At 38.7% G+C, this 115,343-nt stretch carries 108 protein-coding genes and 1 tRNA gene (2 of these 109 running past the window's edge); 74 read left to right on the top strand and 35 right to left on the bottom strand.

Annotated elements, in window-relative coordinates; genetic code table 11:
* From truB to JXQ92_RS07135, 29 genes are all read left to right on the top strand, one after another.
* On the top strand, positions 1-182 hold the final stretch of the coding sequence (gene truB, locus JXQ92_RS06995; protein WP_421985886.1) for a tRNA pseudouridine(55) synthase TruB. It extends 520 nt beyond the left edge of the window; 182 of the gene's 702 nt are visible here — the last part of the coding sequence; its start codon lies beyond the left edge, outside the window; its stop codon occupies positions 180-182.
* A gap of 4 nt (positions 183-186) precedes the next feature.
* Positions 187-1,122 carry a bifunctional riboflavin kinase/FAD synthetase gene (locus JXQ92_RS07000; protein ID WP_421985887.1) on the top strand — a complete coding sequence of 312 codons (936 nt, stop codon included), beginning with the start codon at positions 187-189 and terminating at the stop codon, positions 1,120-1,122.
* 6 nt (positions 1,123-1,128) lie between these two features.
* Positions 1,129-1,827, top strand: coding sequence for a CoA transferase subunit A (locus JXQ92_RS07005; protein WP_421985888.1), 699 nt, complete (start codon positions 1,129-1,131; stop codon positions 1,825-1,827).
* A gap of 10 nt (positions 1,828-1,837) precedes the next feature.
* Positions 1,838-2,497 (top strand): 3-oxoacid CoA-transferase subunit B, encoded by a 660-nt coding sequence (locus JXQ92_RS07010; RefSeq protein WP_421985889.1) that lies wholly within the window; start codon positions 1,838-1,840, stop codon positions 2,495-2,497.
* A 140-nt stretch (positions 2,498-2,637) separates the two neighbouring features.
* Positions 2,638-2,985 carry a gliding motility protein GldC gene (gldC, locus tag JXQ92_RS07015; protein WP_421985890.1) on the top strand — a complete coding sequence of 116 codons (348 nt, stop codon included), beginning with the start codon at positions 2,638-2,640 and terminating at the stop codon, positions 2,983-2,985.
* 230 nt (positions 2,986-3,215) lie between these two features.
* Positions 3,216-6,008 carry a TonB-dependent receptor gene (locus tag JXQ92_RS07020; protein WP_421985891.1) on the top strand — a complete coding sequence of 931 codons (2,793 nt, stop codon included), beginning with the start codon at positions 3,216-3,218 and terminating at the stop codon, positions 6,006-6,008.
* 14 nt (positions 6,009-6,022) lie between these two features.
* Positions 6,023-7,597 (top strand): hypothetical protein, encoded by a 1,575-nt coding sequence (locus tag JXQ92_RS07025; RefSeq protein WP_421985892.1) that lies wholly within the window; start codon positions 6,023-6,025, stop codon positions 7,595-7,597.
* A 384-nt stretch (positions 7,598-7,981) separates the two neighbouring features.
* Entirely contained in the window at positions 7,982-9,178 is a 1,197-nt protein-coding gene (locus tag JXQ92_RS07030) for a DegT/DnrJ/EryC1/StrS family aminotransferase (RefSeq protein WP_421985893.1), read from the top strand.
* The gene (gene kdsB / locus JXQ92_RS07035; protein WP_421985894.1) at positions 9,175-9,909 is read left to right on the top strand and encodes a 3-deoxy-manno-octulosonate cytidylyltransferase; all 735 of its coding nucleotides are present in this window, start codon (positions 9,175-9,177) and stop codon (positions 9,907-9,909) included. The genes JXQ92_RS07030 and kdsB overlap by 4 nt, the downstream gene beginning before the upstream one ends.
* The gene (locus tag JXQ92_RS07040; RefSeq protein WP_421985895.1) at positions 9,909-10,988 is read left to right on the top strand and encodes an iron-containing alcohol dehydrogenase family protein; all 1,080 of its coding nucleotides are present in this window, start codon (positions 9,909-9,911) and stop codon (positions 10,986-10,988) included. Before kdsB ends, JXQ92_RS07040 begins: the two co-directional genes overlap by 1 nt.
* 143 nt (positions 10,989-11,131) lie before the next feature.
* Positions 11,132-12,019 (top strand): sugar phosphate isomerase/epimerase family protein, encoded by an 888-nt coding sequence (locus tag JXQ92_RS07045; RefSeq protein ID WP_421985896.1) that lies wholly within the window; start codon positions 11,132-11,134, stop codon positions 12,017-12,019.
* Positions 12,020-12,487 carry a GNAT family N-acetyltransferase gene (locus JXQ92_RS07050; protein WP_421985897.1) on the top strand — a complete coding sequence of 156 codons (468 nt, stop codon included), beginning with the start codon at positions 12,020-12,022 and terminating at the stop codon, positions 12,485-12,487.
* Positions 12,488-12,528: 41 nt separating this feature from the next.
* Positions 12,529-13,863, top strand: coding sequence for a sugar porter family MFS transporter (locus JXQ92_RS07055; RefSeq protein ID WP_421985898.1), 1,335 nt, complete (start codon positions 12,529-12,531; stop codon positions 13,861-13,863).
* A 110-nt stretch (positions 13,864-13,973) separates the two neighbouring features.
* Positions 13,974-15,935: an Ig-like domain-containing protein gene (locus JXQ92_RS07060; RefSeq protein ID WP_421985899.1), complete on the top strand. Its 1,962-nt coding sequence runs from the start codon at positions 13,974-13,976 to the stop codon at positions 15,933-15,935.
* 27 nt (positions 15,936-15,962) lie between these two features.
* Positions 15,963-17,948: an LVIVD repeat-containing protein gene (locus JXQ92_RS07065; RefSeq protein WP_421985900.1), complete on the top strand. Its 1,986-nt coding sequence runs from the start codon at positions 15,963-15,965 to the stop codon at positions 17,946-17,948.
* A gap of 76 nt (positions 17,949-18,024) precedes the next feature.
* On the top strand, positions 18,025-19,212 hold the full coding sequence (locus JXQ92_RS07070) for a YncE family protein (RefSeq protein ID WP_421985901.1): 1,188 nt from the start codon (positions 18,025-18,027) through the stop codon (positions 19,210-19,212).
* A 78-nt stretch (positions 19,213-19,290) separates the two neighbouring features.
* A tRNA-Gln gene (locus tag JXQ92_RS07075) sits at positions 19,291-19,363 on the top strand.
* Between the two features lie 180 nt (positions 19,364-19,543).
* Complete coding sequence (locus JXQ92_RS07080; RefSeq protein ID WP_421985902.1) at positions 19,544-21,166, top strand: M1 family metallopeptidase; 1,623 nt, start codon at positions 19,544-19,546, stop codon at positions 21,164-21,166.
* A 7-nt stretch (positions 21,167-21,173) separates the two neighbouring features.
* The gene (locus tag JXQ92_RS07085; protein WP_421985903.1) at positions 21,174-22,184 is read left to right on the top strand and encodes a glycosyltransferase family 2 protein; all 1,011 of its coding nucleotides are present in this window, start codon (positions 21,174-21,176) and stop codon (positions 22,182-22,184) included.
* Between the two features lie 116 nt (positions 22,185-22,300).
* Positions 22,301-22,960: a hypothetical protein gene (locus tag JXQ92_RS07090; RefSeq protein ID WP_421985904.1), complete on the top strand. Its 660-nt coding sequence runs from the start codon at positions 22,301-22,303 to the stop codon at positions 22,958-22,960.
* Between the two features lie 105 nt (positions 22,961-23,065).
* On the top strand, positions 23,066-24,004 hold the full coding sequence (locus tag JXQ92_RS07095) for a ribose-phosphate pyrophosphokinase (protein WP_421985905.1): 939 nt from the start codon (positions 23,066-23,068) through the stop codon (positions 24,002-24,004).
* Between the two features lie 10 nt (positions 24,005-24,014).
* A complete protein-coding gene (locus JXQ92_RS07100; RefSeq protein ID WP_421985906.1) occupies positions 24,015-24,641 on the top strand; it encodes a 50S ribosomal protein L25 in 627 nt (208 codons plus the stop codon).
* A 65-nt stretch (positions 24,642-24,706) separates the two neighbouring features.
* On the top strand, positions 24,707-25,267 hold the full coding sequence (gene pth / locus JXQ92_RS07105) for an aminoacyl-tRNA hydrolase (protein ID WP_421985907.1): 561 nt from the start codon (positions 24,707-24,709) through the stop codon (positions 25,265-25,267).
* 2 nt (positions 25,268-25,269) lie between these two features.
* The gene (locus JXQ92_RS07110; RefSeq protein WP_421985908.1) at positions 25,270-25,554 is read left to right on the top strand and encodes a thiamine-binding protein; all 285 of its coding nucleotides are present in this window, start codon (positions 25,270-25,272) and stop codon (positions 25,552-25,554) included.
* 65 nt (positions 25,555-25,619) lie between these two features.
* Positions 25,620-25,958, top strand: a complete 339-nt coding sequence (locus JXQ92_RS07115) for a PadR family transcriptional regulator (protein ID WP_421985909.1) — start codon at positions 25,620-25,622, stop codon at positions 25,956-25,958.
* Positions 25,955-26,650: a hypothetical protein gene (locus JXQ92_RS07120; protein WP_421985910.1), complete on the top strand. Its 696-nt coding sequence runs from the start codon at positions 25,955-25,957 to the stop codon at positions 26,648-26,650. The genes JXQ92_RS07115 and JXQ92_RS07120 overlap by 4 nt, the downstream gene beginning before the upstream one ends.
* Positions 26,647-27,339 (top strand): hypothetical protein, encoded by a 693-nt coding sequence (locus JXQ92_RS07125; RefSeq protein WP_421985911.1) that lies wholly within the window; start codon positions 26,647-26,649, stop codon positions 27,337-27,339. Before JXQ92_RS07120 ends, JXQ92_RS07125 begins: the two co-directional genes overlap by 4 nt.
* Positions 27,336-27,980, top strand: coding sequence for a hypothetical protein (locus tag JXQ92_RS07130; RefSeq protein ID WP_421985912.1), 645 nt, complete (start codon positions 27,336-27,338; stop codon positions 27,978-27,980). Before JXQ92_RS07125 ends, JXQ92_RS07130 begins: the two co-directional genes overlap by 4 nt.
* A complete protein-coding gene (locus JXQ92_RS07135) occupies positions 27,964-28,641 on the top strand; it encodes a hypothetical protein (RefSeq protein WP_421985913.1) in 678 nt (225 codons plus the stop codon). The genes JXQ92_RS07130 and JXQ92_RS07135 overlap by 17 nt, the downstream gene beginning before the upstream one ends.
* On the opposite strand, the gene JXQ92_RS07140 is transcribed toward JXQ92_RS07135, so the two are convergent.
* Positions 28,638-29,189, bottom strand: a complete 552-nt coding sequence (locus JXQ92_RS07140; protein ID WP_421985914.1) for a hypothetical protein — start codon at positions 29,187-29,189, stop codon at positions 28,638-28,640. The two genes, JXQ92_RS07135 and JXQ92_RS07140, sit on opposite strands and share 4 nt — an antisense overlap.
* Positions 29,190-29,296: 107 nt before the next feature.
* Complete coding sequence (metG, locus tag JXQ92_RS07145) at positions 29,297-31,357, bottom strand: methionine--tRNA ligase (RefSeq protein WP_421986415.1); 2,061 nt, start codon at positions 31,355-31,357, stop codon at positions 29,297-29,299.
* 159 nt (positions 31,358-31,516) lie between these two features.
* Here metG and JXQ92_RS07150 point away from each other — a divergent pair, with 159 nt between their 5' ends.
* Positions 31,517-32,089 carry a carbonic anhydrase gene (locus JXQ92_RS07150; protein WP_421985915.1) on the top strand — a complete coding sequence of 191 codons (573 nt, stop codon included), beginning with the start codon at positions 31,517-31,519 and terminating at the stop codon, positions 32,087-32,089.
* Between the two features lie 61 nt (positions 32,090-32,150).
* Here JXQ92_RS07150 and JXQ92_RS07155 read toward each other — a convergent pair whose 3' ends face one another.
* Both JXQ92_RS07155 and JXQ92_RS07160 read right to left on the bottom strand, forming a co-directional pair.
* On the bottom strand, positions 32,151-33,098 hold the full coding sequence (locus tag JXQ92_RS07155; RefSeq protein ID WP_421985916.1) for a universal stress protein: 948 nt from the start codon (positions 33,096-33,098) through the stop codon (positions 32,151-32,153).
* A gap of 16 nt (positions 33,099-33,114) precedes the next feature.
* A complete protein-coding gene (locus JXQ92_RS07160; RefSeq protein ID WP_421985917.1) occupies positions 33,115-34,077 on the bottom strand; it encodes a sodium-dependent bicarbonate transport family permease in 963 nt (320 codons plus the stop codon).
* Between the two features lie 91 nt (positions 34,078-34,168).
* On the opposite strand from JXQ92_RS07160, the gene JXQ92_RS07165 reads away from it, so the two are divergent.
* The 3 genes from JXQ92_RS07165 (at position 34,169) to JXQ92_RS07175 (ending at position 37,513) form a co-directional block, all read left to right on the top strand.
* Positions 34,169-35,104: a LysR family transcriptional regulator gene (locus JXQ92_RS07165; RefSeq protein ID WP_421985918.1), complete on the top strand. Its 936-nt coding sequence runs from the start codon at positions 34,169-34,171 to the stop codon at positions 35,102-35,104.
* Between the two features lie 86 nt (positions 35,105-35,190).
* Positions 35,191-36,993 carry a translational GTPase TypA gene (gene typA / locus JXQ92_RS07170; protein WP_421985919.1) on the top strand — a complete coding sequence of 601 codons (1,803 nt, stop codon included), beginning with the start codon at positions 35,191-35,193 and terminating at the stop codon, positions 36,991-36,993.
* Positions 36,994-37,033: 40 nt separating this feature from the next.
* Complete coding sequence (locus JXQ92_RS07175) at positions 37,034-37,513, top strand: hypothetical protein (protein WP_421985920.1); 480 nt, start codon at positions 37,034-37,036, stop codon at positions 37,511-37,513.
* On the opposite strand, the gene JXQ92_RS07180 is transcribed toward JXQ92_RS07175, so the two are convergent.
* The 3 genes from JXQ92_RS07180 to JXQ92_RS07190 form a co-directional block, all read right to left on the bottom strand.
* On the bottom strand, positions 37,514-38,569 hold the full coding sequence (locus JXQ92_RS07180; RefSeq protein WP_421985921.1) for a phytase: 1,056 nt from the start codon (positions 38,567-38,569) through the stop codon (positions 37,514-37,516).
* Between the two features lie 51 nt (positions 38,570-38,620).
* Positions 38,621-41,386 (bottom strand): TonB-dependent receptor, encoded by a 2,766-nt coding sequence (locus JXQ92_RS07185; RefSeq protein WP_421985922.1) that lies wholly within the window; start codon positions 41,384-41,386, stop codon positions 38,621-38,623.
* 248 nt (positions 41,387-41,634) lie between these two features.
* The gene (locus JXQ92_RS07190) at positions 41,635-42,501 is read right to left on the bottom strand and encodes an SDR family oxidoreductase (protein ID WP_421985923.1); all 867 of its coding nucleotides are present in this window, start codon (positions 42,499-42,501) and stop codon (positions 41,635-41,637) included.
* Positions 42,502-42,636: 135 nt separating this feature from the next.
* Between JXQ92_RS07190 and JXQ92_RS07195 the strand changes: the two genes are divergently transcribed.
* A complete protein-coding gene (locus JXQ92_RS07195; RefSeq protein WP_421985924.1) occupies positions 42,637-43,590 on the top strand; it encodes an OmpA family protein in 954 nt (317 codons plus the stop codon).
* A gap of 31 nt (positions 43,591-43,621) precedes the next feature.
* The gene (locus tag JXQ92_RS07200; RefSeq protein ID WP_421985925.1) at positions 43,622-43,882 is read left to right on the top strand and encodes a hypothetical protein; all 261 of its coding nucleotides are present in this window, start codon (positions 43,622-43,624) and stop codon (positions 43,880-43,882) included.
* A gap of 28 nt (positions 43,883-43,910) precedes the next feature.
* Here the strand turns inward: JXQ92_RS07200 and JXQ92_RS07205 are convergent, their stop codons facing one another.
* Positions 43,911-45,164: a DUF819 domain-containing protein gene (locus JXQ92_RS07205; protein ID WP_421985926.1), complete on the bottom strand. Its 1,254-nt coding sequence runs from the start codon at positions 45,162-45,164 to the stop codon at positions 43,911-43,913.
* Between the two features lie 309 nt (positions 45,165-45,473).
* Here JXQ92_RS07205 and JXQ92_RS07210 point away from each other — a divergent pair, with 309 nt between their 5' ends.
* The 3 genes from JXQ92_RS07210 to JXQ92_RS07220 all read left to right on the top strand — a co-directional run bounded on the left by JXQ92_RS07210 (position 45,474) and on the right by JXQ92_RS07220 (position 49,142).
* The gene (locus JXQ92_RS07210) at positions 45,474-46,859 is read left to right on the top strand and encodes a sodium-dependent transporter (protein WP_421985927.1); all 1,386 of its coding nucleotides are present in this window, start codon (positions 45,474-45,476) and stop codon (positions 46,857-46,859) included.
* Between the two features lie 95 nt (positions 46,860-46,954).
* The gene (locus JXQ92_RS07215; protein ID WP_421985928.1) at positions 46,955-48,043 is read left to right on the top strand and encodes a carbohydrate-binding family 9-like protein; all 1,089 of its coding nucleotides are present in this window, start codon (positions 46,955-46,957) and stop codon (positions 48,041-48,043) included.
* 16 nt (positions 48,044-48,059) lie between these two features.
* Complete coding sequence (locus tag JXQ92_RS07220; protein WP_421985929.1) at positions 48,060-49,142, top strand: family 10 glycosylhydrolase; 1,083 nt, start codon at positions 48,060-48,062, stop codon at positions 49,140-49,142.
* 61 nt (positions 49,143-49,203) lie between these two features.
* Here JXQ92_RS07220 and JXQ92_RS07225 read toward each other — a convergent pair whose 3' ends face one another.
* The 5 genes from JXQ92_RS07225 to JXQ92_RS07245 all read right to left on the bottom strand — a co-directional run bounded on the left by JXQ92_RS07225 (position 49,204) and on the right by JXQ92_RS07245 (position 58,582).
* Positions 49,204-52,422, bottom strand: coding sequence for a WD40/YVTN/BNR-like repeat-containing protein (locus tag JXQ92_RS07225; protein WP_421985930.1), 3,219 nt, complete (start codon positions 52,420-52,422; stop codon positions 49,204-49,206).
* 170 nt (positions 52,423-52,592) lie between these two features.
* Positions 52,593-52,964: a hypothetical protein gene (locus JXQ92_RS07230; protein ID WP_421985931.1), complete on the bottom strand. Its 372-nt coding sequence runs from the start codon at positions 52,962-52,964 to the stop codon at positions 52,593-52,595.
* 250 nt (positions 52,965-53,214) lie between these two features.
* Positions 53,215-54,354, bottom strand: coding sequence for a cystathionine gamma-synthase (locus tag JXQ92_RS07235; RefSeq protein WP_421985932.1), 1,140 nt, complete (start codon positions 54,352-54,354; stop codon positions 53,215-53,217).
* Positions 54,355-54,360: 6 nt separating this feature from the next.
* Positions 54,361-55,998, bottom strand: a complete 1,638-nt coding sequence (locus JXQ92_RS07240) for a mechanosensitive ion channel family protein (protein ID WP_421985933.1) — start codon at positions 55,996-55,998, stop codon at positions 54,361-54,363.
* The gene (locus tag JXQ92_RS07245; protein ID WP_421985934.1) at positions 55,979-58,582 is read right to left on the bottom strand and encodes a hypothetical protein; all 2,604 of its coding nucleotides are present in this window, start codon (positions 58,580-58,582) and stop codon (positions 55,979-55,981) included. The genes JXQ92_RS07240 and JXQ92_RS07245 overlap by 20 nt, the downstream gene beginning before the upstream one ends.
* Before the next feature lie 306 nt (positions 58,583-58,888).
* On the opposite strand from JXQ92_RS07245, the gene JXQ92_RS07250 reads away from it, so the two are divergent.
* Entirely contained in the window at positions 58,889-59,437 is a 549-nt protein-coding gene (locus JXQ92_RS07250; RefSeq protein WP_421985935.1) for a toxin-antitoxin system YwqK family antitoxin, read from the top strand.
* Positions 59,438-59,510: 73 nt separating this feature from the next.
* Here the strand turns inward: JXQ92_RS07250 and JXQ92_RS07255 are convergent, their stop codons facing one another.
* A complete protein-coding gene (locus tag JXQ92_RS07255; protein ID WP_421985936.1) occupies positions 59,511-60,431 on the bottom strand; it encodes a malate dehydrogenase in 921 nt (306 codons plus the stop codon).
* Between the two features lie 104 nt (positions 60,432-60,535).
* On the bottom strand, positions 60,536-61,873 hold the full coding sequence (tilS, locus tag JXQ92_RS07260; RefSeq protein WP_421985937.1) for a tRNA lysidine(34) synthetase TilS: 1,338 nt from the start codon (positions 61,871-61,873) through the stop codon (positions 60,536-60,538).
* A 28-nt stretch (positions 61,874-61,901) separates the two neighbouring features.
* Between tilS and JXQ92_RS07265 the strand changes: the two genes are divergently transcribed.
* The 10 genes from JXQ92_RS07265 (at position 61,902) to JXQ92_RS07310 (ending at position 72,191) form a co-directional block, all read left to right on the top strand.
* Positions 61,902-63,425 carry an OstA-like protein gene (locus JXQ92_RS07265; protein ID WP_421985938.1) on the top strand — a complete coding sequence of 508 codons (1,524 nt, stop codon included), beginning with the start codon at positions 61,902-61,904 and terminating at the stop codon, positions 63,423-63,425.
* A 108-nt stretch (positions 63,426-63,533) separates the two neighbouring features.
* Complete coding sequence (locus JXQ92_RS07270) at positions 63,534-64,364, top strand: outer membrane protein assembly factor BamD (protein WP_421985939.1); 831 nt, start codon at positions 63,534-63,536, stop codon at positions 64,362-64,364.
* 2 nt (positions 64,365-64,366) lie between these two features.
* Positions 64,367-64,696 carry a DNA-directed RNA polymerase subunit omega gene (locus JXQ92_RS07275; RefSeq protein WP_421985940.1) on the top strand — a complete coding sequence of 110 codons (330 nt, stop codon included), beginning with the start codon at positions 64,367-64,369 and terminating at the stop codon, positions 64,694-64,696.
* A 6-nt stretch (positions 64,697-64,702) separates the two neighbouring features.
* Positions 64,703-65,902, top strand: coding sequence for a bifunctional phosphopantothenoylcysteine decarboxylase/phosphopantothenate--cysteine ligase CoaBC (gene coaBC / locus JXQ92_RS07280; RefSeq protein WP_421985941.1), 1,200 nt, complete (start codon positions 64,703-64,705; stop codon positions 65,900-65,902).
* A complete protein-coding gene (locus JXQ92_RS07285) occupies positions 65,880-66,794 on the top strand; it encodes a DUF4835 family protein (RefSeq protein ID WP_421985942.1) in 915 nt (304 codons plus the stop codon). Before coaBC ends, JXQ92_RS07285 begins: the two co-directional genes overlap by 23 nt.
* A 37-nt stretch (positions 66,795-66,831) precedes the next feature.
* Complete coding sequence (recN, locus tag JXQ92_RS07290; RefSeq protein ID WP_421985943.1) at positions 66,832-68,484, top strand: DNA repair protein RecN; 1,653 nt, start codon at positions 66,832-66,834, stop codon at positions 68,482-68,484.
* 353 nt (positions 68,485-68,837) lie between these two features.
* Positions 68,838-69,653: an enoyl-ACP reductase FabI gene (locus JXQ92_RS07295; RefSeq protein WP_421985944.1), complete on the top strand. Its 816-nt coding sequence runs from the start codon at positions 68,838-68,840 to the stop codon at positions 69,651-69,653.
* A 43-nt stretch (positions 69,654-69,696) separates the two neighbouring features.
* Positions 69,697-70,506 carry a 4-(cytidine 5'-diphospho)-2-C-methyl-D-erythritol kinase gene (gene ispE, locus JXQ92_RS07300; protein ID WP_421985945.1) on the top strand — a complete coding sequence of 270 codons (810 nt, stop codon included), beginning with the start codon at positions 69,697-69,699 and terminating at the stop codon, positions 70,504-70,506.
* Positions 70,507-70,548: 42 nt separating this feature from the next.
* Positions 70,549-71,343, top strand: a complete 795-nt coding sequence (locus JXQ92_RS07305) for a M23 family metallopeptidase (protein WP_421985946.1) — start codon at positions 70,549-70,551, stop codon at positions 71,341-71,343.
* 44 nt (positions 71,344-71,387) lie between these two features.
* Positions 71,388-72,191, top strand: coding sequence for a M23 family metallopeptidase (locus JXQ92_RS07310; RefSeq protein WP_421985947.1), 804 nt, complete (start codon positions 71,388-71,390; stop codon positions 72,189-72,191).
* 7 nt (positions 72,192-72,198) lie between these two features.
* Here the strand turns inward: JXQ92_RS07310 and JXQ92_RS07315 are convergent, their stop codons facing one another.
* From JXQ92_RS07315 to tgt, 3 genes are read right to left on the bottom strand one after another with little or no spacing between them, the layout of a single operon-like run.
* The gene (locus tag JXQ92_RS07315) at positions 72,199-73,104 is read right to left on the bottom strand and encodes a DMT family transporter (protein WP_421985948.1); all 906 of its coding nucleotides are present in this window, start codon (positions 73,102-73,104) and stop codon (positions 72,199-72,201) included.
* The gene (locus JXQ92_RS07320) at positions 73,104-74,183 is read right to left on the bottom strand and encodes an LptF/LptG family permease (protein WP_421985949.1); all 1,080 of its coding nucleotides are present in this window, start codon (positions 74,181-74,183) and stop codon (positions 73,104-73,106) included. The genes JXQ92_RS07315 and JXQ92_RS07320 overlap by 1 nt, the downstream gene beginning before the upstream one ends.
* Complete coding sequence (gene tgt, locus JXQ92_RS07325; RefSeq protein WP_421985950.1) at positions 74,183-75,313, bottom strand: tRNA guanosine(34) transglycosylase Tgt; 1,131 nt, start codon at positions 75,311-75,313, stop codon at positions 74,183-74,185. The genes JXQ92_RS07320 and tgt overlap by 1 nt, the downstream gene beginning before the upstream one ends.
* Positions 75,314-75,481: 168 nt before the next feature.
* On the opposite strand from tgt, the gene JXQ92_RS07330 reads away from it, so the two are divergent.
* The 3 genes from JXQ92_RS07330 to rsmG are packed head-to-tail and all read left to right on the top strand — an operon-like array spanning position 75,482 to position 77,762.
* Positions 75,482-76,483 (top strand): glycosyltransferase, encoded by a 1,002-nt coding sequence (locus JXQ92_RS07330; protein WP_421985951.1) that lies wholly within the window; start codon positions 75,482-75,484, stop codon positions 76,481-76,483.
* Complete coding sequence (locus JXQ92_RS07335; RefSeq protein ID WP_421985952.1) at positions 76,474-77,082, top strand: RNA polymerase sigma factor; 609 nt, start codon at positions 76,474-76,476, stop codon at positions 77,080-77,082. The genes JXQ92_RS07330 and JXQ92_RS07335 overlap by 10 nt, the downstream gene beginning before the upstream one ends.
* A gap of 53 nt (positions 77,083-77,135) precedes the next feature.
* Positions 77,136-77,762, top strand: a complete 627-nt coding sequence (gene rsmG / locus JXQ92_RS07340) for a 16S rRNA (guanine(527)-N(7))-methyltransferase RsmG (protein ID WP_421985953.1) — start codon at positions 77,136-77,138, stop codon at positions 77,760-77,762.
* Here the strand turns inward: rsmG and JXQ92_RS07345 are convergent.
* Positions 77,756-78,136, bottom strand: a complete 381-nt coding sequence (locus JXQ92_RS07345) for a hypothetical protein (protein ID WP_421985954.1) — start codon at positions 78,134-78,136, stop codon at positions 77,756-77,758. The two genes, rsmG and JXQ92_RS07345, sit on opposite strands and share 7 nt — an antisense overlap.
* A 79-nt stretch (positions 78,137-78,215) precedes the next feature.
* Positions 78,216-79,448 carry an ABC transporter permease gene (locus JXQ92_RS07350; protein ID WP_421985955.1) on the bottom strand — a complete coding sequence of 411 codons (1,233 nt, stop codon included), beginning with the start codon at positions 79,446-79,448 and terminating at the stop codon, positions 78,216-78,218.
* A gap of 114 nt (positions 79,449-79,562) precedes the next feature.
* Between JXQ92_RS07350 and JXQ92_RS07355 the strand changes: the two genes are divergently transcribed.
* Together JXQ92_RS07355 and JXQ92_RS07360 are read left to right on the top strand one after the other, a co-directional pair.
* A complete protein-coding gene (locus tag JXQ92_RS07355; protein ID WP_421985956.1) occupies positions 79,563-80,831 on the top strand; it encodes an asparagine synthetase B in 1,269 nt (422 codons plus the stop codon).
* Between the two features lie 78 nt (positions 80,832-80,909).
* A complete protein-coding gene (locus JXQ92_RS07360) occupies positions 80,910-81,506 on the top strand; it encodes a hypothetical protein (RefSeq protein WP_421985957.1) in 597 nt (198 codons plus the stop codon).
* A 13-nt stretch (positions 81,507-81,519) separates the two neighbouring features.
* On the opposite strand, the gene JXQ92_RS07365 is transcribed toward JXQ92_RS07360, so the two are convergent.
* Positions 81,520-82,125 (bottom strand): tRNA-(ms[2]io[6]A)-hydroxylase, encoded by a 606-nt coding sequence (locus tag JXQ92_RS07365; RefSeq protein WP_421985958.1) that lies wholly within the window; start codon positions 82,123-82,125, stop codon positions 81,520-81,522.
* Positions 82,126-82,249: 124 nt separating this feature from the next.
* Here JXQ92_RS07365 and JXQ92_RS07370 point away from each other — a divergent pair, with 124 nt between their 5' ends.
* Entirely contained in the window at positions 82,250-83,149 is a 900-nt protein-coding gene (locus JXQ92_RS07370) for a DUF3078 domain-containing protein (RefSeq protein ID WP_421985959.1), read from the top strand.
* Here the strand turns inward: JXQ92_RS07370 and JXQ92_RS07375 are convergent.
* Complete coding sequence (locus tag JXQ92_RS07375) at positions 83,146-85,062, bottom strand: putative porin (RefSeq protein WP_421985960.1); 1,917 nt, start codon at positions 85,060-85,062, stop codon at positions 83,146-83,148. The genes JXQ92_RS07370 and JXQ92_RS07375 overlap by 4 nt on opposite strands.
* 16 nt (positions 85,063-85,078) lie before the next feature.
* Positions 85,079-86,113: a tetraacyldisaccharide 4'-kinase gene (gene lpxK / locus JXQ92_RS07380; protein WP_421985961.1), complete on the bottom strand. Its 1,035-nt coding sequence runs from the start codon at positions 86,111-86,113 to the stop codon at positions 85,079-85,081.
* Between the two features lie 52 nt (positions 86,114-86,165).
* Here lpxK and JXQ92_RS07385 point away from each other — a divergent pair, with 52 nt between their 5' ends.
* From JXQ92_RS07385 to JXQ92_RS07395, 3 genes are read left to right on the top strand one after another with little or no spacing between them, the layout of a single operon-like run.
* A complete protein-coding gene (locus JXQ92_RS07385) occupies positions 86,166-87,263 on the top strand; it encodes a Nif3-like dinuclear metal center hexameric protein (RefSeq protein ID WP_421985962.1) in 1,098 nt (365 codons plus the stop codon).
* A 12-nt stretch (positions 87,264-87,275) separates the two neighbouring features.
* Positions 87,276-88,052 carry a zinc ribbon domain-containing protein gene (locus tag JXQ92_RS07390; RefSeq protein ID WP_421985963.1) on the top strand — a complete coding sequence of 259 codons (777 nt, stop codon included), beginning with the start codon at positions 87,276-87,278 and terminating at the stop codon, positions 88,050-88,052.
* The gene (locus JXQ92_RS07395) at positions 88,003-89,502 is read left to right on the top strand and encodes a tetratricopeptide repeat protein (protein ID WP_421985964.1); all 1,500 of its coding nucleotides are present in this window, start codon (positions 88,003-88,005) and stop codon (positions 89,500-89,502) included. Before JXQ92_RS07390 ends, JXQ92_RS07395 begins: the two co-directional genes overlap by 50 nt.
* Here JXQ92_RS07395 and JXQ92_RS07400 read toward each other — a convergent pair.
* A complete protein-coding gene (locus JXQ92_RS07400) occupies positions 89,480-90,106 on the bottom strand; it encodes a histidine phosphatase family protein (protein WP_421985965.1) in 627 nt (208 codons plus the stop codon). The genes JXQ92_RS07395 and JXQ92_RS07400 overlap by 23 nt on opposite strands.
* Before the next feature lie 96 nt (positions 90,107-90,202).
* Between JXQ92_RS07400 and JXQ92_RS07405 the strand changes: the two genes are divergently transcribed.
* Genes JXQ92_RS07405 through menD form a run of 3 tightly spaced genes read left to right on the top strand, consistent with a single transcriptional unit; the run spans position 90,203 to position 93,500 of the window.
* Positions 90,203-90,583 (top strand): hotdog fold thioesterase, encoded by a 381-nt coding sequence (locus tag JXQ92_RS07405; RefSeq protein ID WP_421985966.1) that lies wholly within the window; start codon positions 90,203-90,205, stop codon positions 90,581-90,583.
* On the top strand, positions 90,580-91,812 hold the full coding sequence (locus JXQ92_RS07410; RefSeq protein ID WP_421985967.1) for a chorismate-binding protein: 1,233 nt from the start codon (positions 90,580-90,582) through the stop codon (positions 91,810-91,812). The genes JXQ92_RS07405 and JXQ92_RS07410 overlap by 4 nt, the downstream gene beginning before the upstream one ends.
* Positions 91,809-93,500, top strand: coding sequence for a 2-succinyl-5-enolpyruvyl-6-hydroxy-3-cyclohexene-1-carboxylic-acid synthase (gene menD / locus JXQ92_RS07415; RefSeq protein WP_421985968.1), 1,692 nt, complete (start codon positions 91,809-91,811; stop codon positions 93,498-93,500). The genes JXQ92_RS07410 and menD overlap by 4 nt, the downstream gene beginning before the upstream one ends.
* Here menD and JXQ92_RS07420 read toward each other — a convergent pair.
* The gene (locus JXQ92_RS07420) at positions 93,497-94,630 is read right to left on the bottom strand and encodes a carboxypeptidase-like regulatory domain-containing protein (protein WP_421985969.1); all 1,134 of its coding nucleotides are present in this window, start codon (positions 94,628-94,630) and stop codon (positions 93,497-93,499) included. The genes menD and JXQ92_RS07420 overlap by 4 nt on opposite strands.
* A 115-nt stretch (positions 94,631-94,745) precedes the next feature.
* On the bottom strand, positions 94,746-95,870 hold the full coding sequence (locus tag JXQ92_RS07425) for a carboxypeptidase-like regulatory domain-containing protein (protein ID WP_421985970.1): 1,125 nt from the start codon (positions 95,868-95,870) through the stop codon (positions 94,746-94,748).
* Between the two features lie 22 nt (positions 95,871-95,892).
* On the opposite strand from JXQ92_RS07425, the gene JXQ92_RS07430 reads away from it, so the two are divergent.
* Positions 95,893-96,966, top strand: coding sequence for an AMP-binding protein (locus JXQ92_RS07430; RefSeq protein ID WP_421985971.1), 1,074 nt, complete (start codon positions 95,893-95,895; stop codon positions 96,964-96,966).
* Positions 96,967-97,067: 101 nt separating this feature from the next.
* On the top strand, positions 97,068-98,321 hold the full coding sequence (locus JXQ92_RS07435) for a hypothetical protein (protein ID WP_421985972.1): 1,254 nt from the start codon (positions 97,068-97,070) through the stop codon (positions 98,319-98,321).
* 1 nt (position 98,322) lies between these two features.
* Here the strand turns inward: JXQ92_RS07435 and JXQ92_RS07440 are convergent, their stop codons facing one another.
* Positions 98,323-99,111 carry an XRE family transcriptional regulator gene (locus JXQ92_RS07440; RefSeq protein WP_421985973.1) on the bottom strand — a complete coding sequence of 263 codons (789 nt, stop codon included), beginning with the start codon at positions 99,109-99,111 and terminating at the stop codon, positions 98,323-98,325.
* Positions 99,112-99,238: 127 nt separating this feature from the next.
* On the opposite strand from JXQ92_RS07440, the gene JXQ92_RS07445 reads away from it, so the two are divergent.
* The 4 genes from JXQ92_RS07445 to JXQ92_RS07460 all read left to right on the top strand — a co-directional run bounded on the left by JXQ92_RS07445 (position 99,239) and on the right by JXQ92_RS07460 (position 104,745).
* Positions 99,239-99,916, top strand: coding sequence for a hypothetical protein (locus JXQ92_RS07445; RefSeq protein ID WP_421985974.1), 678 nt, complete (start codon positions 99,239-99,241; stop codon positions 99,914-99,916).
* A 110-nt stretch (positions 99,917-100,026) separates the two neighbouring features.
* On the top strand, positions 100,027-103,335 hold the full coding sequence (locus JXQ92_RS07450; protein ID WP_421985975.1) for a WD40/YVTN/BNR-like repeat-containing protein: 3,309 nt from the start codon (positions 100,027-100,029) through the stop codon (positions 103,333-103,335).
* 110 nt (positions 103,336-103,445) lie between these two features.
* Positions 103,446-104,291, top strand: coding sequence for a 1,4-dihydroxy-2-naphthoyl-CoA synthase (locus JXQ92_RS07455; protein WP_421985976.1), 846 nt, complete (start codon positions 103,446-103,448; stop codon positions 104,289-104,291).
* A 16-nt stretch (positions 104,292-104,307) separates the two neighbouring features.
* Positions 104,308-104,745, top strand: a complete 438-nt coding sequence (locus JXQ92_RS07460; RefSeq protein WP_421985977.1) for a GNAT family N-acetyltransferase — start codon at positions 104,308-104,310, stop codon at positions 104,743-104,745.
* A gap of 6 nt (positions 104,746-104,751) precedes the next feature.
* Here JXQ92_RS07460 and JXQ92_RS07465 read toward each other — a convergent pair whose 3' ends face one another.
* Positions 104,752-105,321 carry a DinB family protein gene (locus JXQ92_RS07465; protein WP_421985978.1) on the bottom strand — a complete coding sequence of 190 codons (570 nt, stop codon included), beginning with the start codon at positions 105,319-105,321 and terminating at the stop codon, positions 104,752-104,754.
* Between the two features lie 170 nt (positions 105,322-105,491).
* Here JXQ92_RS07465 and JXQ92_RS07470 point away from each other — a divergent pair, with 170 nt between their 5' ends.
* From JXQ92_RS07470 to JXQ92_RS07480, 3 genes are read left to right on the top strand one after another with little or no spacing between them, the layout of a single operon-like run.
* A complete protein-coding gene (locus JXQ92_RS07470) occupies positions 105,492-105,908 on the top strand; it encodes a DoxX family protein (protein WP_421985979.1) in 417 nt (138 codons plus the stop codon).
* 27 nt (positions 105,909-105,935) lie between these two features.
* A complete protein-coding gene (locus tag JXQ92_RS07475; protein ID WP_421985980.1) occupies positions 105,936-106,766 on the top strand; it encodes a DUF6597 domain-containing transcriptional factor in 831 nt (276 codons plus the stop codon).
* Between the two features lie 57 nt (positions 106,767-106,823).
* On the top strand, positions 106,824-107,399 hold the full coding sequence (locus JXQ92_RS07480; RefSeq protein WP_421985981.1) for an SRPBCC family protein: 576 nt from the start codon (positions 106,824-106,826) through the stop codon (positions 107,397-107,399).
* Between the two features lie 73 nt (positions 107,400-107,472).
* On the opposite strand, the gene JXQ92_RS07485 is transcribed toward JXQ92_RS07480, so the two are convergent.
* The 7 genes from JXQ92_RS07485 to JXQ92_RS07515 all read right to left on the bottom strand — a co-directional run bounded on the left by JXQ92_RS07485 (position 107,473) and on the right by JXQ92_RS07515 (position 112,660).
* Positions 107,473-108,285: an ABC transporter permease gene (locus JXQ92_RS07485; RefSeq protein WP_421985982.1), complete on the bottom strand. Its 813-nt coding sequence runs from the start codon at positions 108,283-108,285 to the stop codon at positions 107,473-107,475.
* On the bottom strand, positions 108,278-109,186 hold the full coding sequence (locus tag JXQ92_RS07490) for an ABC transporter ATP-binding protein (RefSeq protein ID WP_421985983.1): 909 nt from the start codon (positions 109,184-109,186) through the stop codon (positions 108,278-108,280). The genes JXQ92_RS07485 and JXQ92_RS07490 overlap by 8 nt, the downstream gene beginning before the upstream one ends.
* Positions 109,187-109,231: 45 nt before the next feature.
* A complete protein-coding gene (locus JXQ92_RS07495) occupies positions 109,232-109,780 on the bottom strand; it encodes a DUF4252 domain-containing protein (RefSeq protein ID WP_421985984.1) in 549 nt (182 codons plus the stop codon).
* Between the two features lie 76 nt (positions 109,781-109,856).
* Complete coding sequence (locus JXQ92_RS07500) at positions 109,857-110,387, bottom strand: DUF4252 domain-containing protein (protein WP_421985985.1); 531 nt, start codon at positions 110,385-110,387, stop codon at positions 109,857-109,859.
* Positions 110,388-110,400: 13 nt separating this feature from the next.
* Positions 110,401-110,946, bottom strand: a complete 546-nt coding sequence (locus JXQ92_RS07505; protein ID WP_421985986.1) for a hypothetical protein — start codon at positions 110,944-110,946, stop codon at positions 110,401-110,403.
* Complete coding sequence (locus JXQ92_RS07510) at positions 110,936-111,412, bottom strand: RNA polymerase sigma factor (protein ID WP_421985987.1); 477 nt, start codon at positions 111,410-111,412, stop codon at positions 110,936-110,938. The genes JXQ92_RS07505 and JXQ92_RS07510 overlap by 11 nt, the downstream gene beginning before the upstream one ends.
* Positions 111,413-111,640: 228 nt before the next feature.
* Positions 111,641-112,660 carry a tetratricopeptide repeat protein gene (locus JXQ92_RS07515; protein ID WP_421985988.1) on the bottom strand — a complete coding sequence of 340 codons (1,020 nt, stop codon included), beginning with the start codon at positions 112,658-112,660 and terminating at the stop codon, positions 111,641-111,643.
* A gap of 75 nt (positions 112,661-112,735) precedes the next feature.
* On the opposite strand from JXQ92_RS07515, the gene JXQ92_RS07520 reads away from it, so the two are divergent.
* The 4 genes from JXQ92_RS07520 to JXQ92_RS07535 form a co-directional block, all read left to right on the top strand.
* Entirely contained in the window at positions 112,736-113,098 is a 363-nt protein-coding gene (locus tag JXQ92_RS07520) for a diacylglycerol kinase family protein (protein WP_421985989.1), read from the top strand.
* 93 nt (positions 113,099-113,191) lie between these two features.
* Positions 113,192-114,733 (top strand): arylsulfatase, encoded by a 1,542-nt coding sequence (locus tag JXQ92_RS07525; RefSeq protein WP_421985990.1) that lies wholly within the window; start codon positions 113,192-113,194, stop codon positions 114,731-114,733.
* Positions 114,734-114,775: 42 nt separating this feature from the next.
* Positions 114,776-115,015 (top strand): hypothetical protein, encoded by a 240-nt coding sequence (locus tag JXQ92_RS07530; RefSeq protein ID WP_421985991.1) that lies wholly within the window; start codon positions 114,776-114,778, stop codon positions 115,013-115,015.
* Positions 114,996-115,343, top strand: partial view of a VOC family protein gene (locus JXQ92_RS07535; RefSeq protein WP_421985992.1) — the 5' portion only. 90 nt of this gene lie beyond the right edge of the window; only the first 348 of its 438 coding nucleotides appear in the window; it begins with the start codon at positions 114,996-114,998; its stop codon lies off the right edge, out of view. The genes JXQ92_RS07530 and JXQ92_RS07535 overlap by 20 nt, the downstream gene beginning before the upstream one ends.

The following is a 115,343-nucleotide window of genomic DNA, read 5'->3' on the forward strand; positions in this document are numbered from 1 at the left end:
TAAATTTTCGAGTAGTTTGTTCCAAAGGAACGTATATTCGAAGCTTAGCACACGATTTTGGACAAGCTCTCGGTGTGGGTGCACATTTGAGTAGTCTTCGTAGAACAAAAATTGGTGACTTCGACGTTGAAAATGCCTACAGTTTAGATGACTTGGTTAATCTTTTAAAAGACCTTTCATAGCCCGATGAAAATCCACCTGGGAACAGAAACGATACATGAAATAAAGAACGCCGTGGTTACCGCAGGTACATTCGACGGTGTACACAAAGGGCATCAGCAAATATTATCGAGACTTAGGGAAGTAGCCAATGCTAAAAATGGCCAAACGGTATTGATTACATACTGGCCACATCCGAGACTTGTATTAAATCCTCACGAAAACTCTTTGCTTCTACTTTCCACATTCCCTGAAAAAGCCAATCTTTTAGAGCAGTATGGGATAGATCATTTAGTGAAAATTCCATTTACGGCCAAATTCTCTCAGATTAGCCCTGAAGAATATGTAAAGGTTATTTTAAGTGAAAGAGTAAAAACAAGCCAATTGATCATTGGTTATGACCATCGTTTCGGAAAAAATCGATCAGGAGGTTTAGAAGAGTTAAAAGCATTTGCGCCAAAATATAAATTTGAGGTAGAGGAAATTCCACGACACGATATTGACGAAATAGGCATTAGTTCAACGAAAATCCGTAAAGCTCTGGAAACTGGCGACGTTGCAACAGCCAATAAGTACCTAGGCCGAAGTTACAGTATCGCGGGAAAAGTGGTTCACGGCCAAAAGAAAGGCCGATCTATTGGTTTCCCGACAGCCAATATAGTAGTAAAGGAGAATTACAAACTCATACCAGCCGATGGCATTTATGCCGTAAAGGTTTGTAACAAGTACAAGAAGTTCGATGGTATGCTCAACATTGGCCATCGACCTACCGTGGGAGGAGAAAACAAGACTATTGAAGTCAATATTTTCGACTTTAATGAAGATATTTATGATACTGAAATTAGTATCGAATTCGTAGATCACATCAGGAACGAAGTAAAATTCGAGTCCTTGGAAGCCTTAAAGCATCAATTGGAGGAAGATGAAAAGGCAGTAAGAAGTCGATTGAGTAAACTTAAATAAGTAAACATGATCAATAAAGAAGTAAGCAATGCCGATGAAGCCATTCGCGATATTGCTAACAATTCTACCTTAATGCTTGGTGGATTTGGTCTTTGTGGCATCCCTGAAAATTGTATCTCAGCACTTGTCAAAAAAGGAACCACAGGATTGACCTGTATTTCTAACAATGCTGGCGTAGATGACTTTGGCATTGGAATGATGTTAAAAACAAGGCAAGTCAAAAAAATGATTTCCTCCTATGTAGGAGAAAATGCAGAATTCGAAAGGCAGTTACTAAGTGGCGAACTCGAAGTTGATTTAATACCACAAGGAACACTAGCCGAACGCGTTCGAGCAGGCGGTGCTGGAATACCCGCATTCTTCACTCCTGCAGGATTCGGTACGGAAGTAGCCGAAGGTAAAGAAGTAAGGGAATTCGATGGGAAAATGCACCTTTTAGAAAGTTGGCTCAAAGCTGACTTTGCACTAGTAAAAGCATGGAAAGGAGATAAATCCGGTAACCTTGTCTTTAAAGGCACCGCAAGAAACTTTAACCCTATGATGGCTATGGCAGGAAAAATCACAATTGCCGAAGTAGAGGAACTTGTAGAAGTAGGAGAACTAGATCCTAACCAAATCCATACCCCTGGAATATACGTGCAGCGCATCTTCCAAGGCAAGGATTACGAAAAGAGAATAGAACAACGTACGACAAGGATTAAGTGATTTCATTGATATGTTAGATAAAATAGGCATTGCCAAACGTATTGCACAAGAAGTTCAAGATGGCACTTACATAAATTTAGGCATCGGTATACCGACGCTAGTGGCCAACTTTATACCAGATCAAATCAATGTTGTACTCCAATCTGAAAACGGATTACTAGGAATTGGCCCTTTCCCGGAAGAAGAGGCCATAGATGCTGACCTTATTAATGCGGGGAAACAAACCGTTACCACTATTAAAGGCTCTTCCCTTTTCAGTTCAGCAGAAAGCTTCGAAATGATAAGAGGTGGCCACGTTGACCTAACCATACTCGGTGCTATGGAGGTTTCCGAAAATGGCGATATCGCGAATTGGAAAATCCCCGGTAAAATGGTTAAAGGCATGGGTGGCGCTATGGACTTAGTAGCGTCTGCCGATAATATTATAGTAGCGATGCAACATTGCAGCCGATCTGGGGCTTCAAAATTGTTACCTGCTTGTTCTTTACCGATAACAGGAATTAATTGTGTAAAGAAAATAGTCACTGATATGGCCGTGCTGGATGTGCTTCCTGAAGGTGGTTTTCAATTGCTCGAACGAGCACCTGGTGTATCAGTAGAAGAAATTAAAGCTGCAACAGCCGGAAAACTGATTATAGAGGGAGATATTCCCGAAATGAAGTTCGAATAAATCGATTGCGTAAAAGCACTATTCCAGCATTTCTCAATTTTGTCACCATTTTGTCCCCAAGAAAAGAATCTTGGGAATGGTCCTGTTTATCTACACTAATCAGAGACAATTGAATTATATTTGGGTCTGAAAAAACATAAATGAAAGAATCAGAGATTAACCTCAGAGTAGAACTCGACAACGAAAATATCCCAGAAAAAATATTCTGGAATGCCACTGATAAAGACGTAGACGGAGAACAAGAAACAAAGTCTTTCAGCCTTTCCATTTGGGATCATAACAACCAAAACACTTTAAGAATCGACCTCTGGAACAAGGAAATGCCGATTGACGAAATGAAAAGGTTCTACGTTGATTGCCTTGGAGGGCTTGCTCAAAGCGTTCTAAATTCAACTGGAGATGAGTTTATGTCTCAAGCCATGAACAGGCTTTGCGATAAAATGGTAAAGCACCTAGAAGAAGAACTTAAGCAAAATCCTGAAGGCTAGAACCTTACCTTGCTTGCATTTTACTATGAATACGCAATACTATAATTACAAGAAATAAAGTGCTCTGCATGCATAACATTTTTCAAAAATCACTTTAATACTTCCAAAATCATATTAATTTTGGATATCGACGAAGGTTTTGCAATCTTATACCTTAGTCAAGCCAAACTTTATTTGTTTCAAAACTCTAAATGATGATGAATTTGAAGAGAATCTTTACATGTTTAACGATGGTCTTACTGACAATGCAAACGATTACATTGTCGGCTCAGACCCAAGTCTCGGTCTCTGGATCGGTCGTAGACGACGCCACTGGCGAAAGTCTACCGGGGGTAAATATCCGAGTCAAGGATAAGGTAATAGGTACAATCACATTACCTGACGGTAAGTTCTCGCTTACAGTCAAAGATGCCCCTCCTATCACCTTAATTTTTTCATATGTGGGTTATAAGCCACAGGAATTAGAGATCAACCAAAACAACGTTTCCAATCTAGAAATTAGAATGGAAGAGTCAGTTCTCTTCGGAGAAGAGGTTGTTGTATCGGCATCTAGAGTCGAGGAAAGCATCCTTACTTCTCCTGTTTCAATTGAAAAATTAGATATTCTAGACATTCAAAATACAACTGGGGCTACCTTCTACGAAGGTTTAGCTTCGTTAAAGGGTGTCGATTTCAGTACACAAAGTTTAACCTTTAAGTCAATCAACACTCGTGGATTTGGCGCAAATGGTAATACAAGGTTTGTACAGTTAATTGATGGTATCGATAACCAAGCACCAGGCCTAAACTTTGCAGTGGGTAACATTGTAGGTATTAATGACCTTGACTTGGAATCTGCCGAAATGATCCCGGGAGCAGCTTCTGCTTTATACGGGCCAAATGCAATCAACGGTATCCTTCTCTTAAACTCTAAAAATCCATTCGATTACCAAGGATTCAGTGCTTATGCGAAAACGGGTGTAAATAGTGTTGAAACAAATGCCACAGGTCAAATGGAACAAAATGCTGAACTCTATCAGGATTATGGATTCAGATGGGCTAAGTCATTCAACAACAAACTAGCCTTTAAAATCACTGGTTCTTACTTAAGAGCAAATGACTTTGTAGGTACAGATACTAGAGATCAGGGTTTTGCAACCTTTGGCGTAGTAGAACGTGGTGCAGATTCTAGAGGAAACAATAGATTTTATAATGGTGTAAACACTTATGGTGACTTCGATATTACTGTAGGACAAATTGCAGACATTGCTATTGCGGGCGGAAACACTACACTTCCAGCAATTAGAACTTTAATTCCTGACGGAGTCGATGGTTTATTTACGCCAACAGGTTTCGACGAAGCTACTTTTGTAGACAATACTACTGAGAGCATTAAAATTGGTGGTGCACTTCACTATAGATTGAATGATAACTTAGAATTATTAGGTCAGTTCAATTACGGATCAGGTAGTACGGTATACACTGCCAATGATAGATTTGTATTAGATAACTTCTCTATCTCTACCGCTAAACTTGAACTTAAAGGATCTGACTTCTACGTAAGAGCGTATACTACGCAAGAGAACTCAGGTGATAGTTATGCTGCTAATACATTAGCAACAAGAATTAACCAAGCTACTTACCTAGAGCCTTACTTACTAACATTTGCAGGTGCTAGACTTGCAGGACAGTCGATAGAAGCTTCTCATGCAGCAGCAAGATTATCTGCTGACGCAGGACAACCACAACCGGGTTCCGCTACATTTGACGCTCTTGCCGATCAAATTAGAGGTACTTCTATTGCACAAGGTGGTGCAAAATTCTTAGACAACTCTAACCTTTATCATGTTGAAGGTAGCTGGGATCTTACAGATAAAATCGATTGGGCTGAAGTTGTAGTGGGCGCTAACTGGAGACGTTACGGACTTGTTTCTGAAGGTACTCTTTTTGCATTAGACAATAACAATGAAGAAATTTCCTTCACTGAATGGGGTGCATATACGCAAATCACTAAGCGTTTTCTTGACGATAACTTGAAAATTCAAGGATCGATGAGATACGATAAAAATGAAAACTTCGAAGGTCAGCTTTCTCCAAGAATCTCAGCAGTGGGTACACTTGCAGGTAACCATAACATTAGAGGTTCATTCCAAAGAGGTTTCCGAATTCCTACTACACAAGATCAGTTCATCGACCTAGATGTAGTTACAAGAAGACTAATCGGTAGCAATAGCCTATTAGTAGACAGATACAACTTCCAATCGAATCAAATCTATACTACTAACAGTGTAAATGCAGCCAGAGCAGCAGGCGATGCTTCCCTCCTAGTAAACGAGGTTAGAGTTAATCAAGATTTCGATACTGAGAAAGTAAATACATTTGAAGTAGGTTATAAAGGACTTTTCCTTGACGGCAGACTTTTGGTAGATGCTTACTACTATCACAGTGTTTATAATGATTTCATTGCAGAGATTGACTTCACGCAAGCAGTACCGAACGGTTTAACTGGTGCAAATCCAGATTCAGGAACTCCAGCACAAAGAGATGCGATTGTTAATGGAACTGTAGCTACACAGCGTTATGGATTCGATATCAATGCTGACGGACAAGTTAAATCTCAAGGATGGGCTGTTCAACTCGACTATACATTAGACGGTGGATATTTCATTGGTGGTAACGTTGCCTTTAATGAATTGATCTCTCAACAAGACTTATTAGATCAAGGCTTTAGAGCTAGCTACAACACGCCTAAGTACCGATACAACATTAAGTTTGGTAACAGAAAAGTAACTGACAACTTAGGTTTCAATATTACTTACAGATGGCAGCAGGCTTATTTATGGGAATCTTCTTTCGGAGTAGGTGTAATTCCTGAATACGGTTCTTTAAATGCTCAAGTGAGCTACAAAGTTCCGGAGTGGAAATCGACGATTAAATTAGGTGCAAGTAACTTGTTAAATGAGCGCTATACTACTTCATTCGGTAACCCGAACATTGGTGGTATTTACTATGTACAAATCACATTTGACGAATTCTTTAAGTAAAATCCAGTACAGAAATGAAAAATCTTAAGATATATTTATTCGCACTTTTAACTTTCGTTTTCGCCATCCAATCATGTGACGAGGACGTGGATTTAATTGCGCAGCAGTTAGCCGATAACCCGCTTCCAGGTGAAGTGACTGGTACGCCAGGTTCATTAGACTTGAGCAATTATGTTTCTATTGGTAACTCAATAGCGGCAGGATTTCAAGATGGTGCTTTATATACAGATGCACAAAATCAGAGTTTTGCAACCTTTTTAGGAAGACAGTTCCAAGTAACCGGAGTTGGTGGTGGAAGTTTCAACGTGCCGTCTATTAACTCGGCCAATGGCTTCTCAGGAACAAATCCTGCCGGTGGTTTCTTTGGTAGATTTGAGCTTAGCTTAAGTCTTTTAAGACCCTTACCTACTGCTGGAGAGTTACCCGAAGCTTTTGATGGAGATAAATCTTCATTGAATAATTTTGCCGTACCTGGCATGAAAATGACAGATATTTCAAATGTCGGTCTAGCAAACAACGGACTATATGCTCGTTTTGCAACTTCTCCCGGTACATCAACTGTATTAGGAGATGCTTTAGCAGTAGACCCAACTTTCTTCACATTTGAATTAGGTGCTAACGACGTTTTAGGCTACGCTACATCAGGAGGAGCAGATGAAGGAGATATTACTGATGCTGCAACTTTTCAGGCTAATCTACAAACATCTTTAGGTGCTTTAGTAGGAAGTGGCGCACAAGGTGTGGTTATGAATGTTCCTTTGATCCTTACTGCTCCATTTTTTAGAGCGGTTCCATACAATGCAGTTCCTTTAGATGCTGCTACAGCTAACGCACTTAATGGCGGGTTTGCCGGATTTAATCAAGCATTAGCAGGAATGGTACAAGCAACACTGATCACGCAAGCCGATATGGATCAGAGAATGGTTCAGTATGCCGCTGGTCCTAACCCCATTCTAATTGTTGATGATGCACTTGAAGACTTGGGACCTAAATTCGATCTACTTGGACTTCCTGCTACTCTAAGAGCAGGTTTGGAGCCATTTAGACAATCTAGACCAGCAGTAGCGACAGACTTAGCATTATTAACTGCTGCAGGTGAGATTGGCCGCGATTTGACTGGCAGTGGAACAGTTTTATCAGGAATCTCCGTTCCTATTGCCGATAACTTCATACTTACGCAAGCAGAACAAGTAAATGTAATTACAGCAAGAGCTACATATAATGCCATTATTTCTGGTGTAATAGCAGCCATTAATGCTGGGCAAGGAAGTACTGTTCTTGCAGAATATGATATTAATGTTCAAATGGCAGATATCGCTGGATTGACTCCAGCCTTAGCAACACAATTAGCACTGTCAGACGCAGCCATTGCAGCAGCAGATGGCGTTTTAGGTATAGTGGTAGAAGGTGTAAACCTTGCACCAGACTTCAGCCCGAACGGTGTATTCTCTACAGATGGTATTCACCCTAACCCTAGAGGACATGGTATAGTTGCTAATGCTATCATTCAGGTAATGAATGATACGTTCGGATCGACTATTCCATTAATGAGCGTATTACCACTTAGAAGCGTGCTTACAACAGACTAATACTTAACAAGACAAAATGAAAAGGGCTCCGAAAATTCGGAGCCCTTTTTTTATGGGTTATATAATGTTATTTAAAAAAAAGAAACCCGAGAACGTCCTTCTCGGGTTTCACCTCAACCAATAGATTAATAACCATCAACTTCACTATCCAACTTCACTTTGTTTTTTGCTTAACCTGACTAATAGTTTACAAGACTCTTGCCAATTCACTGTATAATTTTAATTAATTGATTATCAGATGCTTACAAAATTTAACATTGTGCCAAAAACCATTTTCCTTACCATATATAGAATTCTCATCCCAAATTGGGATTCTTTAAGCCCATTCTGCTTATGAGACATCAGGTTTTCTAGCTATTTTTGCCTGCTAAACACTCCCTCCTTATGCCTGGATTTGAAATATTTGGAACAGAAGAAAGAAAAGAAGTCAACGACGTGCTTGAATCTGGTATTCTAATGCGTTATGGCTTCGACCATATGCGAAATGGTCACTGGAAAGCCAAAGAACTCGAAGAAGCTATCACTAAGACTTTCGATGTCAATCATGCGCAACTCACTTCAAGTGGAACAACGGCATTGAGTACAGCAATGGCTGTTATGGGTGTAGGCGCTGGTGACGAGGTAATCATGCCAACTTTTACATTTGTAGCAAGTTTTGAAGCCATAATTGCTGCTGGTGCTACGCCCGTTCTAGTTGATATTGACGAAACACTCTGCCTAGACCCAAAAGCAGTTGAAGCGGCAGTTACTCCAAATACCAAAATGGTAATGCCTGTCCATATGTGCGGATCCATGGCTCAGATGGATGAATTACAAGCCATTTGTACAAAGCACAACTTACTCTTGCTAGAAGACGCATGCCAAGCCATCGGTGGAACTTTTAATGGCCAAAAACTAGGCACTATCGGAGACGGTGGAACTTTCTCTTTCGATTTTGTAAAAACAATCACCTGTGGAGAAGGTGGTGTGTTTTTAACTAACAACGAAACCTATTTCAAAAATGCGGACCACTATACTGACCACGGGCACGACCATGTGGGCAGCGATCGAGGAGCAGAAACACACCCCTTTCTAGGTTATAACTATAGAATTTCTGAGCTCCATGCGGCAGTAGGTCTCGGGCAAATACGCAAACTAGATCAAATCCTAGCTACCCAAAGAAAGAATAACGCTGTTATTAAAGCAGCGCTCAGCGAAATAGAAGGTGTTACTTTTAGAAGAATTGCTGATCCCAAAGGAGACAATGCTTCATTCTTATCCTTTTTCTTACCAACTGAAGAATTGACTAGAAAAGCCCATAAAGCATTGCTTGAAAACGGACTTGGAGGCAATTTCTATTGGTTTGATAATAATTGGCACTACATCAAGAAATGGGAGCACTTAAAGAATGCCACTTCCCTATTTCCATTAAACCCAGGATTAGTAGAAGCCATCGGCAAAATGGACTTTGATAACTTCAAACAATCTGATGCGATTATGGGCAGAACCATATCTTCTTTAATTAACCTAACATGGACTGACGAACAGGCGAATGAAAGGGCTGAGAAAATGGCTGCTACGATTAAATCTGTGCTTTCATGAAAGTAGTTGCCCTTATTCCTGCAAGGTATGATGCTACAAGATTTCCAGGTAAGCTTATGGCTAAACTTGGCAGCAAATCCGTAATCCTACGCACTTATGAATCTGTCATTAAAACAGGGCTATTTACTGAGACTTATGTAGTTACGGACTCAGATGTCATTTTCGACGAAATTTCTTCGAATGGTGGGAAGGTAATTAAGAGTCAGAAAGAACATGAATGCGGAAGCGATCGGATTGCTGAAGCGGCAGAACAGATTGATGCAGATATTATAGTGAATGTTCAAGGCGATGAACCATTCACCAAAAAGGCTCCTTTAGAACAACTTCTCGCTGTATTTGAAGGAGAAGATGCAGAAAACATTGATCTAGCATCGCTCATGCAGGTTTTAAATAAGGTAAATCTGATTGAAGACCCAAACTATGTCAAAGTTGTCGTCGACAATAACGATTATGCGCTCTTCTTTTCAAGATCTCCGATCCCCTACCCTAGAAATAAAGAAGCCGATACAAAATACTTTGAACACATCGGTGTATATGCCTTCAGAAAACAAGCATTGCTCGATTTCTATCATACACCAATGACGGTCTTAGAAGACACTGAAAAAATTGAATGTTTGCGATATCTTGAAATTGGCAAAAAGATCAAGATGGTAGAAACAGAATACATGGGTATTGAAATCGATACACCTCAAGACTTAGAAAACGCGAAAGCATTTATTGAAGAAGACTAATGACAGCATTTAAGAACTTCCCAATGGTTAAAATGGTCGTTTACGGCCGTGGTTCATTCGACCAAACCTCAACTATTTTAGCCCCTCAACGAAAAGGTGATTTTCCTTTTATCTTCCTTGTAGATGATATCTTCAAAGAAAGAGAAAGCCTTACTTCAAGAATCCCCTTAGAGAAGAATGATAAAATCATTTTCGCTAGTGCCGATGATGAACCCAAAACCAAGCAGGTAGATCGTATTGCGAAAGAACTTATTGATGAATTTGGTCAAGTATCAGGCATCATAGGCCTTGGCGGTGGCAGCATGTTAGATTTAGCTAAAGCTGTTGCCTTAATGATGACCAACCCCGGATCATCTGCCGATTATCAAGGTTGGGATTTGGTAAAAGTACCAGGCGCCTATCACGTGGGCATCCCTACCCTTTCAGGTACTGGTGCAGAAGTTTCAAGAACCACCGTGTTAACCGGGCCTGAAAGAAAACTGGGAATGAATTCTGATTATACACCCTTTGATCAGATCGTACTAGACCCGGCATTGATCAAAAATGCTCCTAAAAATCAAAGATTTTACACCGGAATGGATTGTTACATCCACTGTGTAGAATCATTAACTGGCACTTATCTAAACGCATTTTCAAAATCCTATGGTGATAAAGCTTTAGAGCTTTGCGAAGAAGTATTTCTTGAAAAAGACGTTTGGGACGAAGACTCTGACGACAAACTAATGATGGCATCCTATCATGGTGGTATGTCAATTGCCTATTCTCAAGTTGGCGTAGCGCACGCCGTTTCTTATGGACTCAGCTTTTTATTAGGTACTAAGCACGGCATTGGTAACTGTATAGTATTCGATCAATTAGAAGAATTCTATCCGCAAGGCGTTGAAAAATTCAAAGCCATGGTAGACAAGCATGAGATTGATATTCCAAAAGGGATTTGTGCAGGCCTATCGGACCAACAATTCGAAGAGATGATCGATGTTGCTTTGTTTTTAGAACCACTTTGGGAAAATGCACTGGGAAGTAATTGGCGTGACACCATCACCCGAAAAAAACTTCGCCAAATGTACGAGAAGATGTAATCATCAATTGATACTAATCCCTTAATCGTCCGTTAAAGGTTTGATTTGTTACTGATTGGCATATTTATTGAAAATGATGCCCTTAAATAATCAGTAGTTTGATTGACTGATTTTTAGTAGTTTCCAACTTAAATTTATCTCAAATGAAACGCAGAGACTTTATTGGAAAAACCAGCGTGGCCACCGCAGGCCTTATGACAGCACCTGGTTTAGTTTCCAAAGCATTAGAAGAAGATATAGTGAAATCGTTTGGTTTCCAGGCTTATACGGTAAGAGATGTTATTTATGATGACATGGCCGGCACCTTGAAAACACTCAGAAAAGCTGGGTTTAGCTATATGGAGCTGTTCGACTTCCAAGAAGGAAAAATCTTAGGTAAGCCAATTGCTGAAGCCAAAAAGATTATAGAGAAATCTAAACTGAAAGTAAAAAGTATCCACGTTCCTACTGGGGCCGCAGATGGCCAAAAAGTGTCAGGAACAATGAATATAGACTTTCAAAGGGCTGTGGATGATGCAGCAGAACTCGGGGCGGAATATTTAGTTTGTCCATACCTTACCCAAGGAGAAAGAACTAAAATTGACCAGTACAAAGCACTAGCTGAACTGCTTCAAAAGTGTGGTGAAATGTGTCAAAAGTCAGGTTTAGGCTTTGCATACCACAATCATGAATTTGAATTCGAAAAACTACAAGGTCAAATACCTTATGACATTATTCTAGAAACAGATCCATACTACGTGAAATTAGAATTGGATATGTTCTGGGTACGTTATGCAGGTCTAGATCCAATCAACCTAATCAGGGAAAATGCTGGTAGAATACCGTTATGGCATGTCAAAGACCTATCTCTCGATGATGGTAAAAAAATGACTGAAGTAGGAAATGGCATCATTGACTGGCCACAACTATTCAGATATCAAGTAGAATCAGGAATGCGATACTTCTACGTAGAGCAAGACACAAATTTTGCTAACAACAGTATTGAAAGTTTGAAAACAGGTATTAAACACCTGAAGAAAATGAAATACTAATTGGAAATAAAACGATTAACAAAGGCATCTGAACAAGATGCCTTTTTGCTTTCTAAGATCGCCCAAAAGGCTAAAGCTCATTGGGATTATCCGAAGGAGTGGCTAGCACTTTGGCGCAATGACCTCACGTTTGATCCAGCTTATTTAAACGCACAAAACACCTTTGTTATTTACCACAACGACACAGAAAAGATCGTAGGTTTTTGTGTCATAGAAAAAGAAGAAGAATTTTTCGTTATTGAGCATTGCTGGATTGAACCAAGTCACCATGGTAAGGGACTCGGCAAAACCTTATTAAAATCGGTTCTTTCAAATAGTGAATTTCGAAATCAACCTTTCCAAGTACTCTCAGACCCAAATGCTGTCGGATTTTATGAAAAATTTGGCTTCAAGATTATAGAAATGATCCCTGCCCAGCCAGCAGGCCGTGAATTACCTTTAATGCATATGATTAATAATCGCCATTAGTTTGAAGAGAATTAGTATCTTACTTCTTGTCATTCAACCTTATGCAATCTAATAAACTTCGTTTTTGGGCGATTACAGTCGCTTTAGCCGGTTTTCTTTTCGGTTTCGACACAGTTGTTATTTCTGGAGCCAACCAGCCCATTAAAGCCCTTTGGAATACAACACCATTCTTTCACGGTACTTTCATTATGTCTATGGCCCTTTGGGGCACAGTTTTCGGTGCACTTCTAGGAGGGGTACCATGCGATAAGTTTGGCAGAAAAAAGACACTCTTTTGGATTGGTATCCTCTATTTAGTATCTGCCATAGGTTCGGGATTAGCTACTGATCCTTACACCTTCTCATTTTTTCGATTTATTGGCGGACTAGGAGTCGGAGCATCATCTGTAGCTGCCCCTACATACATTTCAGAAATTTCTGGCCCGCAAAACAGAGGGCGGCTCGTTGCCTTATATCAGTTTATGATTGTGTTCGGAATTTTGATCGCCTTCATTTCAAATTTCCTTTTAGATGGCGTCGGTGGAGAAAATGACTGGCGATATATGTTAGGCATAGAAGCCGTACCAGCCGTTGTTTATTCCATCATGGTATTAGGCGTTTCCGAAAGTCCACGTTGGTTGGTTTTAAAGAAAAAAGCTAACGACGAAGCCTTGAAAGTTTTAAAACTCATTAATCCAGAAAATGCGGTAAAAGAATTAGAACGCATTGCCCTTGATATAGCACCAAAAACAAAACAAGGCGGATTATTCTCCAAGAAATATAGCAGACCTATAGTGCTTGCCTTTCTATTGGCCTTTTTCAACCAACTCTCTGGCATAAATTTCATTCTCTATTACGCACCTGAACTCTTAGATACGGCCGGTATCACAGATGCATTACTTAGCTCTATTTCCATTGGAGGTATCAACCTTATATTTACAATCCTCGGTATGTTTCTGATTGACAGATTGGGACGTAAACAGTTAATGTATATCGGATCTATAGGCTATATCATTGGTTTAACAGGAACGGCGTGGTGCTTTTATGCTTCTGCCAATCCAATTGTCTTGCTTTGTTTTATCCTTTTATTTATTGCCGCGCATGCCATCGGCCAAGGCGCAGTCATCTGGGTATTTATATCCGAAATCTTCCCTAACCAAGTACGTGCTTTTGGTCAAGCATTTGGCTGTGGTGTGCATTGGGTATTTGCCGCATTAATCACCCTGCTTACACCTATATTTATCGATAAAGAAGATGGCATATTTGGAGAAAATCCATGGCCTGTTTTTGCCTTCTTTGCGGTTATGATGTGCCTTCAATTGCTCTTTACATGGAAGGTTATGCCTGAAACAAAAGGCAAATCTCTCGAAGCGCTTGAAAAAGAACTTGTGAAGTAAACCAGAAAACCTATTTAGAAGCCTTTTTGGGCTTACCGCACATGATATTGCTTGTTGTATCAGTATACAAGAATGAGTACATTCCTGAAAAATACCTTAAAACAACTATCATGAAATTTATACGCAGTTATATCCTGGCTTTACTCCTTGTACTGCCAGCTACAATTTTCGCTCAAGAGATTGTAATCGACCCATCTAACATTGTGTTAGAAGTTGGTGCGGAGAAAAAGCTTAATGCCTATGTTATGAAAGACGGCAAAAAGTTGGATACTCCAGTAAGAATGTTTTCTAGAGCTAGAAAAAGTCTTTCTATAAATGCCACCAACACTGTAAAAGCAATTTTACCCGGAACTTTCGATGTTATTGCCATCGCTCCAGGTGCTGAAAGAATGACTTTTAAAGTAACGGTTAACTTCCCTCCGATCGCCGAAATCAATTTAGATGACATTCCAAATAAAATCTACGCAGGAACACCAATCACTTTAAGCTATACAGTAATTGATAAAGCTGGGTTGACGAGAGAAAACCCGGCCGTTACATTTTCCTCTAAGAACGAGTCTATCGCCACGGTAAACTCTTTCGGAATGGTGACAACTTACAAACCAGGTAAAACTTCAATTGAAGTAAAATCTGAAAATGTAGTGAATACCGTTAGAATTAACGTAGTAAAGAACCCAATTACACGAATTGAATTAACAGCAGATGGCGATCAGGCAAGAACTGGTGATGTTTTTCACTTTTCAGCGAAAGCACTAGATGCTAAAGGCAACGAAGTATCAGATGCGCCTTTATATTATTCATTCAACGGTGTTTCTGACAATGTAAGTCAAAATGCATCAGGATTAATCAAACAAGATGGCCGTTTCGTAGCAGATGAAGCCGGTATGTATACCGTAACCGTTTCATGTGGCGTTGCTTCGGCTTCTAAAAGCGTTAAAATCTCTCCAAGAGATGTTGCTAGAAAAATTGAAGTCGTAGGACAAGGCTCTGTGAACAACAAGCATACTTCAGACTTATGGGTATGGGAAGGTGTTGACGGAAGAGATTACGCCGTTACAGGTACCTGGGGTGCTGATGGAACTGCTTACTTCTGGGATGTAACTGACCCTGCAAACATTACTAAAATTGATTCTGTACAAGTAGATGCACGTACAGTAAACGATGTTAAAATCTCTGAAGACGGTACAATCTGTGTCATTAGCCGTGAAGGTGCTTCTGACAGAAAAAATGGTCTCGTAATCATTGACGTGAAGAACCCAAGAGATGTAGAAATCATTTCTAGGTTCGATGAGAACATGACTGGTGGTGTTCACAATGTATTTATTGCCGACAACCACATTTATGCACTAAGTGGTGGACAAAAGTATTACATCATCAATATCGAAGACCCTAGAAACCCATATGCTGTTTCTAAATTCGAATTAGATACACCAGGTCATTCTATTCACGATGTTTGGGTTGAAGATGGTATTGCTTACTCATCTAACTGGTCTGATGGAATTCAATTGGTTGATGTAGGAAACGGAATTGCTGGTGGATCAGTGGAAAAACCAACGCAATTTGCAAGCTATGCTTATCCTAACAACGCAAATCATGCTTCATTCCCTTACCGTAGTAAATCAACTGGTAAATTCTATGTAATTGGTGGAGATGAAATTTTCCCTTACGGATTAAATACGCAACCAGGTGGCGTAAATAGAGCCGCAGGTTACTTACACGTTGTAGATTTTACTGACCTTGATAACCCTGAAGAAATTGCTCGATTCGAAGTTCCAAATGCAGGTTCTCACAACTACTGGATTGAAGACGACATTCTTTATGTAGCGTTCTACAATGAAGGCGTTCGTATTGTCGATCTAAGTGGAGAATTGATGGGCGACCTAAGATCACAAGGAAGAGAGATTGCTTGGATAGTACCAAACGATCCGAATGGTTATTCTGCCAACTCTCCATTTACTTGGGGTGCGCAGCTTTACAAAGGCCATATCTTCTATGCTGATTTTAACAGTGGATTATGGTCAGCTAAGTTGGAGCCAGAAAAGCCAAAAGAAACTAAAATACAAAGCAAATAACCTCTGTAGGGACTTAAAACATGTGAAATGAATAGACTTAAAAGATTTACTGATAATTCCAGAAGTTTCTTAGTTGCCATTATGGTGACCCTGTTTTTGAGTCCCTACATTGCTAAGGCTCAAAAAGAAATAGAGGTAGCAAATACCAATCTAACCCTCGAAGTTGGGGGTGAATTAAAGTTAGACGTCTTTGTAACTGAAGATGGAAAGAAGACTAAGGATAAGGTCCGTATTTTCTCCAGAGATAAGAAAAAACTATTTGTTGATTCTGTAGGAGTAGCCCGAGCCTTCCTGCCTGGCAAGGTAAACCTATTGGCATTTGCAGCTGGGGTCCGCCATTCCTTTGATATTATTATTAACTACCCTGAAATCACTGAAATAAAAATCAATGATGTACCAGAGAAAGTGTACAGAGGAACACCGGTCCAATTCCATTATCAAGTGCTAGACAATGCTGGCCTTACAAGAACCGATGTTCAAGTTGAATTGAGCTCCAGTAATGAAGAAATAGCTACGGTCGACCCTTTTGGCTATATAGCGAGTCGAAAAGAAGGAAGAGTAAACATTACTGCCAAAGTCAATAATATAGAGAATACGTTTAGCGTAAATGTTGTCAAGAACCCTGTAGACAATATCAACTTAAAAGTAGATTATAACCAAGGTAGAACAGGAGATGTATTTCACTTTACAGCCAATGCCGTAAAAGAGAATGGTGATGTTATCAATGATATCCCAATTCGATATTCATTTGACGGAAAAGCTGATGATGTTTCTACTAGTGCTTCTGGCTTAATTAGACAAGACGGTAGTTTTGTAGCCGACAAAGCCGGGATATATACTGTTACGGCCACCGCAGGTGTAGCTTCAGCGCAAAAAACGCTAAGAATCACGCCTAGAGATGTCGAACGAAAAATAGTTACAGTAGGCCAAGGAACAGTCAGCGAAAAGTTTACATCAGATCTTTGGGTTTGGGAAGGTCAAGATGGCGGTGATTATGCCGTTACAGGTACTTGGAGTGCAGATGGTACAGCATACTTTTGGGATGTCTCTGATCCAGCGAATATTCTACGAATCGACAGTATTCAAGTTGATGCCAGAACGGTGAATGATGTGAAAGTATCAGAGGATGGAAAAGTAACCGTTATCAGCAGAGAGGGCGCTTCCAATAGAAAAAACGGTCTAGTTATACTAGATACTTCTAACCCGAGAGATGTAAAGATTCATGCTACCTATAACAATAATCTGACAGGTGGAGTCCACAATGTATTTATTGATAAAGGTTATATCTACGCCCTAAGTGCAGGACAGAAATATTACGTTATCGATATTAAAGACCCGAAAAACCCGAAGACAGTCGGCAAATTCGAATTAGATACCCCAGGACATTCTATTCATGACGTTTGGGTAAAAGACGGTATCGCTTATTCATCCAATTGGTCGGATGGTATTCAATTAGTTGATGTTGGAAACGGCATCGCCGGTGGATCGCCAGAAAATCCTGTTCAGTTTGCCAGTTATGCCTACCCAAGCGGCGATAACCATGCAGCATTTCCATTTAAAAGTAAGTCTACAGGGAAATTCTACGTAATTGGCGGAGATGAGGTATTTCCTTATGGAGAAAATGGTTCATATCTAGCAGGTGGCTACTTGCATATGATTGATTTCACCGATCTAGATAATCCAGAAGAAGTTGCTCGTTTTGAATTACCATTTGCCGGTTCGCATAACTTCTGGGTAGATGAAGAGTCAGAAACGCTTTACGCCACCTTTTATAACGGCGGCGTAAGAGTCATAGATATTAGTGGTGAGTTAATGGGCGATCTATTAGCACAAGGCCGACAGATCACCTTTTTCATGCCAGGTGATCCGGAAGGATACATACCAAACATGCCTCAAACTTGGGGAGCACAATTGCATAAAGGACACCTCTTTTATTCTGATATGCACAGTGGGCTTTGGGTTTCAAAAGTAGAGCCTCCGAAAACTGAGAACATTAAAATTGAAAGAAAATAAGACGATGCCCGGTTTAGCAAAAAAACTAAGCCGGCTTCATTCACAATACTCTATACATTCCATTATCAATAAGCATATGAAAAAATTCGCTTTAACCGTCTTGTTTGCCCTTATCGCTACAGCCATTTGTGCGCAAGACTATTACGTGTATGTGACTGCCGAATCTGAAGATGAAGTTTCGATCATAAAATTTGATGGTAAGAAAGCCGAAACAATCAAAAATATCCCTGTGGGTGTTTGGCCACAAGAAATTGAAGGACCACACGGAATTACTGTAGACCCGAAAGGTGAATATTGGTACTTAAGCCTTGCACACGGAAATCCGTACGGAAAGCTATATAAATACAAAACAGGTACAGACGAAATGGTAGGTTCTGTAGAACTAGGCCTCTTCCCTGCCTCTATGCAAATATCACCAGTTACAGGACTATTGTATTGTGTGAACTTTAACCTGCATGGCGATATGGTGCCAAGTACAGTTTCCGTAGTAGATGTAGAAAGCATGACAGAATTAGATCAGATTACAACTGGAGCAATGCCGCATGGTAGTAGAATCTCTGCCGATGGCATGAAGCACTATTCTGTTGCGATGATGTCTGGTGAGTTATTTGAAATCGATGCCTTCAATTTGAATGTAGCTAGAAAACTAGACCTCGATGAAGCCTCAAAAAGTTTAGTAGACCACTCTACGATGGACCACAGCAAGATGGATCATTCTAAAATGGACATGAAAAAGGATGAAAAAGCTGAGGCCATAGATCATTCAAAAATGGACCATAGTAAGATGGATCATAGCAAAATGGACATGGGCGGCATGAAGCATTCAGCTTTCAAACCTACTTGGGTAAGCCCGCATCCACAAAAAAACTTAGTATATGTAGCAGGAAATGGATCTGCTGAAATACTTGAAATTGATACAGATACGTGGAAAGCCACCCGTAAATTCATAACCGATAAAGGCCCTTATAACATTGACTTAACACCTGACGGTAAAATGATGGTTGTTTCTTACAAAACTGCCGCTAAAACAGGTATTTGGGATTTAGAAACTGGTAAGGAAGTGGCTAGACTTGATAACAGCCAAAAAGTAACACATGGTGTTGCCATTTCTTCTGACAGCCGATATGCATTTGTTTCTGTTGAAGGTAAAAATGCAGACCCAGGAATGGTCGATATCATTGACCTTAAGACACTTAAAGTGGTAGATACTGCCTATCTAGGAAAGCAAGCAGGCGGTATTGCTTTTTGGAAGGTGGAGGATTAAGAAAAGTTTCTAAAAATTTCTCAGAAAAGGTTTTCAAATAAAGAGTCAAATACTACTTTTGTACTCCCAATTACAGGATGGTCTATGGTGTAACTGGCAACACGTCTGGTTTTGGTCCAGAAGAGTCTAGGTTCGAGCCCTAGTAGACCAACTAAAAGCTTCACAGAAATGTGAGGCTTTTTTTATGCATTCTCCCTTTTTCCATCCTGAGTGCAATGAAGGATCTTAACATCAAACTAACTTCCTCCAGATCACCCAACATTATTTAACTTCTCCGCCATTTAAAAGGGAGAAAAATGAAGTAAATTGACCATTAGTTAAAACCATGCACATGAAAAAATTTCTGATCGCCCTTCTCCTTTTCGCTAGCTTTTCCGCATTCTCTCAAGAGTTTACAAGGCAAGATTCTCTAAGAGGAAGCATTACCCCTGAACGTGCTTGGTGGGACCTCACCTATTATCATCTTCAAGTGGAAGTAATCCCTGAAGAAAAACGCATTACGGGCAGTAACACTATCACATACAAGGTTCTAGAATCAAACAATACGCTTCAGGTAGACCTTCAGCCACCGTTAAAGATCACTAAGGTGACTCAAAATGGTACGGTACTAGATTTCACTTCAGAAGGCAACGCACATTTCGTTCACTTAAAACAGACTCAAAAAATCGGAGATACTCAGGAAATAACCGTCCATTATGAAGGCAAACCAAAGGAAGCCGTTCGCGCCCCTTGGGACGGTGGCTTTAGCTGGAAAAAAGATAGCAATGGCCTAGACTTTATTGCTACTTCCTGTCAAGGCTTGGGGGCCAGTGTTTGGTGGCCCAACAAAGACCATATGTACGACGAAGTAGAAGGCATGCGCATCAGTGTAGAAGTGCCGGAACACCTAACGGACGTTTCTAATGGCCGTTTAATTGGCACAGATCACAATAAAAAGAAGAAAACAAAGATCTTCCACTGGGAAGTAGAAAACCCTATCAACAATTACGGTGTCAACCTAAACATTGGAGATTATGTCAGTTGGAAAGAGACTTACCAGGGAGAAAAAGGCGATTTAGACATTACCTACTGGGCTTTAAAGCCTGATGAGGAAAAAGCCCGAAAGACGTATACCGAAGTACCTCGCATGCTTCAAGCATTCGAACACTGGTTTGGCCCTTACCCCTTTTATGAGGACGGTTACCAGCTAGTTCAAGCCCCTTATTTAGGCATGGAACATCAGAGTTCGGTCACCTATGGCAATGGCTTTCAGAATGGCTATTTAGGTCGTGACTTAAGCACTACAGGCTGGGGATTAAAATTCGATTTCATCATTGTTCACGAGTCTGGTCATGAGTGGTTTGCCAATAATATTACACATCAAGACCACGCCGATATGTGGATTCATGAAAGCTTCACCAATTACTCAGAAAGCCTGTTTCTAGATTACCATTTCGGAAAAGCAGCCGGTCAAGAATATGTAAGAGGCACTAGAACGGCTATCGGGAACCAAAAACCGATGATTGGCCCATATGGCGTTAATTATAGCGGGTATCCCGGCGATGTGTATTACAAAGGCGGCAATATGCTCAATACGCTAAGAACAATCGTCAACGATGATGAGCAATGGCGCGGTGTTTTAAGATCGGTTGGAGAAGCGTTCTATCATAAAACTGTTACCTCTCAGGAATTCGAAAAGTATATTGCTGAATTCTTAAACCTGAACCTAGATGCTTTTTTCAACCAATATTTAAGAGACAGAAGACTTCCAACCCTAGAGTATTTTTTCAAAGATGGCTTTCTGAACTACAGATGGGTAAATACAATTAGAACCTTTGACATGCCTGTCGATGTAAACATAAACGGTGAAACTGTAAGGATATCGCCTAAATCGAATTGGGGAAGAGTAGCTTCCAAAGCATCAGAACTTTCGGTGGATGAGAACTATTACATTGGCGTATTGAAAAGTAGATAAGCCAAGCATGTCCAAGGAAGAAACACTTGTGAGTTTGATCATGCCGATCAAAAACCTTGGCCACTACGTATCTGAAACCATTGAATCTGCCTCCTCACAGACCTATGAGAATTGGGAACTGATTATAATTAATGACCACTCCACCGATAATACAGCCCAAATAGCCCTAGATCTTGCGCAACGCGAAGAACGGATAAAACTGGTTGAAAATGAAAGCAAGGGAATCATCCCAGCCTTACAAAAAGGGCTAGCAGTAGCCAAGGGCCAATATATTTCTCGAATTGATGGAGATGACATTATGCCTAAAGAGCGTTTGCAACTCATGGTTGAAGCACTAGCCGGTTCAGAACCAAAAACAGTGGTAACAGGTAAAGTGAAATACTTTGGCACCCCTCCTATTTCCGAAGGCTATACCAAATACGAGCATTGGTTAAATAATCGCATCGATCTGAAGGACCATTGGCAATGGGTTTACAGAGAATGCGTGATTGCCTCGCCAAATTGGATGGTCCGTAAATCAGAATTAAAGGCTATTGGCGAATTTACCGACCTGCAATACCCCGAGGACTATGATTTAGTTTTAAAATGGTATCGACAAGGTTTTCAGGTTAAATCCATTCCAAAAACGACTTTACTCTGGAGAGAGCATGCGGCAAGGACTTCCAGAAACTCAACAAACTACCAACAAGAAACCTTCTTTAGGTTGAAAATAAGACACTTTGTAAAGCATGAATTAAAAGATTCGCAACTGATCGTTTGGGGAACCGATAAAAAAGGAAAGTTGGCAAAACAGCTGCTAGACGAACTGGGCATTCCTTTTTCTTGGATGGGCTTATCAATTCCAAACGAAAGTCATAAAGTACTCAATCAGAAAGTCTTTGATTACAGGGCTGTTGAAAATGAAAATAACTTCAAGTTACTGATCACAGTATTTCCAAATGCACACCAAAGAGCAGCTTTAGAAGATTATCTCTCTGATCTTAACCTACAACATGGAAAATGCTACTTCTACCTATAACACTTCTCATAAGAGTAAACTTTGGGCTAAATAAACAGCACCATGCAACCGATCCTATGAATAGACCATCTTGGTATTGTAATTAGTATTTTCTTATACCTCAATAAACACACCACATGAAAAAGCTATCCTTACTAATACTCATTATTTTAATATGTGCTTGTAATGAAAATGTAACATTTGATGAGGCACAACCAAGCCATTTGGACGCACTCAATGCCATTCCAGAAGCCTATCATGGGAGTTACTTTGATGAATCTGACAGCTCCTTTCTCTATGTGGACAAGCTTTCTATATCTGAAAAAATAACGGCCGAATTAGACTACCCTTTAATAGAGTTTTTAGACGAAATTCAGGAGGATGAGAATAAGGGCTATGTTAAAATAATAGCACAAACAAAGGAGCAGCTATCAATAAAAATTGGCGAAACCCAAGTACAATCCTTCGACATTAGAAACGACTCTATCTTTGGAAAAGTGGAAATCATGGACACCCTATTTTCTATAAAGCATCAAGATGTTGTGAAAGTTTACAAGGACGATCATTACTTCAATATTATGAACAAGAAAGGAGATTTTGCTTTGAGAAAAGTCAACCTAGAAAGCGGGAACTTAATTATCTCAAAAATTCAAAAAGTCTTGGATGTAAAGCAGTTAATGGCGCTTAAAAATACCACCGGCAACACTGGTAAAGGGCTAAAACCTACAAAAAGGCAGTTTAAAAAAATTGCTAAAAGCAGCTTTACGGAAAATAAGAGATTACGAAAAGTAGAGTAGCGATATAATCAACTCAAATAGAACAACCCCCCGCTGTGGAAAGTAAATATCCATGGCGGGTTTTTTATTTAAAATCATTACATTTGCAGCTCAAATTTTAGCACCGTGAAAAACAAGGCTCCAATAAACAAACTATTTGCAGGAAACGGCTCTCCCGAACTGGGCAAAAGGATTGGTGAATTCTTTGGTCAAGGTTTAGGTGCTATTGAATTGCAAAAATTTAGTGATGGTGAAATGGCACCCTATTTCAACGAGTCAATTCGTGGGGCCAATGTATTTTTAATTCAATCGACCATGGCGCCTAGCGATAACTTGCTAGAGTTATGTTTAATGATTGATGCCGCCAAAAGAGCAAGTGCCTATAAAGCGATTGCCGTTATCCCATATTTCGGTTACGCTCGTCAAGATAGAAAAGACAAGCCAAGAATAGCGATCGGCGCAAAAATGGTAGCCAATATTCTAACAGCTGCCGGTGCTGATAGAATTATGACATGCGATCTACATGCAGGTCAAATTCAAGGTTTCTTCGACATACCTGTCGATCACTTAAACGGATCTGCTATTTTCGTTCCCTACCTAAGAAGCCTTAACCTCGAAGATATATTATTTGCATCGCCAGATGTAGGTGGTGTAAAAAGAACAAGATCATTTGCTCAGCATTTCAGTTCTGAAATGGTAGTAATTGACAAACAAAGAAAAAAGGCTAATGAAGTAGCCGAAATGACCATTATTGGTAATGTAGAAGGCAGAAATGTAGTGCTAGTTGATGATTTAGTCGATACTGGCGGAACACTCTGCAAAGCAGCAAAAATCATAATGGAACACGGCGCTAAATCTGTTAGAGCGGTGTGTACTCACCCAGTACTTTCAGGTAAAGCGTATGAAAATATTAACAATTCCGTTTTAGAAGAACTCGTTGTAACTGATACTATTCCTCTTACACAAGAGTCTAGTAAAATCAGAGTATTAACCGTGGCAGAGTTATTTGCCAAGGCGATTAACAACGTAACTACTGACGGATCAATAAGTCAATTATTTATTTAACATATATATTATGAGAGAAATAGAGATTATAGGGTTTAAAAGAGCAAATCTCGGTAAGGCTGAATCAAACAGATTGAGAGCCGAAGGAAATGTACCAGGTGTACTTTATGGTGGAGACGAATTAGTGCAGTTTTATGCACAAGCAATTCAGTTCAGACCAGTATTGTACTCTCCAGATGCTTGTTTTGTCAAAATCAACATCGAAGGAAAAGAGTACAGAGCTATCGTTCAGGAGTCGCAGTGGCACCCAGTAAGCGAAATGCTTTTACACGTTGACTTATTAGAGTTAACTGCTGGTAAAAAAGTTAAAATGGACATACCTGTAAAAACAAAAGGTAGTGCTCCAGGCGTAGCCAATGGTGGTACTTTAGTATTGAAGAATCCAAAACTTAAAGTTTTGTCTTTGCCTAAATACATGCCTGAAACACTTGAAGTAGATATTTCAGCCTTAACAATGGGTAAGTCTGTCAAAGTAGGTGCTATTGAAACAGACAACTTTGAAATCTTAACTAGCCCGATCGTAACGGTTGTAACTGTTGCCATTCCTCGTGCCCTTAGAGGTAAGAGTGAAGAAGAGCTTGAAGCTGAAGAGGCAGAAGCAGCTGCAGCAGAAGGTGGTGAAGCACCAGCAGAATAGTTTTAAAAACATATTATTATTGAAAATCCTGCTCAGCAATGAGCGGGATTTTTTTATTTTCGAACATGAAGTATTTAATCGTCGGATTAGGCAATATTGGACCAGAATACGAACTCACGCGGCATAACATTGGCTTTCTAACGCTAGATAGACTAGCGGATCAAAAAGACTGCAAATTTGAAGTTAGCCGACTGGCATCTCATACCGATTTTAAGTTTAAAGGGCGATCTGTTCATTTGATAAAGCCTACTACTTATATGAACCTGAGCGGTAAAGCAATGAAGTTTTGGATGAATGAGCTGAAAATACCAAAGGAAAACGTCTTGGTTGTGGTTGATGATATTGCCATTCCATTCGGAAAACTTCGAATGCGCGGTAAAGGATCTAGTGCCGGGCACAATGGACTTAAAAACATTGAAGAGCTCACTGGAGGCCAGAATTACGCAAGATTAAAGTTCGGCGTGGGCGATGATTTCCCAAGAGGACGGCAAGTAGACTATGTCTTAAGCAACTTTACAAAAGCCGAGTTTGAAGAACTTCCATTTAGTTTGGATAAAGCCATAGATATGATTTTAGGTTTCTGCTCTATCGGTATAAGTAGAACCATGACACAGTATAACGATTAACTATGCATCAAATTAATCTAGGAATTCAGGTAGTACCAATAGCCACAGCAGATCAAGGCTACCCCATCATTGATAAATGCATCTCGCTCATCCAAAAATCTGGAATTCCATACACAGTAACACCGTTCGAAACTGTATTGGAGGGTAACTACCAAGACATCATGTCTTTAGTCAATGATATTTATGAGAAGGCAAATACGCTAAGTCCAGAAACCGTTATCAACATACGTATTCACTCAAAGCAGAATGAAGACGTAGTAGCAAAAGACAAAACCGAGAAGTTCTGATCATATTCGGGAAGGATTTTAATACATAATTTTCTTATGCATAAGAAAATTATGTATACTTGCATATGTCATCGAGTAAACTCTTAAAAGGGAGCCTAGCCACTATCGTTTTGAAGCTTTTAGAAGAGCAAGAGAAAATGTATGGTTATGAAATCACCCAAAAAGTAAAGCTTATTACTGCCGGAGAATTCAAAATTACGGAAGGAGCCCTCTACCCTACACTTCATAAATTAGAAGCTGAAGGACTCTTAACTACCGAAACCCAACGCGTAGATGGTCGCGTGAGAAAGTATTACATGCTCACAAAAGAGGGTAACGAGGCTGCAGTATCTAAAGTAGCTGAACTTGAAGAGTTTATCGTGAGTCTTCAAAAATTACTGAACCCTAAACTTGGACTTGGATGATTTCGGAAAGTGAACATAAAGTAATTCACAAGTTCTTGAAAAACGTGGGCGCTGAACATCTTGAAGTCTATCAAGAGTTGTATGATCATGTAGCAACGTCGTTCGAAAAACGCTCCATCACCTCGTTTGATATAAAAACGCATATTAGGGAAGTTGTTCAGCCAGAATTAGGCGGTACTAAAGGCATAACAAGATTAATAAAGACAAAAACAAAAACCTTCCATAAAGAGGTTTATGGTCGTGCTTGGGAGATTTTTAAGAATTATCTTTTAGGTTGGCCAGGGATATTAGTTTCAATATTAACTATTGCTATTGTTTTAATAACGAAACAATACTGGGGCATTGAAGCGATCACAAAAGTTGCTCTAATTCTTGGAGTAATGACCCCTCCTCTCGTTAGCATATATGGCATGGCCAGCTTTTATATTCAGTCAAAGCGAAAAAATCTCGGCGCTTCGAACAGTCTACGAAACCTAGCCGTTATGCATTTCGCTGGTTTCGGCACCACATTCACGCAGATCATCTTCTTTTTGATTGGCGGAATTATTTTCAACGATTCTGGATGGATGTTTGACCAATTCGTAGCAAGCCCAATACTAGGATTGACTGTATCCGTGATCTTCATCCTTTATGGCTGCGTTTCGCTACAACTCCTAAATGAAAAATTCCAGTTTAAAATTACAACGGCATGAACTTAAGAGATTCGAAGGTAATCAGGAATTTCGTGCTAAAGGCCCATATTGATGAAGTGGAGTTTTACGAAGAGATTTATGATCATGTAGCGAGCAGCTATGAGCATAGAATTGATTCTAAACAGACTATTGAAGAACATATTGAACAGGAAATAGCACCTTCATTTGGCGGTATTGAGGGCCTTGAAAGCATGATTGATGCTCAAAAAAGGATGAAAAGATCAAGAATCTTCAATGATGCGCTTAAAAGGTACTTTTCATTTTTCACAACGATTTCGGGGCTAGCAAAAAGCATGCTTCTAGCTACTGTCATCTACTTACTCAGCATTTACACAACAGAGACTTTATTTTCTAATATCATAGGTATTGTCTTCATATTGCCTGCACTCGCCGCTTATATAATGCAAGCTCGTTTTAAGCATTTGTGCAGAAAACGCCGATTACCGTTTAAGACCAGTTTCACGAATCGAATAGTATTCTTTGTATCTACTATGTTCATTGCCTGTTTTCAGGGGGTACCTGATATTGTTAGCAGAATTGTCATAGGCAAAAGATTCAACGTACTCAACTATCTAGAGCAATTCGAATTCATTGTTCTACCTTTTGTTTTTCATTTCTCCATTTATGCCATAGTCTGCTTAACGCTTATCAGCAAGCGTTTACAGCTAAAGACCAGTTTAAATACATGAAGCTCGCACACTACCAATTAGAACAAATAGAAGACTACATTAAAGATCAGAATATCTGGTACGATGATGTAAGACAGGAGCTATTAGATCACGTAGCCACTGCAGTTGAGGAGAAAATGGAAAATGAGGATTTCTCATTTGTAGATGCATGTGGAGAGATTTTTACGACGATAGACATCCCTAAATTTCAAAGACATAAGCTTAAATACGAACACATTGCTACACTTAAAGAGGTTGGAAATGAAATGCTGACTTTCTTTCAGGGGGCAAAACTTCTGTGTTTGGTAGCTATAATTTCAGCTAGTGCTGTTGCACTTGCTCAGCCAGCGCTTACAAAAGAGTGGTTTTGGACATTAACTGTCTGGTCACCGGCTTTACTTCTTTTCTATTTCATTATAGTACCAATATATGCGCGAAAATATAGAGTCTTATACTTAAGCTATTACATGAGCCGGGTTAATGCCCTCTACACCCCTACTTTCTTAATAATCTCATTATTGGGTTATTTAGATGCTTGGTTCTTACAAAACACCTCAATAGCATTGGTGGTATTTTCCATTTTCTACCTATTTGTAATATCAGCTCTCAGTGTATTGCACAAAACTTTAAAAAAGGTAAAGTCAAATGTCGCTTACTCCTGATCAAATTGACCAAATAAAGAAATTTATTAACAGTCGAGGCTTCACCCAAATTGAAGTGGAAATGGAGATCCTCGATCACGTAGCAGCGGCTGTAGAAGATAAGCTGGAACAAAATCCTAAGACTTCTATCCAAAAAGCGATACAAGAGGTACACGCTTCTTTCGGGATTTTTGGGTTTTCCACTATTCAGGATGAAAAAACTATTCATTTTAACCGATTGATTAAACGTCAGTTTTGGACTGATATTAAAAGCTTTTTCACTTTAAAGCGGGGCGGTATCAACGCCATAATACTCCTATCAATACTCATTCTTACTCAGCTAAGAGGGCATATTAGCATAGATTTGATCAGGCATATTCCCTTTTTATTCGCAGTAGTGGCGTCATTATCACTAGGGATTATATCTCATTTTAAATACAAAAAATGGAAACGCCGTTCACTGATGCTTTCTGCTGCAGTAATCCCTTTATACCTGTTTCAGCCACAATTTGGAAATTTCATATCCATCATCAGTAGGGAATTATATGAGTCTAATGCACAACTAGCCGGTATATTTCTGATAAGCTCAAGTTATGTGCTTATCATCTTAGAATTGGCCTGCTTTTACACAATGCAGTGGGGTTACCGATGGACCTACGATCGGTATTTGAAATATGCCTAGAATTTAAACTGCTCAGCTTGGTTTATTTCCACTGGGCAATCGCATGGTTTTGGAATTCCGCCAAAGGTAACTGCCCAGCAATCACCGTAGATAGACTGAAAAATCATATCAATCTTAATTTTGGCAATGCGCTTTTGCAATAGTCGGGTCTTTTCATTCCACTTAAACCTAACCATCGGCATATTATATCCTGGTTCTAAAACACTTCCATTCACATTATGAATAGAGTAATTATCCCAGCCTATACCATGGTCTTCTCCAAGCATTACATCTAACAATTCTTGCAAGTTATTTACCTTGGTCTGACCCGCCTTTACTTTAAGTGATTTTATAATTGCAGGGCCTACACCCTTATTACTTGCTTCGAATGCAAATCCCTCACTATCATATTGTTGCCCCATTTCTACATAAGGCCAAACAGAATTCCTTTGCTGTTGTCTCATTATACCTACTTCGTAAAATGAAACAGCGAGTGCACAAACGCTTACGATAATTGCGGCTACAGCGACAAAGCTCTCAGCTTTGACTTTAGATTTAAAAATTGCCATGTTCTAAAAAATATATTGTCTTCAAAACTCTGAGAGGGCAATATTGTTTCCTATTGATCCTACTTTTTAGGAATCCGACTAGAACTGGAAGATCTATTCCTTTGAATTTAACTAATTACTGAACCCGCGTTTACGGCTTCATTCGGTTGAATAAGTCGCAAGTTTCCTTCAGCATCTTCTGCCATGAGAATCATTCCTTGAGACTCCACGCCCATCATTTTTCTAGGTGCAAGATTGGCAATGATCGTCACTTGTTTTCCAATCATTTCTGCTGGATCATACTGCTTAGCAATTCCACTAAGAATTGTTCTTTGATCCACTCCTGTGTCAATTAAGAATTGAAGCAATTTGTTTGATTTCTCTACTTTCTTTGCTTCTAGAATTGTTCCTACTCTTAAATCAAGCTTCATGAAATCGTCAAATACAATATCATCTTTAAGCGGCGTCAATTCTATTTCTTTATTCTCCATTTCGTTTTGCTTCTTAGTATTCTCTAGTTTTTCTACTTGTGCTTCAATTGTGCTATCCTCTAACTTTTGGAATAACAAGGTCGGTTTTTCTAATTGTGCTCCTGCGCTAATCAGATCGTCTTGCCCTGCCTTGTCCCATTTCATTTGAGAAAGGCCAAGCAAACCGTTTAACTTCTCAGCAGTAAAAGGAATAAACGGTTCGGCAACGATTCCTAGGTTTGCAATGAGCTGCAATGAAACATTAAGAATAGTTCCTACACGCTCTTGATCAGTCTTGATAAGCTTCCAAGGTTCTGTGTCGGCCAAGTACTTATTGCCTACCCGAGCTAATTCCATCATTTCGGCTAGTGCTTCTCTAAAACGATATCTTTTGATCGCATCTCCTACTTTTGCAGGCACTTTACTGAGCGTTTCTAGTACTTCTTTATCAATGTCGAAAAGTTCTCCTTTGGCAGGCACCTTTCCTTCGAAGTATTTATGGGTTAAAACCACGGCTCGATTAACAAAATTGCCTAGGATGGCAACGAGCTCATTGTTGTTTCTGGCTTGAAAATCCTTCCAAGTAAAATCATTGTCCTTACTTTCTGGTGCGTTTGAACATAAGGCATAGCGCAGTACATCCTGCTTATCAGGCATATCTTCTAAATACTCATGTAACCACACGGCCCAGTTTCTAGAGGTTGAAATTTTATCGCCCTCTAAATTCAAGAATTCATTTGCTGGTACATTATCAGGCAAAACGTAATCTCCCATTGACTTGAGTATGGCTGGGAAAATTATGCAGTGAAAAACAATATTATCTTTCCCTATAAAGTGAACCAATTTAGTGTCATCACTTTTCCAATAAGGTTCCCAGTCTTTTCCTTGTGCTTCTGCCCACTCTCGAGTAGCTGAAACATAGCCAATCGGGGCATCGAACCAAACATACAGCACTTTTCCATCCGCACCTTCAACCGGTACTTTTATACCCCAATCTAAATCTCTGGTCATGGCGCGTGGCTGCAAACCTCCATCAATCCATGATTTACATTGCCCCCATACATTTGGCTTCCAATCAGCCTTATGTCCTTCTACTAGCCATTCCTTCAGCCATGATTCATAATTCTGTAAGGGTAAATACCAATGCCTAGTTTCCTTTTTTACAGGAGGATTACCACTTAGTGTTGATTTTGGGTTTATTAAATCAGTCGGGTTTAATGAGGAACCACAATTTTCGCATTGATCTCCGTAAGCAGCATGATGGCCGCACTTAGGACAGGTACCAATGATATAGCGATCGGCAAGGAATTGATTTTCTTGCTCATCGTAATACTGTTCGCTTACCCGTTCTTCAAATTTACCTTCTTCATAAAGCTTTTTAAAAAACATCTGAGCAGTTTCATGATGCTTTTCGTTCGACGTACGAGAATATATATCAAAAGAAATTCCGAGCTGACTCATGGAATCTTTGATCATGCCATGATATTTATCGACGATGGCTTGTGGAGTAGTTCCCTCTTTGCGTGAACGCATTGTTATGGCCATTCCGTGCTCATCAGAAGCACAAATAAAGGCTACATCTTCTCCAGTTGAACGTAAGTATCGCGCATAAATATCTGCTGGCACATATACCCCTGCCAGGTGACCAATATGAATTGGGCCATTTGCATAAGGAAGTGCAGCAGTAACGGTATGTCTTTTGAAATTCTGATTACTCATATGTGGCAAAGATAGTTTCTTAGGTTTGAGATGTAAGAATTTAGGCATGAGAATTTCTTGCAAATTGAACGACTAAACATGAGAAGCGGGAATAAGAAAATTGTGAAATGATATTTATGTTATTTACCTTAAGCCATTAGAAGAGAAAATTTTTTAAATATGACTGCAGAAGAAGCATTAAAACACCTGAAAGCTGGAAACAAGAGATATGTAAAAGGAGATTTGAAACACCCGCACACTGACCCACAAAGGCGTCATGAACTTGCGGAAGCGCAGCACCCTTTCGCAGTGGTACTGAGTTGTGCAGATTCAAGGGTAGTTCCAGAACTTTTATTTGACCAAGGACTTGGTGACTTGTTTGTTATCCGCGTTGCAGGAAATATTGCTAAAGAAAAGGTTATTGGAAGTATAGAGTACGCTGTAAAGTTTTTGAACTCTAAACTGATTGTGGTTTTAGGTCATGAGAATTGTGGTGCGGTAAACGCAAGTCTTGGAGATGCTGATCCGGGTGGACACATTGGCAAAATTATTGAAAAGATTAAACCTGCTGTTTATATGGCGAAACTTATGCCTGGTGATCATTTAACGAATGCAATTAAGGTGAACGCTCAAATCGTTACTGAAGAATTAAAAGAATCGAAACCTATCCTTTCTGATGCTGTTAAGAGTGCGGGTGTGGAAGTTGTATCGGCCTATTATAAGCTTAGTTCCGGCGAAGTAGAATTTTTATAAAAAAAGCCCAAGACGAAATTTCATCTTGGGCTTTTTTCTTTTTTCAACGTACCTAAAGACTTTATCGTCCTAAGTTTAACAAACCGTTCAAGAAGCCTTTATTTTCTCCGTTTTTCTTTAGAATGAGTGTTATGTGCTCACCATTGTGAGGCAAAATACTTTCTGATACTTCTCCTAGAAGGGCCGCTGCGGACATGGTTTTACCTTTTGAACCCATAACCAAAAGATCTGGACGAATCTTATCAATATGTTGATCGATCGGTTGACCCACACTCTTACCTCTTTCCACACTCGCAATATTTTTTTGGATATAAGGCTTTTTCATTTTCTCTAAATAAGCATCTAGCTCATGTTGAGCGTATGCGGTTAGCTTTTTATCGATTTCGGTTCTTTTCGATAGGATTCTGTCAATCTCATCAGCTGTTTCAAAAACCTGACTGAGGTATTTTGTGGCATCTTTGTAAACATGTAGCGCATGTACTACCGGCGGTAGAGTTGCATTCTGAAAGTCATTGATCACATCTAGGGCCAAATCGGAATACTCCGAAAAATCTAATGGTGAAAGTATGGATTTGACTGTTTCGATATGTCGATCAGGCATCAACATCACATTGCAAGCCGACTTACGCACCATCTTCTTACTAAGTACACCTACCCTGTTCATATTTCTTCTACCAAGTATGGCCAAATCGATTTTTTTCGAATTTTCAAACTTGAGTAATTCGGTCAATTGATTTCCAGAAAGCACGTGTATTTCAACAGGCTGCTCTGCATGAAAACACTTACTAACCATATCGTTTAATTGAGTCTGTGCCTGCTTTATATCAGGGATCATTAGGTCTGGTATATCGACCAATACTTCTTTAGGTATATCTAGCTCCTTTGAAACATAGACTACGTGAATAACATCTGGCGTAAACTGATTAGCCAAGACAGCTACATTCTTCAATAAGTTGACCTCGTTTTTATTGACGTCGATTCCAACCATCCATTTAGTGAACTTCTTCATATTGCGTATTAATTTATTAGGTGATTTGGATTAGAAACATGTAAATAGGCAAGCCTATGGTAATATTTACAGGGAAAGTAATGGCTAAAGCCATTGGTATATAAATACCCGGGTTCGCTTTCGGGACAGCTATTTTCATGGCTGCAGGTACGGCGATATAAGAAGCACTTGCCCCTAAAACCGCGAATATAAAACGGTTGCCAATGTCGTGCACAACCAAGCCGCTAAGCATGGCGATAACACAGCCATTGAATAAAGCAATGACTATGGCAAATGAGGTTGTAAACCATCCTTCATCTAAGAAGGCTTTAAGCTTCCTACCACTTACTATACCCATATCGAGTAAGAAAATGGCCAGAAATCCTTTAAACAAATCTGTGGTGAATGGTGCTATGCCTTGGGCTTGCTCTTCGCTTGCCATCCAACCGATAACCAAACTTCCTAGGATTAAAATGACACTTCCATTGGTAAAAGCATGCTTAATAAGCTGCCCCATACTAGTACTTTGAGTAGATCCTTTCGCGAATATTCGAATGAGTACTACACCAATCACGATAGCTGGTGCTTCCATAAAAGCCATCACAGCTACCATATGACCTCCAAATTCAATTCCTTGCATTTCTAAAAATGCTACAGCAGTAACGAATGTTACTGCACTTACTGAACCATAAGCTGCCGCTATAGCGCCTGAATTCTCAACAGTTAGTCTCCTTTTCAAAATAAAGAAGGCATAACAAGGAATGATAACCGCTATAGCTACTCCAAAGACAATGCTCCATATAATATCTCCGGAAAACGTATTGTGTGCTAATTCTTGGCCACCCTTAAACCCAATGGCAAATAGTAAGTAAAGTGAAATGAATTTTGAAGATGTCTTGGGGATTTCCAGATCGCTTTTAAGCTGAACAGAAACAATTCCTAAGATGAAAAAAAGCAGCGCCGGATTCGTCAGATTTTCTGCTAGTAAATTCAGATTCATAGATCAGTTATCGTTAAACTGAGCGCAAATATGCTTGGGTTAAATCATATATTTTTATTTATCTTTATTATGATTTACATAAAGATTATTTATGAATTATACATTACATCAACTGAATGTTTTTCTAACTGTTGCTGAATTTGGAAGCATTACTAAGGCAGCTGAAGCCTTGCATTTAACACAACCAGCGGTTTCAATTCAACTCAAAAATCTTCAAGATCAGTTTGACATACCGTTGACAGAAGTAGTTGGCCGTCAGCTATATATAACCGATTTTGGTCAAGAAATAGTCGAAGCAAGCCAAAATATAATTAATGAAGTTCAGGTCATCAATCAAAAATTAATCACCTACAAAGATCAGATTGCAGGTAAACTAAAAATCTCTGTCGTATCTACAGGAAAATACATCATGCCATACTTCTTAACTGATTTCCTAAAAGCGAATCCAGGGGTAGAATTAAAAATGGATGTCACCAATAAAGCAAGTGTTGTGCGTACTTTAGAAAATAACGAAGTAGATTTTTCACTTGTATCAATCCCTCCTCAAAGAATCGCTTTGGATCGCATTACTTTGATGCAAAACAAGTTGTATTTAGTTGGTAATGCTTCAAGTACTTTGGGCACAAGTAAAAACCATAAACCTAGCAAATTGGAAGAAATTGATCTGATTTTTCGAGAAAGTGGTTCTGGTACTCGTCAAACTATTGAAAAGCATTTTAATGCTCAAAATCTGATCGTAAAACGTAAACTTGAGCTGACATCTAACGAAGCTGTAAAGCAAGCCGTGGTGGCTGGTCTTGGCTACTCGGTTATGCCCTTGATTGGCATTAAAAACGAATTGGAATTGAAAGATCTTAAAATTATTCCAGTGAAAGGCTTCCCTATTCAGTCTCAGTGGCAGTTAGTATGGCTCAAAGACAAGAAATTCTCCCCTGCCGCAGATGCCTATTTATCCTATGTAAACAGTCATAAGGACGAGATAATTAAAGAGAAATTTGGGTGGTTTGAAAACCAGAGACAAAGCTGAAAAATGATAAAACGACTTGTTATTGTTTTCATCACAATGTATTCATATTAAAACCTTACCTTTGCGGCTTCAAATTAGGAAGTCAAATGCAAAGCATCAGAAATATTGCCATCATTGCACACGTTGATCATGGCAAAACAACTTTAGTAGATAAGATTATTCACGCTTCGAAACTTTTCAGAGATAATCAAGAATCGGGCGATCTTATTCTAGATAATAATGATTTAGAGCGAGAAAGAGGAATTACCATTCTTTCCAAAAACGTTTCTGTTGTTTACAATGGTGTAAAAATCAACATCATTGACACGCCTGGTCACGCCGATTTTGGTGGTGAAGTAGAACGTGTACTTAAAATGGCTGATGGCGTATTGCTTCTGGTTGATGCTTTTGAAGGACCAATGCCTCAGACTAGATTCGTTTTAAGCAAAGCCTTGGCACTTGGCCTAACTCCTATTGTAGTGGTCAACAAAGTAGACAAAGAAAACTGTCGACCTGATGAAGTTCACGAGCAGGTGTTCGACCTAATGTTCAACTTAGACGCTACTGAAGAACAACTAAACTTCGAAACTATTTATGGTTCATCTAAGAATGGCTGGATGAGTGATGATTGGCAGAATCCTACTGATAACATTACACCATTATTAGATAAAATTGTTGAAGTTATCCCTGAAGCACCGTCTCCAGAAGGAACACCGCAATTTCAAGTGACTTCGCTCGACTATTCTTCTTTCGTTGGTAGAATAGCGATCGGAAGAGTTTATCAAGGAAGTATTGAGGAAGGTAAGTCAATGGGACTTACGAAAGCCGATGGCAGTGTTCAGCGTGTAAGAATTAAAGAACTTCAAGTTTTTGAAGGACTAGGCCGTAAAAAAGTAGAATCTGTTAAAGCAGGTGACCTTTGTGCTATCGTAGGACTAGACAATTTCGAAATTGGTGATACACTTACAGATTTTGATAACCCTCAAGCTTTAGAAAGACTAAGTATTGATGAGCCAACGATGAACATGCTTTTCACCATCAATAACTCACCTGGGTTTGGTAGTGAAGGTAAGTTTGTAACATCTAGACATTTAAGAGATCGTCTGATGAAAGAAACTGAAAAGAATTTGGCTTTAAGAGTTGAACCAACTGATAGTGAAGACAAATTCTTGGTTTACGGACGTGGTATTCTTCACTTGTCTGTTCTAATCGAAACGATGCGTCGTGAAGGCTATGAATTAATGGTAGGTCAACCACAGGTAATCTATAAGGAGATTGACGGTAAGAAATGCGAGCCTATTGAAACACTCGTGGTCGATGTTCCGGAAAACGTTTCTGGTAAAGTGATTGAATTAGCCACACAAAAGAAGGGTGAATTAAAGATAATGGAGCCAAAAGGCGACCAGCAACACCTTGAGTTTGAGATTCCTTCTCGTGGTTTGATTGGTTTAAGAAACAATGTGCTTACAGCTACAGGTGGTGAAGCAGTGATGAATCACCGATTCTTAGATTACCAACCGTTCAAAGGTGAAATTAAGGGTAGAAACAATGGTTCACTCATCTCTATGGAGAATGGACCAGGTACTCCTTATTCAATTGATAAACTTCAGGATAGAGGTATTTTCTTTGTTCCTCCTGGGGAAAATCTTTACACTGGACAGGTAATCGGCGAGCACTCTCGTGAAAACGATATTGTGGTAAATGTTCAGAAAGGAAAGCAGCTTACTAACATGAGAGCTTCTGGTTCTGATAGTAACTCTAAAATTGCCCCTCCAAGATTGTTCTCTCTTGAAGAAGGAATGGAATACATTCAGAAGGACGAATATTTAGAGATTACGCCTGCAAATATCCGTATGAGAAAGATCTATCTTGATGAGCATACAAGAATGAAAATGACGAAGACTTTGTAGTCATTCCAACTTATTTAAAGTTATAAGGGTCAAGATAAGTATGAAGAAGATACTATCTCTGACCCTTTTATTTTGTCTAATTGCACTTAACAGCTGCGAAAACGAAGGTTTTCCTTCAGAAGCTGAAAACATCCTATTCGGTAGTTTTGCCGGACATTGCTTTGGTAATTGTTTTAATGCTTTTCAAGTAGACAGCAGCAAAGTTCAGTCACACGATGCTGAAGGTCATTTTACATTCGATCAATACGAATTTCAACCCACTAGAACGCTCGATAAGGCGGCATTTACTGAAGCACGGGCGATAGTGAAGGGTATACCATCAGAACTTATCGATTCTAAAATTGAAAGCTATGGCTGTCCTGATTGTGCCGACCAAGGTGGTTACTTTGTTTTTTTCGAAACGGACGGCAGTCGTCAAATGGTGATCATAGATACTGCTGATACAAACGATCAATCAGAAGACATCATCCGATTCAAAAATAACATTAGAGACTTTATTGATAAATATAGAGATCAGTAATTACTGATCTCCCAAGTCAAGAATATCTTCTACTCTATAATACTGAAAGGTCTTATCGTCGGACATAGCCACGAATATTCCCTTCTTATAAGTTTCATTAAATGCCACATTGCTAATATCAGAACCGTCGCTTTCGCTGGTCGAGACATGAACTACTTTCACTAAATCGTGTTGATGCTTATTGTCTGCAGCCCCTTCCCTTTTGAAGATATGAAAGGCGTTGGCCTGTTGGTCAGACACTAAAATGAATCCTTTTCCATTTCCATTATCATAAATAGAGATCCCTTCATGATCATCGCGGAAACCTGTAGTAGCGAATAAAGCGAGCTCTTGATTACCCTTCTCAGGGTCTGCATAGTACTTTCTTACGCCTACTCCTTCATCGGAGTAATAGATGAACCCAAGTTCATGATCTACGGCAATAGACTCAATTTCTTTTTGTCCACTGTAATTTCCGAACTTCCTTACTAGTGTAGTGGTCACTAGGCCTTCTGCTGACGCACCCAGTCGATATTGCCAAAGATAAGTACCATCTGTTGGTCCAGTCTTTCTACCCATGATTACGAATACGGCACCATCAGTTGGACGCTTGTATAATGAGATCCCCATGAGATCTCTAAAAAGTGGTTCTGTTTCTCCTTCAAACACTGGAATTCCTCCACCATCGATAGGCTTCATATCAGGTATACTAAAAACCCTCAAGTTATGAGTTAGTCGTTCACCTGTGACGGCTATATCAATGGTATCATTTCCAAAAACGAAACCTTGTACCAAGTCAACATTATTGGGTCTTTGAAGACCTCTTATTACTTTATCTTCAACGACTTTACCAAATAAATCAAAGACATAAAGCGCACCATCTACATCTTTATCTGTGCCAATGATAAGACTCTTAGATGGATCTTTTTTATTTACCCAAATTGCCGGGTCATCAGTATCGTATATAACCGGATCTGTTATGGTAACAGGAACAATTCTATCAACATTCTCAGGTGGATTACAAGATGCTAATACGACAAAACCAAAAACGAGGTAGAGGCCTTTTAATTTCTTCATATTTATTAGATAAAGAGAAGGTCCAAAGAACCTTCTCCTGTTTACAATCTCTTATTTGAAAATATCGAACTTTAAACCAGCGTTCAATCTAGCATTGTAGTATTCACGCTGCATAGTTCTTGAGCTCACCCCTTGGTAATATCTTAACTCCTGGTTAGTGATGTTATTCACTTCGAAGAAGAATCTCCAATTCGGCTTAAAAGCATATGATCCGTTGATGTCAAGGAAGGTTTGTTTGTCATAGTATCGATCTTCAAAAGCCTCCCCACCAAGCTCATCAATGTAATCACTTGCATAATTCAATGACGCTCTTAACACGAGTTTATCAGTCTCATAAGATAATGAGGCATTAAACATATTTTCTGCCGTACCTGGCAATGCAATATCTTCGGCTTCTCTTCCTTGAATACCTGTAGTATTTGACTGCGTGTAAGTATAGTTTAAATAGATACCAAGACCTTTCCAAATCTGACGTTGAAGTGAGACTTCAATACCGTAAATTTCTGCGGTACCACCGTTATCAAACGTTGTGAATTGAAGGTCATTTCCAAACTGAGGGTCGTTGAATCCTTCTTGGCGCTGTTCGTAGATAAAGTTGCTGATGTCTTTGTAAAACATACCTCCTGATACAATACCAATGTTCTCAAAGTAGTTCTCGTACATTAAATCAAAATTGGTAGATGTAGCAGCTTCCAAATTTGGATTTCCTCTTACAAGTGCTTCATCATCTGGGCTAAACTCTGCATAAGGAACCAAATCAAAATAGTTTGGTCTTGCAATAGTATTCGTGTAGGCAAATCTTAAAACAGAATATTCGCTAAAGTTATAGTTCAGGTGAACGCCAGGCATAAAGTTTGTGTAGTTCTGAGATGCCGTTTCTGATGTAAACGTATCGTTATCTACATCGAAAAGGAAACCTGAATACTCAAGGCTTGTAGATTCTAAACGTAAACCAACAATACCGGAGAACTTATCGCTCATTTGAAAATCTGCCATAGCATATACACTAAAGATGTCTTCATCGGCAGTATAGTTACCTGAAATATACTCTCCTAACTCATCAGATTCATCGAAAATCGAAGCATTTCTAAGATCAAGCCCACCAAGAAATTCAGGTGTTACAAAGTTTCCAATTCTGTACTGGCTGCCTGCTAAATAGTCTGGGTTAGAAATGTCGGCATTTATAGCATCTCCTAAAGTTGCTCCGAACGCATTCTCATCGATCGGCTCATAAGAAAAGAATGAATTCGTTCTTACTTTATTCTTAGTTCTAAGTCTAGTACCAAACTTCAATATAGTGTTGTCAGAAGCGGGTAAGGTAAAATCAATTCTAGTGTTAAAATCCTCATCATAAGTATCCTGAAACTCTTCGGTAATCTCGTTGAAGCCAATACCAAAATTATCAGCAGGGTTTGTTAGTAGGGCTATAGGGAAACCTGGATCTCTTAGATCAAGGTTGACAGATTGTCCACTTTCTCTGTAACTGATATATCTTTCGTTTGGTCTTTCTTCCGATGCTCTAGCATATGAGGCAGACCATGTCATTCTCAATTTATCTAGTTGATGCTCCCCTTTTAAAGTCAGGTTTCTATTTCGCTGATCTTCCAACCGTCTATTATCAACTCTATCATTATCAATACCGCCTTTTGTTTGGAATTCAACTCTTGCAGGAAGCGTCCATTGGTTAGTACCCGTTAATACTTGGTCGCCATCATCAAAAGCATCATCAATTCGAGAAACTCTCATTCTATACCTGTTCTCCCAATCATCTCTCCAGTTGTAGACTCCAGATAGGATTAACTTGTGATTTGCATTGATTTCGTAGTCTAACGCTAGGTTAAAACTTCTTCTGATTCTTTGTAATTGGTACTCCCTAATATCAAACTCCTCGATGAGTGCTTCACCATTATCTCCTTCAAACCAAACAGCCTCGAAGTTGTCAGAACCTAAATTGTGGTTATTGTAACTTGCAGAAAACAATGCGCCTAACTTGCCTTCTGCAAAGCGGTCAGAAACAATTACACTACCCGTCCAGATAGGTTTATTTGATAAAAAGTTATATCCAGAAGCTACTGTCCCAGAAATACGCCCTCCGTCAGGAGCTGATCTCGTTACAAGGTTTACAGAACCTCCTATTGCATCGGCATCCATATCTGGCAATACGGCTTTATTCACTTGAATGGTCTGAATTAAATCTGATGGAATAAGGTCTAACTGCACATTTCTATTGTCTCCTTCAGCAGAAGGAACTCTTTCTCCATTGAGCATTACAGAGTTTAACTGTGGAGCTAAGCCTCTAATAATAATATTTCTTGCTTCGCCTTGGTCATTTTGAATAGTGATACCTGGAATTCTTTTTAGCGCATCACCAATATTAGCATCTGGAAACCTACCAATCTGATCTGCTGCTACAACATTTGTAATATTCGCGTTAGTTCTCTGTTGGTTTAGGGCTTTAGCTTGACCTTTTAATCTATCACCTAAAATAATTACTTCTCCACCTGCTGCAAACCCAGGCTCCATTTTCACATCTATTACAGTAGTTTCATTTGCCTTTACAGTAAGCGTTTTTTCAACTTTCTTGTAACCTATAAAACTGACGGTCATTTTATGTGACCCAGCAGGCACTTGTGCTAATGTATAATAACCGTTTTCATCTGTTGGTATACCTTTATTTGTGCTTATAAGAAAAACACTTGCTCCCGGCAATGGTAGCCCTAGTTCGTCTGTGATTCTTCCTTTTACAACTCCATTCTGGGCATAGCCAGCTTGAATAAGTGCGAAGAATGTAATGAGTATAGATAAGGTTCTTTTCATGGGTTTTAATTTGACCCAAAGGTGTTAAGTACCTTAGACTTAAACGTGTAAGCTATTTTAAGAAATCATGAAAAATCGGACATAAATAGCACTTCAATAATAACTAAACGTTAAGGATATTAATTCAATGTTAAGACCAACTAAGCATCAGACTTCTAGAGCGTTGAATAGATGGTTTGTAAGCTAAAAATCAGTCCTTTTTAGCTTTCTTTTTGCCTTCCAATAGCCCCAGAGTAACTTGGGGCCTATCACTTTTTTGACCTTGCAGCTTCCATCATATCCCACATTTCTTGAGGTACTTTTTCCAAATGGCTGAATTCACCTGCTCCCATGAGCCATTCACCACCATCAATGGTCACCACTTCTCCGTTAACATAGGCTGAATAATCAGACATAAGATAGCCTGCCAGATTCGCCAACTCTTGATGCTCTCCTACTCTACCGACAGGTACGAGTTTCGCAGGGTCGAATTTATCGATCAGATCACCTGGTAGCAATCTACTCCAAGCCCCTTCCGTTGGAAACGGCCCCGGGGCAATAGCATTCATTCGTATTTTGTATTTAGACCATTCTACAGCTAACGACCTTGTCATGGCTAAAACACCTGCTTTGGCACAGGCTGAAGGCACAACATAACCGGAACCTGTCCAGGCATATGTTGTCACAATATTTAATACAGTACCTGCTTGCTTCTGCTCAATCCACTTTTTTCCTAAGGCCAAAGTGAAATTAGTAGTTCCTTTTAAAACTATATCTATTATAGTATCGAATGCTCTATGCGAAAGTCTTTCTGTTGGGCTTACAAAATTACCAGCTGCATTATTCAGCAAACCATTAATTTGACCAAAACGCTCTTCTGCTTTATTCAATACATTCTCTACCTGCTCGTAGTCTCTAACATCACATTGCACGGCTAAAACTTTACCGCCTGTTTCCTGCTCTAATTCTTGGGCGGTTTTTTCCAATACCTCCAACTTTCTACTAGTGATCACCAAATTGGCACCTACTTCTAAGAAGTATTTACCCATTGACCTTCCTAGCCCTGTACCTCCACCCGTTACAATAATAGTTTGTCCTTTTAAGGCATCATCTTTAAGCATTCCGTCCGTTCTCATTTCATTGTTGTTTATAGAGGCTTATAAGTTAAATAATATTATGCATGCAGCATAACTTTTCTCGCCTCGGTGTGTTTAGTATCCCATAAGTTTCTCATTGGAAATGGCCATATTTGCATAACTCAATAAATACCAATGACTCATTTTTTTAAGAAATTATCGATTCTCACAGTCATCTCATTGCTACTTGCTTCTTGTGTAGCCAAAAAAGAATTCGATGCGGTCTCTTTAGAACGAAATCAGCTAGAAAACGATAAAACAAGACTCCAAGAAGAGCTGAAGGTTGCTGCTGAAAAAACGAATCGACTTGAAGTTCAAGTGGAAGACTTACAAGGTAAAAACGTCGCGCTTAAAAACGACTTGGATATATTAATTAAGGAGTTAAAGAAAGTACAAGATGATTATACGCGCATCAAACAGCTTTATGACAATCTTCTAACCAATAGCAGTCAATTGAGTACTGATATTGCCCAGCAACAACAACGTTTGTTGGCTATAGAAGATGAATTAGAAATTGAACAGAAGAGAAATCAAGAATTGGCCGAAGACCTTTCAAAAAGAGAGGCCAAAGTTGCTGAACTTGAACGTTTAATCGCGGAAAAAGACTTAGCCGTTCAAAATTTAAAGAAACGCGTTACCGATGCCTTGCTCAACTTTGGTGAAAACGACCTTTCTGTAGAAGTAAAAAACGGGAAAGTATATGTTTCGCTGGCCGAAAAACTCTTATTCAATTCAGGAAGCACAAAAGTTGATGAAAAAGGTGTTGGTGCGCTAAAACAACTAGCGAATGCTTTAAAAGGCAATAATGAGATCAATATAATGGTAGAAGGCCATACCGATAATGTTCCATTAAGCGGCTCTGGTAAATTTGAAGACAATTGGGACCTAAGTGTTATTCGCGCTACTTCCATTGTAAGAATTTTGATAGACAACGGCATCCTGAACGAAGTGATTACAGCTTCAGGCCGAGGAGAATTTTCTCCAGTTGCAGAAAATTCAACTGCTGAAAATAAAGCCCTCAATAGACGGACTGAAATCATACTCACCCCAAAATTAGATAAGTTGTTTCAGCTACTTGAAACTTACTAAACAATTGCCCTAACTAAATGATTAATTCCTTATGCTAGTCAAAAATGAATTTGAGGGATACTCGGTAGAAGAGTTAGAGGTTAAGAAAAAGAAGTTCTTGAGGCTTCAAGTTACCCTTATGAGTTTCGCAGGACTTATTGCATTAGCAGTGGGCATTTATTCTTATGTCATAGGAAACTCACAAGGCTATACGCTTATTCCTATCGTATTGATAGTAGGTTTTGGCTACCCACTCTGGGCATTTGGCAACTTAAGACGAAACGCTCAAAGGGAAATAGACAGCCGAAAATAGCAGTCTTTACTTATCCCTTCCCTCTCAATTACGATGAAACACTCGACATCAGTTGAGCACATAATAAGGCTCCATAAGTTCCTAAAGCATAACCAAGAACTGCCAACAATACACCAACTGGCGCTAATGCCGGACTAAAAGCTGATGCTACTACTGGCGCAGATGCAGCACCACCAACATTGGCTTGACTACCAACCGCCACAAAGAAAAACGGTGCTTTCACCAACTTTGCCACACCGATCATTATAATCACATGCACTAACATCCATGTGATGCCTATGGCAAATAGACCTAGGTTATTGAAAATTTCACCAATATTCATATTCATACCAATCGTAGCAACGAGGATAAAAATGAAAACGCTACCCAGTCTTGAGGCACCGGCTCCTTCGTACTTCCTCATTTTGGTAAAGGATAAGGCAACTCCAATTGTAGTGGCGATAACCACCAGCCAAAAGAAACCAGAGGCTAAAGACGTCAGACTATATTTTTCTAACCACTCCATTTTAGTATCCATAAATGGGGCGATATTATCAGCACCCCAATGGGCGAGTGCTGTACCTCCAAAGCCAATAGCAAGAATGGTCATTACTTCGGAAAGCGTTGGAATCTTAGCGATACTTGCTTGATAATCTTCGACACGCGTTTTTAAATCGTCGATAGCCGTAGTATCAGATTTAAGCCATTTATCTACCTTTTTAGTAATACTAGCCCCATATAGCAAAAAGCCTGTCCAAATGTTGGCACATATCACATCCACTACAATCATGGTTGAAAACAAGCCATCACTTACTCCAAATATTTCCTTCATGGATGCTTGATTAGCACCTCCTCCAATCCAACTCCCAGCAACGGTTGCCAAACCTCGCCATACTTCTTCTCCTCCACCCACATCAAGAATACTTGGTGCTAGCCAAGAAATAAGGAGAATAGCCAAAGGTCCGCCAATTACAATACCTATGGTTGCTGCAAAAAACATGATCAAGGCTTTTGGGCCTAGATTTATGATACCCTTAAGATCAATACTTAAGCAAAGCAATATCAGACTCGCTGGTAACAAGTAGCGCGATGCCATAAAATACAAGTTGGAATCTTCTCCTGAAACTAAGCCTAGCGGCCAATTCAGGAAACCAGGCAAGAAATAGCAAAGTAGAACACTAGGTACTATTGAATAGAATTTCTTCCATTTAGGGTTTGTAGATGACGAGGTGTGAAATACCCAAGCAATTATTGTTACTAAAAGCCCAAGTACAACGGCGTCATTGGTAAAATATGGTTCCATAAGTCTCTTTTCGAAAGGTCAATAATAGCTGTTTTTTCGGAATACCTTAATCGTATTTATATCCTTCTGCTCTATCCTCTTCCAAATCAACGCCTAAGCCCAGACTAATTGATTCATATAACTGCGAATGAGCATACTAACTACTTATAAGATAGTTGTAGAAGGCAAGAGAATCAACATAATCGATGAAACTACCCCTCTAATCAGATGATTTTAAATTTCGAGATAGCAAGAGTCGTACTTTTTTGATGAATAGCACTCTTCACAATCAAGAATCACATATATTCGGATTTCAAAAATTAAATAGTAATGGCAGCAAGAGGTGGCTTTTCAAGTCGATTAGGTTTTATAGCAGCAGCAGCGGGTTCAGCCGTAGGTTTAGGTAACATCTGGAAATTTCCATTTGAAGTTGGAGATGGCGGTGGCGCAGCATTTGTGGTTATCTATCTACTTTTTTGTTTTATCCTATGCTTTCCAGTTATGGTTACAGAAGTAGCTATAGGACGGAAAACTCAAAAGAATGCTGTCGGTGCTTTCAATGCACTAGGCTTTAAAAGGTGGAACGTTGTCGGTAAACTCGGCATCCTCAGTGGGGTAATCATATTGTCCTTTTACAATGTGGTTGCTGGTTGGGCATTCGGTTATTTCATTGAAATGGTGTTAGGCCATTTTGATATTGGCCAACGTTTTGGTGAATTCACGGCAGATTTCATTAAAGTGGGTGCTTATTCTATTCTTTTTATGTTAGCAACATCTTATATCGTTTCAAGAGGTGTGTCAGGCGGTATAGAAAAAGCTTCAAAAATCTTAATGCCTGCTTTAATACTGATGATTTTGTCATTAGTCGTTTATTCTTTCACACTGCCAAATGCTATGGCCGGAGTAGAATTCTATCTAGTACCTGATTTCAGTAAAATAAATCTAGCGGTAATTAGTGGCGCTTTAAGACAATCTTTCTTCTCCCTTTCCTTAGGTATGGGTGCTTTAATCACTTATGGTAGTTATTTAAGTAAAAAAGAGAACATTGTATCTTCTTCTGCCCTGATCACTTTAGCGGATGTTGGAATGGCATTTTTAGCGGGATTAATGATCTTCCCATTTGTTGCCTTTAACAGTGGCGGAGATATGTCGAACGCTTCTGGTGGAGCGGGCTTAATTTTCGTAAATCTTCCTGGTGTATTTGAAACCTTAGGCGGTGCTGGGGTTGTTATCGGCTCTCTTTTCTTCTTATTACTATCTTTTGCAGCATTAACTTCAACTGTATCTCTACTAGAAGTACCTGTATCTTATGTTGTAGATGAATACAAAATGAAGCGTAGTAAGGCTACCATGATCGTAGCTTTCATTATCTTCTTAATTGGTATTCCTTCTTTACTCGCAAATGGCGCCTCTGATCTGTTTGGTAGATTTGTCACTTACTTTAACGCCAATAGTCCTACAGATTTCATGACTTTTGCAGGGCACATTGCAGATACGTTCCTAGTTTTAGGAGGGTCGTTAATCGTCATTTTTGCGGCATATGTATGGAAAACCAAAAACTTAGAACAAGAATTATCTGAAGGCTATAGTGGCTTTTCCAATTCTTTTGTAAAGAAATACTTACGCTTTACAATCAGTTACCTCAGCCCAGTTCTATTAATCCTTTTATTCGTTCTGGTAGTTCTAAGTAACTTCTTCGGAATTAATATTGGTTAATAAAACCAACAAAGTATCAATCCCCCTTCCTTTATTGGTTGGGGGATTTCTTTTTAACTTGTTTGTAAACTGTTCTGAGTGACGCACTTTATTTCATGAAACGCTTGTCTTCAATTCTTATCACACTATTACTATCTACAACAATTGGCTTTTCGCAAAAGGATATTATTGAGGTAAGATCCTATAAGGCTATGAAAACCTCTGAGCCAATTTTGGTTGATGGTATGGACAATGAAAACTCATGGAGCAATGCCAAATGGTCTCAAGACTTTATCGATATTGAAGGCGATAAAAAACCAAAGCCCTATCGGAATACAAGGGTTAAAATGCTCTGGGACGAAAGTTACTTCTACTTTTTTGCACTCTTAGAGGAACCTCATATCTGGGCAAAATTGACTGAACGTGATGCTGTAATATTTTACGACAACGATTTTGAGATTTTCATTGACCCAGACGGAGATACTCACAATTATACCGAATTTGAAATCAATGCCTTGAATACTGTTTGGGATTTGCTCCTAACGAAACCTTATAGAGATCAAGGGCATGCAATTAATGCTTATGATATCAATGGTTTAAAATCGGCAGTAAAGATTAACGGTACATTGAATGACCCAAGCGATATCGACCAGAGTTGGTCTGTTGAAATAGCCATCCCATGGAAGGTCTTTAAGCAAACTACCAACGTGAAATCTCCACCTTTTTCCGGTGACTCATGGCGCGTTAACTTCTCTAGAGTACAGTGGGAAACCAATATTGAAGGCAACGACTACGTAAAGAAGAAGGATGCTAAAACTGGCAAAAACTTACCAGAGAACAACTGGGTATGGTCTCAGCAAAGGGCTATAGCCATGCACGAGCCAGAATTTTGGGGCAATGTTGTCTTCTTAGATCAGCCCGAAGAAGCCATTCTTCAAAACACTTTAGATCTTAGAGCTGAAGAGGTAAGACAGCTACTATATCAAATACACAGAAAACAGAAGAGTTTTGTTCGCGCTACAAAGACCTTTACTAGTCAGAAAAGTCACTTACTGGCTGAAAAAGAATTTAGTTTTGGACTACCGATAGTATGGAATTTGGAGGCGGACAAACATGGCTATCAGGCTATAATGAATGATCCTTTTGACGCGACTATCTTATGGTTAATCGATCAGACCGGTAGGCTTTTGAAAAAGAAAAAATAACTCTTAGCATAAACTCATGGATAAAAGAAAATTCATCAAGCAAGTTGGACTTGGCTCGGCAGCGATAATGGCTTCTCCCTTGATTTTCACGTCATGTGACAATTCCAAGGAAGAAGATTTCAAGTTATGGATGTGGGTTGGCAACGGGGCGAACAAAACTGAAACAGAATGGCGAACTCAGTTAACAAGGTTAAAGGACCTAGGCTTTTATGGCGTGCTCGCTGGTGGTGGAGTTGAAACGCTTAATATGACCGTACCTATAGCTAAATCTCTCGGGTTGGAAATTCACTCATGGCAATGGGTAATGAACAGACCTGGTAATAAAGAAGCAATGGCTCATCCGGATTGGTATGCCGTCAGTAGAGATGGCAATTCTAGTTTAGACGTCAATCCTTATGTAGGTTATTACCAATGGCTCTGCCCTTCTAAGCCAGAAGTTCAAGACTACATTATTAAAGGAATGATCGACATAGCCGAAGTTGAGGGTCTAAATGGCGTTCAATTAGATTATGTTCGATACTGCGATGTAATTCTTCCTCGTGGACTTTGGGAGAAATACGATCTTGTTCAAGATCACGAAATGCCTGAATATGACTTCTGCTACTGTGATACTTGTAGAGGAAAATTCAAAGCTGAACAGGGATACGATCCTTTAGATTTGGACGATCCGAGTCAGGATAAAAAATGGCTTCAGTTTAGATATGACTCCATTACTAACCTTGTAAATAGAATAGCTATTGAAGTTCATAAGCGAAATAAAAAGCTCTCTGCTTCTGTATTTGCGACGCCTAATCTGGCTAGAAAATATGTACGTCAGGCTTGGGATGAATGGGATTTGGACTTTGTATTCCCAATGATTTACTATCAGTTTTATGCCGAAGAAATAGACTTTATCAGAACTGGTACGCAAGAAGGTGTTGATGCGCTAAAAGGCTCCAAACCTCTTTACACTGCTCAATACCTTAGCGAAAAAACTACCGAGGATGTTGAGGTTATGATTGAAAAAGTAAAAGCTGGTGGTGCTAACGGTATTGCTTTCTATGACTACGGTTTATTAAATGAAGAAAAGGCCGCTGTACTAGAAGCGCTGAAAAAGTAATTCAGCAAAGACAAAAAAAGGCCTCGATTAAATCGAGGCCTTTTTTTATATACTATTCTTTTTAGTCGTTATCTGGTGAAGTAGAGGTATCTGTTTCCTTCTTACTCTTCTTCTTTTTAATAATAATTGCGTCAACAGATTTCTGTTTTACAAGATTATTAAAATCAGGCAGATCATCGGACATGATTTTTCTAAGTTTTTCCAATTCATCATCAATCTGCTGGGTAAGCTCTCTTCTCACCGTTTCAGACTGTGCGGTCGGTCTCCATTCTCCTCCACCAGATACACCTAGCAATGCTGCTAGCTTGTTATTTAACCTGATAGGGAAGTTCAATGGATCTTGACCTGAACGATTCTTAGTTTGGTAAAGTGCTTCTTCAATCACTTTCATCTTATCTAGCAACGCTTTACCTGCATCAATTACTTCTTTGTAGCGATCGTCTCCTCTAATTTTATTCATCAAATCATTCATCTGATCACGAGTAGATCTAATGTCTTTAATCGCAACATGCGTTTCAGTTACCTTATCTCTCACTTTGATTAAGAATTCAAATTGTGCTTGAATATCAGCATCAGTAGATGGGTAACGCGGGTCGCGCAATAGGGTAAATGGAGTCTCTTGAACTTCATCTCCTACTATTAACTTAGCAGTATAAGTTCCTGAAGGTGCTAATGGTCCTGGTCCTCTAATTGAAGCCGCCCACATAATTAAGCCTTCAAATCCCTCCGCATTGTCATATCGCATATTCCAGTTGAACATGTTCAAACCTTTCTTTGGTGATTGCTTGAATGATTTAATTAGCTCGCCTTCTTTGCCATAAATCTCAATGGCTACTTTAGTTCCTTTAGCTACTTCATCCTTCATGTTGTAGTAAATCATAGGCCCAGCAGGCTTATTTTTACCGTACAATAATGTAATAGCATTGTTACCTCCTCTGTTTCCAAAACGGCCACCTCCGCCACCTAGGCGATATGCATCCATTGGTTTGAATAAATGCACGCTTTTAGCAGCTACTTCATCTGATAATTGATGTAGGATGGTTAAATCGTCGATCATCCAGAACGATCTACCTTGTGTGGCAGCGATTAAGTTGTTCTCCTTAATGGTTAAATCAGTGATTGGCACGATAGGCAAATTCATTTGAAGAGGTTTCCAAGAAGCCCCATCGTCAAAAGACACAAACATGCCTCTTTCTGTACCTGCATATAACAAACCCTGTCGCTCAGGATCGGCTCTTAATACTCTAGTAAAATATGTATTAGGAATACCTGAGGTTATTTTAGTCCAAGTTTTACCATAGTCCTTCGTTTTGAATAAATATGGCTCATAATCCCCCATTTTGTATTGAGTACCAGCTATATATGCTCCTCCTTTTACAAAAGGATCAGCATCTATACTATTAATCATTAGGTACTTAGGCATATCTGGAGAAGTTACATTCTCCCAGTTTTTACCACCATCTCTAGTTACATGTACAAGTCCATCATCAGAACCTGCCCAAAGAAGACCTTCTTCATAAGGAGATTCAATTGCTGCAAATACTGTCGCATAATATTCTACGGAAGTATCATCGTAGGTAATCGGACCACCAGATTTACCTAATTTGTCTGGCTCAGCTCTTGTTAAGTCTGGGCTAATAATTTCCCAAGACTGACCTTCATTTGTACTTAGGTGCACTTGATTGGAAGTGGTATATAACTTCTTTGAATCGTGTGGTGAGAAAAATATAGGGAAGTTCCACTGGAACCTGTATTTGTAATCTTCTGCACCATGCCCCATTGGATTGTCTGGCCACGCATTGATATTTCTGTTAATTCCTTTATCGTGATCAACACGGGTTAAAAACCCGCCGTAGCTACCACCATATACTATATCTGGGTTGTCAGGGTTAGGTGCTATATGCGCACTCTCTCCTCCTGCTGTAGACTCCCAGTTGTCTTCAGTAATGGCAAAACCAAATGATCTGTGATCTATTCTTACTGTTGAGTTATCTTGTTGTGCACCATAAATTCTGTATGGAAATGCATTATCAGTTGTAACTCTATAAAATTGTGCTGTAGGCTGATTATCGTCAGTAGACCATGAATTACCAGCATTGTAAGAAATCTGAGCACCGCCGTCATCCGCAATACCTAATCTTTTATTGTCTTCTGGAGCAATCCATAAGTCATGGTGATCACCGTGAGGTGCGTTTCTTCTATTAAAAGTTCTGCCTCCATCATTTGAAGTGTGATAACCTACGTTTAGTACATATACTCTATCCTCGTCTTGCGTATCGGCATATATTCTTGAGTAATACCAAGCTCTTTGCCTTAGTGCACGATCAGAGTTCGTGTTTCTCCAAGTTTCTCCGCCATCTGTTGACTTGTAAACGCCACCTTTATTTGCTTCTATAATCGCGTAGATAGTATTTGAGTTCACAGGTGAAATGGCTACTCCACTAATTCCAATAGGACCATTAGGCATTCCTCTTTTGTCCATTATGTTTTCCCAAGTTTCTCCACCGTCTTTAGATCTCCAAACACCAGAACCTTCGCCACCTGATGTTAAGCTGTAAGGTGTTCTTCTCACTCGCCAAGTACTCGCCATCATAAAATCAGGGTTACTCGGGTCTAATGAAATATCTACTGCCCCCGCATCTGCATTGGCATACAATACTTTTCTCCAGTTCTTTCCACCATCGGTAGTTTTATAAACACCCCTTGTTTCAGAAGATTTGTACAAGTCACCCATTACGGCTATCCAAACTACATCTGGATTGTCTGGGTGAATTTTGATTCGCCCAACATGCATTCCATTTTCTAATCCGATATTCTTCCATGTCTCACCACCATCAACTGACTTCCAGATTCCTTCAAAACCAGAGGAAACATTACCTCTTACAGTTTCTTCGCCTTGGCCTACATAAATCACTTTTGTATTCGATTCACTTACTGCAACAGCACCAATTGAACCTCCGAAATATCCATCTGAAATGTTTTCCCAGGTTGTGCCACCATTTTCGGTTTTCCAAACACCGCCGCCAGTAGCACCCATATAAAATACTTGTGGTTTACCTACCACTCCTGTTACTGAGGAAGCTCTTCCTCCACGGAAAGGGCCTATAGACCTCCACTCAATGCCATTATAGACATCGGCACGCGGATCTTGAACGGTCTGATTTTCGGATTTTTTTGATTTCCTAGCTCGGCGTTGCGCTTGAGCATCAAAGGCAAAAGAAAACAAGAGCAAACAGGCCAAGGCCATCACTCCTTTAGTTGAGAATCTTTTTGCTAGCATAATTATTAGTTTGATTAAGGTAATTCTACTCTAGAGTTATTACGCTAATAATTTAGGAACTAACAGCCAATTTGAGAAGAAGCTATCGTTGTTTTATATGAATGGGCAAAAGAAAAGTCGACCCATTTCTGGATCGACTTTCTTACTTAATTCTGACGTTTTACTAAATCTTAGTTGATCTTGTAAATCGATGTATTGCTATAGCTGGTTAAAAAATCAGCTTTGTTTAATAATTTTTTAATTTGTACATCTTCAATTACCTCATCTCCAGTAAGTTCAATAGACTTGATTAAATTATCTTCGCTATCGTAAATGTCGATGATTTCTACTTCCTGATCTTCTACAACAAAATTCGCGTCATACGCTTCCATTGTAAAATCTTCATAAGCTCTTTCTAAAGAACTTTTGATGTCATATGCTACAGGCACTTCATTTTTAGGAATACTATAAGACTGAATGCCTGCAGTGAATGTCACCATTCCTGCTAATGCCAATGCGACTATCGCTGACATTTTTCGTTTTGTGTTTGCTCCTCTTTTCATGACCGTGTTGTTATTCTGAATGTGTTGTTGTTACTATCTTGTTGTTACCTTAACGTTACCAAATAATATTTGCTTTCGTATATTGTATTAGACGACAAAGGTCAATAAAAGTTTAATTTTTGTCATAAAAAAAGAAGATTATTTTCCCAAACAGGTAAAACCGGGACTGAACCGTATAATCTACTGACTGAATCGTCGGGCACAAAAAAACCCAGCAGCGCCGGGTTCTTAATGCGATTGAATATTTGGACTAACCTATGGCCTGTTCGAGGTCTGCGATTAAATTTTCGGCATTTTCTACTCCAACACTTAACCTTATGAGAGAATCTAGCAGCCCAACCTTGTACCTTTGGTCTCTTGGAATCCCAGCATGCGTCATAGAAGCTGGATGATTTGCCAATGATTCTACTCCTCCTAAAGATTCTGCCAAAGCAAATAATTTCAAACTTTCCATGATTCTGAAAGACGCTTCCTGATCGTCTTCCAATAGGGTGAATGAAACCATGCCGCCAAAATCTTTCATTTGCTCTTTAGCAACCGCATGATTCGGATGATTTTCGAACCCAGGCCAATACACTTTATTAATCTTAGGGTGATTATTCAGATACTCTGCCACCCTCTTGCCATTTGCACAATGTCTTTCCATGCGCAGGTGAAGTGTTTTAATTCCTCTCAGCACCAGAAAGCAATCGAAAGGTCCGGATACTGCACCAGAAGCGTTTTGAATGAATGCTAGCTTTTTTGCTAACTCACTATCTTTTATAGCTAATGCTCCCATAACTACATCCGAGTGACCACCTAGATATTTGGTCACTGAGTGCATTACAATATCTGCCCCAAGATCGAGCGGTGTTTGTAAATAAGGAGTGGCAAATGTGTTATCAACGGCCAAAAGCACATCATGCGCTTTCGCGATAGCCGCAGCACCCTTAATATCAATGATACTCATCATAGGGTTAGTTGGTGTTTCTAACCAAATCAACTTCGTATTATCGTTAATGAAGTTTTCGATATTCGAAATGTTATCTAAATCGATAAAATGAAACTTGATACCTAAGCCTTCAAAAACCTTTGTAAATAAGCGATATGTCCCCCCATACAAATCGTTGCCACTAATTACTTCATCACCAGGTTTAAAAAGTTTCAGTACTGCGTCAATTGCGGCTAATCCTGAACCAAAAACCAAGCCGTGGTCGGCATTTTCTAGTGCAGCAATACTTTCTTGGAGTGCATACTTGGTTGGGTTTTGCGTTCTTGAGTATTCAAACCCCTTATGGTCTCCTGGAGACTTTTGCACATAGGTAGAAGTTTGAAAAATAGGCGTCATTATAGCCCCTGTAGAAGGATCTGGCTTTACACCGGCATGAACTGCTTTAGTATCAAAATGCATTCTAGTTTACTCTTTGATTTGGTTTTTGAAATACGAATCCAATTCTTTTTTCATTTCCTCCTTTGATTGCCTGTATTGAGGTGTCAATGTTTTCTGGCCTGGTAATTCCTCAATCATTAGCGTTTGCGTAGAGAATGCAAAACGAACGCCCAAATGTTCCGCTAGTTTATTTACGTCTAACATTATCTCCTGTCTGCACCTTAATTCGGCATTCCAATCGGGAACTTCAAAAAAGATATAGAGCATGATATCTAGAGAACTGGATGCGTAGTCGTTTAAAAAAATATTGTAATAATCTTTTCGTGTATTTGGATGTCTTTCTACAATCTGCTCTACTCCTTTCACAAAAACTTCGATCAATCTGGCTGGGGTATCGTAGGTTACCGATAGTTTAGTATAGAACCTTCTGTATTTTCTTAAACCATGGTTATCTACATTGCTATTAGAAATGATGCTGTTCGGCACGTACATCACAGAATCTCGAAAAGTTCTAATTCTAGTAGACCGGAAACCCACCTCCTCGACTGTACCATCTATTTCGCCGGAGGTAACCCAATCACCTATCTGGAAAGGTCGATCGATGAAGATCATTAAGGACCCGAAGAAGTTCTTTAAAGTGTCTTGTGCCGCTAAAGCGAAGGCCAAACCACCAATGGACAGTCCCGTTAGTAAAGGCCAGATGTCAAACTTAAAGCTATTTAGGATGGCAATAAACCCAACTATTACGACAAAGAACCTCAATATCTTTCTAATAAGAGGCACAAGCTGATCGTCGAGCGTATTAGCTGACTTTTCAGCCATCTTGGTGAAATATATGCCAATGATATCTACCAGCTTATAGAAGAAGATGGTTGCGAAAAGCGGTACTAAGGCCCTTGCTATTAAAATAAGGTTAATGGCTATATAAGGTGGTAGTTGTATTGTTGGGATTAGAATCTTCGACATTTCAGCCACTATCATCAAGCTGAATGGTTTAGCTGCTGGAATGAGCACATCGCGCGCCAAATCCACCTTACCATACCGATGCATCAGCCTTACGAGCAATATTCTAATGACTAAGGTAAGTAATAGATGGATTACAAAACCTAATGTAATAATGACCAGTATGCCAAGATACTGCCATAAATGAAGCCCTAAATACTTCTTGTTACCCAATTTTGGTAACAGATTCAACAACCTGTCAGTACCATAGGGATACACTTCTTTATGAATTTTATCAATCTCAGATACCGATCTATCTGAAAACAGCCATCCTTTATCGTACTTCTGCACATAAATATCGGGGAATTCGCTGATGAGGGTGTAGCGTGGTTTGTTGTTGTTGAGGGAGTCAGTATAATCGCTATCCCTTGGAACATCTTCTAGCCGAATGAAGTTACCAGAACCATCGAAGACCTGCTTCAATTCTATAGCTAGCTGTTCTAATTCTTTTTGTGTTCTATTTCCTTTAAATAGAGATTTTGAAGACTGTGCTGGATTTCTTGTCTCTTCTTGTAAATAAAAAAGTTGATTGTAAATAGCCTCGTATGGGTTACTGAAAACATCTGGCAATTCATCAGTTTGGCCATTTAAATAAGCGCATGAGCCTAAAAGCAGTACTAAAAAATAGAAAGCGCGGAGGTTCTTAAATCGGTTTAACAGCATAAACATTCATCTGATTGGCGAATTTAACAAAGACTTCGTACTCAAGCCTATTCTGATAAAAAAGTACGCTAATTCGACCACTGTTCTGGATTATTGGTGTTAGAAATTCACCGTTTCGATCGACTATTCGCATCACATTTTCTTTAATATCTCTAATGACGAATACTTCTTTACCATTTCTGAAATTATAAAAATCGATCGAAATATTGCGCGAGTTCGGATAATCGATTGAAAAGCTAGGGTCATGTTTGCTATCAAAAAAGGTCAAAACACGTCCATCATTTCTAACCACGGCGTAGTCTGATTTTAAGGCATCATCTATCAAACTGAAACTTGTATTTACCGAAGGTCGAACAAACTGCTTTTGGGAAATAATCTGACCATTCAGGTTTGCTTTAACGAATTCTCCAGATTCAGTCATAACGGAAACGAAAGTTTGCTCAAAGTTTGCACCTCGCTGAAGCACAATATCTCCTGCAAAACGACCGTCAATTTTCAAAGGAAAACCTGCATAGGCTTCTCCTTTTCTATTCGTTAAATGGATAGTGCCTGAAGTTTCAACAGCAATAAAACAGTCTCTACCTCTTATACGAAGATGAAATGGCGTCTGTAATAAAGGTGATCCAAATACTCTTGGAGCCCAACCATCCAATACCTCACCTTGCTTATTGTGTAAAGTGACATTACCCCTCCTGTCTTCTGATAAATATCGATACTCCTTATTACTGGCATAGTCTATAATCTCTGAACCTGTTATTGGCTGATTGGCTGTAGTTTTCACGGGGAAACCATCTACATTGGTTCCATTTCTATCCACCAGATAAATGGATGAATCCGCAAAAAAAAGATATTGCAGTTTCCTATTCTTATAATAATCTATCTGATGAATATCTCCGGAGATACTATTAGGAAGCTGCTTTTTCCACAAGACTTCTCCTTCTTTATTTGTTAAATAGAGGTTGTTTCTACTGTCTTGAAAAATTACTTCAAGCGAAGAATTATTGTGATTTCTAACGACAAAGGGTTTTGTAACTATCTCACTATCAGCAAATACATTAGCGATTATATCATTTTCATTTATTGTCTGGTCAACATTGGTGATTTGCGTTTGATAGTTTTCTCTGAAATCTAAGTCGCCTGAAACCAACATAGATTTTTTAGTAGCATTCACCTGCACCTTAAAAAGTTCAAGTACATCAAGAAGTTCCGGGTTTTCTTCAAAGAATATAACCCAATTTGGCTTTAGTGAATTCTTAATCGGATCCGAAGCAAATTCAAAATCCTGTATAAATGTGAAATCCGTTTCTTGAACAATATCATCAAGAATGCGTCTTCTTTCAATTGTGCGCCCCCATGTCGACTCATTGTCAAAGTCATTGAGCACAGATTTTAAGGCATCCAAGTTTTCGGAAATCAGTAGTAAGTTTTGCTGAATAGCATAGAATGGCGCACTGGATATTTTCGACAAACTCTGAATCAACCGACCAGTTGTCTGCTTATCATTTATATAGCCGATGTCAGAAGTAATAAAGCGCTCTTTGTATACAGCCGAATCGCCTTCTTGCATTAACGACTCTGCCATTTTACTAAATACATTCGACACTGTTGTTGAGTCTTTTAAGGGAAGCAAATACACATTTTGCTGATCGGAAGCCGTACCTAAATTTATCTGAGCGTAACCATTCCCTATAGCATCTGCCAGTTCAGGATATTCAACCTTATTAGGTTTCCAGCTGAAAGAACTTGCCACTTCTGGAATGAAATTTTTTCCAAATATTTCGGTTGGTGTCGTTTCAGTATCATTTAGCCTTAAACTTTGACCTGAAAATGTCAATCCTTCGTCCGAAACCTTAGCATCAATAATAATATTACCTTTCAAACCAAAGATTGCAGCGTTTGATGACCTTTCTTTAAAGAAGACTGAGGAAAATTCCTTCAGCCTTTCGGTATTGAGAATTATAGTCAAAACTTCTTTGGAAGATAATTTTTCAGTTTGACCTAGCAACCTACTTTCCTCATCTTGAATCGCCCTTACCACATCTTCAACAAGGATTGAATTTTCTGCTATCACTAAATATGCTCCTTCTATTAAAGTAGCGAGCGATAAATCTTGACTCTTAAATAAAGTGATCAACTTCCCATCAAATTCTTGCTCAGATGTCGCAAACTCTTGATTAGCTAACAGTTCTAAAACGTTTTTAATCCGGCCTGTTTCCCAATCAAAACCTTCTGATTTAATGATAAAAAGAGGCGATAATTCATCACTCGCTGTAGTATGTAGCGATATCCAAGTAGTTAATTCCGCCAGCTTAGATGTTAGACTACCATTTTCGTTAAGCGCGTTTACTGCCGCAACTTCTTGTACCAATAGTTGCACTAGCGGGATTTTCTGGATTGGCTTGAACCAAGGTTTGCTTGAAATTAAGTTTGAGAAAGTATTTGGGTTATCAAGTCTGAAAGTCATCAAACTCGTCTCTGGCAAGATAAGTTTTATGTTGTCGGCAGATGACTTTTTATAAGGTGCGAGATAAATTACCCCCACCAAAACAATTAAGATTACTGCTATTCCTTTCCCCTTTTTCAATGCTCTTATTAATGCCCTTTTGAACAACGTATAAAATTAAAGACTTGTACGTTGAAAACTATTTAAGCAGAATATTTTATTCCGTTTAAACCAACCACAAACATTTTGTGTCTAAAAGGTATGGTTCTTGACAGGACAATGAGTAGACAGTCAGTCACATACAAAGAATAGGATGTATACTGTGTTTTTTTGTATTGTTTATCTGACACTTTTACGTGATCTTTACGTTATACTCAAAATATTGAATTTTGATAGCCTGAACCTCGTTTTGACACTGCGATTGGCCATTCGAAAATTTAGACATAAATGCAATTATTACTGACAAAAACACTATTATTCTTCTTATTGCTTTACCCAAACACGGAAATATCAAAGTCTGACAAAGTCTTGATCTCTGATGTAAAGTTTGATAATGGTTTATACATGATTGATGACAGACTCATCAATGGTGAGATAATAGATTATTATGAAAATGAGAAATTGAAATTTCGTTACAGAGTTCTCGAAGGCAGACTCCATGGAATAGCGACAGAATTTTATAAGGATGGCTCTAAAAAGAGTGAGAAGAAGTACACTTTCAATAAGCTCTTTGGCACTTTTAAAGAGTATTACAAAAACGGAGACTTAAAAGCTCAATTTGATGTTGGACTTAATGCCTATGGATCAGGCGAAAAAGTTTCTGATGTTAAAATTGCTGTTGGTAAAAAACGAAAGCTCAAAGGGAAAGACGACGGTATAATCTTTTTCTTAAAGGATGAACAAAATATAAAAACTACGAGCGAAATGATCTCAATCCTTAACCAGAGTAACTATAAAATAGTTGACGATGCTGGCAAGCTGATTTTCAAGAATTAACATTCAAATTAAAAGACATAAAAAAAGGGTCATTTCAATTGAAATGACCCTTTTTAATTTTATTTGATTGATATTAAATCAATCCGTTAGTTTTTCTTACTGCTTCGGCACTTGTTGTTAGGGCTTCTTTCTCTTCTGCGCTTAATTCAACCTCAACAATCTTCTCAATTCCATTAGCCCCTATCAATGCAGGCACTCCAATTGAAATATCATTTAGTCCATACTCCCCTTCCAATAGACATGAGCAAGGGAACATTTTGTTTGAATCATTGGCAATAGCTTGAACCATTGCTGATACAGCAGCACCCGGCGCATACCAAGCAGAAGTACCTAACAATTTGGTCAAAGTAGCTCCACCTACTTTTGTTTCTTGCTTAACTTCTTCAAGTCTATCAGCAGAAACAAACTCAGAAACTGGAACACTATTACGTGTAGCTAATCTTGTTAAAGGAATCATTCCAGTATCACTATGGCCACCAATTACCATTCCATCAACATCAGAAATCGGAGAATCAAGCGCTTCAGCAAGTCTATACTTAAATCTAGCAGAATCTAGAGCCCCGCCCATTCCAATAATTTTACTTTTTGGAAGATTAGTAGCTTGGTGAACCAAATAAGTCATCGTATCCATTGGGTTAGACACCACGATAATGATCACATTTGGAGAAGCAGCTATCAAACTAGCCGCTACCGACTTAACAATACCTGCATTTGTGCTAATTAATTCCTCTCTCGTCATTCCAGGCTTTCTAGGAATACCAGAAGTAATCACAGCCACATCGCTTCCAGCGGTAGCGCTGTAATCATTTGTAACACCTGTAATCTTTGTATCAAAACCATTTAAAGATGCTGTCTGCATCAAGTCCATGGCTTTTCCCTCTGCAAAACCTTCTTTAATATCAATAAGTACTACCTCGGCAGCAAAATCTTTAAGTGCAATGTATTCTGCACAACTGGCACCTACAGCTCCGGCACCTACAACAGTTACTTTCATAATATTCCTCTGGATTAATTTCGTTTATGGCTGCAAAGGTAATAAGCAAATGACCCAAATAAAATTTGTGCGTAAATGATTATTAGCTTTTAACCACTTAAACATCAATTATCTGCCAATGTGAAATGTAAAAGACGTTGAGTGCCCTTATCAACCTTAAATGCTTCAGAGATTCTTAACCCAATTACCCAGGCAATCTTTCCTTTAGACTCAAGCACATGCACTTTCTCTTTATCTAATATTGAAAGCTTTAAGTCAATCAAAATATCACTTAGTAACTTCTTTCCTTGCATGCCTAATGGCTGAATTTTATCACCTTCTTTCCATTTTCTTACCTTGATTGGAAATTCAAGCTTTTCCAAATCAAACATGGCATGTTTAGGGTTTCTATCGATGATTAAATCCTGGGTGAAATTGACCTTTGCTATTTTATAAAGATCAGGACCATTCATTTCAAAAGTCTCACTATCAATTTCATAAATAACATCTAACGACTCATTCTTAGATACTTCGGCTATCATTAGATAATCTCTATCTATTAATAACTGATGACTAACGGATCTAAACACTTTTCCTGATTGTGCATTTAATACTGAGAGTATATCAAGACATTGTGAATAACTGAAGTGATACGCTTCCAACACTTGACTTAAAGTATAAGCGCCAATTTTACGTGCTATTAAAGTTTCCTTTAGAATTCTGACGCCGCCTTGATCTGTTGTTTCAATTAACTCTTCTTTTAAAACGTTTATGGTCTGTTCAGCAAGCTCAAAAACCTCTGCGTTTTTTAGCATGTTTCTCTTTATGGTCTCAATCAGCTGTGGGTTTTGGCTTACGAGTCGAGGAATTATTTCATGCCGCATGAAATTCCTTTTATAATAAGTTTCATTGTTGCTAGAATCTTCACGCCATTTTATACTCTCTTGTGCTGCATATTTCAATAAGTCTTCTTTTGTCAGATTAAGCAGTGGTCTTAATAAAAGGCCAGTATCAGGAGACATGCCCTTTTGTCCTTTAACCGAAGTTCCACGAACCATATTTAAAAGAAACGTTTCAATGTTATCATTTGCATGATGTGCCAGAACGACACGTTCATAGTCATGGATTTGGCAAAGTCTTTTAAACCATTCATAGCGTAAATCTCTGGCGGCCATTTGTGTAGATACCTTATGGATCGTTGCGTATGACTTTGTATCGAAACTTTTCAGGTGACATTTTACCTCCAGTCGATCCGCATGTTTCTTAACAAAGTCTTCATCACCTTCTGAATCGTTTCCCCTTAATTGAAAATTGCAATGCGCAACATCATAGTCTATCTCTAATTCTTCCATTAAATGCCAAAGCACCATCGAATCGACTCCTCCACTGACGGCCAGAAGCACCTTACCACTCCATTCGAAATGGGCACGTTTTTTGACATCTTCCAAAAAGCTATTATGCATAGGTCAAAAATAGCATAAATCACTAATTTTGCGGCTTGTTGAAATGAGGAGAAACAGCATTTACTTTTTATTACTGATCATTTTACCACTCAATATGATCGGGCAGACCACTGTAAAATTGAAAGAGGCTGGCTCATTGACTTTAGTTAAAATCGATGGACAGTCTATTCAGAGGCTTGTTGATTCGGTTTGGCTAGTGCAAGGAAACACTAATATCTACTGCGACTCAGCCTATTTAAACAAACAAACAAACTCTGCTCAGGCATTCGGTCACGTGAAAATTATCGATACGGTAGACATTATCGATATAAAAGCTGACTATTTAAAATATGATGGAAACGTCAGAAAAGCTTTTTTGAGGGACAATGTTGTTTTAAAAGATGATAGCGCTACACTGTATACAGACAAGCTTGATTACGATCGGATTACACGTATAGGAACTTATTTCGACGGTGGTAAACTCATTGATCCAACTTCAATTCTTACAAGCAAGAGAGGCTTTTACAACTACATCACTAAAGAATCTGAGTTTTACGATTCCGTTCGAATGACGAATGATGAATTCTATTTAGAAACTGACACCCTCTTTTATAACACAATTAATACTGATACCAGAAGTATTGGCAAAACACTTGGCGTAACACAAGATGCCGATACTTTAAAGACGAATACAGGATTGTTCTATAATAGGCAAAAGAAGTACGCTGAGGTATACAAAGGCCGAATTTTTAATACCGAATTTGATATAGAAGCTGATACGCTCATTACCGATGACAGCTTGAAGCTTTACAAGGCTTATCAAAACATTACCATGGTTTCCAAAGAGGATTCGTTGACGATTTTTGGTGATAAGGCAAAGTACGATAAGCTGAATAACACCGCTATTGCATACGAGAATGCTTACCTGCGTAAGATGATGCAGGGCGACTCATTATTTATCAGAGCTGACACTCTTTTTTCAGATCAAAGTGACCCTGATAATAAATTCCTAAAAGCCTATCACGACGTTCGCCTTTTCAAATCAAACTTACAGGGCATTGCCGATTCGATGAGTTATAATTTTTCAGACTCGACAATATTTATGTACCAAGACCCAGTCATTTGGGCCAATGACAGCCAGCTGAGTGCAGATTCCATTAATATTGAGATTAAGAATAATAAGGTCGACAAAATGAACTTGGCCATAAAATCCTTTGTCATTTCGCAAGACAGTACAAAGAACTTTAATCAGATATCAGGTAAACTTATGCAAATTCATTTCGAGGAAGGAATAATTCAGAGAACTGACGTGACAGGCAATGGCGAAAGTATTTATTACGTTTTAGACGATAATGGTGCCCTTTCTATGAATAAACTGAAGTGTTCGAACATGATTCTCTATTTTGAAGATAATACAGTAGCAGAAATAAGGACATACCAAGAAGTAGATGCCCAATTAATTCCAGGTTTTAAAATCCTACCAATCGATCGGAGATTAAGAGGTTTCAATTGGCGAACATCCGAGAAGCCGAAGTTGAGAGACATAGCTAGGCACCTGAGATACGACCGTTAAAAAGGGTTAATCCCTTAAAATTCAACCAAAAAGTAATTTTCTTTGATCATTAATTGAAGCCACATCCTGATTGGAAATGTGACGATATACTGGTAACTTTGCACGCTTATGAAAAAAGCCCCTATTCTGTTTATTTTAAGTGCCCTACTGATACTCTCATCGGGTTGCACTACTCAGATGGCTAGACTAGAGAAATCTAGCAACTACGCTGAACTCCTTAATGGGGCCATTGCTTTCTATGAAAAAGGGCAATATATAAAGGCAAAGACGCTTTTTGAAAAAATTCAACCTATTTATCAGGGTACTGAATACGCAGAAAAAATAAGGTATTACTGGGCATACTCTGAGTTCTACATGGGCTTATATCAATTATCTGCCTATCAGTTTAGTGTGTTTTATAACACATACGGAAGAAGTCCGTTGGCAGAAGAAGCTCAATATATGGAAGCATACTCTATGTATTTGGATTCTCCTGGAGCTGATTTAGAACAAACAAGTTCTGAAGAAGCCGTAGTGATGATGCAGAATTTCTTGAACAGATATCCTGTTTCTCAATACTACGAAGAAGCTAACGAGATTATAGATGAGCTACAAGTAAGGTTCGAAACCAAGGCCTACCAAACAGCTAAACTCTATTATAAATTAAGTACTGGACTATCTTTTAGAAACTACCTCGAAGCAGCATTAACTACCTTCCAAACTTTCAAGTCTGATTTCCCAGATTCAAAGTACAATGAAGAGTTGATGTTCTTAAGCGTAGAAACAAGCTTTAAATTAGCAAACAACAGCATTGCCAAAAGAAGGCAAGAGCGTTTTGAAAAAACATTAGAATATCATAAAGACTTTATCGATCGTTTTCCAGTTAGTGAATTCACCAAGCAGGTAAACGACTACTACGAAAAGTCAACAGACGAATTGAATAAATTGAAAACAAATTAATTATGGCAGCTAGTCAATCAATAATTACAAGAGATACAGATAAAATCGGCGACGAAACTGGTAACCTTTACCAATCTATCGCGATCATCTCAAAAAGATCTAAGCAAATTGCTAGTGGAATGAAGGAAGAGCTAAACGGTAAGTTAGCTGAGTTTGCTTCTACTGTTGACAACTTGGAAGAAATCTTCGAAAACAGAGAGCAAATAGAGATTTCTAAGTTCTACGAAAGAATGCCAAAGCCGACAGCAATGGCTATAGAGGAATTCATGAACGGTGAAATTTATCACAGATTCAAAGAAGCAGAAGAAAAAGAGTCTGCAGAAAATAGCTAATCTTTCATGTTGAAAGGAAAGAAAATACTGGTGGGAGTCACCGGCAGCATAGCAGCCTACAAGGCTGCTTTTTTGGTTCGCTTACTTATTAAAGAAGAAGCCGAAGTAAAAGTAATTCTTACAGATGCTGCCAAAGACTTCATTACTCCATTAACCCTTGCCACACTTTCTAAGAACCCTGTTTTTTCAGTGTTTACCGATGGCGATCAAGGTGAATGGAATAACCATGTAGACCTTGGCCTTTGGGCAGACGCCATGTTAGTTGCGCCTGCAAGCGCGAATACAATTGGTAAAATGGCCAATGGCCTGTGCGACAACCTGCTGCTTGCCACTTATCTTTCCGCTAGATGTCCAGTCTTTTTTGCTCCGGCAATGGACCTTGACATGTATCAACACCCATCAGTATTGTCTAATATTAAAAGATTAAAAGAGTTTGGAAATCATCTTATTGAAGCCAGGCATGGAGAACTCGCAAGTGGACTAATCGGGACAGGCCGCATGGCTGAGCCTGAAGACCTTGTTGAGGCTTTAAGAAATGGCTTCGCAACTACTGACTTACCCTTATCCGGCAAAAATGTAATGATTACAGCAGGACCTACTTATGAAGCGATTGACCCGGTTCGCTTTATAGGAAACTATTCTTCAGGAAAAATGGGATACGCACTTGCCGAAAAAGCAGCAAATGCAGGAGCAAGTGTAACTCTCATATCAGGCCCTACTCACCTATCGATAAGTCATCCCAGAATAAACACGGTATCCGTAAAATCAGGTAAAGAAATGTTCGATGCCTGCAATGAGGTTTACGCCAATACTGATATTAATATTTTTGCTGCCGCAGTAGCGGACTATTCGCCTACTGAAGCCGCTGACCAGAAAATAAAAAAACAAGATAGTCGCATGGCGTTAGAGCTCGCAAAGACTATAGATATTGCTAAAACACTCGGTGCTAAAAAGAGTAATCAACAATTTAATGTTGGGTTTGCTTTGGAAACGAACAACGAAGTTGAGAATGCTAAGAAAAAGATCGATTCTAAGAACTTCGATTTAATCGTTTTGAACTCCCTTCAAGACAAAGGTGCAGGCTTTGGACATGACACCAACAAAATTTCAATCATTGACAAAGCCAATAATATTGAGCACTTTGAGTTAAAGACTAAAACGGAAGTCGCTAAAGATATTATTGATGCCATTATTGCTAAGGTCTAGTATTGCTCTCATCATTGGCTTATTGCTTTTTCAGGCTACACTGAGATCGCAAGAATTAGATTTCACAGTTAGTATAAACGCCGATGTAGTTCAGACTACTGAACGGGCGATATTTACAGAAATGCAAGTATCTTTTCAGCGCTTCCTCAATGACACGCGTTGGACGGACGATCGCTTCACGAATAGAGAAAAGATCAAAGGAAACCTTATCATTACCATTCAAGATCAGCCAAGTATTGGACGGTTTGTAGCTAACGCACAAATTCAAGTCTTAAGACCGACCTACGGCTCTACTTATGAGACCATTCTATTGAATTTTGCGGACAGAGATTGGGAATTTCAATTCACGACATCTCAACCCATGATTTTCAATGAGAATAATTTCAGCAGTAACATTACGTCTCTTCTAGCCTTCTATGCCAACCTATCTTTGGGTTTAGACTATGATAGTTTTAGCCCGCTTGGTGGAACACCTCATTTCGACAGAGCATTGCTAATTGTCAATAATGCTCAGAACTCAGGTTCTACAGGCTGGGGACAATTTCAAAATAGAAGAAACCGATATTGGCTAATTGAAAATTTACGTATCAATAGCCAGTATGAACCGATAAGGCAAGCGCTTTACAAATACCATTTACAAGGCCTTGATAAATTTTTAACTGCCCCAGACGAAACAAGAAATATTATACTTGAATCGCTACAAGAAATACAAAAAGTAAACCGAATTTTACCTAATGCCATTCTAACGATCGCCTTCTTAGATGCTAAGAATGACGAGATCATCAACATATTTTCCAAAGGTCCTTTAGAAGTCCGACGAAACGTTTATAACGAGTTATTGAAGCTTGACCCAACGCGCCGATCGAAGTATCAAAAAATCGTACAGAATTAGTATTGTACTTCCCTATTCGAATTGATACTTTTGCTTTATGCTCAAGAGTCTTTCGATAGAGAACTATGCCCTGATCAAGCAGCTTCAAATCAACCCTGACAAAGGTTTGAACATAATTACCGGTGAAACGGGCGCAGGCAAGTCTATTATGCTAGGTGCACTTGGCTTATTACTCGGACAAAGAGCGGATACAAAAGTACTTTTTGACAACTCCAAAAAGTGCATAATTGAAGCAAATTTCGATATATCAGCATATCAGCTCGTATCGCTTTTCAATGAATTTGATATTGATTTTGACCAAGAGTGTATTATTAGAAGAGAAATAAATGCCAATGGAAAATCGCGCGCATTTGTCAATGATTGCCTGACCAATTTAGATTTTCTGAAAAGACTGGGCGCTCGGCTGATGGATGTTCATTCTCAACATGAAACTCTCCGTTTGGCACAACAGAGTTATCAATTAGAAGTAATTGATGCTGTAGCGCAAAACCAAAAAAGACTTAATACATTTCAGACACTCTTTGGAGACTATCAGGAGAAATACGGTATCTACACAAGTCTCATAAAGGAGAGTGATGAAATGAGAAAAGAAGCTGACTATCATCAATTTCTTTTTGAAGAATTAGATAAGGCTCAGCTTGAAAGCAACGAGCAGGAGTCTTTAGAAACAGAATTAAATAAGTTAGAAAATGCAGAAGAGATTAAGTCAAAACTCTTCGATGGATTGAACCTTGCCGACCGAGCAGAGATTAGCATTTTAAATATGCTTAATGAACTTAAAGGAGCATTAAGTCAGATTAGTAAGTATAGTGAAAACTATGAAACGCTAAATCAAAGAATTGAAAGTCTAGCGATTGAATTAAAAGACATTGTTTCTGAACTAGAAAACGAAGAAGGAAGCGTTGAATACGATCCTGAAAGGGCGCTTAAGGTTCAAGAAAGGTTAGACCTGATCTATAAGCTACTTCAAAAACACCAAGTTTCTTCAATCGATGACTTAACGAAAATCTATGAAGATTTAGGAAACAAGGTGCTGCGCGTTAGCAACCTTGACGATGCTATTGATGAAGCAAAAAAAGAAGCAGACCAAGCTTTTAGAATTGCAGAAAAGGCAGCAATGGAACTCTCAAAGAAACGTCAGTCCATATTCAGTCAATTTGCAAAAGAAACCACTCAACTCTTATCCGGATTAGGCATGCCAAATGCTCAAATCTCATTAAAACACAGCTTAGTGGATTTAAGTATTAATGGTATAGACGAAATTGATATACTTTTCTCTGCTAATAAGGGCGTTGCCCCACAACCATTAAAACAAGCAGCTTCTGGTGGTGAATTTTCACGCTTAATGTTCTCAATCAAATATATACTGGCTGATAAAACTGCTTTGCCAACAGTAGTTTTTGACGAAATAGATACAGGAATTTCAGGCGAAATAGCCATTAGAATGTCTGAAATGATGCTACAGATGGCAAAAAACCATCAAGTGATCACCATTACACACCTTCCTCAAATAGCTGCCAAAGGCCAGGCACATTATTTTGTTTATAAGGACCAGTCATCGGAAACTACTACTAGCCAAATTAGGCTATTAAACGAAGAGGAACGATTAACCGAAATCGCTGAAATGATTGGTGGCAAACAAGTTACATCTACGACAATAGACTCTGCAAAAGCATTGATGAAGTCATAAACTCATCTTTTAACTAAATTGAAAAACTTCTGTTTTAACAAAAAAATAGGTTTAGTAAGTACTAAGCTCGTTTCGATTCCAGAACAATTAAATGGACTATGGAATACAAATCGAATCATTCATAATGTTGAATTACAAACATTAAATAAACGAATGGCTAAAACTTCAATTCCAGATATAGTGAATTGATAAATGGAATAGTTTCACCTAATGAAAGCCGCCTAAATCCTGTCTTAGGAACAAATTTTGAATTCTAAGTTATCAGGAATATATCTGCCGCATATTGAGGCTTTAAAATTCATCAATCTCAAATCAAATACTTACTTTTACAGGCTAATAAAGACCAAAGAAATATGTCACATAACCTATTAAAAGGAAAACGAGGAATCATTTTTGGCGCTTTAGATGAGCGTTCAATTGCTTGGAAAGTTGCACAAGTTGCTAAAGCAGAAGGAGCTACTTTCACACTTACAAATGCACCAATCGCTATGCGTATGGGGGCTATTAACGAGCTAGCTGAAGAATGTGGTGCAGAAATTATTCCTGCGGATGCTACTTCTGTAGAAGATCTTGAAAACCTTTTTACAAAATCAATGGAAATCCTAGGTGGTAAGATTGATTTCGTATTACACTCAATCGGAATGAGTCCAAATGTTCGAAAAGGTCGTGACTATGGCAATTTGAATTACGACTGGTTGCAAAAAACCTTAGATGTTTCAGCTATCTCTTTTCACAAAGTGATGCAAACCGCTGAAAAACTAGACGCAATGAACGAATGGGGCTCAATAATGGCACTTTCTTACATTGCTGCACAACGCACATTCCCAGATTATTCTGATATGGCCCATGCTAAATCAATGCTAGAGTCTATAGCGCGAAGTTATGGTGAACGTTTTGCTCGCTTGAAGAATGTTAGGGTCAACACCATTTCACAATCTCCTACAATGACCACTGCGGGCACTGGAGTTGGAGGATTTGATGTATTTTTCGATTATGCCGATAAAATGTCGCCACTTGGAAATGCTAGCGCATTAGATTGTGCTAATTATACGGTAATGTTCTTCTCAGACTTTACGCGTATGGTTACCATGCAAAACTTAATGCACGATGGAGGTTTTTCTTCTTCAGGTATTACAGACGCTTTAATAGAGCAACTTAAAAAAGACTAACAGCGCAAAGTGGTTCTCATGCAAATGGGAATCACTTTTTTGTATGATTGTTTTCCCAAATGCAAAAATAAACCTCGGCCTTCAAATCACGGAAAGGCTTCCAAATGGATACCACTCCATTAACACTTGCCTATACCCAATACCTATTACCGATGCCCTAGAGGTAATACCTAGCAAAAGGACAATATTCGAATCTAGTGGCATTGAAATTCCCGGAAACAGCAAAGACAACCTAGTTTTAAAAGCCTATAAACTTCTGAAAAGGGATTATCCGCTTCCTGAACTTACGATCCATTTACTAAAGAATATACCAATGGGCGCCGGTCTTGGTGGTGGATCTTCTGATGGTGCATTTATGCTCAGCTTGCTCAATGAGGCGTTTCAACTGTTTTTAGACGACTCCATTTTAGAATATTACGCCGAGCAACTCGGAAGTGATTGCCCATTTTTTATTCAAAACACACCGGCAATCGGCACAGGTACTGGCACCGAGCTATCACCCATTAAATTATCCCTTAGCGGCTATTATCTACAACTAATTAAGCCAGAAATTCACGTTTCCACGCAATCCGCCTATGCAGGCGTTGTTCCTAAAAAAGCTCCGCTGAATATTGAAGAATTATTATTATCAAAGGACTTCGATTTATGGAAAGAATCCCTTGTTAACGACTTTGAGGATTCTGTTTTCAATCAGCACCCATCATTGAAAAGCCTAAAAGAATCACTATATCTATCAGGTGCTTTATATGCAGCTATGAGTGGTTCTGGATCGACAATTTTTGGGGTTTTTGAAAAAAAACCGGAACCAATTGATAGTTCTGCGTTTAGCTTTCAAGAAATCATACCACTTTAAAAGGTCGCATACAGGTTTTCGCTTTACGTAATCTTGATTGACATGAAAATTAACAACATTACCATTTTAATGATTCTCCTACTGATCATTGGGCAATCCTCCCTACTTGCCATGCAATCAGACATAAGCTTTGAGGCCAGAAGTAAAGGAGATACTATGAAACTCTACATTTCAAACCCGAAACCATACGCACAGACTGTCAGCCTTAAACTGGCCTACTCGAAGATGAAGCTTGACGGGGAGCTGAAGGAGTTTATTGTGGTACCTCCAAATACAGACAACTTTGTGGCTGCTAAATTCTTTATGGAAGATATAGCAGCCTCTAAATTAAATTGGGCTGGTTCTCAGTATTTCATGGGCGATATCTATGCTAAACATGATGACGAATATGTTTATTCCCTACCCTACAGAAAGGGAGATTCTTACAAAATAATCACCCCTAATAATGCCGAAAACTATTTTCTACTTATTGGAATGTCAGAAGGAACTCCCATTCGCGCGGCTAGAGATGGTGAAGTACTATTAGTTAGAAGCGACTCTGAAACAGGTTGTGCAGTAGTTGACTGTGCAAAATTTGCCAACTATATAATCATTCGACACAGCGATGGCACAATGGCCTTATACAGCCACCTTCGTAAAAATGGTGTGGATGTAAAAGTCGGAGACTTAGTTAAAGCAGGAGATTACATTGGCTCAAGTGGGAATACTGGATGGAGTAAATCACCAAGACTTAGATTTGAAGTTTTCAAAGGCAACAAAACGATTGAGACGAAATTTAGGTTGAGCAAAAAATCTACTGGCTATATAGAAAATGGAATGAAATATAAATCCAGATAATCTAGAATACGTGTAATAAACTGTATGCAAATCGTTTCCTCTACATGATTAGAGTTTTTTTCTTACTCATTCTACTACCATTCTCCTCTTTCGGTCAAGAGAATGCACTCAAAATTTACGAGGAAAGAATTGATGGATTCATACTGATATTTGCCGATAACTACGGACTTACTCCTCAGACGGTTGTTATCAATGTAGAATCTAAAGGGCTGAAAGTTGATAAGCCTTTGCCTAAGCATATTGTGGTTCAAGGCAAAAAGAGAAATCAGTTACTCGCCAAGTTTATCGTTCCAAAAAATAGAGGCTGGACCTTTTCCTACAAATTCGAATACATGGAAGGTGACGTTGACGCGGTGCATAATGATGAATATGTATATCAGCTACCTTTTGCGCAAGGAAGCTCCTTTAGAATGACCCAGGGTTATAATGGTCGGTTTACGCATCAAGGGGTCAATGCGTTAGATTTCACAATGCCTGAAGGTGAAACCGTTGTTGCTGCCAGAGAAGGCCTTGTCGTAAAAGTAAGAGAGGATTCTAATCGAGGCTGCGCGTCTAACCGATGCATTGATGACAGTAACTTCGTTAGAATTCTTCATAAGGATGGTACTATGGCCGAATATCATCACCTACAACAAAATGGGGCAATTGTGGCTGAAGGCGACAAAGTGAAACGTGGACAGCCAATCGGGAGATCTGGTGCTACTGGTTATGTATCAGGGCCTCACCTCCACTTTCTAGTATTTAAAACGGATGGACAAAAACAGATCGATTTTAAAACGAGATTTGAATATGCCAAAGGAAAAGTCAGTTTCTTAGAAACCGGAGTTCGCTATAAAGCCTTTGAATAAAAAAGCACTAGGGCCTAGCGTTTTGCAACCGCTTTCTTTTCCTGCGTTTTATGATAGGATATGACAATACTGCCCCAATAATAATGAGCGTACCATAGTAGAAACCATTACTCATTTGCTCTTTCTCCCCATAAATAATAAGCGCCATTAAAATACCATAAACAGGCTCTAAATTGATAGTTAGGTTAACAGCAAAGGCCGAAATTCGCTTCATGAGTTCCACAGAAGCAGAGAAGGCATAGACAGTACAAACCACTGAAAGTATGAGTAGTAACCCCCAGTCCTTTAGGTTAGGAATGGCATATGCAGCTTCATTCAAGAAACTGACCTTGTAAATGGGTATAAAGATTGCTATCGCCACACAGGCGGCGAGCATCTCATAAAACGTAATGCCATACTCAGAATACTTTTTAGCAAAACCTGCATTAAGAACTGAAAACACCGCTGATAATAAAGCAGAAAGAATGGCTAAGGTGAGGCCAACTGCATTATCGAATTCAAACCTAAATATGATGTACAATCCAAAAATCACGATTAACCCAAGTAAGACCTCTATTGGTTTTACCGATTTTCTTGTAAAAATTGGCTCAATCAAACTGGTCCAAAAAGTGGCAGTAGCCATACCTGCCAGCGAAACAGATATATTGGATACTCTCGCAGATTCAAAAAACAGAAACCAGTGCATGGCAATAACCAACCCTGTCAAACTGAGCTTCAGAATAACGCTTGGTTCGAATTGAAAGCTTAATTTTTTGATGATCATAAAGCCAGCAATCACAATCGCAGCTAAGCCCGTTCTATACAACACTACATCTGCAGCAGTTATACTCATCTCTTTGCCTATGATGGCCGTAAAACCCCATAGAAAAACGATGAAATGAAGTTTAGCGAAATCTTTTACTGTGGCGTTCATTACTTAGGTACTAAGCGGTAAAGGAGTACACCTAGAATTGAAAATGCAATATTGGGTAGCCAAATAGCCAGAAGTGGATTCATTGAACCTGTTTCGGCATTGCTTTTTGCTGCTATAAAAAGTATAATATAGATGAAGGCAATAAAGAAGCCGAGTGCTATTTGGAAACCTACCCCTCCACGAGTTTTTCTAGACGACAATATCACACCTATGAAAGTCAGAATAATGGCTGTAAAGGCTGACATATAGCGCACCAGTAATTCTATTTCGTAGATGGCAATGTTATCAGCACCTTTCATTTTCAGGTCTTCTATGTATTCCTCAAGCTCATTGATGGTGAGGGTTTGCTCTAATCCTTTTGTATTACCAAAGTCGGCCGGCGTCATATTTATTTTCACCAAAGTATCATTCTGGTACTTATATTTATACGTCTCTTCCTCTTGTTCAAAGGAACGTAAACTCCACTTGCTTAAGCTCCAAGCCAGTTCTGTAGTATCCCACTTAGCTTCCCGAGCGGAAAGCTTCCATAAAACTTCCTTGTCTTGGATTTCTTCTAATGTAAATCGAAAAGCTACATCATTCTGGCTATCGTAAGAAGATACATAAGCATACTTTGTGGGTGATACCTTAATATGAACATCTCTTTCACTATAATTAAATTCCTTATCAAAGTATTGAATTTCGAAGGCCACTCTAAACTTATTCGCATTAGGGATGATCCAACCCGTTAGAAAAAAACTAGCAATGGCTATAATGACTGATCCAAAGAAAAATGGTCTAAGCATTCTTGGATAACTAACCCCACCACTTAAGATGGCAATTATCTCAGTATGACTTGCTAGCTTAGAGGTCACAAATACTGTTGCAATAAATACTGTTATCGGTGTAATAAGATTGGCGATATACGGCGCGTATGACAAGAAATACCTCAGAATTAGGCTTGCCGGAACATCGTTTTTAATAAAACTCTCATTCCTTTCCGAATAAGTAATAATCAATACGATAGCTACAAGAATCGCCACTACAAAAACAAAAGTGGTTAAAAATTTCTTGAGAATATATCGATCTAAAATCCGCATTAAAGTCTTCTTGTTAGCTTCTTTACCATCACGTTTTTCCAATCAATAAACGTGCCTTCTTCAATTTTCTTCCTGGCCTCTCCCACTAGCCATAAATAGAAAGATAGATTATGAATACTAGCGATTTGCGCCCCTAACATTTCCTTACTATGCACCAAATGACGTAAGTATGCTTTAGAATAAAAAGAATCCACATACCCTCCCAGTGCTTCGTCTACCGGCGAATAATCACTTTTCCACTTCTCGTTTCTAATATTTATAATTCCTTCTGAGGTGAAAAGTAAACCATGTCGGGCATTCCTAGTAGGCATAACGCAATCGAACATATCTACTCCCAAGGCAATACACTCTAAAATATTTTCAGGCGTACCTACACCCATTAAATATCTCGGCTTATCCTTTGGAAGAATATTACAGACAATTTCAGTATGCTCATACATCATTTCTGCCGGCTCGCCTACTGAAAGTCCACCAATTGCATTTCCTTCTCGACCAAACGACGCTATTGTTTCAGCTGATTTCTCACGAAGATCTTTGTAAGTGCTGCCTTGAACAATTGGAAATAGTGTTTGGCTATAGCCGTATTTATCTTCAGTCGTATCAAACCTATCGCAGCATCTTTTCAACCATCTATGGGTCATATCCAATGATTTCCTAGCATAGCCGTATTCACATGGATATGGTGTGCACTCATCAAAAGCCATAACTATATCCGCACCAATAGTTCTTTGAATGTCTATGGCATATTCCGGAGTAAAGGTATGTTTAGAGCCGTCTATATGTGACTTAAAAGTAACTCCCTCTTCCTTTATTTTTCTTGTATTGGCGAGTGAATAAACCTGATACCCACCAGAATCCGTAAGTATTGGACCATCCCAGCCATTAAATTTATGTAATCCGCCGGCGCCCTCAATTACATCTAGGCCAGGTCTTAAGTATAAATGATATGTATTACCTAAAATGATTTGAGCAGAAACATCCTCTTTCAGCTCTCTTTGATGAACCGCCTTTACCGTTCCTGCAGTTCCTACGGGCATAAAAATGGGTGTTTTTATCTCACCATGATCGGTTGATATAACCCCAGCTCTTGCCTTCGACCCTTTATCCTCTGCTTCTAACTTAAAGTCCATTACAACTATTTGATCGCACAAAAATAGCAGTATTGGTCAATTCTTATTTCTTTGAAACTTATTCTTTCTTGAATGCTCACTTTAGTCCTATATGTTTTCGTCGCCGTACTAGTAGTACAGGTGTGTTTTTATGTACGATTCAATACAGTTATCAAAACAGAAAAGGGAATGAAGCATAAAGCCGAAAAGTCCGTTTCTGTGATTATTGCGGCCAGAAATGAATCAATTAACGTAGCTGGATTATTGGAAAAACTTAGCCAGCAGACGCACTGCGACTTTGAAGTGATCATAGCCAATGACAGGTCGGAAGATGACACTTTAGACATTTTAAATAGCTACACAAAGAAGTTTGGCCACTTTCATCATATTGATGTTTCTGAGCTACCCGATGGATGGTCAGGAAAGAAAAACGCCATCTATCAAGGGATAAAACAAGCAAAAAATGAAGTTTTGCTATTCACCGATGCTGATTGTATTCCTAATTCAAATCAATGGATCTCAGAAATCAGCAATGCCTTTAATCCTGATATAGATATTGTTTTAGGGCTCTCCCCTTATCAATACCGTCAGGGGTTTTTGAATAAATTCATTCAGTTTGAAACACTTTTTACAGCTATACAATTTGTAGGCTTTACTAAAATGGGTAAGCCCTATATGGGGCTCGGTCGAAACATGGCCATAAGACGCTCAAAATATGATTTAAGCCTTCTTGAAAGTATTTCAGATCATGTGGGTGGGGATGATGATTTAATGGTCAATGCCTTGAGCAACTCCAAAAACACAATTGTCATTACTAGTCACCAAAGTCAAACTCAGTCTCTTCCTGAAAATTCTTGGGGCGATTACTTTAAACAGAAAATTCGACACTTATCAGCCGGAAAGTACTATCAGAAAAAAGACAGAACGCTTTTAGGCCTTTTTACGTTATCTTTTCTGTTTGGGTGGATATTATTTTTCACATTGTTGGTTAGTGCTTTAAATCCATATTTCATTTTGACTGCCTTCGCACTCAGGAGCTTGTCATTTTATGTTATCTTTGCCCGCTTAGGTCGAAAACTCGGTTCACCCATAAACTTATGGAGTGTTCCGTTGTTAGATCTTTGTTACAGCATTTACTATCCAATAGTTGGTTTAAAAGCGTTGTTAACTAAAAATATTCAATGGAAGTAGGTAAGCAGTTTTCAGATAAAGCACTTGAAGATTTTAGATTAATTGACTTAGCAGTCTCTGGTCAAAATCAACAGGCTTTTGCTGATTTAATGCAACGATATAAAAAGCCGGTCTATCACATGATTCTAAAAATGATTAGAAATGTGGATGATGCAGAAGACTTAACTATCGAGGCATTTGCTAAAGCATTTAAAAACCTGCACAAGTTTAAAAAAGACTTCACTTTCAGTACTTGGCTTTTCAGAATCGCAACGAATAATACCATCGATTTTATCCGTAAAAAGCGTCTTGATACCATGAGCTTGGATACGTCTTACAAAGATGATAATGGCGATTCAGTATCGATTGACGTTCAGGATAAAAATTTAAATCCTCAGGAGGAAGCTATTAAAGCACAAAAAATTGAATTGGTTAGGATGTTCGTCACCAAACTCCCGGCTAAATATCAGCGGCTTGTGAAACTTCGTTATTTCGACGAGCTCAGCTATGACGAAATTGCTAAAGAGCTGGAAGCTCCCCTAGGTACAGTTAAAGCGCAATTGCACCGCGCAAGAGAATTAATGTATGACTTGGTAAAGAGTAAGAAAGACCATATCTAAATTCGGGTAAGTCATACCTTTCAATCATTTACTATCAGTTTATATAAACAGTAATGGAGCTTCTTCATAAATACTTTCCTGATTTAAGTCCCATTCAAAAGGAACAGTTTTCTAAACTACCTGCCTTATACGCTGAATGGAATGAGCAAATCAATGTGATTTCCAGAAAAGACATTGAAAATATTGATGAGAGACATATTATTCACTCTTTGGCCATTGCAAAAATAGTCTCCTTCAAAAAAGGCACTACCCTTTTAGACGTAGGTACAGGTGGTGGTTTTCCAGGTATTCCATTAGCTATATTATTTCCTGAGTGTCAGTTTCATTTAATTGATTCAATTGGCAAGAAGATTAAAGTAGTCAATGCCATTGCAAACACACTAGGCTTAGAAAACGTAAAAGGTCAACATTGCAGGGCTGAAGAGATCAAAGATGAATATGATTTTGTTATCAGCCGAGCGGTTACTCGACTTGGTAAATTTTACCCTTGGGTAAAGAAAAATTTCAAGTCGAAATCAAGGCATAAAACCAAGAATGGAATTCTTTACTTAAAAGGGGGCGATCTTTTAGAAGAACTACAGGAGTCTCGCTTAAAAAGAATAGCCACCCATAAACTGAGTGACTATTTTGATGAGGAGTTCTTTGATACTAAGAAAGTGATTCACGTTCCTGCTCAATAATCTTCTTCTTCGCGTCTTTTAGCAGTAAATACAATAATGCTATAAATTCCGAGTAGGGTTCCGAAAGGAAAGTTCAGCAAACTGATAACGCCATAGATAAGCCCAGGAATGTTAGCCCATTTTTTCTCGCCAATAAGCCCTATCCCGATGATTAAACGTGGTACAAAAAACAATAATGCTATTCCCCAAACTATTGAGCTTATGATATCGAATATCCAAAGGACATTTGGATCGAAATCATCTTCTCTCATGGCCATATCTAGGATAAAATCCATCAATTGATCGTAGAAAGCAAAACCAATTAGCCAGAACGCGCTAAATACAACGAAGATTATACCGATGACTTTTTTATGTACGGGGTCCTTGAAATCCATAATTGATAAGTTTTATATGTCCCCCAAGATAAAAAAAGTCTCAACAAGTTGAGTCTTTTTAATCAGCGCTATGAACCGCTTATTCAAATCTTAATGACTCGATTGGGTCGAGGCTTGCCGCCTTTTTAGCTGGAATGTACCCAGAGACAACACCTACAATCAAGCAAACAACTAAGCCTACAGTAATCCATACCCAAGGAATAACGAAAGCCCCTCCAAGGAATTGGGCGATGACATTACCAACGATTATCCCCAGAATTGCCCCAACAACTCCTCCCATCTGACAAATAACAACAGCTTCAATCAAGAACTGCTGCAGAATTCTTTGTGGTGTAGCACCAAGAGCCTTTCTGACACCAATTTCTCTAGTCCTTTCAGTCACAGTTACCATCATAATATTCATGAGGCCAATGGCTGCACCAAGAAGTGTTACAGCACCTATACCAAAACCGGCCCAACGCATACCATTTGTAATGTCGTCTAAAGCTTCGGTTACCGAATCGCTTCTTTCCAATTCAAATGAATCTTCCTCGCCTATTTCATCACCCCTTACTTTACGCATGAAACCTGTGGCTTCACCCATGGCATAATCAATGTTCTCTGGGTTGGCTATCATTGTAGTAATATTGAACCTCATCGTACCACGACGATCAAGCCTTTTTGCATTGAGCAATGGGATTATAATATTTCTATCTTCCTCTGTATCACCTCCAAAACCACCTTTCTCTTCCAAAACACCAATTACACGGTAATTATTTCCGTAAAACTTTACTGTTTTATTGATAGGGTCTTCATTCTTTTCGAAGAGAGATTTCACTACTTCGGTTCCTAAGATGCATACATAGTTACCATATTGCGTTTCTAAAGATGAAAAGTTCCTACCCTCTTCTATATCGATGCCTTTGATGGTAAAATAATTCTCATCCCCACCAGTAATTGAAATATTCGGGTTAGTCTTCTTTTCTTCGTACTTAATTTCAGCAGCTCCACTTGCACGAGTAAAAACTGTGGTTGTTGAAGGGTAATCAAAATCTTTTTTGAATCGCATTGCTTCATCGAACCCAATCGGTTCATAAGATTTGGATTTCCTTCCATTCCTATTACCTCGAACAAATTTCGAATTCACATCAAAACTATTGGCTCCGAGATTGGATAAACTTGAATCTATTTCACTTTTTATTCCATCTACGGCCGTTAGCATTCCGACTAAAGAAGTAATCCCAATGGCAATAATTAAGCCTGTTAAGACCGTTCTTAGGATGTTGCCTTTAATAGAAGTTATACCTTCACTAATATTCTGCGCTAGATTCATTGATCTATGTTAGTTTTTGCTCGTTACAAATGTATGAGACCGTTGGTCAGACTTTAGTAACAAATATGTAAATTAAACGATTCCACACTTAAACGGTTCAAATTCCTGTTCACTATGAAGAGAATTCTTATCCTTTTTGTTTTAACCTCTTTCAGCCTTCAATGTTACGGTAATAAAATTCTCGTCCCCATGGATGAGAACCAGTCAAATCACATGAAAGCTTACGGCGTAGCCTATTGGGTTTTAAATCAAGACGAACCAATCGACTGGATGTTAAATTATAGAGGCGGAAGTTTTTTACTACCTGGTAGAACGGGAATAGAAAATGAACTTGTGATACGTGGAGTTTCATATGAAATGATCTCTGATGCGGACGCAGCACGGTATGCCAAAGAGCTTTCAGCACCTTCTACTAACATGGATATGATGCGCCTTGAAAAGGTGCCAAAAATTGCCGTTTACTCTCCAAAAAGTAAGATGCCCTGGGATGATGCTGTGACGCTTGCTTTAACTTATGCCGAAATTCCTTATGACGTAGTTTATGATGATGAATTGATGGCAGACGAGCTTTCAACATATGATTGGCTTCACCTTCACCATGAAGACTTCACAGGTCAATATGGTAAGTTTTATGCCACATTTAAAAACTATAGCTGGTACATACAACAGCAAAAAGACTATGAAGCCATGGCGAGTAAACATGGTTTTAAAAAAGTGTCAGAATTGAAGTTAGCGATAGCAAAAAAGATACAAACTTTTGTTGCTAGTGGTGGCTTTTTATTTGCAATGTGCTCAGCAACAGACAGTTTCGATATAGCTCTTGCCGCCGACGGTGTAGACTTTATTGAAGGAATGTTCGATGGAGATCCTGCAGACCCATCTGCTGAATCGAAGTTTGATTTTTCTAAAACACTGGCATTTGAAAACTTTAGATTGAGAAAAGACCCGTTGGAATACGAGTTCTCGGATATTGACAATACAGAATCGAGAAGACAGCGTGCCTTAAACGAAGGAAACGACTATTTTAAATTATTTCAATTTTCCGCCAAATGGGATCCTATACCCACCATGCTTACCCAAAATCACACCAACTTAGTTAAAGGCTTTTATGGGCAAACCACATCGTTTAAAAAGCGTGTAGTAAAGCCAGATGTAGTAGTTATGGGCGAAACGCTATCTGCCAATGAGGCAAAATATATTCATGGTGTCTTTGGAAAAGGTTTCTGGACCTTTTATGGAGGGCATGACCCTGAAGATTATCAGCATAGAGTAGGTGAAGAACCAACGGATTTAAACCTATATCCTAACTCACCTGGTTATCGGTTGATTCTCAATAACATCCTGTTTCCTGCCGCTAAGAAAAAGAAACGTAAGACTGAATAACCCAACCATTTGTCATTATTCTTTAGATAAAAATCATTTTACTCTGTTGTTTTATTATTCACTTAAATGATAAAACACATGAATAAACCGTTTTATTTCAAACCACATTTTTTTACACTTTTACTTACAACTTGCGTTTTTCTTTCTTGCTCATCGAGTGATGACGTGGAAGATACTCCGGAAACAGATCCAGAACCAGGAGCTAACGAACTTTCATGGGATGGTCAAATCTATAAACTTAATGACGGCATATTTATTGACTATGGTGTTTCAGATGAAGGTTATCAAGTAGAAATAGGTTTAACAGACGCCATGTTGATTAGGGTCATCGACGGTGATGATCAAGAACTTCAACCTGACGAGAACGGCATTGAATATTTGATGGGTTTCATCTTATCGTCTAGTAGCGCTATTGAATTTACAATTGGGGAATATACTTTTTCAAATACTGAAGAACTTGGAACATCAACATTTACAGCAGATTGGTTAATAGACAGAACGAATAACAACGAGTTTGAAGACCCGGGAGATTTCACGCTTTCAGCGTTAAATGGAACAATGACGATTTCTGGAACCCTTCCAGACTTGATTATCTCTTTTGACTTAAGCATGGGTCAGAAAAATTTAAAAGGAAACTTCAGTCACTCTCTACAGTATTTTGACCAAAGAGACTAGAGCCTCACTAAGCTTAGTGCATTCTATCGCCACGAACTTCTAGAGACTGAATGATTTTGGCCTCTTCATGCAAAAATTCTTTCCATCTCTTTTGAACATATTCGTCAGGCATATAGGTTTTTGCTAAGCTTATAAAATTCTTATAGTGACCAGCTTCTGAAATCATCAATTCATAGTAGAACTTTCGCAATTCCTCGTCGGTCACTCCTTGATGCAGAATTTTAAAACGTTCACAGCTTCTGGCTTCGATTAAAGCATTCAATAATAACTTTTCTACCAATTGTGCTTCTCTGCTACCTCCTTTTTGTAAAATCTTTTGCAGCGCCAGTACGTATTCATCTTTTCGCATTCTGCCAAGCTGATATCCCCTTTTGGTTAAATGGCCAATAACACGTTCAAAATGACTCCATTCTTCAGCAACAACTTCGGTCATCATGGCAACTAATTCTGCTTTTTCAGGAAATTGTACAATTAACGAAATACAAGAAGTTGCCGCCTTTTGCTCACAATAGGCATGATCAACAAGGATTTCTTGAATGTTCATCTCTGCAACATCAACCCATCTTGGATCTGTTGGTAGCTGTAACCCTAGTATATTATTATCGAAATTTGTTTTCATACCTTAGAATAGACGAGGTCAAGAAATTTGAGCATTTAAATAATATTTCCCAAGGAGAATAATACCTTTGAGCTCCATTATTAGAAAATCAATTGATCATTTTTTTGAAAGGTTCAATACAATTATGAAAAAACAACTACTAACACTACTCTTAATTTTCAGCGCAGTTGCTTTACAAGCGCAAGATGCTGATTCTGTAACAATTAAAAAATCCGGAACATGGGGCGTAAACTTCGCTAATGTTGGGCTTTCCAACTGGGCAGGTGGAGGTGAAAGCTCTCTGGCGATCGGTACGGTTTTTAATACTTCTTTAGAAAGAATAAAAGGAAGCTCCTCATGGATGAATCAATTTGACTTTGCACTTGGTGGAGCCAAAGTTGGTGAACAAGATTTCCGTAAAACTGATGACGCTATCATTCTACTTTCCAGATATAGCCAGAAAATGAAATCAGACTTGTCATGGAGTCTTACGGGTATATTGAGAACACAATTACTCGACGGTAATACGTTTGCGGCCGATCCAATCAATATCGGCGAGGAAATCGCCACAAAAATATCCACGTTCATGGCCCCTGGTTACTTATCGATAAACCTAGGCCTGGATAAAAGCCTGGGAGATCACCTGAACATATCTTTTGCTCCTGCGGCTGGTAAATTTACTTTCGTATTGGATGATGAGCTTTCGGCAGCTGGTGCTTATGGTGTTGATCCTGGAGATAAAATCAGAACTGAGTTTGGTACTAACTTTTTGGCAGTACTTGATATCCCTATTATGGAAAACATCTCTTTTAAAAGTACGCTAAACTTCTTTACAGCCTACGACTCTTTCGGAAATGTAGATACCAACTGGGAAACGCTTTTAGTTATGAAAGTGAACAAATGGTTCAACGCTACCTTCGGTACACAGTTGATTTATGATGATGACATCTTGATTGCACAAGACAATGGAAACTTCGAGCGTAAAATTCAGTTCAAGCACGTACTGAACTTCGGTGCAAACTTTGCTTTGTTTAGTTCAAACTAATCGAAGAACGACCATCGAACTCCAATATCCAGAGTTTGGCGATTGCCGGTATAGAAAGGCGTTATAAAGTAGCCTTCATACCCTCCCAATCCCAAACTCTGGTTAAAATGATTAGATCTTGCGAAGATCATTACCGTCTGAACTTTAAAATTTAGGAAGAGATCCAATTTCGCAAAACCATCGTTTTCGAAAACATCCTGTAAGTGATATTGCTGAATGGTAGGGTCATAACCCAAGCCAAAATAGCTACTCCTCATGTGTAAATCTACACCAGCTTGCAACATCATCTTACCATCGAATAGCATATTGTTATAGGCCAATTGGGACTGAGAAATAAACTCAGGAATTCGGAAGCTATTCGACGCATCACCCGAAACTGAGTTATAGTAAAATGAACTTTTCCATTTCCATTTACTGGAAATATCCCAGTTCATGTGAATTCCTGGCGACAAGAGCACTAAATCATTACTACTTTGCGCCGCAACACGATCTGAATTAAAGAAGGTGTAATTCTCTATTCTATTAAACTTCACAAAAGGTCTCAGCTTGAACTTTCCAAAGTCTAGTTTTACTGTTCCTTCTATATTATCGGAAATTTGATTTTCAAAATTGTTGGTCCATTGCCTTTGCTGACCATTATACTGAGTAGCTAGAAAAGAAGGCCCATTGCTGATGCGACTATATTTAGCATCGAAAAAATCACTAGTGAACTCTCCTTCTACAAAGTATCCTCCACCAAATAACAACTCTCCAGAAGCTGTTAAGAATACTTTAGAAGTAAGTTGCTGCCTAAGTGTTCCACCAATATAATGCTCTGTTTCCGTAAGTTTAGATGGAGCTAAAACCTCGTCGAATGAAAGCAATCTATTCTTATAGTACAGGGTATATGAAAACTTCTTAGTTCTTCCTTTTAATCCAAATTCGTTCAAAAACTCCCTAAAAGTGTTTCTTTGTTCTATTATACCAGTCGATTGACCATCCACTTCATCATATAGCAAAGAGTCAGAATTTGTTCTATCATAGTCATCGTAAAAGCGGGTTATTTGTTCTTGGAAGGTTAAGGAATGATAGACTTGGAATATAGAATCCAGGTCGTATTGCTGATATATGTGAAAGCCACCACGCCGATCTGAACTTGTGGCATCTTCCAGAATTACATTCGCATCTTGATATCCAAAAAAAGTTGTATCTGGATTATTCTCCAGGTTCGGATCTATAATACCTCCCTGCTCATCAACTTCATGATTAAATTGAGTCAGATTAAATAAGAGCAAATATTTAGGAAGCTTCTTAGGGCGCAAAAAGCCAAAAATATTGTAATCATTACTCTTTACCTGATTGTCGCCCCGCGTCAAGAAAGCGAGCTGTTTATCAGAGCGAATACTATTGAAATTGAATCCAATATTAAAATGAACAGTGTCATTTAAAGCGAACGTTACGTTCGTCCGAGCCCTACCACCACCACCGAAAGATGCCGAAACATCGGTATAAGGAGATCTTGTGTCGTAATATTTAATTTCCTCTGGGTAGGTATAAAACTGGTTATAAGCATTGTATCCAGAAGTTCTTCCTATTGTTTTTGAAGGCTCAAAAAACAACGATCTATACGCCGTACCCATGTTCCCTAAATTTTGAATTAGGTGGCCACTCTGCGAAAGATCAGTAAAGTGATGGAGATTATTGGGTATAGTATCTGGGTTGCTAAATACTATGTTGTTGAATTTGAAATTCTCCTCATAGGTAAACCTCGTAGTCTTGGCACTATAATTACCTTTTTTCACCTGGGCGTCTTCCCTAGCTTTACTCCTAGCCGATAATAATGAATCGCTTTCTGAATTTCTTAAACCACTTTGGGCTATGGCCGAAGCAGAAAAGCAACAAGAGAAAATGAATAAGAATAAAAAATTGCGCACGCTCAAAATTACAAATCTAGTTTACCTTTTCTACCACCTTCATTAACTGTTCTTGAAATTCTTCTTTTCGATCAATTTCAAAAGCAATTGGAAGGTAATACAGATCAATGCTGCTGAAAACGGGATGGTCCTTAAAAGGCAAAAGTCGTACCATATCTTTCTCCGTCGTCACTAAACTTCGAACATCTTTTTCTTTCATTTTTTTTCCTATATCAGAAAGATCGTTCGCTCTAAAACGGTAATGATCAGGATATTCTAAATGCTCTTTTATATGATGGTTTGCGGACAGGTAATCAGCAATTATTCCCGCCTTAGCCACTCCAGTCAATAGGCCGATTTCTTTTTCTGCTTTAGCGGCGTTAAAAACAGGACGAATCGGCAAATACTTTATGCTTGAGAAGTAAATTGGTGATGTACTGTTATAAATTCTCACGCTGTTTTTGATATTGTCCTTATCAATATCCTCCAAATGCATTGGGCATTTCGTTATTATGATGGCATCGGCACGCGAAGCCCCCTTTCTTGGCTCTCTTAAGTTTCCTGTAGGCAATACAAAATCTTTATAGAACGGTTCGTTGAAATCCGAGAGCATTATATTAAAATCTCTTCCCATCTGCCGATGTTGGTAAGCATCGTCCAGCAGAAAAAGGTTCAAGCTATCATCATCCAAGAGTAAAGAGGGAATCGCTAGAATTCTTTCCTCACAAACGGAAACAACCATTTCATCGCCAAATTTCTTATAAAATTGATAAGGCTCATCTCCTATAGTAGCTGCATCATCCTCAGCACTGGCTCTTTTAAACCCTTTTGTTTTTCTACCATAGCCACGACTTATGGTGGCGAGTTGATAATCATCTTTGAACAACCTGATCAAATATTCGATCATTGGCGTTTTCCCGGTACCTCCTACCGATAAGTTTCCAACAGAAATAACGGGACGATCAAATTTGGTTTGCCTTCTTTGGCCAGAATCAAATTGATTGTTTCTGAGGTTCATTATCCAGCCATAAATTATTGAGAATGGAAAGAGTATGGTTCGAATGAACTTCATTAAATTCGGCTAACTATATTTAGTCTTTTAAAAGCTGCAAATAACGTCAAATATGACAAAAATCAAGGATATCATTGCCGTTCTGGAAAATATTGCTCCTCGGGGTTACCAAGAAAGTTATGACAATGCAGGCCTGATCACAGGAACATATGAAACTAAAGTTTCTGGTGTGTTAATTACCTTGGACTGTATTGAATCGATTGTAGAAGAAGCCATAGAAAGAGGCTGCAACTTAATAGTCGCCCATCATCCCATTGTATTTAAAGGTTTAAAGCAACTTAATGGTAAAAACTATGTAGAACGAACTATTATAAAGGCCATTAAACATGACATAGCCATTTATGCCATTCACACAAACCTAGACAACGTATTTAATGGAGTAAATGCGAAAATCGCTGAGCTGATCGGTTTAAAAAACACTAAGATTTTATCTCCTAAAAGAGACACGCTTCTCAAACTGGAAGTAATGGTGCCGACTAATAGCACTGATACACTGCTGACGGCACTTCATGCCGCTGGAGCCGGCAACATTGGCTTATATAGCGATTGTAGTTTTAGAGTAGCAGGTACAGGAAGTTTCAAACCGCTAGAAGGCACTAACCCAACCATCGGCACAACAAACCAACATGAGTTAGTAGAAGAAGACAAGATTGAACTGATTTTTCCGAGTGTTCTTGAAGGAAAGATTATATCTACTTTAAAAAAAGCTCATCCTTATGAAGAAGTAGCTTATTATGTTCAATCCCTTAAAAATGTGAATACCGAAATTGGGTCTGGTATGATTGGAGAATTACCAAGCCAGTTAACGCAGCAAGAATTCTTGTCTCATTTAAAGGCGAACATGAACTTAAATACCATACGTTATACGGAAAACCAATCAAATTCTATTCGAACAGTGGCTGTTTGTGGGGGTGCCGGAAGCTTTCTTTTGGGCAATGCAAAAGCCCAAGGTGCTGATGCATTTGTGACCGCGGATTTCAAGTATCACGAATTCTTCGATTCAGAGGGTAAAATCATGATTGCAGACATTGGACATTACGAAAGTGAAGTCTTTACAAAAGAGCTGATTGATGGGTTTATCAGAGAAAAATTTGCTAATATTGCAACCTATTTGTCAGAGGTGGATACGAATCCAGTAAAATACTTCTAAAAAATATTGTCAATGGAAAAAACAGTCGCACAGAAATTAGGCGCTTTGAAGCACCTACAATCAATTGATTCTCAGCTAGATGAAATTAAAAAAGTAAGAGGTGCATTACCTGATGAGGTTGCAGATCTTGAAGATGAAATCGCTGGTTATCAAACGAGAGTAGAAAAATTCAATACGGAGCTTGCAGAGTTGGAGGGAAATATTTCTGATCATAAGACTCAAATAAAAAACTCTGAAGGACTAATTAAAAAATACGAGGAGCAGCAAATGAACGTTCGTAACAATCGTGAATACGATGCGATTACGAAAGAAATGGAACTGCAGAACCTTGAAATTCAGATTTCTGAAAAAAGAATAAAAGAAGCCTTCGCTAAAATTGAAATCAAAAAAGGCGAAATCGAAAAAACTCAAGAGGAGCTTTCTGAAAGAGAAAAAGATTTAGATACTAAAAAGTCTGAATTAGAAGTTCTTACTAAAGAGAGTGAAGCTGACGAAAAGAAGCTTTTAAATCAGAGAGATAAGGCCACAAAGGATATTGAGGATAGATTGCTGATCTCTTATAACAAATTAAGAGACAATGCAAGAAACGGTTTAGCCGTAGTACCCGTAAGTCGTGGTGCATGTGGCGGATGCTTTAATGTTGTGCCTCCACAAAGACAGGCTGACATTAGAGACAGTAAGAAAATTACCGTTTGTGAGCACTGTGGAAGAATCCTTGCAGAAGTTACAGACGAAATTGTTGCTGAAGAAAAACCAAAAAGAAGCAGAAGAAAAAAAGTTGAAAGCTAAGCGCAACTCTTCTTTTAGAAAATACAGATGGATAGGCTTTATAGTCTATCCATTTTTTATGCTCTTACCTTTTTTGACAGCCAACGGACAAGAGGCGCAACATGCTAGGCTCAAAACTCTTCTAGCATTTAACTTTACAGCACAACACAATGCTGTTCCTACTACCCCACTCGACTTATATTATGAAAACCTGAATGATATTCTTCAGGTTATCCTTTTAGAGAATGATGATCTTTTCGAAAGGCTAGAGAAGAACAAAAGCGATCGACTTGACAAACTTGATGCTTTTAAAAACATGAATGACCCTTGGTATGGGTTTGTAAAAGCTGAAATCAAACTCCAATGGGCATTTGTAAACTTTAAATTCGGTAATGACTGGGATACATTTTGGGGCCTGAGAAGTGCATCCAAAACAATTAACAAACAACAAAAAGCATTTCCTGACTTTCAGCCTAACAACAGAACTCTTGGTGCACTCAACGTTATCTTTGGAAATGTCCCAAGCCAAAACCAATGGCTAATGAAGCTTTTTGGACTTAAGGGTGATGTTTTTGAAGGAATATCTCAACTCGAAAAGATCGATAACCGCTATGCTGATCTTCTTCTAGAATCAGAACTAATTAAAGCTATGATTCAATCCTTTCTTCTCGAAGATTACAATAAAGCGTCAGGTCATATAGATCAAATTCTTTCCCGAGGGAAAAGCCCTCTCGTTAATTATGTATCAGCGCTGGTCAAGTCAAAAATTCATAACTCTTTAGACGCAAGGCAATTACTTGAAAACAGTGCCATTAAATTCCCTTTTCACGATTACCTAATTGCTGAAACACATTTCCAAGGCCAGGAATACGACAAGGCTATTACGGGTTACCAAAAGTTTTTGGATGCTTTCCAGGGCAATAGTTATGTCAAGGATGCATACTTGAAAATCGGTATGTCTCATGGCTTATCGGGCGACTTAGAATTGTATCAAAAGTATTTGAACCTTGCTAAAGAAAACGGAAACGAACAATCGGAAATAGATAAAAATGCTGCAAAGCTTATTAAAGACCTCCCCAACCAAAGACCACTTTCACTCAAAATAAGGTACGCCATTGATGGAGGTTTTTATCAACGCGCGTCCGTGCTGATCGAAGAATTAGAGGCAGAAAACATTAGTGACTATGAAAAACTAGAGTTGACTTATCGCAAGGCCAGAATCAACCACCTTACTGGCAATTATGAGGCTGCGCTGACACATTACAGAACTGTTATTGCCAATGCAGAATTTATTTCTGAAACATATTACGGACCCAATTCATTTCTACAAGCGGGTTACTTGATGAGGCAAAAGGGAGATAAAGCATCGGCGTTGATGTATTTTCAAGAGGTGCTAAATCTAAAGCGGCACCCATATAAGGCAAGTCTCGACGCAAAAGCGAAAATTGCTATTGAGCGCTTAAACCACTAAGGTGTGCTGTGTCATTGTAGCTTTCAATGGTAAACATACTTCCGGTATAATTTAACCTATACAAACACAAGTTCGAATGCTCGAACATATCCATGCACTTTAAGGGGTAGTTTAGCATCACGGCCAGCATAATTCTCATGGCCCTTCCATGCATACAGATTAATATACATTCTTCATTTGTTTGATTCAGTATATGATGCAACCCATGTCTTAAACGTTCTGCCACCTCAATAGGACTTTCTCCTCCATCAATACCAAAATCCACTTTTCCCTCTCGCCAAGATTGTAGCATTAATTTGTAATAAGATTCACCCTCAGCATCAACCACAACACCTTCTCGATCTCCCCAACTTATTTCATTGAGTTCAGGTAAACTTTCATGAGGCAGTGGCTTTTCAATAAATGCCTTTACTGACTGATGAGTACGTTTTAAGGCAGATGTATATACTCTATCAAAAGGGATGTCTTTATATGCATTAAAAAATGCATTAGCCTGATTATTCCCAAGATCGTTTAAATCCGAGTCTATACCACTTCCCTGAACAATCCCCTTTTTATTAAAGTCGGTTTGTCCATGGCGTGTTAAGTATATTTTTTTGATCATCAATTTGTCCTATTTTTGCCCTGCTCTGCCGCAAAACTATAAATAATTACGACTCATATGTTCCAACAAGGTGTAACACTTGAAATGATAAATACCATGAGTAAGAATACTATGGTAGAACACCTTGACATTGAGGTTATTGAGATTGGTGAAGACTTTTTAAAAGCTAAAATGCCTGTTGATCACCGGACAACGCAACCCATGGGACTTTTACACGGTGGAGCATCAGTTGTTTTGGCTGAAACACTAGGGAGTATTGCCGGTACATTAACGGTAAACAATAAAGAACAACATTGCGTTGGATTAGAGATAAATGCCAATCACATTAAAAGTGCAAAATCTGGCTTTGTATATGGTAAAACTACACCTATACATATTGGTAAAAGGACTCAAATTTGGGAGATAACCATCACAAATGAACTAGAAGAATTAGTCTGTGTAAGCAGGCTCACCCTAGCAGTGATCGATAAAAAATGAATATTAATAGCAAGTCAAAAGTCTTAACTAAAAACTTGAGCGCTTATCCTAAAGACAGCATTTTAACAGCTGCTTTACAAGCTAGCTTTGACCTAAACTTGCCAATAGCTTTCTGGAGAATCCCTAATACAACTGAGTTAAACCTTACGGTAAGTTTCAAGCCAACAACAAGCATAAAAAAAGTAGACATAGAAGATTTGAGTGAAGGTTTTGTATTTGCACCCTTTGACATTGACAATAAAAAAACACAGTTCATTGAGGCCAATTTTAGCCTTTCATTTGACTTTGAAGAAGTCATAGAAACTCGAAAAACAGTTGATGAACCTTCTTCAGAAGTAGAAGTAAACTTCAGAAATACATTTACGTCCTATTTAGACCAAGGCGTAACAATACCAAACTATCACTTTAAGCCAGATAGGCTCAGTAGTTCAAACAGTGATTTTGAATCGCTCGTTCAAAAATGTATTGAAGAAATTGAACGAGGTTCATTCGACAAAATAGTGCCAGCGCGTACTAAACGTATTGATTTGGAAGGTAGCTTCAGTCCAGTTCAGCTCCTTTTAAACCTAATCGAGTCATATCCTAGTGCATTTGTCTCTCTTGTTTCCATTCCAACCATGGGTACTTGGATAGGTGCTACTCCTGAAGTGCTCATTGAAAAATCAGGTGACTCTTTCAAAACTGTGGCTTTGGCCGGCACTCAACGCGCAGATGAAGCGAAGCGAATGAGCGATACCGCTTGGACGCAAAAAGAAATTGAAGAACAAGCGATGGTCAGCAGGTACATTATCAACTGCTTTAAGAAAATAAGGCTACGAGAATACCTTGAATTAGGTCCAAAAACGATTAAGGCGGGTAACTTACTTCACCTTAAAACCACATATGAGGTTGATACAAAGGCTACTAATTTTCCTGAGCTTGCCACTATCATGTTAGAGCTTCTTCACCCTACTTCTGCCGTAGCAGGTATGCCCAAAGTAAATGTTCTTCCGTTTTTGAAGGAACATGAAGGTTTTGACCGAGATTTCTTTAGCGGGTTTCTAGGCCCAATTAATGTAGAGAAAAAAACACACTTATTCGTAAACTTAAGGTGTATGCAATTGCTTGAAAGAGCAGCTATACTATATGCCGGAGCAGGTGTTACATCCGATTCGGATCCACATAAAGAATTAGTAGAAACGGAGATTAAATTCAACACGCTTTTGAACGTACTCAATTACAACAAGTGATATTACCACACATTAACAATATCGCTGCAATTTGTGCTAAACACGGAATAAATACCGCCGTTATCTCTCCTGGGTCACGTTCAGCACCTATTACTCTTGCATTCAATGCCCATCCTGAAATTGATATTAAAGTAATTTCAGATGAGCGATCCGCGGCATTTATTGCATTGGGCATGGCGCAGCAACAAGGAAAACCAGTTGTCTTAATTTGCACTTCTGGCTCTGCTGTTTATAACTACGCACCAGCCGTGGCAGAGGCTTTTTATCAGGAAATACCTCTCTTAATACTTTCCGCTGATAGACCTCCAGAATGGATGAATCAATACGATGGACAAACAATTCAGCAAAACGGAATTTTCGGTAAACATGTTAAACACAGTTTTCAATTCCCTGTAGAAGGAGCTCATAAAGATGATTTATGGTTTGCCAATAGAATCACCAATGAGGCAATTATATCATGCAGATCATTCCCTAAAGGACCCGTACATATCAATATTCCATTACGAGAACCCTTCTATCCTTCTGCAGAAGAAAAAATATCCTTTGATGAAAATGTAAGAATTATCGACTCCCCTTCCTCTGAACCTAAACTTTCGGATGAGGCATGGAATGACCTTGCTGGCATTTGGGCTTCGAGCAATAAACATTTAGTTGTAATCGGTCAGTTAGAACCTGATTTAAAGCTTCAAGAGACATTGCAAAGTTTTGCAAAAAATCATAATGTCGTTGTAGTAAATGATATCATCGGAAATCAACACTTGATTAAAGGCAGCGTTCAACACCAAGATGCATTTTTACAAGCTGGCCATTTTGAAAACCTGAAAGAATTAAGACCCGATTTACTAATCACTATTGGTAAATCTCTGATTTCTAAAAACTTAAAACTATTTCTGAGAGAGCACCCGCCCAAAAACCATTGGCATATTCATCAGTCAACACAGGTAAACGATACGCTTCAGCATGTAACGAAGTCAATCAATGTTGATCCTTCCTACTTTTTTGGTGAGTTGAATCATCTCATTTCAAAACCGTCAAACTCGGCGTTCAATAAGCAGTGGCTAGATAAAGAAGAACTCGCTATAAATGTCTCTAGGAAATTCTTAGACACCTGTTCTTTCGGCGAATTAAAGGCAATAGATACTTGTTTAAATGTCTTACCTGACCAAAGTCTATTGCACTTAGCCAACAGCATGACCGTACGTTATGCAAATATCTTAGGCACTCAAAAGGCTATTGAAGTATTCGCTAATCGAGGCACAAGCGGTATTGATGGGAGTAATAGCACAGCTGTAGGAGCGGCATTGGCACAGGATAAAATGGTGACATTGTTCACCGGCGATATGGCTTTCTTTTATGACCGAAATGCATTCTGGCACAATGAAAATTTAAGCAACTTAAGGATTGTCGTTTTAAACAATCAAGGTGGTGGTATTTTTAGAATGATCAACGGTCCTCGAAGTCAAGCAGACTATGAAAAGCTCTTCCATACCGAGCAATCTTTAAATGCTGAGCTTACAGCTGAGGAATTTGGCTTTGAGTATTTAAGTAGCGATAATAAAACGGGTTTAGATACTCATTTAGAATCGTTTTTCGAACATGCTGAACGACCAAAAATCCTGGAAGTCTTTTCCGATTCACAACAGAACACAGAAATATACGAGGCCTTTAAAAACCTCTTTTTAGTCTAGTTTTCCTTCTTTGGCCGGTAATCAATCGGAAGCATTTCTGCCACTTTTTCGAAACCCCAATATCCTGCAGAATAATAGGCCGTCGGATTGTAGATATATCCATTTGGTTCAAATTCAATCGATCTGTTATCGTCTAGCATTGATATCCAAGATTGCTGAGGTTTGTTTTTCTCTACTTTTCCCACTGAAAGTCGACCAGGTGTTCTGTTAGTTCTTTTTTGATAAAGCTCTGATTCATATTCCTTTTGAAAAGTGATATAAAGAATGTTTTCGAATGGTAGTTGTTTCGAAATATTCGATTTACCGCCTTTTAAACTATCAAACAACTGAGCTTCTCGAGGATCTAAAACTCGACCAACTCCTTCAATATCCTGTGCTTTTTGAACAAGGAAACCCTCATCCTGAAGTTTATTTTCATACAATGAAGTAAAGAAATGAACCGGAGAGCCTTCATAAGCAAGTTTCCTGTTATTCTCCCAAGTCCGTTGTTTTCTCTTATTCCTCGACTTCATTTCTTTAAAGATGGTGTAGCCAAAATAAGTACTGAGGTTACTATTATAATCCACTATAAAGCTTTCTAGGTAATAGGTAATCTCATAGCCTAACGCGTTATTTTCAACAATGATAGGTTCTTGGGCATAGGCTTCAAGCGTCCGTGTTTCAATGTCATCTATAAAATCTACTACTTCTTCATTCAGTATTTTACTTTGCCGTGCGTTATCTGATTCACCTAAAAAGATTCGTCTAAACTCGATCATGTTACTTTCCCAGTTTCGATCTTTTTTAGCTGAAACCACAACACTTCCTAAATCTTTCGTGTCTGGGGAAATTAGAATATCAAATTCCGCTAACTCTGATTCACCTAATGTCACTTGAGCCACATAAGTTTTGTAACCAACAAACTTTACAATCAGGTCATATGTACCTGCGCTTTTAACGACTAATTCATATGTGCCGTCATCTTTAGAAGTTGTCCCATAAGTTGTTTCGGCAAAGAAAACGGTAGCAAAAGGCAGAGATTCGCCTGAAGTAGCATCCTTTACTATGCCTTTCAGAGTAAAAGCACTTTGAGCAAAACTCTGAGTGCAATAAAGAAGCGCCAGAAGCAAGTAGAATGATTTAGACCTCATAGAACAAAATTATTTAAGCGCTGAAGTTACAATGATATGACTGATTAAACTGATTTCTAAACATTAGGTTGACCATATAGAAATGATTTTTATCATAATGCTAAAGGATAAAGTTTCATTTCTTCTCTGGTTCAAAATCAATCGGCACCATATCGGCAACTTTTTCGAAGGCCCAGTACCCATAAGAATAAAAAGAGATTGGGTTTCTCACAAAACCATTCTCTTCAAAATCAATAGATGAATAACCTTCAACTAAGAGAATCCAAGACTCTTGATTCCTACTCCTTTCTGATGATATCGTTAAACCTGTAGCGGGTTTGGAAGCAACTGCGGATCTGTATCGTGTTGATTCTCTTTCATTCATGTAAGAAATCTTCATATAGTTATCGAACGTCAGTTGTTTAAACTTCTCGATAGGATCTAAGCGAAGCATTTCATTCATGATCGTTTTTTGACTTGCAGTTCTAGTTTGCTCTCCAGACAAATCACTATTCAATTCTATAACAAACCCTTCTTCTTTAAGCCTGTTCTTGTATAATGCTTTAAAAAAGTGATTGGAAGAACCATTGTAAGCCATGGCCCTATTACTTTCATACATCTTCTTTTTACGATTATTCTTAGGCTCCATGGGCTCAAAACTTGTATACCCATAATAACCACTGACGTCAGTCATATAATCTATAATAAACTGCTCTAAATAGTATTTCACAGTGTAACCCAGTTCTTTATTTTCTATAATCAGAGGTTCATAAGCGTAAGCAGAAAGCTGCTGTTTTTCCTCGTTGAAGGTAAAATCTAAAACTTCTTTGTTGACGATTTTTGCATTCAAGGCATTGACACTAGTCCCAAGGAATACCTTTTCAAATTCATTAAAGTAACGCTTCCACTGAGCACTCTTCCTTGCTACTACTACTACGCTCCCAAGGTCTTTCGATCCTGGAGTAATTTCGATATTCAATCGAGATACTTCAGCTGCGCCGAGGGTCACTTGCGCAGCATAGGTTTCATATCCTATGAATTTCACAATCAAATCATAGGTTCCTTTACTATCCACTCGAAGTTGGTAACCTCCTTTTTCATTAGTGGTTGTTCCTATTGTTGTTCCAGCAAAAAACACTGTAGCAAAAGGCATGGGCTCTTTTGTTACTGCATCGCTAATTACTCCTCTTATGGTATACTGACTAAAAACCGGAGTTGAAATTAGATAAAGAGTAAATAGAATTGATAGCTTAATTCTCATAACAAATCGTTAAACTTAAATCTTGGAAAGTACTATTCAAATAGACAACCACTTATACTCTACAACAGAGTTTGTGGAACAATGTTACAGCGAAGAATACCACTGGATAAAACCAGCCCAATCCTTTGTAAAAGACTGGATGAGTGGTACTTCAATATTTACAATACAAACTTCGGGTTCTACAGGAATACCTAAAAAAATAGAGATTAAAAGAGCACAAATGATCGCCAGTGCTCAAGCCACAATTCATACCTTAAGGCTACCAGATGGCTTAAATGCCTTGCTTTGCATTAACACAGACTATATTGGAGGTAAAATGATGCTCTTAAGAGCGCTCTTGGGCAATTGGCATATTGAGCTTATAGAACCATCCATGGATCCCTCGAAATTAGCCATTAGTTCTAACTATGAATTTGCCGCCTTTGTGCCTTTGCAAGTGCTAGCCATGACTAAACACCGAGAAGGACGAGAATTCCTGAATGGTATCGACCAAGCTATCATTGGCGGTGCCGCTATTTCAGAACAATTACAAACCGAAATCGAGCAGTTAACCTGTTTATGCTATAATACCTATGGCATGACTGAGACCGTTTCTCACATCGCATTAAAAACACTAAATGGCAATGCTAAATCCGAATGGTTTAAAGTGCTGGAAGGCAACAAAATCGATCTCGATGAAAGATCATGTCTTAAGATAAAAGGAGCCGTTACGGACAATGAATGGGTAATTACCAATGATATTGTTGAACTAGAAAATAATACCTTCAAATGGATTAGTCGTGCTGACCTAGTAGCCAATACGGGTGGCATTAAAGTCTTTATAGAACAAGTCGAATCGACTATAAAATCACTTCTTCCAACTGAATACAAAGGCAATATTCTGATATGGAAAGCACCTGATGAAGCTTTAGGAGAGAAGCTAGTTGGCGTATGTACTGATGAGAAAATCATTGAATATATTTCAACAAACAGGCCTGAAATTGAAGCTCAACTTAATAAATACACCTTTCCTAAAGAATGGCTAGCCACTGCCAACTTTCATTATACCGAAAGTGGTAAACTAGATCGCCAAAAAACTTACGAAAACATTCCATAAGCCCCATAACATTGTTTGCTATAAGACAATGTCTTTCAATTGCCTAGGGATAAATTCAAGGTTTGGTAAAAGATGATTATCTTAAATCAGGTTTAATTTTCATGAGGCGGCTAACAATCTTTCTTCTTACTCTTCTTCTATTGCCACTCCTAGGTTTTGGACAGGAATTATATAGAGATGGTTTTATACTAAAAAGTCCCTTCGATACACTTCATGGAAAAATCAAATACTATAGCTACAAAGAAGCATCTCTTTCCTGTGTATTCAAAAGTGACAATACAGGTATAGAACAATCGTTTACCCCAAATGATATTTTTGGCTATGGCATTGAAGATAATATTCTATTTGTAGCCAAAGATGTTTCTCCTGCAAATAAACTCTTTTTAGAAGTAGTATATCAAGGCACAGTATCGCTCTACGCCTATCGAGATAACTATCGTAAAAACTTCTTCTTCTTAGAAAATACCGACACTGGTGATTTCGAAGCACTTACTCAAAAGACTATCGGTACAAAAAGAAAAAGGAGCATTATAAAAACATATCGCGATGTGTTGAAAATTATGCTTGACAAAAGTGAATTGATTCAAGACAAAATTGATAATTCTGCCCTTACGCATAAGTCTTTAACCAATCTGCTGGTTGACTATGACCAGCGATATGCCCGATTCCAAGGCAAAGAGTTCAATGGCACAAAATCTCAATGGCCTCCACAAACGGGCTTTTATTTAATTCAAGGTAGTGCCCAACAGAAACTAGGAAACTTCGGCGGTACAGGCTCATCATACCATATCGGCTTGGGAGTAAAATTTCAGAAAGAGATTTCACGTGCTACCAAACGTCTGTATTTCGATCTGGATCTCACTTTGTCTCATGAATCATTCGATCAGACTTTTACGAAAATCGAAACAGTCACCGATCAAAGCATATTAACAAATGGAATGAATTTCTTGATTTCATCTACTAATACAGATATAAGGGGGCAGGTTGAGAGTATTACTACGCTTGATCTCGAACGGGTTAATTTGGGCATGCCAATGAACATCAAATACATTTTCCCAAGTACCAAATGGCTCATTACCCTAAACGGAGGATTCAATCCACAATATACTGTCGCTAAAAATGGCGAAGTTCAGGGCATTTTGTCACAAAACGAAACAATTCTTCTAGACATTGTTAGCCCTGAGGATACTGAACGCTTTCGGTTTGGTTTGAATTTTGGATTTGGTGTGATGCTCAAAAATAAAAGAACCTACTTCCTCGATTTTCAGCACTCTCCCACTTGGCTAAATCAAGGCATACTTAAATACAAGTACAGTTTTATCCGTTTAGGAATAATTCTCAATAATAAAGACTAAACTAGTTTTTAAGCTTAATCACTTCTTTCTGAAGCTCCAGCACAATGTCTTTCAGTTTATCAAAGCTCATGTCAGCATCTTCCACGAATTCAGGAATATCCATACTGATATAAGCCCTTACCTCCCAAATTTCAATCACATCTGAAGTTTCAATTTTATAAGGTGAATAAGCCTTATTATCAGAGACTAGGAAAAGTTGCCCATGTTCTTGAGAATAGTCGAACACACGTTTATAAACTACACCTTCTTCCTTTGAGAGAATAATGTAGCACCTCCCATTCTTGATATCTGAAATACTTTCTAAATACTGACCAATCACGACAGTTCCCGGTTTAATAGGCAACATGGAATCGCCCGTAATCTCAAATGCTCTGTAAGTGGCATTTCGCGGTAGATTGGGCAATTGAAACTTAGGCATTTCCTCCAAATATTGAGGGTCAGCATAACCATTCAAGTAGCCGGCAGATGCTTTCTGAGGTATTAAATCAATGAATTCATTATCTTTATGATCCACTGTAATGGAAAGTACTTTCAAATTGTCTTTAGGAGATTGCCCTAACTGCTCGATAGCAGTCAAATCCATTCCCGTCAAGTCTTTTGTTAGCAATTGATCTACCGATACCCTAAAAACCTTTGACATATTTAATAAGTTATTAAGTCTAGGATCGGCTCTTCCCTCTTCGTAGGCGCCTACCAATGACCTTTTAATGGAGATTTTGTCAGCAAAATCCCCTTGGGTCCATTGATGAAGCTTACGTAAGTACTTAATATTGCCTGAAATAGTGCTCATGGAAGTGTAGTTTCCTTAAAGATACTATTTATCACTAATATTTTTAGTTGATTGATAATATTTTTAGTTAATCAGTAAATGTTTTTGGCATGTAATTGGCTAGAAAAAAGGTATAAATATTTCAACCATGAGAACAACACTTTTACTAATCGGTCTCTTAGTATCCCCTTTACTTCTCGCACAAAACAACTCTACTATTGGATTTAGTATGCACGGCTTTCTCCCAACAGGAGAGCTAAAGCAAGACGCTTCTGAAATTTGGGGTGGTGGTTTTGGAACGGAAGTAGCATTTCAAATCAAAGAATCCCCAATTTATTTAGGAGGCACATTCAGTTTTACACGGTATGGCTCTAAAGTCAGGAAAGGCTATCACAATATAGACTTTCAAGATGTTCGCTACCGGTACCACAATGAAATGATGCAATTAGCTCCACTCATTAGGTTTAAGCCTGAAACATATACTAGATTTATGCCTTATGCCGATTTCACCTTTGGCACTAACTTAATATACACTCGCGCTAGGGTTTTTGATCGGGAAATAGACGAAGTCGTAGATAACTTCTTTGAAATTGAAGACTTTGTACTATCCTACGGTCTAGGTGCTGGCTTAGAATATCTAATAAATGAATCCATTAGCTTAAACTTATTCGTAAGACGGAATTTTAGCTCTAGAGGCGAATACCTCACCCCAGATACTATTCAGTATGATGAAGAAATAGAAGGCTATCAACTCGATATACAACAATCTCGATTTAGCTCACTAGTCTTCGGTATTGGCCTAAATATCATTCTTCGAGAATTCTAGGTGTTTATTTGAGCCATTCATAACACCATTCTCGCGTTCTTAGAATTTGAATTCGCACATTGACTTTCTTGGTATACTTTGAGAGTTAATCAATCAAAATCTAGAATCTAATGAATAGCCTAAAATTTCAAGATTCCTATTTAAGAAGAATCTCACTGATTTGTTTTTCATTTCTATTAAGTGTGCCGCTTATGTTCGGACAAAAAGTAGATATGGAATTGTTCAAAAACATGAAAGCACGAAGCATAGGACCGGCTGCTATGAGTGGTCGTATCACTGCTATCGATGTTGTAGAAAGCAACCCTGATATCATTCTAGCAGGTGCTGCCTCAGGAGGCCTATGGCGTTCTACGGGTGGTGGACTTGACTGGGAGCCATTGTTCGACGACCAAGCAGTTCTTGGCATAGGTGCAATCGACATTCACCAACCAAACCCAGATATTATTTGGGTAGGAACTGGAGAAGGTAACCCTAGAAACTCAGTAAGCAGTGGCTACGGAGTTTATAAATCAATCGATGGTGGTGACACTTGGGAATTGATGGGTCTTGAAAAAACGAGAAATATTCACAGAATTATAATTCATCCAGACGACCCGAATACCGTCTACGTTGGTGCCATTGGATCACCATGGGGGGAGCACGAAGAAAGAGGTGTTTTCAGAACAAAAGATGGCGGTAAAACTTGGGATAAAATCCTTTACACGAATAATTTAACTGGTGTTGCTGACATGGTCGCTGACCCTACAAACCCAGATAAGATGTTTGTAGCGATGTGGGAGCATAAGCGTTTCCCATGGTCATTTAAATCTGGTGGTAAAGGTTCTGGTCTTTACATGACATTGGATGGTGGCGACACTTGGAAAAATCTTCAAGGAGAAGGCGGACTGCCTAAAGGAGACTACGGTAGAATTGGTCTCGCTATTTCAGAAAGCCGACCTGACTATGTTTATGCAATGGTCGAAAGTAAGAAAAACGGTCTCTATAGATCAACTGATGGAGGTAAAACTTGGCAACTAAGAGCTGCGGCTTCAAAAGTGCCTAACATGGGCAACCGCCCGTTCTACTACTCTTCTATTTATGTAGATACTAAAAATGAAAACAGAGTATATAGCTTATACTCAATGGTTTCAAGATCTGAAGATGGTGGTAAGTCATTTGAAGTAATTATTCCTTACTCTGGCGTTCACCCAGATCACCATGCTTGGTGGATTCACCCTGATGATCCTTCTTTTATGGTAGATGGTAACGATGGTGGATTAAACATTACTCGCGACATGGGTGATACTTGGAGATTTACTGAAAAATTACCTGTAGGTCAGTTCTACCATATTAATGTTGATAATGACATGCCTTACAACGTGTATGGTGGTATGCAAGACAACGGTTCTTGGGTAGGTCCAGCGTACGTTTTCAACTTTGCAGGAATTAGAAACCACGATTGGCAAGAATTAAGCTTTGGAGATGGTTTTGACGTTGCTCCTATTCCAAGTGACTCTCGATATGGATATACCATGTCTCAGCAAGGAAATGTTCAACGCTACGATAGAGTTTCTGGATATGGTAAAACTGTAAAACCTACTTCTCCAGACACTTCAATCACGTTAAGATTTAACTGGAATGCACCAGTCGCTGTTGATCCACACAACCCAAATGGCGTTTATTACGGATCTCAGCACTTACATTACAGCTCAAACAGAGGTGATGATTGGGAAGTACTTTCTCCAGATTTATCGACCAATGATCCTGAAAAGCAAAAGCAAAATGCTAGTGGTGGATTAACCATTGATGCGACAGGTGCTGAAAACCACACTACAACTTTAGCAATCGCGCCTAGCCCGGTAGACAGAAACGTAATTTGGGTTGGTACTGATGATGGAAATGTTCAAGTAACTCAAGATAGAGGGGCCAACTGGACAAATACTGCTGCTAACCTTCCAGGACTTCCTGCAGGTAGCTGGATTCCTCAGATTCAAGCATCTAAGTATAATGCTGGTGAAGCTTTTGTAATTGCGAATGATTATAGAAGAAACAACTGGGAGGCTTATGCTTACCATACAATGGACTACGGTCAGACTTGGACAAGAATAGTTGATGACAACGATGTTTTCGGGTATACCTTATCTATTCTTCAAGATCCTATCGAGCCGAACTTGATTTTCTTAGGAACAGAAAACGGACTTTATGTAAGTTTCGATAAAGCACAGAACTGGAATAAGTGGGATCATGGATACCCTTCTGCTTCTACTATGGACTTAGCGCTTCAAGAAAGAGAGCATGATTTAGCGATCGGTACTTTTGGTAGAGCTTTCTACATCTTGGATGATATTCGTCCACTAAGAGAATTTGCTAAAAGAGGTGTTGAAAATGCAATGAAAGAAGATATTGTTGTTTTCGATATAGCTGATGCCTACCAAATGACTTACAGACAGCCTGCGGGTATGAGATTTCCTGCAAGTGGTGGGCCTTTCGAAGGAGAAAACAAATACATGACTTCTGCTACTATTAAGTACTATGTAAGAAGTAACAAACCAGCTGAAGCTAAGCCTGAAGAGAAAAAGAGCAAGCGTAAGCGCGGTAAGCAAGAGGAAACTAAGGAAGAAGCTCCTAAGAAACTGCCTACAAGTATTAAAATGACAGTATTAAGCATGTCAGGCGATACAATTAGAACAGGTTCTGGCAAAGTGAAAAAAGGAGAAATGAATACCTTGACTTGGGACTTAAGAAGAAGAAACCCATACCCTATTCAGCGTGGAAACAACGTTCAAGTAAGGTTTGGTCCTAATGGACCAGTAGCTGGCGGCGGCGGAAGAAGCAGAGAACAGGCTGCTGGATCTGTTGTACCTGGTCAATACAAAATCCACATTGACTATAACGATGAGAAGATCGAGAAGATGGTTAAAGTACACTTCGACCCTCGTATTGATGTTAACATTTCGGACTTAAGAGCTAAGCAGACTTTTGAAGATGAAGTATTAAAAATGTCTCAAACTTGGGCTTCTATTACAAAAAGAGTAAGAGATGCTCAAGGTGTTGTAACGAAAGTTGAGGCTCAGATGAAAAATGCAGATAAAGAAGCTGTGAAAGACTTGAAAAAGGCAATGAAGGAAATGGATGAGCATTTTAAGGAAGTAAAGAAAGTGACTATTGGCCTTCCAAGAGATCGTGCTCAAAACGCTCCTAGAGTTAATTATCCAAATGCTAACCAATGGATTGGACAAGCAAGAAGATATGCTAGTTCTCGTTTAACAGCTCCAGGGCCAAATGAAAGATCATTGTTAGAAAATGGTGAAAAAATGATGACTGAAACAATGCAAATTGTGAATGACTTCTTCACTAACGAATGGCCTAAATTCAAAGCGGCTTACGAAAAAACAGACATGAGCTATTTCAAGGATTTTGATGATCCAATTAAGAAATAGAAGAATTTCGAATAATAATAAAGGCCCCGATTCATCGGGGCTTTTTTTATGCCCCCTACTCTCTTTGCTACTTCTCTCTTTAAGCGTATTTTCGCAGTAAATCGAAAGTTATGAGCAAAGTAGCCTGGAAAACAGTAAAAGAATACGAGGACATTACCTATCAAAAATCTGGTGACGGCGTAGCCCGAATCGCGTTTAATCGCCCAGAAGTTCGTAATGCATTTAGGCCTAAAACCGTAGGCGAGTTATTCGAGGCATTTCTTGATGCTCGAGAAGATACTTCAATTGGCGTTGTGCTACTATCAGGAGAAGGACCATCTAAAAAAGATGGCGGTTGGGCTTTTTGCTCAGGCGGCGACCAAAACGCTAGAGGTCACCAAGGCTATGTAGACGATGACGGAATGCCAAGGCTTAATATCTTGGAAGTTCAAAGACTCATTCGCTTTATGCCGAAAGTAGTAATTGCTGTAGTACCTGGCTGGGCAGTTGGCGGCGGTCATAGTTTGCATACCGTATGCGACCTTACATTGGCGAGTAAAGAACACGCCATTTTCAAGCAGACGGATGCTGATGTGACTAGTTTTGATGGCGGATATGGATCGGCTTATTTGGCCAAAATGGTTGGACAAAAACGGGCTAGAGAAATCTTCTTTTTAGGTAGAAACTATTCAGCACAAGATGCTTTTGATATGGGCATGGTGAATGCCGTAATTCCTCATGAAGAACTAGAAAACACGGCCTACGACTGGGCACAGGAGATTCTTGAAAAATCACCAACATCCATCAAAATGCTCAAATTTGCCTTTAATGCTACGGATGATGGCATGGTAGGACAGCAAGTATTTGCTGGTGAAGCTACTCGTCTAGCCTACATGACTGACGAGGCAAAAGAAGGAAGGAATGCGTTCCTTGAAAAGCGCAAGCCGAACTTCAAGGATGTAAAATGGATCCCATAACTCAAAGTAATATCTCATGGTAAAAATATCCCAAGCACAGGTTTCTGACTATGCAGAAATCCATCAAATGATTTTGGACTTTGCCACCTTTCAGAAAACTCCAGAAAAGGTTTCTATCTCCTTAGATGATATGAAAATTAATGCTGATGATTTTAAAGCATTGATTATTAGAGATCAAGAAAAAGCTATTGGCTTTGCTACCTATTACTTTGGCTTTAGTTCTTGGTCTGGCAGACATCTTTTTCTCGATGACTTATATTTAGAGACTCCTTACCGAAAACAAGGCTTAGGGCAGGAAATAATGGATCAATTGGAATCTATTGCCAAAAATCATCAATGCAAATCTATGCGGTGGTTAGTATCTAAATGGAATGATTCAGCGATTGGCTTTTATAAGAAAAGAGGTGCTGTAATTGAAGATACGGAACTTACCTGCATGTTAAAGCTGAAATAATTACACTTACCTGACACTTCCTGTAAGCACACTAATATTTGGGTTTATTGGGTTACCAGACATTCTGCGCATTAATACAATTTGGCCAGTATGATATACAGCATCAGACATAGGACCATTGATTGCATTCCAGAATGGCATTTGCCCGCCATTAGCAAACTTAATGTTATACGCTTTGAAATCGGACTCCTTACTGTTCTTAAGAATACTGACTGCTTTTTCTAAATTCTTGAGCGTGCCGTTTCTCAGTTCTTTAAACGTCATTTTGGTCATATCCACATCAGTAAAAGTTTCCTTTTCAAGTGCACTCATTAAAAATCTAGAAAGCCCATACAAGTGTTCTATCGTCTGTTTTGAATTCCTTCCCTCCTTTACCGGAGCAAATTTCAAATCTTTTTCCGTGAGCCCTTCAGTGGCCCAGTAATAACGAAATCCTAGGCCTTCAATCATTCTTGCGGCTACATTTCCAGCTGTGAAATCCGTCTCTAACTCAGTTATTGAGGCAAAGGGGCTATTTTGTGCATAACTAATATTCATAATTAAAAATAAACAGAGTACGGTAGTAAGATTTCTCATATTAAAATAGTTTGGGCTGAATTTCAAGATCACAATGATCTAAAGATTATTGTTTAATTCCCAACCGCCTAACATTCATCTGTACAAAAAATAACAAATCTATTCAACAGTGCGAATAATGATTTTACCTTTCAAATGCAGAAGGAATAAAGCAAAACAAAGCAATAGACATGATCAAACTTTTTATAAGGTTAGCCATCAGTACAAGTTTTTTATCTGCAGTAGCAGATCGTTTTGGTCTTTGGCCAGTAGAAGTATCCGCTTGGGGAAATTGGGGAAATTTCATTGCATACACCCAACAACTCAATCCGATTGTGCCAAAGAGTCTAACGCCCGCATTAGGTGGACTCGTTACTGCTGCCGAAGTCATATTCGCTATATGTTTGCTTTTAGGCTTTAAGACTGAATATATTGCTAGACTAAGTGGTATTCTATTATCACTTTTTGCTTTCGCAATGATTGCATCATCTGGTATAAAAGGTGTGTTCGACTATTCTGTTTTAGCAGCTTCAGCGGCTGCATTTGCCTTAAGTACTATGAAAGAAAAATATTTAGAGTTAGATTCTGTTTTGGCCAATAAGAAATGATTCGGCCTGAACTCAAAACAAGGTATTTTGATTTTTGAATTTCATAAACCGTCGACTCCACTTTCAAATTCGATAGAATCCATCTTCTATTTTAAAGGTTTCCAACCCGATCACTCTATAGAAAGGGTTGTACCCACAGGTCATCTGTTCATAATTTTCGAACTAGATGGAATCAAGAGAAATACTTTTGACAATGACTCATTAGAAGTTAAAGACACTTTCGAGAGCGTCTGGATATCTGGAGTCCATAAAAATTACTTGTCTATTTCATCGCACAAAGACTCTGAGATGCTCGTAATTCAATTTAAACCACAAGGGGCTTTACCTTTTCTTCACACCTCTATTAATCAATTGAATGATAAAGTGGTGCCAGCACAAGAAATTCTAGGCGAACAGATCTTGAAGCTTAGAACTGAGATTCTTAATGAAGATTCACCTAAAGGAAAATTCAAGGCAGTCGACCAATGGCTGATGGATAAATATAAAGAATCTCTTTTGCCTTCAGAAAACTTACTCAGCATTGTACAAGAATTGGCTACCAATCCTTTCAATAAGCATAAATCAATTGTAAGTAAATATCCTCTGACACAGAAAAACCTCATTGATCAGTTCAAGAAACACTGTGGTTATACGCCAAAAGTGTTTCATAGAATTTGTCGATTTAATGAGATCCTCAAACAACTAGGTAATAAGGAAGAAATCAGTTGGTCGCAAATCGCTTATGAATATGACTACTCAGATCAATCACACTTTATAAGGGAGTTTAAGGAATTTTCTGGCTTTAGCCCTGAAGAATTCATTAAGAACGACTTTCATAATGAGCAGCCCAATTTTTTTCCACTCGATGGCAAAGGTTAATATTCTTCTATCAGAAAAAAGCAGACATAGCTTCTTTTGAAAACAAACTGAAACTCTATGAAAAAAGTAACATCACTATTAGTTCTTCTGGTTTTCTCTTATCAGCTATCTGCACAAAATAAAAACGAACCACGTGTTAAATCATGGGTTGATTCTAGTTACACGGATGAACTGGTCCTAATCCATGAGTTTACTGTAAACGTCCCCTTGCAAAAAGTATGGGATACTTACACGACGAAGAAAGGCTGGGAAAGTGCTTTTGTCGCTAAAGCCGATTTGGACTTTAAAGTAAACGGCACAATTAAAACGAGTTATGATCCAAACGCCACCATAGGTGATAGCTCAACCATTGTTTTACACATCATTAACTATGTACCGAAACGGCTCTTGACGCTACAGGCTGAGATTACTAAGAATTTCCCGGAATTTATGAAGTCAGATGAGAAAGACCTCTTTAATGTCATCAGCTTTGAAGAGGTTACACCTTCGATAACCAAAGTAGTTTCTTATGGAATTGGCTACAAAAACAACCCCAAATACCAGTCACTTATGCAGTTTTTTATTGAGGGCAACGAGTTATCATATAACAACCTGATCTTATTTTTAGAAACGGGTAAGAAGGCACAGTACTGATCTCCTAAAAAGATTAAAAAAAAGCCATTCCAATGACAGGGAATGGCTTTTCTAATTTCATAAGACCTAATCCTTATAAATCTCTTCTACTTATTAATCGCGTTGTAGCCCAATAAAATAACCCTAAGTAGAATAACACGGCGGCCAATTCTGGTAAGGTTATAAAATCCTGCACTTCTTGAAGTGCGTATTTCCAGAAAGGGATATGGTTGAGCTGATTGATTGCTTTTACAGGCAAAATGTAATCAACCCATTCATTCTTTAGATACTGCATTCTACCCCAAATGATATTCTCGATTGCAAAAACCCAGAATATCAGTACACCCATAGCGATAATCGATTTTTTAATCAATGCCCCAACAAACAGTGTAAAAACAAGAAAGGTGAACATTTGCAGCGCAAATACTAGAATAAAGTACGACCCGTCTAAAATCGCCCCAATGCTAATATCAGTGGAGTAAATCAAACCTGTGACTAGACCTATCAGGAATACAAAAAGTGCAGAGGCTAAACTTAAGAATCCAGCCATCACGATTTTACTCATGACAAATTCCTGCTTGCTCAAACCATCAATTACATTCTGTCTGATGGTTCTATAGGAGTACTCATTTGTGATCGAGTAAATCAAACTAAACCCAAGTAACGCTTTCCCCCAGATGGCTACGATCGTCAAGTTTTGCCAGATATCAGGGAATTCATAGAATGGAATAATTGTTGGATCAATGCCGTCTATATCAAACTCTTCTATTCTAGACTTGAGATATCTTAAAAATGGCATTACACCTACACCAGCGATAAACACCGCAATGAAGTACATACTCGCCAATACCTTGAAAGATCGGCTTGGACGTAACTTTTGATATTCTATTCTTAATAATCTAAGCATTTCCGCCTCCTTTCTGTTCCGCCAGTATCTCCAAAAATTGTTTTTCTAGTGTTTTAACTTTTACAATCAAGTGTTTGGCCACAATACCATGCTTAAAAAGATATTCGTTGATCTCTCTAGACGCAAAACCACTTTTCATAGTCAATGTATACTTGTCCAATTCACGCTTAATGTGACTAGCCATTTCGGATTGTTCCAGTACTTCTTGTAGGTTTTCTACATCTGCACGTACCTCTACAATTACATCACCTTTGCCAACATCTTCGACCAATCCGTCGTGAATGAGTACACCACGTTGCAAAACGCAGAAGTGTGTACATACTTTTTGAACTTCATCGAGCAAGTGACTGGCTATGATTATGGTCTTACCGCTATTGGCAATATCCATAATCAGGTCGCGAATTTCAGCAATACCTTGTGGGTCGAGACCATTCGTAGGTTCGTCAAGAATTAAGACTTCAGGGTCGCAAAGCATGGCCGATGCAATCGACAAACGCTGCTTCATACCCAGGGAATAAGTCTTAAATTTCGATTCTTTACGCTCATCAAGATCAACAAGCTTTAAAACCTCCTCGACTCTGTCGTAAGAAACCTCCTTAATATCGCATACGATTTTAAGGTTTTGTACACCAGTGAGATATGGGTAAAAAATAGGATGCTCTAGAATAGCACCTATACGCTTTCTAGTGTTTTGAGATGCTGGTTCTCCGAACCACTTAAAGTCTCCACTAGTTTGGTTAATAACACTCAGTATTGTACCAAGTGTTGTTGTCTTTCCACTACCATTGGGCCCAAGAATACCATAAACATTACCTTTCTTCACTTCTAAAGTAAGGTTGTCTACAGCCTTGATCCTTCCATAGTGCTTGGAAAGATTTTTAATTGATAATACAGTATCCAAATCGTGTTGTTTTTGAGTAAAAATGAGCAAATGCTCGGTATTCACCTATCTAAAGGCTTCTTGCAATCCCATGTTAGATCCATTACTATTCATGAATTGCGAGAATTTTAAAATATTATTTACATCCGGGTAGCCTTCAATATCGATAATACTAAAACCATCTTCCATTGTGATAAGCACGACAAATCCTACAGGGTTTCCTCTACGCTCTTTCATCAAAACATTCATATCCATTCCTTCAATTCGGGCAGACATCATCGATTCATATCCTTCACCTTCAACTTTTGACTGAAGGTTTTTAAAAGCAGATTTATCAATATTATGACGGTTATCGTTGTTTTCAAAAAGGAAGAACTTCACCTTTTCGATTCCTTTGATCATATCTCCTATCGGAGGCATATCATTGAATTCGTTAACACTAGCACCACCGAGGGCAGCTAGGTCGATACGGGAAATCATTTTGAGTGTACTCTTATAAAAAAAGAGTTTGGTCGAAGGACGATTGTCCTCACGAAACCTTTCGACGCTACGGCTTTGAGCAACCGCGCTAAGTGTCGTACTAAAAAGTAGACTAAATATTAAAAGCTTCTTCATACATCCAATTATTTTGAGCTTTGACCAATAAAATCAGAGAGCACCGGAGTGCTCTCTGTAACCTTACAGCAATATATTAATTGCCATCCATTTTGTCTAGGAACTCAAGTTCCTCGAAACCTTCCATGCCGATTGACTTAGACAGCTTGTAGATAGCATTCAAGTCGATACCGTCACCTACGATACTTAAAAGGCCAAATTCGTTATCTCCTCCCATTACCATGAAAAGCTCATCAATCTTGTTGTTCTTCTCTTTGATCAAGAATCTAATGTCTTTATCATCTTCTCTAAGCGACATTAACTCTTCGAAATCTTTGCCAATTAGGCCAATTGCCTCTTTGTACATTTTACGACCATCAACGTCCTTATCTTTTCCTAAAACTTGGACTCTTTTGATTTTACCTAATGATTCTTCAACCATCTTTTGCTCTTCGGGATCGTCAAACTGAATCTGAGCGATCATCTGGAACATTTTTCCACTAAAATTTAAGTGCATGAATGATTCGTCATCAACATACTTATCAAAGTACTTAGAAATTGCATCATTCTGAGCATTCGCTGATACAGCGAACAAACCCAATACCATTGTTAATACTAACTTTTTCATTATCTATTCTCCTCTAATTATTTTTTAAATTCATTTCACTAAGTAATTCTAGACCTTCAGATGCTTCACTCATTTTCGAGAAGTCCTGAAGTTCCGTACCAACCTTACCTAAGTTGGTCAATTCATTCATTGTTTGATTTCCTTTATTCATGTAATTCGACACCATCAATAATTGCTTTTTCAATTCAGCATAAGCCTCTTCAGGTGTTTCAAAAGTATCTTCTGAAGTGTATTGATTTTGCTGTTGCGTCACCAAATAACCACTAACGAAAATCACTACTATTGCTGCCGCTATACTCGTATACCTCTTGAGGTAATGTTGAATGCTAAACACTTTAGTCTCTGGTTCTTCCGAAATCATCTCTAAAATCGATTCATCAAATGATGCGTCAAGTTCGATTTGTGATTCAGATTCAAAATGATCGAAAAGTGCTTTCACCTCTTCCAACTCCTCACTGTCTTGTTCAGCTTTTATCAAATCCTTAAGTGCTTTTTCGTCCTCAAGGTTGGTTTCAGCTTCCCAATACTTTTCCAATAATTCTGCTCTTCTAGAGTCCATATGCATCGACTTTTATTAAGCTTTCTTTTAGTTTTCTTCTGGCTCTGAACAAATTCGTCTTTACCAGATTTATATCAATATCTAGCGCATCGGCTATTTCTTTATATGCTAACCCTTCGATATCTCTGAGTTGCATCACTTCCCGTTGTCTATCGGGCAAGGCATCTATTAAACCTTTAATTCTTGTCAATAAGTCACCTCTTTCTGTCATTACATAAGGTGTATCACGCTCTTTTCTTGTGTCGAATTCAACCTCAAATAGATCGGTTTTCTTCACGTGCTTAGACCTTAGTTTATCCAGTGCCTTGTTTCGGGTTATCTGCATGCACCAAGCCTCAAGATTCTGGATCAAATCAATCTCTGATCTTTTTTCCCAAACTTTGATAAAACACTCCTGAACCACATCTTTTGCCAACTCATCATCTTTTACAATGTTGAGCGCAAAGCGGTAAAGTTTGTTCTTCAAAGGGAGAACCTCTGCTTTGAACTGTGATACATCCATAATCACAAAAAAGACGGCTTGATCTTAAAGGTTGTTAACATAAGACGATCGAATTTCTCATAAAAAAACTAAATAATGTCCCCATTCATCTGAAACAGCATTTTTACCGCTGAAAAAAATATCACATGACTGTCGTTTTTAAGTCTCCCTGTAACAAGGCAATTCAAAAAACATCAATTCCAGAACGGCTATCTAGCCACAAGTCTCCTTGATCAAGGCTTTTGCTTGATCAGAATCTTTGTCTTTAAGAAGCGCTATGCGAGCGCATGCCTCTTCCTTCTTACCCAGTTTATTAAGGGTCATTGCCCAGTAGTAGTTAAGCTCAGGAATTTTATCATCATATTTTGCAGCTTGCTCGAAATTTCGTACTGCATCATCGAAACGATCTCTTAAATAGAACAGAATGCCTCTATTTCGATAAGCCCAAGGATTCTGTGGTGCTCCTATTATTGCTCTACGAATGTCAGGTTCTGCCGCTTCAAGGTTATTCATTAATAAATGGATATAACCTCTATTATTTAAGAAAAACGGATTCCCAGCATCCAAAGCTAAGGCTTCGTTAACTCGACTGAGTGCCTCATCATAAACCTTTTCTTCAGTAGCAATAAGTGCCAAAGTATTGTAACTATTTGGCTCTTGTGAATCTAGTCCTATTGCGTTTTGGAGGGTCAGTTTTGCATTTTCGAAATCATTCACCATATAATAGCCATTTGCCACATTAACCAAAGTCTCCGCATTAGAATCGTCCTTTTTAAAAGACATCTCGAACGATTCAATGGATTTATCAAAGGCTTTCATTTCATGATAAACGAGCCCACGGCTGAAATCGACAAATGCCGAATCTGGAAATATATCGCTTAGAACTTCTAAGTCTTCTAGTGCCTTTTCATACCGGCCGGCATCTAGGTAAGCATTCACTCTATTTCTTCTAGCTTCGTTGAAATCAGGGTTGATTTGCAATAGAATTTTATTGTAATCGCTAATGGCCTCAATAAACTTTCCGGCTTTATAGTTGGCAACGCCTCGATTATTGTAAGCTTCCACGAACTTATCATTCTTAGCGATTGCTTCAGAGAAGAACCGAACCGCCTCATTATACTCGCCTTTTCCAAGCGCCTCATTTCCTTTTAAAAGGAAACGACCCGCTTTATCTTCTTCACTATCACAGGCAAAAAGCAATACAACCAACACAAGTGGAAAACATCTCCTCATTTCTCTAAATTTTATCAAAATACGCAGTCAAAACCATAGAAACCAAGTAATATCAATTCGTTAATTTTAGTGGAAATGAAACGATTTAGCTTAAGGGATAGAATTAATAGTTTTCGGTATGCTTGGCGAGGTATTCGCTCCACTATTTGGCAAGAACATAATTTCAGAATTCACCTTTTTGCTGCACTGATCGTTATTTTAGGCGGTTTTTATTTCAATATATCAAACACTGATTGGTCTTTGATTGTTTTAGCGATTAGCCTCGTATTTATTACAGAATTATTGAATACGGCTATCGAAAAATTGGTTGACCTAAAAGAACCGAATTTTAATCCAAAGGCAGGAAGTATAAAAGATATAGCCGCTGGGGCTGTGCTGATCGCTGCAATTAGTTCTGCTGTTATAGGTGGTTTGGTATTTTGGCCTTATATCAGGTGATTGGCTTTACTAAGACCATTTAAAAGATGAAGCAATTGTAATTAGAAATTCCTTAATCTTTCCCTTTTTCTTAAATTGAAGAAACCATTTTTTATGTCTCGACTCACAAAGCTATCCCTAATCGTAAGTTTGATCATCTTTTATAGCTGCCAGCCGACAGAAGAGACTAAACCGAACATTATTCTAATAGTTGCGGATGATTTGGGTTATGGCGAGTTAGGTTCTTATGGGCAAAAAATTATTCAAACGCCAAATCTTGATAAACTGGCGGATAATGGGATGAAATTCACTCAATTTTATGCTGGCTCTCCAGTTTGTGCACCATCTCGCTATGTATTACTTACAGGATTGCATACAGGGCACTCATTTATTAGAGGAAATGATGAGTGGGCAGAAAGAGGCAAGGTTTGGAATTATAAAGAGGCCACAAAGAATCCCGGCTTGGAAGGGCAACGACCGATTCCTGATAGTACTTTACTATTGAGTGAAGTGATGAAAAACGCGGGCTACCAAACTGCCGTCATTGGCAAATGGGGATTAGGCGCACCCTTTACTGAAGGCGAACCTAACCAGCAAGGATTCGACTATTTCTATGGATATAATTGCCAAAGACAGGCTCACAACCTCTACCCTGCACACTTGTGGGAGAATGACCATAAAGTTGCGCTAAGTAATGATACCATTCCACCAGGAACCAAGCTAGCCAAAGATGCCGACCCAGATAATAGTAACTCATATGCTGATTATGATCAGACTGATTATGCACCAGAAAAAATGCAAAAGAGTGCATTGAGCTTTATTAAAAACCGGAACGCCAACGATCCTTTCTTACTCTACTATGCCACCCCTATACCACATGTACCCCTTCAAGTGCCAGAAGAATACGTGTCGAAATACAGAAATATTATTGGAGACGAAACACCATACTTAGGCCAGCAAGGATATTTTCCTCACCAGTACCCAAAAGCTGCTTATGCTGGCATGATCAATTATTTAGACGACCAAATCGGTGAACTGATTACCCTTTTAAAGGAAGAAGGAATTTATGAAAACACTATTATTATGTTTACAAGTGACAACGGCCCAACTTATGCCGGAGGCGTAGACGCGGATTACTTTAAAAGTGCTGGACCTTTTTCAAATGATTATGGTAGAACCAAGGGTTTTACTTACGAAGGCGGCATACGCGTACCGCTCATTGCATCGTGGCCGGGGAAAATCTCGCCAGGTTCGTCTAGCGACCATATTAGTGCATTTTACGATATCATGCCGACTCTTGTAAATATTGGTGGCGGTCAAATTTCCAGTACAATTGATGGCAAAAGCTTTTTACCTGCTTTAATGGGCAAAACACAATCGCCGCATGACCATCTTTATTGGGAATTTCCAGAGTATAAAGGGCAACAAGCTGTACGCATGGGCAACTATAAGGGCATCAGGAAAAACATGTTTGAAGGAAACTTACAAATAGAACTTTATGATTTGGCCAATGACCCTGAGGAACTGATAGACATCTCTAATGACAATCCAGAAATTGTAGAAAAAATCGCCAAAATCATCCTTTCTGAACACAAAGATGCCGTTTTGGCTAATTTTAGAATTCCAGTGATCAGCGGCACAAAGGAAAATGAATAATATTTTCGAATTCTGAAGTACAACGTTTAATGACCAAGAAATATGAGTGATCTAAAGACAAAAAAGAACTGGGTAATAGGCCTATTAATTTTCTCAGGAATCGTATATGCCATTAAGGCTATTGATGCGTTAGTAGACTCGGAGAAAGAAAGCTATGAATTCATTTCGATTGACATCAATCGATGGCTTTATTTTGGACTCATGGTGTTTTTTGCCTTTTCGTTAATTTCAATAGGAATTAGCGCCTATAAACAGAAACGTAATGCTTCGGACAACAATTAATATTTTCCTATTTCTTATATCCACTTCATGCTTGGCCCAAACTTCGTTTGACCATATGGCCATAGTGGTTAAGAACTTAGAGGCTACAAAGCAATTCTATACCACCGCATTAGGTTTTAAAAACATAGAAGATCCTACTGGTAACCCCTTAATCGATTGGTTGGAAAACGACAACGGTGGACAATTGCATCTCATTGAAGGGGATTTGTCCAAAATAACTTTAACCAAGTCTGTGCATTTTAGTTTTGCCGTTACGGCTTTGAGCCCATTCATTCAAAACCTCAAGGACCAGAAAATTTCTTTTGAAAGTTGGGAAGGGGAAAAAGAA

Source organism: Roseivirga sp., from assembly GCF_049099775.1.
Lineage (GTDB): Bacteria > Bacteroidota > Bacteroidia > Cytophagales > Cyclobacteriaceae > Roseivirga.

Coding starts and splice junctions, on each gene's coding strand:
- JXQ92_RS07175 (WP_421985920.1), top strand. CDS start 37,034: ATGAAGAAGATACTATCTCTGACCCTTTTATTTTGTCTAATTGCACTT.
- JXQ92_RS07250 (WP_421985935.1), top strand. CDS start 58,889: ATGCAATTATTACTGACAAAAACACTATTATTCTTCTTATTGCTTTAC.
- JXQ92_RS07505 (WP_421985986.1), bottom strand. CDS start 110,946: ATGGACTCTAGAAGAGCAGAATTATTGGAAAAGTATTGGGAAGCTGAA.
- JXQ92_RS07020 (WP_421985891.1), top strand. CDS start 3,216: ATGGTCTTACTGACAATGCAAACGATTACATTGTCGGCTCAGACCCAA.
- JXQ92_RS07405 (WP_421985966.1), top strand. CDS start 90,203: ATGAGTAAGAATACTATGGTAGAACACCTTGACATTGAGGTTATTGAG.
- JXQ92_RS07385 (WP_421985962.1), top strand. CDS start 86,166: ATGACAAAAATCAAGGATATCATTGCCGTTCTGGAAAATATTGCTCCT.
- JXQ92_RS07010 (WP_421985889.1), top strand. CDS start 1,838: ATGTTAGATAAAATAGGCATTGCCAAACGTATTGCACAAGAAGTTCAA.
- tilS (WP_421985937.1), bottom strand. CDS start 61,873: ATGCATAATAGCTTTTTGGAAGATGTCAAAAAACGTGCCCATTTCGAA.
- JXQ92_RS07150 (WP_421985915.1), top strand. CDS start 31,517: ATGACTGCAGAAGAAGCATTAAAACACCTGAAAGCTGGAAACAAGAGA.
- ispE (WP_421985945.1), top strand. CDS start 69,697: ATGATTGTTTTCCCAAATGCAAAAATAAACCTCGGCCTTCAAATCACG.
- JXQ92_RS07420 (WP_421985969.1), bottom strand. CDS start 94,630: ATGAGGTCTAAATCATTCTACTTGCTTCTGGCGCTTCTTTATTGCACT.
- JXQ92_RS07025 (WP_421985892.1), top strand. CDS start 6,023: ATGAAAAATCTTAAGATATATTTATTCGCACTTTTAACTTTCGTTTTC.
- kdsB (WP_421985894.1), top strand. CDS start 9,175: ATGAAAGTAGTTGCCCTTATTCCTGCAAGGTATGATGCTACAAGATTT.
- JXQ92_RS07525 (WP_421985990.1), top strand. CDS start 113,192: ATGTCTCGACTCACAAAGCTATCCCTAATCGTAAGTTTGATCATCTTT.
- JXQ92_RS07055 (WP_421985898.1), top strand. CDS start 12,529: ATGCAATCTAATAAACTTCGTTTTTGGGCGATTACAGTCGCTTTAGCC.
- JXQ92_RS07470 (WP_421985979.1), top strand. CDS start 105,492: ATGATCAAACTTTTTATAAGGTTAGCCATCAGTACAAGTTTTTTATCT.
- JXQ92_RS07480 (WP_421985981.1), top strand. CDS start 106,824: ATGAAAAAAGTAACATCACTATTAGTTCTTCTGGTTTTCTCTTATCAG.
- JXQ92_RS07090 (WP_421985904.1), top strand. CDS start 22,301: ATGAAAAAGCTATCCTTACTAATACTCATTATTTTAATATGTGCTTGT.
- JXQ92_RS07240 (WP_421985933.1), bottom strand. CDS start 55,998: ATGCTGTTAAACCGATTTAAGAACCTCCGCGCTTTCTATTTTTTAGTA.
- JXQ92_RS07205 (WP_421985926.1), bottom strand. CDS start 45,164: ATGGAACCATATTTTACCAATGACGCCGTTGTACTTGGGCTTTTAGTA.
- JXQ92_RS07445 (WP_421985974.1), top strand. CDS start 99,239: ATGAGAACAACACTTTTACTAATCGGTCTCTTAGTATCCCCTTTACTT.
- JXQ92_RS07500 (WP_421985985.1), bottom strand. CDS start 110,387: ATGAAAAAGTTAGTATTAACAATGGTATTGGGTTTGTTCGCTGTATCA.
- JXQ92_RS07155 (WP_421985916.1), bottom strand. CDS start 33,098: ATGAAGAAGTTCACTAAATGGATGGTTGGAATCGACGTCAATAAAAAC.
- JXQ92_RS07140 (WP_421985914.1), bottom strand. CDS start 29,189: ATGGCAATTTTTAAATCTAAAGTCAAAGCTGAGAGCTTTGTCGCTGTA.
- JXQ92_RS07085 (WP_421985903.1), top strand. CDS start 21,174: ATGTCCAAGGAAGAAACACTTGTGAGTTTGATCATGCCGATCAAAAAC.
- JXQ92_RS07330 (WP_421985951.1), top strand. CDS start 75,482: ATGAAGCATAAAGCCGAAAAGTCCGTTTCTGTGATTATTGCGGCCAGA.
- JXQ92_RS07165 (WP_421985918.1), top strand. CDS start 34,169: ATGAATTATACATTACATCAACTGAATGTTTTTCTAACTGTTGCTGAA.
- JXQ92_RS07080 (WP_421985902.1), top strand. CDS start 19,544: ATGAAAAAATTTCTGATCGCCCTTCTCCTTTTCGCTAGCTTTTCCGCA.
- JXQ92_RS07305 (WP_421985946.1), top strand. CDS start 70,549: ATGAAAATTAACAACATTACCATTTTAATGATTCTCCTACTGATCATT.
- JXQ92_RS07345 (WP_421985954.1), bottom strand. CDS start 78,136: ATGGATTTCAAGGACCCCGTACATAAAAAAGTCATCGGTATAATCTTC.
- JXQ92_RS07390 (WP_421985963.1), top strand. CDS start 87,276: ATGGAAAAAACAGTCGCACAGAAATTAGGCGCTTTGAAGCACCTACAA.
- coaBC (WP_421985941.1), top strand. CDS start 64,703: ATGTTGAAAGGAAAGAAAATACTGGTGGGAGTCACCGGCAGCATAGCA.
- JXQ92_RS07275 (WP_421985940.1), top strand. CDS start 64,367: ATGGCAGCTAGTCAATCAATAATTACAAGAGATACAGATAAAATCGGC.
- JXQ92_RS07410 (WP_421985967.1), top strand. CDS start 90,580: ATGAATATTAATAGCAAGTCAAAAGTCTTAACTAAAAACTTGAGCGCT.
- JXQ92_RS07115 (WP_421985909.1), top strand. CDS start 25,620: ATGTCATCGAGTAAACTCTTAAAAGGGAGCCTAGCCACTATCGTTTTG.
- JXQ92_RS07000 (WP_421985887.1), top strand. CDS start 187: ATGAAAATCCACCTGGGAACAGAAACGATACATGAAATAAAGAACGCC.
- JXQ92_RS07440 (WP_421985973.1), bottom strand. CDS start 99,111: ATGAGCACTATTTCAGGCAATATTAAGTACTTACGTAAGCTTCATCAA.
- JXQ92_RS07235 (WP_421985932.1), bottom strand. CDS start 54,354: ATGCATTTTGATACTAAAGCAGTTCATGCCGGTGTAAAGCCAGATCCT.
- JXQ92_RS07400 (WP_421985965.1), bottom strand. CDS start 90,106: ATGATCAAAAAAATATACTTAACACGCCATGGACAAACCGACTTTAAT.
- JXQ92_RS07200 (WP_421985925.1), top strand. CDS start 43,622: ATGCTAGTCAAAAATGAATTTGAGGGATACTCGGTAGAAGAGTTAGAG.
- JXQ92_RS07515 (WP_421985988.1), bottom strand. CDS start 112,660: ATGAGGAGATGTTTTCCACTTGTGTTGGTTGTATTGCTTTTTGCCTGT.
- metG (WP_421986415.1), bottom strand. CDS start 31,357: ATGAGTAATCAGAATTTCAAAAGACATACCGTTACTGCTGCACTTCCT.
- JXQ92_RS07370 (WP_421985959.1), top strand. CDS start 82,250: ATGAAAAAACAACTACTAACACTACTCTTAATTTTCAGCGCAGTTGCT.
- JXQ92_RS07530 (WP_421985991.1), top strand. CDS start 114,776: ATGAGTGATCTAAAGACAAAAAAGAACTGGGTAATAGGCCTATTAATT.
- JXQ92_RS07520 (WP_421985989.1), top strand. CDS start 112,736: ATGAAACGATTTAGCTTAAGGGATAGAATTAATAGTTTTCGGTATGCT.
- JXQ92_RS07195 (WP_421985924.1), top strand. CDS start 42,637: ATGACTCATTTTTTTAAGAAATTATCGATTCTCACAGTCATCTCATTG.
- JXQ92_RS07335 (WP_421985952.1), top strand. CDS start 76,474: ATGGAAGTAGGTAAGCAGTTTTCAGATAAAGCACTTGAAGATTTTAGA.
- JXQ92_RS07285 (WP_421985942.1), top strand. CDS start 65,880: ATGCCATTATTGCTAAGGTCTAGTATTGCTCTCATCATTGGCTTATTG.
- JXQ92_RS07110 (WP_421985908.1), top strand. CDS start 25,270: ATGCATCAAATTAATCTAGGAATTCAGGTAGTACCAATAGCCACAGCA.
- rsmG (WP_421985953.1), top strand. CDS start 77,136: ATGGAGCTTCTTCATAAATACTTTCCTGATTTAAGTCCCATTCAAAAG.
- JXQ92_RS07070 (WP_421985901.1), top strand. CDS start 18,025: ATGAAAAAATTCGCTTTAACCGTCTTGTTTGCCCTTATCGCTACAGCC.
- JXQ92_RS07350 (WP_421985955.1), bottom strand. CDS start 79,448: ATGAATCTAGCGCAGAATATTAGTGAAGGTATAACTTCTATTAAAGGC.
- JXQ92_RS07435 (WP_421985972.1), top strand. CDS start 97,068: ATGAGGCGGCTAACAATCTTTCTTCTTACTCTTCTTCTATTGCCACTC.
- lpxK (WP_421985961.1), bottom strand. CDS start 86,113: ATGAAGTTCATTCGAACCATACTCTTTCCATTCTCAATAATTTATGGC.
- JXQ92_RS07365 (WP_421985958.1), bottom strand. CDS start 82,125: ATGAAAACAAATTTCGATAATAATATACTAGGGTTACAGCTACCAACA.
- JXQ92_RS07295 (WP_421985944.1), top strand. CDS start 68,838: ATGTCACATAACCTATTAAAAGGAAAACGAGGAATCATTTTTGGCGCT.
- JXQ92_RS07130 (WP_421985912.1), top strand. CDS start 27,336: ATGAAGCTCGCACACTACCAATTAGAACAAATAGAAGACTACATTAAA.
- JXQ92_RS07185 (WP_421985922.1), bottom strand. CDS start 41,386: ATGAAAAGAACCTTATCTATACTCATTACATTCTTCGCACTTATTCAA.
- JXQ92_RS07360 (WP_421985957.1), top strand. CDS start 80,910: ATGAATAAACCGTTTTATTTCAAACCACATTTTTTTACACTTTTACTT.
- JXQ92_RS07465 (WP_421985978.1), bottom strand. CDS start 105,321: ATGAGAAATCTTACTACCGTACTCTGTTTATTTTTAATTATGAATATT.
- JXQ92_RS07455 (WP_421985976.1), top strand. CDS start 103,446: ATGAGCAAAGTAGCCTGGAAAACAGTAAAAGAATACGAGGACATTACC.
- JXQ92_RS07040 (WP_421985895.1), top strand. CDS start 9,909: ATGACAGCATTTAAGAACTTCCCAATGGTTAAAATGGTCGTTTACGGC.
- gldC (WP_421985890.1), top strand. CDS start 2,638: ATGAAAGAATCAGAGATTAACCTCAGAGTAGAACTCGACAACGAAAAT.
- JXQ92_RS07320 (WP_421985949.1), bottom strand. CDS start 74,183: ATGCGGATTTTAGATCGATATATTCTCAAGAAATTTTTAACCACTTTT.
- JXQ92_RS07485 (WP_421985982.1), bottom strand. CDS start 108,285: ATGCTTAGATTATTAAGAATAGAATATCAAAAGTTACGTCCAAGCCGA.
- JXQ92_RS07225 (WP_421985930.1), bottom strand. CDS start 52,422: ATGCTAGCAAAAAGATTCTCAACTAAAGGAGTGATGGCCTTGGCCTGT.
- typA (WP_421985919.1), top strand. CDS start 35,191: ATGCAAAGCATCAGAAATATTGCCATCATTGCACACGTTGATCATGGC.
- JXQ92_RS07065 (WP_421985900.1), top strand. CDS start 15,963: ATGAATAGACTTAAAAGATTTACTGATAATTCCAGAAGTTTCTTAGTT.
- JXQ92_RS07180 (WP_421985921.1), bottom strand. CDS start 38,569: ATGAAGAAATTAAAAGGCCTCTACCTCGTTTTTGGTTTTGTCGTATTA.
- tgt (WP_421985950.1), bottom strand. CDS start 75,313: ATGGACTTTAAGTTAGAAGCAGAGGATAAAGGGTCGAAGGCAAGAGCT.
- JXQ92_RS07210 (WP_421985927.1), top strand. CDS start 45,474: ATGGCAGCAAGAGGTGGCTTTTCAAGTCGATTAGGTTTTATAGCAGCA.
- JXQ92_RS07045 (WP_421985896.1), top strand. CDS start 11,132: ATGAAACGCAGAGACTTTATTGGAAAAACCAGCGTGGCCACCGCAGGC.
- JXQ92_RS07030 (WP_421985893.1), top strand. CDS start 7,982: ATGCCTGGATTTGAAATATTTGGAACAGAAGAAAGAAAAGAAGTCAAC.
- JXQ92_RS07230 (WP_421985931.1), bottom strand. CDS start 52,964: ATGAAAAGAGGAGCAAACACAAAACGAAAAATGTCAGCGATAGTCGCA.
- JXQ92_RS07160 (WP_421985917.1), bottom strand. CDS start 34,077: ATGAATCTGAATTTACTAGCAGAAAATCTGACGAATCCGGCGCTGCTT.
- recN (WP_421985943.1), top strand. CDS start 66,832: ATGCTCAAGAGTCTTTCGATAGAGAACTATGCCCTGATCAAGCAGCTT.
- pth (WP_421985907.1), top strand. CDS start 24,707: ATGAAGTATTTAATCGTCGGATTAGGCAATATTGGACCAGAATACGAA.
- JXQ92_RS07100 (WP_421985906.1), top strand. CDS start 24,015: ATGAGAGAAATAGAGATTATAGGGTTTAAAAGAGCAAATCTCGGTAAG.
- JXQ92_RS07450 (WP_421985975.1), top strand. CDS start 100,027: ATGAATAGCCTAAAATTTCAAGATTCCTATTTAAGAAGAATCTCACTG.
- JXQ92_RS07060 (WP_421985899.1), top strand. CDS start 13,974: ATGAAATTTATACGCAGTTATATCCTGGCTTTACTCCTTGTACTGCCA.
- JXQ92_RS07270 (WP_421985939.1), top strand. CDS start 63,534: ATGAAAAAAGCCCCTATTCTGTTTATTTTAAGTGCCCTACTGATACTC.
- JXQ92_RS07215 (WP_421985928.1), top strand. CDS start 46,955: ATGAAACGCTTGTCTTCAATTCTTATCACACTATTACTATCTACAACA.
- JXQ92_RS07125 (WP_421985911.1), top strand. CDS start 26,647: ATGAACTTAAGAGATTCGAAGGTAATCAGGAATTTCGTGCTAAAGGCC.
- JXQ92_RS07255 (WP_421985936.1), bottom strand. CDS start 60,431: ATGAAAGTAACTGTTGTAGGTGCCGGAGCTGTAGGTGCCAGTTGTGCA.
- JXQ92_RS07135 (WP_421985913.1), top strand. CDS start 27,964: ATGTCGCTTACTCCTGATCAAATTGACCAAATAAAGAAATTTATTAAC.
- JXQ92_RS07460 (WP_421985977.1), top strand. CDS start 104,308: ATGGTAAAAATATCCCAAGCACAGGTTTCTGACTATGCAGAAATCCAT.
- JXQ92_RS07310 (WP_421985947.1), top strand. CDS start 71,388: ATGATTAGAGTTTTTTTCTTACTCATTCTACTACCATTCTCCTCTTTC.
- JXQ92_RS07220 (WP_421985929.1), top strand. CDS start 48,060: ATGGATAAAAGAAAATTCATCAAGCAAGTTGGACTTGGCTCGGCAGCG.
- JXQ92_RS07005 (WP_421985888.1), top strand. CDS start 1,129: ATGATCAATAAAGAAGTAAGCAATGCCGATGAAGCCATTCGCGATATT.
- JXQ92_RS07120 (WP_421985910.1), top strand. CDS start 25,955: ATGATTTCGGAAAGTGAACATAAAGTAATTCACAAGTTCTTGAAAAAC.
- JXQ92_RS07355 (WP_421985956.1), top strand. CDS start 79,563: ATGAAGAGAATTCTTATCCTTTTTGTTTTAACCTCTTTCAGCCTTCAA.
- JXQ92_RS07495 (WP_421985984.1), bottom strand. CDS start 109,780: ATGAAGAAGCTTTTAATATTTAGTCTACTTTTTAGTACGACACTTAGC.
- JXQ92_RS07190 (WP_421985923.1), bottom strand. CDS start 42,501: ATGAGAACGGACGGAATGCTTAAAGATGATGCCTTAAAAGGACAAACT.
- JXQ92_RS07315 (WP_421985948.1), bottom strand. CDS start 73,104: ATGAACGCCACAGTAAAAGATTTCGCTAAACTTCATTTCATCGTTTTT.
- JXQ92_RS07425 (WP_421985970.1), bottom strand. CDS start 95,870: ATGAGAATTAAGCTATCAATTCTATTTACTCTTTATCTAATTTCAACT.